This window comes from Halomarina rubra, assembly GCF_023699475.1.
Lineage (GTDB): Archaea > Halobacteriota > Halobacteria > Halobacteriales > Haloarculaceae > Halomarina > Halomarina rubra.
The window spans coordinates 660,097-746,529 of sequence record NZ_JALXFV010000002.1 but is presented as its reverse complement, the minus strand read 5'-3'; the positions used below and the strand labels follow the sequence as shown (position 1 = coordinate 746,529).

At 68.7% G+C, this 86,433-nt stretch carries 101 protein-coding genes and 1 pseudogene (1 of these 102 only partly in view); 58 read left to right on the top strand and 44 right to left on the bottom strand.

Annotated features, from left to right (window positions below):
- Window positions 1–305: 305 nt before the first annotated feature.
- On the bottom strand, window positions 306–611 hold the full coding sequence (locus tag M1L36_RS05180; protein ID WP_250872648.1) for a winged helix-turn-helix domain-containing protein: 306 nt from the start codon (window positions 609–611) through the stop codon (window positions 306–308).
- A gap of 370 nt (window positions 612–981) precedes the next feature.
- Here M1L36_RS05180 and M1L36_RS05175 point away from each other — a divergent pair, with 370 nt between their 5' ends.
- Genes M1L36_RS05175 through M1L36_RS05115 form a run of 14 tightly spaced genes read left to right on the top strand, consistent with a single transcriptional unit; the run spans window position 982 to window position 4,528 of the window.
- Window positions 982–1,356 carry a PadR family transcriptional regulator gene (locus M1L36_RS05175; RefSeq protein WP_250872647.1) on the top strand — a complete coding sequence of 125 codons (375 nt, stop codon included), beginning with the start codon at window positions 982–984 and terminating at the stop codon, window positions 1,354–1,356.
- A complete protein-coding gene (locus M1L36_RS05170) occupies window positions 1,356–1,661 on the top strand; it encodes a hypothetical protein (RefSeq protein WP_250872646.1) in 306 nt (101 codons plus the stop codon). Before M1L36_RS05175 ends, M1L36_RS05170 begins: the two co-directional genes overlap by 1 nt.
- Window positions 1,658–1,849, top strand: coding sequence for a hypothetical protein (locus tag M1L36_RS05165; protein WP_250872645.1), 192 nt, complete (start codon window positions 1,658–1,660; stop codon window positions 1,847–1,849). The genes M1L36_RS05170 and M1L36_RS05165 overlap by 4 nt, the downstream gene beginning before the upstream one ends.
- Window positions 1,846–2,172 (top strand): hypothetical protein, encoded by a 327-nt coding sequence (locus M1L36_RS05160; RefSeq protein WP_250872644.1) that lies wholly within the window; start codon window positions 1,846–1,848, stop codon window positions 2,170–2,172. Before M1L36_RS05165 ends, M1L36_RS05160 begins: the two co-directional genes overlap by 4 nt.
- Window positions 2,172–2,357, top strand: a complete 186-nt coding sequence (locus M1L36_RS05155) for a hypothetical protein (RefSeq protein WP_250872643.1) — start codon at window positions 2,172–2,174, stop codon at window positions 2,355–2,357. Before M1L36_RS05160 ends, M1L36_RS05155 begins: the two co-directional genes overlap by 1 nt.
- Window positions 2,347–2,490, top strand: a complete 144-nt coding sequence (locus tag M1L36_RS05150; protein ID WP_250872642.1) for a hypothetical protein — start codon at window positions 2,347–2,349, stop codon at window positions 2,488–2,490. The genes M1L36_RS05155 and M1L36_RS05150 overlap by 11 nt, the downstream gene beginning before the upstream one ends.
- Window positions 2,487–2,636 (top strand): hypothetical protein, encoded by a 150-nt coding sequence (locus M1L36_RS05145; protein ID WP_250872641.1) that lies wholly within the window; start codon window positions 2,487–2,489, stop codon window positions 2,634–2,636. Before M1L36_RS05150 ends, M1L36_RS05145 begins: the two co-directional genes overlap by 4 nt.
- On the top strand, window positions 2,633–2,797 hold the full coding sequence (locus M1L36_RS05140) for a hypothetical protein (RefSeq protein ID WP_250872640.1): 165 nt from the start codon (window positions 2,633–2,635) through the stop codon (window positions 2,795–2,797). The genes M1L36_RS05145 and M1L36_RS05140 overlap by 4 nt, the downstream gene beginning before the upstream one ends.
- The gene (locus M1L36_RS21295) at window positions 2,790–2,921 is read left to right on the top strand and encodes a hypothetical protein (RefSeq protein WP_305794323.1); all 132 of its coding nucleotides are present in this window, start codon (window positions 2,790–2,792) and stop codon (window positions 2,919–2,921) included. The genes M1L36_RS05140 and M1L36_RS21295 overlap by 8 nt, the downstream gene beginning before the upstream one ends.
- Window positions 2,914–3,183, top strand: coding sequence for a hypothetical protein (locus M1L36_RS05135; RefSeq protein WP_250872639.1), 270 nt, complete (start codon window positions 2,914–2,916; stop codon window positions 3,181–3,183). The genes M1L36_RS21295 and M1L36_RS05135 overlap by 8 nt, the downstream gene beginning before the upstream one ends.
- A complete protein-coding gene (locus tag M1L36_RS05130) occupies window positions 3,180–3,479 on the top strand; it encodes a helix-turn-helix domain-containing protein (RefSeq protein ID WP_250872638.1) in 300 nt (99 codons plus the stop codon). Before M1L36_RS05135 ends, M1L36_RS05130 begins: the two co-directional genes overlap by 4 nt.
- Window positions 3,476–3,835, top strand: coding sequence for a hypothetical protein (locus M1L36_RS05125; protein WP_250872637.1), 360 nt, complete (start codon window positions 3,476–3,478; stop codon window positions 3,833–3,835). The genes M1L36_RS05130 and M1L36_RS05125 overlap by 4 nt, the downstream gene beginning before the upstream one ends.
- Window positions 3,828–4,253: a hypothetical protein gene (locus M1L36_RS05120; RefSeq protein WP_250872636.1), complete on the top strand. Its 426-nt coding sequence runs from the start codon at window positions 3,828–3,830 to the stop codon at window positions 4,251–4,253. Before M1L36_RS05125 ends, M1L36_RS05120 begins: the two co-directional genes overlap by 8 nt.
- Window positions 4,250–4,528 carry a hypothetical protein gene (locus M1L36_RS05115; RefSeq protein ID WP_250872635.1) on the top strand — a complete coding sequence of 93 codons (279 nt, stop codon included), beginning with the start codon at window positions 4,250–4,252 and terminating at the stop codon, window positions 4,526–4,528. Before M1L36_RS05120 ends, M1L36_RS05115 begins: the two co-directional genes overlap by 4 nt.
- Window positions 4,529–4,586: 58 nt before the next feature.
- Here the strand turns inward: M1L36_RS05115 and M1L36_RS05110 are convergent, their stop codons facing one another.
- Window positions 4,587–4,841: a hypothetical protein gene (locus M1L36_RS05110; RefSeq protein WP_250872634.1), complete on the bottom strand. Its 255-nt coding sequence runs from the start codon at window positions 4,839–4,841 to the stop codon at window positions 4,587–4,589.
- A 48-nt stretch (window positions 4,842–4,889) separates the two neighbouring features.
- Between M1L36_RS05110 and M1L36_RS05105 the strand changes: the two genes are divergently transcribed.
- From M1L36_RS05105 to M1L36_RS05095, 3 genes and pseudogenes are all read left to right on the top strand, one after another.
- Entirely contained in the window at window positions 4,890–5,054 is a 165-nt protein-coding gene (locus M1L36_RS05105; RefSeq protein WP_250872633.1) for a hypothetical protein, read from the top strand.
- 172 nt (window positions 5,055–5,226) lie between these two features.
- Window positions 5,227–5,601, top strand: a pseudogene (locus M1L36_RS05100) (DUF5805 domain-containing protein); the annotation flags it as partial.
- A gap of 553 nt (window positions 5,602–6,154) precedes the next feature.
- On the top strand, window positions 6,155–7,174 hold the full coding sequence (locus M1L36_RS05095) for a tyrosine-type recombinase/integrase (RefSeq protein WP_250872632.1): 1,020 nt from the start codon (window positions 6,155–6,157) through the stop codon (window positions 7,172–7,174).
- A gap of 211 nt (window positions 7,175–7,385) precedes the next feature.
- Here the strand turns inward: M1L36_RS05095 and M1L36_RS05090 are convergent, their stop codons facing one another.
- Entirely contained in the window at window positions 7,386–8,165 is a 780-nt protein-coding gene (locus tag M1L36_RS05090; RefSeq protein ID WP_250872631.1) for a hypothetical protein, read from the bottom strand.
- A 128-nt stretch (window positions 8,166–8,293) separates the two neighbouring features.
- Between M1L36_RS05090 and M1L36_RS05085 the strand changes: the two genes are divergently transcribed.
- The 4 genes from M1L36_RS05085 (at window position 8,294) to M1L36_RS21290 (ending at window position 10,158) form a co-directional block, all read left to right on the top strand.
- Window positions 8,294–8,743: a hypothetical protein gene (locus tag M1L36_RS05085; protein WP_250872630.1), complete on the top strand. Its 450-nt coding sequence runs from the start codon at window positions 8,294–8,296 to the stop codon at window positions 8,741–8,743.
- 75 nt (window positions 8,744–8,818) lie between these two features.
- Complete coding sequence (locus M1L36_RS05080; RefSeq protein ID WP_250872629.1) at window positions 8,819–8,965, top strand: DUF7557 family protein; 147 nt, start codon at window positions 8,819–8,821, stop codon at window positions 8,963–8,965.
- Window positions 8,966–9,045: 80 nt separating this feature from the next.
- Window positions 9,046–9,912 carry a 3-hydroxyacyl-CoA dehydrogenase family protein gene (locus M1L36_RS05075; protein ID WP_250872628.1) on the top strand — a complete coding sequence of 289 codons (867 nt, stop codon included), beginning with the start codon at window positions 9,046–9,048 and terminating at the stop codon, window positions 9,910–9,912.
- Window positions 9,913–10,023: 111 nt separating this feature from the next.
- Window positions 10,024–10,158 carry a DUF7503 family protein gene (locus M1L36_RS21290; RefSeq protein ID WP_305794322.1) on the top strand — a complete coding sequence of 45 codons (135 nt, stop codon included), beginning with the start codon at window positions 10,024–10,026 and terminating at the stop codon, window positions 10,156–10,158.
- A gap of 131 nt (window positions 10,159–10,289) precedes the next feature.
- Here M1L36_RS21290 and M1L36_RS05070 read toward each other — a convergent pair whose 3' ends face one another.
- Window positions 10,290–12,560 (bottom strand): hypothetical protein, encoded by a 2,271-nt coding sequence (locus tag M1L36_RS05070; RefSeq protein WP_250872627.1) that lies wholly within the window; start codon window positions 12,558–12,560, stop codon window positions 10,290–10,292.
- 300 nt (window positions 12,561–12,860) lie between these two features.
- Here M1L36_RS05070 and M1L36_RS05065 point away from each other — a divergent pair, with 300 nt between their 5' ends.
- Both M1L36_RS05065 and M1L36_RS05060 read left to right on the top strand, forming a co-directional pair.
- On the top strand, window positions 12,861–13,610 hold the full coding sequence (locus M1L36_RS05065) for a DUF7504 family protein (protein ID WP_250872626.1): 750 nt from the start codon (window positions 12,861–12,863) through the stop codon (window positions 13,608–13,610).
- Window positions 13,607–15,769, top strand: coding sequence for a hypothetical protein (locus M1L36_RS05060; protein ID WP_250872625.1), 2,163 nt, complete (start codon window positions 13,607–13,609; stop codon window positions 15,767–15,769). Before M1L36_RS05065 ends, M1L36_RS05060 begins: the two co-directional genes overlap by 4 nt.
- Before the next feature lie 44 nt (window positions 15,770–15,813).
- Here M1L36_RS05060 and M1L36_RS21285 read toward each other — a convergent pair whose 3' ends face one another.
- The 4 genes from M1L36_RS21285 to M1L36_RS05045 all read right to left on the bottom strand — a co-directional run bounded on the left by M1L36_RS21285 (window position 15,814) and on the right by M1L36_RS05045 (window position 19,848).
- Window positions 15,814–15,948: a DUF7503 family protein gene (locus tag M1L36_RS21285; protein ID WP_305794321.1), complete on the bottom strand. Its 135-nt coding sequence runs from the start codon at window positions 15,946–15,948 to the stop codon at window positions 15,814–15,816.
- Between the two features lie 270 nt (window positions 15,949–16,218).
- Complete coding sequence (locus M1L36_RS05055; RefSeq protein WP_250872624.1) at window positions 16,219–17,091, bottom strand: phosphoribosyltransferase HisG-related protein; 873 nt, start codon at window positions 17,089–17,091, stop codon at window positions 16,219–16,221.
- 80 nt (window positions 17,092–17,171) lie between these two features.
- Window positions 17,172–18,932 (bottom strand): coiled-coil domain-containing protein, encoded by a 1,761-nt coding sequence (locus tag M1L36_RS05050; protein WP_250872623.1) that lies wholly within the window; start codon window positions 18,930–18,932, stop codon window positions 17,172–17,174.
- A gap of 79 nt (window positions 18,933–19,011) precedes the next feature.
- Window positions 19,012–19,848 (bottom strand): MBL fold metallo-hydrolase, encoded by an 837-nt coding sequence (locus M1L36_RS05045; RefSeq protein WP_250872622.1) that lies wholly within the window; start codon window positions 19,846–19,848, stop codon window positions 19,012–19,014.
- A gap of 129 nt (window positions 19,849–19,977) precedes the next feature.
- On the opposite strand from M1L36_RS05045, the gene M1L36_RS05040 reads away from it, so the two are divergent.
- Window positions 19,978–20,373, top strand: a complete 396-nt coding sequence (locus tag M1L36_RS05040) for a hypothetical protein (RefSeq protein ID WP_250872621.1) — start codon at window positions 19,978–19,980, stop codon at window positions 20,371–20,373.
- A 4-nt stretch (window positions 20,374–20,377) separates the two neighbouring features.
- Here M1L36_RS05040 and M1L36_RS05035 read toward each other — a convergent pair whose 3' ends face one another.
- Both M1L36_RS05035 and M1L36_RS05030 read right to left on the bottom strand, forming a co-directional pair.
- Complete coding sequence (locus M1L36_RS05035) at window positions 20,378–20,782, bottom strand: YlbF/YmcA family competence regulator (protein WP_250872620.1); 405 nt, start codon at window positions 20,780–20,782, stop codon at window positions 20,378–20,380.
- Window positions 20,783–20,806: 24 nt separating this feature from the next.
- Window positions 20,807–21,361, bottom strand: coding sequence for a flavodoxin domain-containing protein (locus tag M1L36_RS05030; RefSeq protein ID WP_250872619.1), 555 nt, complete (start codon window positions 21,359–21,361; stop codon window positions 20,807–20,809).
- A gap of 132 nt (window positions 21,362–21,493) precedes the next feature.
- Here M1L36_RS05030 and M1L36_RS05025 point away from each other — a divergent pair, with 132 nt between their 5' ends.
- Together M1L36_RS05025 and dph2 are read left to right on the top strand one after the other, a co-directional pair.
- The gene (locus M1L36_RS05025; RefSeq protein ID WP_250872618.1) at window positions 21,494–21,790 is read left to right on the top strand and encodes a DUF7130 family rubredoxin-like protein; all 297 of its coding nucleotides are present in this window, start codon (window positions 21,494–21,496) and stop codon (window positions 21,788–21,790) included.
- Window positions 21,791–21,901: 111 nt separating this feature from the next.
- Window positions 21,902–22,957, top strand: coding sequence for a diphthamide biosynthesis enzyme Dph2 (gene dph2 / locus M1L36_RS05020; protein WP_250872617.1), 1,056 nt, complete (start codon window positions 21,902–21,904; stop codon window positions 22,955–22,957).
- A gap of 16 nt (window positions 22,958–22,973) precedes the next feature.
- Here the strand turns inward: dph2 and M1L36_RS05015 are convergent, their stop codons facing one another.
- Window positions 22,974–23,993, bottom strand: a complete 1,020-nt coding sequence (locus tag M1L36_RS05015) for an immunoglobulin-like domain-containing protein (protein ID WP_250872616.1) — start codon at window positions 23,991–23,993, stop codon at window positions 22,974–22,976.
- 234 nt (window positions 23,994–24,227) lie between these two features.
- On the opposite strand from M1L36_RS05015, the gene M1L36_RS05010 reads away from it, so the two are divergent.
- From M1L36_RS05010 to M1L36_RS05000, 3 genes are all read left to right on the top strand, one after another.
- Window positions 24,228–24,851 carry a protein sorting system archaetidylserine decarboxylase gene (locus tag M1L36_RS05010; protein WP_250872615.1) on the top strand — a complete coding sequence of 208 codons (624 nt, stop codon included), beginning with the start codon at window positions 24,228–24,230 and terminating at the stop codon, window positions 24,849–24,851.
- A gap of 75 nt (window positions 24,852–24,926) precedes the next feature.
- Window positions 24,927–25,841, top strand: a complete 915-nt coding sequence (locus M1L36_RS05005) for a cell division protein CdpA domain-containing protein (RefSeq protein WP_250872614.1) — start codon at window positions 24,927–24,929, stop codon at window positions 25,839–25,841.
- Window positions 25,842–25,984: 143 nt separating this feature from the next.
- Window positions 25,985–27,121: a cell division protein FtsA gene (locus tag M1L36_RS05000; RefSeq protein WP_250872613.1), complete on the top strand. Its 1,137-nt coding sequence runs from the start codon at window positions 25,985–25,987 to the stop codon at window positions 27,119–27,121.
- Between the two features lie 48 nt (window positions 27,122–27,169).
- Here M1L36_RS05000 and M1L36_RS04995 read toward each other — a convergent pair whose 3' ends face one another.
- On the bottom strand, window positions 27,170–27,337 hold the full coding sequence (locus M1L36_RS04995; RefSeq protein ID WP_250872612.1) for a hypothetical protein: 168 nt from the start codon (window positions 27,335–27,337) through the stop codon (window positions 27,170–27,172).
- 135 nt (window positions 27,338–27,472) lie between these two features.
- On the opposite strand from M1L36_RS04995, the gene M1L36_RS04990 reads away from it, so the two are divergent.
- A complete protein-coding gene (locus M1L36_RS04990; RefSeq protein WP_250872611.1) occupies window positions 27,473–28,090 on the top strand; it encodes an METTL5 family protein in 618 nt (205 codons plus the stop codon).
- Window positions 28,091–28,126: 36 nt separating this feature from the next.
- On the opposite strand, the gene M1L36_RS04985 is transcribed toward M1L36_RS04990, so the two are convergent.
- Both M1L36_RS04985 and M1L36_RS04980 read right to left on the bottom strand, forming a co-directional pair.
- Window positions 28,127–28,693, bottom strand: coding sequence for an NUDIX hydrolase (locus tag M1L36_RS04985; RefSeq protein WP_250872610.1), 567 nt, complete (start codon window positions 28,691–28,693; stop codon window positions 28,127–28,129).
- A 91-nt stretch (window positions 28,694–28,784) separates the two neighbouring features.
- On the bottom strand, window positions 28,785–30,419 hold the full coding sequence (locus M1L36_RS04980) for a rhomboid family intramembrane serine protease (protein ID WP_250872609.1): 1,635 nt from the start codon (window positions 30,417–30,419) through the stop codon (window positions 28,785–28,787).
- A gap of 107 nt (window positions 30,420–30,526) precedes the next feature.
- On the opposite strand from M1L36_RS04980, the gene M1L36_RS04975 reads away from it, so the two are divergent.
- Window positions 30,527–30,757 (top strand): DUF6199 family natural product biosynthesis protein, encoded by a 231-nt coding sequence (locus M1L36_RS04975; protein WP_250872608.1) that lies wholly within the window; start codon window positions 30,527–30,529, stop codon window positions 30,755–30,757.
- Window positions 30,758–30,782: 25 nt separating this feature from the next.
- On the opposite strand, the gene M1L36_RS04970 is transcribed toward M1L36_RS04975, so the two are convergent.
- The 3 genes from M1L36_RS04970 to M1L36_RS04960 all read right to left on the bottom strand — a co-directional run bounded on the left by M1L36_RS04970 (window position 30,783) and on the right by M1L36_RS04960 (window position 33,746).
- Window positions 30,783–31,847: a phosphotransferase family protein gene (locus M1L36_RS04970; RefSeq protein WP_250872607.1), complete on the bottom strand. Its 1,065-nt coding sequence runs from the start codon at window positions 31,845–31,847 to the stop codon at window positions 30,783–30,785.
- An 80-nt stretch (window positions 31,848–31,927) separates the two neighbouring features.
- Window positions 31,928–32,725 carry an aldo/keto reductase gene (locus M1L36_RS04965; protein ID WP_250872606.1) on the bottom strand — a complete coding sequence of 266 codons (798 nt, stop codon included), beginning with the start codon at window positions 32,723–32,725 and terminating at the stop codon, window positions 31,928–31,930.
- A gap of 133 nt (window positions 32,726–32,858) precedes the next feature.
- Window positions 32,859–33,746: a helix-turn-helix transcriptional regulator gene (locus M1L36_RS04960; protein ID WP_250872605.1), complete on the bottom strand. Its 888-nt coding sequence runs from the start codon at window positions 33,744–33,746 to the stop codon at window positions 32,859–32,861.
- Between the two features lie 190 nt (window positions 33,747–33,936).
- Between M1L36_RS04960 and M1L36_RS04955 the strand changes: the two genes are divergently transcribed.
- The 5 genes from M1L36_RS04955 (at window position 33,937) to M1L36_RS04935 (ending at window position 37,855) form a co-directional block, all read left to right on the top strand.
- Entirely contained in the window at window positions 33,937–35,076 is a 1,140-nt protein-coding gene (locus tag M1L36_RS04955) for a class I SAM-dependent methyltransferase (RefSeq protein WP_250872604.1), read from the top strand.
- Window positions 35,073–36,305, top strand: a complete 1,233-nt coding sequence (locus M1L36_RS04950; RefSeq protein ID WP_250872603.1) for an MFS transporter — start codon at window positions 35,073–35,075, stop codon at window positions 36,303–36,305. Before M1L36_RS04955 ends, M1L36_RS04950 begins: the two co-directional genes overlap by 4 nt.
- A gap of 71 nt (window positions 36,306–36,376) precedes the next feature.
- A complete protein-coding gene (locus M1L36_RS04945; RefSeq protein ID WP_250872602.1) occupies window positions 36,377–36,592 on the top strand; it encodes a hypothetical protein in 216 nt (71 codons plus the stop codon).
- A gap of 35 nt (window positions 36,593–36,627) precedes the next feature.
- Window positions 36,628–37,383 (top strand): SIR2 family NAD-dependent protein deacylase, encoded by a 756-nt coding sequence (locus M1L36_RS04940; protein ID WP_250872601.1) that lies wholly within the window; start codon window positions 36,628–36,630, stop codon window positions 37,381–37,383.
- A 70-nt stretch (window positions 37,384–37,453) separates the two neighbouring features.
- Entirely contained in the window at window positions 37,454–37,855 is a 402-nt protein-coding gene (locus M1L36_RS04935; RefSeq protein ID WP_250872600.1) for a cupin domain-containing protein, read from the top strand.
- 47 nt (window positions 37,856–37,902) lie between these two features.
- Here M1L36_RS04935 and M1L36_RS04930 read toward each other — a convergent pair whose 3' ends face one another.
- Entirely contained in the window at window positions 37,903–38,061 is a 159-nt protein-coding gene (locus M1L36_RS04930; RefSeq protein ID WP_250872599.1) for a DUF7563 family protein, read from the bottom strand.
- 89 nt (window positions 38,062–38,150) lie between these two features.
- The gene (locus M1L36_RS04925) at window positions 38,151–38,393 is read right to left on the bottom strand and encodes a glutaredoxin family protein (RefSeq protein WP_250872598.1); all 243 of its coding nucleotides are present in this window, start codon (window positions 38,391–38,393) and stop codon (window positions 38,151–38,153) included.
- 74 nt (window positions 38,394–38,467) lie between these two features.
- Between M1L36_RS04925 and M1L36_RS04920 the strand changes: the two genes are divergently transcribed.
- Window positions 38,468–38,956: a redoxin domain-containing protein gene (locus M1L36_RS04920; protein WP_250872597.1), complete on the top strand. Its 489-nt coding sequence runs from the start codon at window positions 38,468–38,470 to the stop codon at window positions 38,954–38,956.
- Between the two features lie 85 nt (window positions 38,957–39,041).
- Here the strand turns inward: M1L36_RS04920 and M1L36_RS04915 are convergent, their stop codons facing one another.
- The 5 genes from M1L36_RS04915 to M1L36_RS04895 all read right to left on the bottom strand — a co-directional run bounded on the left by M1L36_RS04915 (window position 39,042) and on the right by M1L36_RS04895 (window position 43,853).
- Entirely contained in the window at window positions 39,042–39,803 is a 762-nt protein-coding gene (locus tag M1L36_RS04915; RefSeq protein ID WP_250872596.1) for a DUF7847 domain-containing protein, read from the bottom strand.
- A gap of 99 nt (window positions 39,804–39,902) precedes the next feature.
- A complete protein-coding gene (locus M1L36_RS04910) occupies window positions 39,903–40,436 on the bottom strand; it encodes a hypothetical protein (protein ID WP_250872595.1) in 534 nt (177 codons plus the stop codon).
- A gap of 49 nt (window positions 40,437–40,485) precedes the next feature.
- Window positions 40,486–41,709, bottom strand: coding sequence for an acyl-CoA dehydrogenase family protein (locus tag M1L36_RS04905; RefSeq protein WP_250872594.1), 1,224 nt, complete (start codon window positions 41,707–41,709; stop codon window positions 40,486–40,488).
- Between the two features lie 63 nt (window positions 41,710–41,772).
- Window positions 41,773–42,129, bottom strand: a complete 357-nt coding sequence (locus M1L36_RS04900; RefSeq protein WP_250872593.1) for a YunG family protein — start codon at window positions 42,127–42,129, stop codon at window positions 41,773–41,775.
- Between the two features lie 107 nt (window positions 42,130–42,236).
- Complete coding sequence (locus M1L36_RS04895) at window positions 42,237–43,853, bottom strand: long-chain fatty acid--CoA ligase (protein ID WP_369694208.1); 1,617 nt, start codon at window positions 43,851–43,853, stop codon at window positions 42,237–42,239.
- A 153-nt stretch (window positions 43,854–44,006) separates the two neighbouring features.
- Here M1L36_RS04895 and M1L36_RS04890 point away from each other — a divergent pair, with 153 nt between their 5' ends.
- Both M1L36_RS04890 and M1L36_RS04885 read left to right on the top strand, forming a co-directional pair.
- Window positions 44,007–45,167: a CaiB/BaiF CoA transferase family protein gene (locus M1L36_RS04890; RefSeq protein ID WP_250872591.1), complete on the top strand. Its 1,161-nt coding sequence runs from the start codon at window positions 44,007–44,009 to the stop codon at window positions 45,165–45,167.
- On the top strand, window positions 45,164–46,192 hold the full coding sequence (locus M1L36_RS04885; protein WP_250872590.1) for an LLM class flavin-dependent oxidoreductase: 1,029 nt from the start codon (window positions 45,164–45,166) through the stop codon (window positions 46,190–46,192). The genes M1L36_RS04890 and M1L36_RS04885 overlap by 4 nt, the downstream gene beginning before the upstream one ends.
- Before the next feature lie 37 nt (window positions 46,193–46,229).
- On the opposite strand, the gene M1L36_RS04880 is transcribed toward M1L36_RS04885, so the two are convergent.
- Window positions 46,230–47,411, bottom strand: a complete 1,182-nt coding sequence (locus tag M1L36_RS04880) for an alpha-hydroxy-acid oxidizing protein (protein ID WP_250872589.1) — start codon at window positions 47,409–47,411, stop codon at window positions 46,230–46,232.
- Window positions 47,412–47,482: 71 nt separating this feature from the next.
- On the bottom strand, window positions 47,483–48,403 hold the full coding sequence (locus M1L36_RS04875; protein ID WP_250872588.1) for a DMT family transporter: 921 nt from the start codon (window positions 48,401–48,403) through the stop codon (window positions 47,483–47,485).
- Window positions 48,404–48,520: 117 nt separating this feature from the next.
- On the opposite strand from M1L36_RS04875, the gene M1L36_RS04870 reads away from it, so the two are divergent.
- A complete protein-coding gene (locus tag M1L36_RS04870) occupies window positions 48,521–49,252 on the top strand; it encodes a hypothetical protein (protein WP_250872587.1) in 732 nt (243 codons plus the stop codon).
- A 43-nt stretch (window positions 49,253–49,295) separates the two neighbouring features.
- Here the strand turns inward: M1L36_RS04870 and M1L36_RS04865 are convergent, their stop codons facing one another.
- Window positions 49,296–50,072 (bottom strand): SDR family NAD(P)-dependent oxidoreductase, encoded by a 777-nt coding sequence (locus M1L36_RS04865; protein ID WP_250872586.1) that lies wholly within the window; start codon window positions 50,070–50,072, stop codon window positions 49,296–49,298.
- A gap of 157 nt (window positions 50,073–50,229) precedes the next feature.
- On the opposite strand from M1L36_RS04865, the gene M1L36_RS04860 reads away from it, so the two are divergent.
- Window positions 50,230–50,769 carry a DUF1684 domain-containing protein gene (locus M1L36_RS04860; RefSeq protein WP_250872585.1) on the top strand — a complete coding sequence of 180 codons (540 nt, stop codon included), beginning with the start codon at window positions 50,230–50,232 and terminating at the stop codon, window positions 50,767–50,769.
- Between the two features lie 27 nt (window positions 50,770–50,796).
- Here M1L36_RS04860 and M1L36_RS04855 read toward each other — a convergent pair whose 3' ends face one another.
- The 3 genes from M1L36_RS04855 to M1L36_RS04845 are packed head-to-tail and all read right to left on the bottom strand — an operon-like array spanning window position 50,797 to window position 53,779.
- Complete coding sequence (locus M1L36_RS04855) at window positions 50,797–51,567, bottom strand: HAD family hydrolase (RefSeq protein ID WP_250872584.1); 771 nt, start codon at window positions 51,565–51,567, stop codon at window positions 50,797–50,799.
- A gap of 42 nt (window positions 51,568–51,609) precedes the next feature.
- A complete protein-coding gene (locus M1L36_RS04850; protein WP_250872583.1) occupies window positions 51,610–52,770 on the bottom strand; it encodes a S1C family serine protease in 1,161 nt (386 codons plus the stop codon).
- 40 nt (window positions 52,771–52,810) lie between these two features.
- Window positions 52,811–53,779, bottom strand: a complete 969-nt coding sequence (locus tag M1L36_RS04845) for an MBL fold metallo-hydrolase (protein ID WP_250872582.1) — start codon at window positions 53,777–53,779, stop codon at window positions 52,811–52,813.
- A gap of 124 nt (window positions 53,780–53,903) precedes the next feature.
- Between M1L36_RS04845 and M1L36_RS04840 the strand changes: the two genes are divergently transcribed.
- From M1L36_RS04840 to M1L36_RS04825, 4 genes are all read left to right on the top strand, one after another.
- A complete protein-coding gene (locus tag M1L36_RS04840) occupies window positions 53,904–55,511 on the top strand; it encodes a hypothetical protein (RefSeq protein ID WP_250872581.1) in 1,608 nt (535 codons plus the stop codon).
- Between the two features lie 139 nt (window positions 55,512–55,650).
- Complete coding sequence (locus M1L36_RS04835) at window positions 55,651–56,436, top strand: SDR family NAD(P)-dependent oxidoreductase (protein ID WP_250872580.1); 786 nt, start codon at window positions 55,651–55,653, stop codon at window positions 56,434–56,436.
- Window positions 56,433–57,440 carry a TIGR04024 family LLM class F420-dependent oxidoreductase gene (locus M1L36_RS04830; protein ID WP_250872579.1) on the top strand — a complete coding sequence of 336 codons (1,008 nt, stop codon included), beginning with the start codon at window positions 56,433–56,435 and terminating at the stop codon, window positions 57,438–57,440. Before M1L36_RS04835 ends, M1L36_RS04830 begins: the two co-directional genes overlap by 4 nt.
- Before the next feature lie 225 nt (window positions 57,441–57,665).
- Entirely contained in the window at window positions 57,666–57,896 is a 231-nt protein-coding gene (locus M1L36_RS04825; protein ID WP_250872578.1) for a hypothetical protein, read from the top strand.
- Between the two features lie 53 nt (window positions 57,897–57,949).
- Here M1L36_RS04825 and M1L36_RS04820 read toward each other — a convergent pair whose 3' ends face one another.
- Window positions 57,950–58,888 carry a winged helix-turn-helix domain-containing protein gene (locus tag M1L36_RS04820; RefSeq protein ID WP_250872577.1) on the bottom strand — a complete coding sequence of 313 codons (939 nt, stop codon included), beginning with the start codon at window positions 58,886–58,888 and terminating at the stop codon, window positions 57,950–57,952.
- Between the two features lie 124 nt (window positions 58,889–59,012).
- On the opposite strand from M1L36_RS04820, the gene M1L36_RS04815 reads away from it, so the two are divergent.
- Window positions 59,013–60,719 carry a thiamine pyrophosphate-binding protein gene (locus M1L36_RS04815; protein WP_250872576.1) on the top strand — a complete coding sequence of 569 codons (1,707 nt, stop codon included), beginning with the start codon at window positions 59,013–59,015 and terminating at the stop codon, window positions 60,717–60,719.
- Between the two features lie 77 nt (window positions 60,720–60,796).
- Here the strand turns inward: M1L36_RS04815 and M1L36_RS04810 are convergent, their stop codons facing one another.
- Window positions 60,797–61,684: a DUF7537 family lipoprotein gene (locus M1L36_RS04810; RefSeq protein WP_250872575.1), complete on the bottom strand. Its 888-nt coding sequence runs from the start codon at window positions 61,682–61,684 to the stop codon at window positions 60,797–60,799.
- A 196-nt stretch (window positions 61,685–61,880) separates the two neighbouring features.
- Here M1L36_RS04810 and M1L36_RS04805 point away from each other — a divergent pair, with 196 nt between their 5' ends.
- On the top strand, window positions 61,881–63,248 hold the full coding sequence (locus tag M1L36_RS04805) for a sulfatase (RefSeq protein ID WP_369694206.1): 1,368 nt from the start codon (window positions 61,881–61,883) through the stop codon (window positions 63,246–63,248).
- A 47-nt stretch (window positions 63,249–63,295) separates the two neighbouring features.
- On the opposite strand, the gene M1L36_RS04800 is transcribed toward M1L36_RS04805, so the two are convergent.
- Both M1L36_RS04800 and M1L36_RS04795 read right to left on the bottom strand, forming a co-directional pair.
- Window positions 63,296–63,724 (bottom strand): hypothetical protein, encoded by a 429-nt coding sequence (locus tag M1L36_RS04800; RefSeq protein ID WP_250872573.1) that lies wholly within the window; start codon window positions 63,722–63,724, stop codon window positions 63,296–63,298.
- A 176-nt stretch (window positions 63,725–63,900) separates the two neighbouring features.
- A complete protein-coding gene (locus M1L36_RS04795; protein WP_250872572.1) occupies window positions 63,901–65,313 on the bottom strand; it encodes an FAD-binding oxidoreductase in 1,413 nt (470 codons plus the stop codon).
- Window positions 65,314–65,454: 141 nt separating this feature from the next.
- Between M1L36_RS04795 and M1L36_RS04790 the strand changes: the two genes are divergently transcribed.
- Together M1L36_RS04790 and M1L36_RS04785 are read left to right on the top strand one after the other, a co-directional pair.
- Window positions 65,455–66,426: a quinone oxidoreductase family protein gene (locus tag M1L36_RS04790; protein ID WP_250872571.1), complete on the top strand. Its 972-nt coding sequence runs from the start codon at window positions 65,455–65,457 to the stop codon at window positions 66,424–66,426.
- A gap of 4 nt (window positions 66,427–66,430) precedes the next feature.
- A complete protein-coding gene (locus tag M1L36_RS04785; protein ID WP_250872570.1) occupies window positions 66,431–66,628 on the top strand; it encodes a hypothetical protein in 198 nt (65 codons plus the stop codon).
- A 37-nt stretch (window positions 66,629–66,665) separates the two neighbouring features.
- On the opposite strand, the gene M1L36_RS04780 is transcribed toward M1L36_RS04785, so the two are convergent.
- Window positions 66,666–67,358, bottom strand: coding sequence for a 6-hydroxymethylpterin diphosphokinase MptE-like protein (locus tag M1L36_RS04780; RefSeq protein ID WP_250872569.1), 693 nt, complete (start codon window positions 67,356–67,358; stop codon window positions 66,666–66,668).
- 264 nt (window positions 67,359–67,622) lie between these two features.
- Between M1L36_RS04780 and M1L36_RS04775 the strand changes: the two genes are divergently transcribed.
- The 4 genes from M1L36_RS04775 to M1L36_RS04760 all read left to right on the top strand — a co-directional run bounded on the left by M1L36_RS04775 (window position 67,623) and on the right by M1L36_RS04760 (window position 71,345).
- Window positions 67,623–68,633, top strand: coding sequence for a M48 family metallopeptidase (locus M1L36_RS04775; protein WP_250872568.1), 1,011 nt, complete (start codon window positions 67,623–67,625; stop codon window positions 68,631–68,633).
- Window positions 68,634–68,646: 13 nt separating this feature from the next.
- Window positions 68,647–69,786, top strand: a complete 1,140-nt coding sequence (locus M1L36_RS04770) for a M48 family metallopeptidase (RefSeq protein ID WP_250872567.1) — start codon at window positions 68,647–68,649, stop codon at window positions 69,784–69,786.
- A 54-nt stretch (window positions 69,787–69,840) separates the two neighbouring features.
- Window positions 69,841–70,887 (top strand): M48 family metalloprotease, encoded by a 1,047-nt coding sequence (locus M1L36_RS04765; RefSeq protein ID WP_250872566.1) that lies wholly within the window; start codon window positions 69,841–69,843, stop codon window positions 70,885–70,887.
- Between the two features lie 77 nt (window positions 70,888–70,964).
- Window positions 70,965–71,345: a DUF7344 domain-containing protein gene (locus M1L36_RS04760; RefSeq protein ID WP_250872565.1), complete on the top strand. Its 381-nt coding sequence runs from the start codon at window positions 70,965–70,967 to the stop codon at window positions 71,343–71,345.
- A gap of 53 nt (window positions 71,346–71,398) precedes the next feature.
- Here the strand turns inward: M1L36_RS04760 and M1L36_RS21540 are convergent, their stop codons facing one another.
- Window positions 71,399–73,057, bottom strand: a complete 1,659-nt coding sequence (locus M1L36_RS21540) for a bacterio-opsin activator domain-containing protein (RefSeq protein WP_250872564.1) — start codon at window positions 73,055–73,057, stop codon at window positions 71,399–71,401.
- Between the two features lie 119 nt (window positions 73,058–73,176).
- Between M1L36_RS21540 and M1L36_RS04750 the strand changes: the two genes are divergently transcribed.
- Together M1L36_RS04750 and M1L36_RS04745 are read left to right on the top strand one after the other, a co-directional pair.
- Window positions 73,177–73,701, top strand: a complete 525-nt coding sequence (locus M1L36_RS04750) for a DUF8114 family protein (protein WP_250872563.1) — start codon at window positions 73,177–73,179, stop codon at window positions 73,699–73,701.
- Between the two features lie 71 nt (window positions 73,702–73,772).
- Window positions 73,773–74,501, top strand: coding sequence for an RNA methyltransferase (locus M1L36_RS04745; protein ID WP_250872562.1), 729 nt, complete (start codon window positions 73,773–73,775; stop codon window positions 74,499–74,501).
- A 22-nt stretch (window positions 74,502–74,523) separates the two neighbouring features.
- Here M1L36_RS04745 and M1L36_RS04740 read toward each other — a convergent pair whose 3' ends face one another.
- Entirely contained in the window at window positions 74,524–74,709 is a 186-nt protein-coding gene (locus M1L36_RS04740) for a hypothetical protein (RefSeq protein WP_250872561.1), read from the bottom strand.
- Between the two features lie 92 nt (window positions 74,710–74,801).
- Between M1L36_RS04740 and M1L36_RS04735 the strand changes: the two genes are divergently transcribed.
- The gene (locus M1L36_RS04735; RefSeq protein WP_250872560.1) at window positions 74,802–77,375 is read left to right on the top strand and encodes a penicillin acylase family protein; all 2,574 of its coding nucleotides are present in this window, start codon (window positions 74,802–74,804) and stop codon (window positions 77,373–77,375) included.
- Between the two features lie 27 nt (window positions 77,376–77,402).
- On the opposite strand, the gene gatE is transcribed toward M1L36_RS04735, so the two are convergent.
- The gene (gatE, locus tag M1L36_RS04730; RefSeq protein ID WP_250872559.1) at window positions 77,403–79,265 is read right to left on the bottom strand and encodes a Glu-tRNA(Gln) amidotransferase subunit GatE; all 1,863 of its coding nucleotides are present in this window, start codon (window positions 79,263–79,265) and stop codon (window positions 77,403–77,405) included.
- Between the two features lie 165 nt (window positions 79,266–79,430).
- On the opposite strand from gatE, the gene M1L36_RS04725 reads away from it, so the two are divergent.
- On the top strand, window positions 79,431–80,231 hold the full coding sequence (locus M1L36_RS04725; protein WP_250872558.1) for a DUF7537 family lipoprotein: 801 nt from the start codon (window positions 79,431–79,433) through the stop codon (window positions 80,229–80,231).
- A gap of 88 nt (window positions 80,232–80,319) precedes the next feature.
- On the opposite strand, the gene M1L36_RS04720 is transcribed toward M1L36_RS04725, so the two are convergent.
- Complete coding sequence (locus tag M1L36_RS04720) at window positions 80,320–80,781, bottom strand: DUF4395 family protein (protein WP_250872557.1); 462 nt, start codon at window positions 80,779–80,781, stop codon at window positions 80,320–80,322.
- A 106-nt stretch (window positions 80,782–80,887) separates the two neighbouring features.
- A complete protein-coding gene (locus tag M1L36_RS04715) occupies window positions 80,888–82,294 on the bottom strand; it encodes a class II fumarate hydratase (RefSeq protein WP_250872556.1) in 1,407 nt (468 codons plus the stop codon).
- A gap of 115 nt (window positions 82,295–82,409) precedes the next feature.
- Between M1L36_RS04715 and M1L36_RS04710 the strand changes: the two genes are divergently transcribed.
- Window positions 82,410–82,736, top strand: coding sequence for a hypothetical protein (locus M1L36_RS04710; protein ID WP_250872555.1), 327 nt, complete (start codon window positions 82,410–82,412; stop codon window positions 82,734–82,736).
- Between the two features lie 184 nt (window positions 82,737–82,920).
- Here M1L36_RS04710 and M1L36_RS04705 read toward each other — a convergent pair whose 3' ends face one another.
- From M1L36_RS04705 to M1L36_RS04690, 4 genes are all read right to left on the bottom strand, one after another.
- Window positions 82,921–84,135, bottom strand: coding sequence for an HAD family hydrolase (locus tag M1L36_RS04705; protein WP_250872554.1), 1,215 nt, complete (start codon window positions 84,133–84,135; stop codon window positions 82,921–82,923).
- Window positions 84,132–85,187, bottom strand: a complete 1,056-nt coding sequence (trmB, locus tag M1L36_RS04700) for an HTH-type sugar sensing transcriptional regulator TrmB (RefSeq protein WP_250872553.1) — start codon at window positions 85,185–85,187, stop codon at window positions 84,132–84,134. The genes M1L36_RS04705 and trmB overlap by 4 nt, the downstream gene beginning before the upstream one ends.
- Window positions 85,188–85,328: 141 nt before the next feature.
- Window positions 85,329–85,787 (bottom strand): DUF7344 domain-containing protein, encoded by a 459-nt coding sequence (locus M1L36_RS04695; protein WP_250872552.1) that lies wholly within the window; start codon window positions 85,785–85,787, stop codon window positions 85,329–85,331.
- A gap of 541 nt (window positions 85,788–86,328) precedes the next feature.
- Window positions 86,329–86,433: the 3' portion of a mandelate racemase/muconate lactonizing enzyme family protein gene (locus M1L36_RS04690; RefSeq protein ID WP_250872551.1), read on the bottom strand. 1,131 nt of this gene lie beyond the right edge of the window; the window shows 105 of its 1,236 coding nt (coding positions 1,132–1,236); its start codon lies beyond the right edge, outside the window; the stop codon is at window positions 86,329–86,331.

Sequence of the window (86,433 nt, the reverse complement as noted above, 5' to 3'; positions counted from 1 at the left end):
AATACGCCGGGGAGACAATCTCGGTGGCGGTGGTCGAACATGACCGCTAGAGAAGGACGCGCTCTGTTACCCCACGATTCAAATCCATTCGAACGCGTGGGGTAACTCTCAGCCCTATCGGAAAGTATCGGAACATCTGGCGAACTTCTGGCGAACCGCTCTCGCGCGCATCAGTCGCCAGTAGCGACGCTCTCTCGCGATAGCGCCACGAGTATCGGAACTTTCGGAAACGACCCCCCAGCGCCTATTATGCACTCGCCAGACTGTCAGGATGCAGGATGGATGACTCAACGAACCATAGCCGGTCACCCGCCACCGAGCTTGCGCCGTATCATCAGCTCGAACTCGTCGTTGGTGTCGTGGCTGTACTCGTCGATGTGGTCGAAGGCCAGCCTGCCGAGCGGCGTGATGCGATAGACGCCACGACCGATGTTCTCGACCAGCCCGTAATCTTCGAGGTGCACTAACCGTGTGTTCACATGCTTCGCGTCCCGCGCGATCTCGTCGGCCACATTCGACGGGAGGTTCTGCCCCTCACCATCGCGTAACTCCCGCAATATCTCTTCGTCCGTTGGGAGAGACAGGCGCATTGAGTCGTCCGTGGTGGCCATCACACATCTTACTAACGGTGTGGTCGTACTTACCACCTTTGTCCACTACGTCACAGGAACCACGTATGTCGGACACACCATCGGTAGGATTAAGTGGTAGCGCTACACATACACGTCCGAAGTCGTAAGGCTCGCTGACATACACGCCTCTGCAAAAGAGGCCCGGAAGGGGCCATGTCCTCGGCGTACCAGCGCCGGGGAGCGACTTCATCACCCGAGAAGGGCAATGTTCGCTCGGGAGGCTAGAGGCGCTTGCCCCTGATAACGGCTCTGCATCGTTGCACGGAAACGATGTGTTAACCGTTAATAATGAATGGGGGACCGACGCGTCGCTCCCGAGCGAGCATTGTCTTCGGGAAACCGCAAGACAATGAGCAATTCACGCTCCACGGGGATAAACACCCCCGATACGACGGCCGACACGAATCGTAACGACACCGACCTGACGGCGTTCCAGCGCGAGTGCCTGCGCGTCATCGCCGTCCTCGACGCCGAGGCTGGCGACTGCTACGGGCTGGCCATCAAACGGGCGTTAGAGGGCCGCTACGGCCACGAAATCAACCACGGACGCTTGTATCCGAACCTCGACGACCTGCAAGAAGCGGGTCTCGTCGAGAAGAGCGCGCTCGATAAGCGCACCAACGAGTACCTGCTGACCGCGCGCGGCCGCGGGCTGCTCGCCGACGCGTTCGATTCGTTCCACGACGATCTCGTCGCCGCGGGCATCCTCGGAGGTGGCGAGTGATGAGTCTCGCCGGCCGGGACGACGCCGACGACGAGCTGCCCGAGAACTACGCGCCCCAGCACGACCTGCACACCGACCCGCTGTTCGAACTCCAGCGGGCGGCACTGACGACGCTCGGTCCCAGCGGCAACCACTGGGAACCCGAGCAGCGCTGGGCCAACTGGGCGTGGCACGCCCTGGGCACGACGCCCGGGCTGTTGTTCCTCGACGTCGAGGCCGACACCAGCCACGAGGACGTCATCAGCGGCGTCCCACCACGGGCCATCTGGTGTGCGGATGAGGACACCGTGGAGGTCCGCCGATGAGCCAAACGCCGTTTTTCAAGATGTTCGTCTACGTGACAGCCTGCTATGCCGTGTATCTGGCATTCGAGGTCGTCCAGTTCTGGATGGCCGGTCAGTTGTTGTTCGCGGCGGTCTGGGCGGTGTTCGTCGTTGGACTGGCGAGCACAATCGGTCGTGCGTTCAAAACGCGCCAGGAGGTCCGCCGATGAGCGCCGACAACGACCACGCGCCCGGGGGGATACCATCGACACTCGCGCGCGACGTCGGGACGGCCATCGGCGACGTCGAGATTCAGACCGGCGCGGTCTGTCTCTGTGAGGAGTGTCTGTTCGTCGTCGACCTCGGTCGTGACTGGCGGACCCTGAGCGACGACGACCGCGAGCACCTCCACGATCTCGCGGCCACCCACGCCGACGGGCAGGGCCACCGCGTCGCCACGCTCGGGCTGTCGCTGATGGACCCCGAGACGGCCGTGGTGTTCCTGGGCGATGACCGCCCGCGACTGCTCCACGACGCGACGGAGGGGCAGTGATGCCGGGGCCGAAGTGCAAGTCATGTTCCAAGCCGCTCGGCAACTCCGCGGACGGCCGGTGTCACGACTGTGGTGGGAAGACCTACCGCGGCGGCAAGCCGTTCAACACTGGCGCGGGTTGGAAAGCAGAAATCGGTCTGCTCGGGAAACTGCGGTCGATTCTGGGTGGTGACGATGACGAGTAAGTCCGAACTGGTCGACGAACTCGGCCGTATCGCCAAGGGCCACGTCGTCGAGACTGGTGACGTCGAAGAGACGCTGGCCGCGCTGGACGAAGTCCGCGAGCGCGTTCGGTCTGTCGCGGGGGAGTCGCCATGAGTGGGTTGTGGATGGCGACTTTCATCGCCGCTATGTACTTGCTGGTGGCTCTCGCCTATTTGCTGTTCCTCGCCACTGCGGTGTTCGTGGTGGTGGTTGTGCTCCAGATGCTTGGCGTGCTCCCACTCTGGGTGATGTTGCCATGACCGCCGCGTTCGCGCGGTTCACCATCGCCTGGGTCATCGGGCTGGCCATCCTCGCCGTGCTGACCGGCGACGAGACCGCCGGGGAAGCGACCATCTGGGCGACACTGCTCGCCGCGCTGGCGTGCGTGCGCGCGCTCCGAGGAGGTGAGACCCGTGCCTGAGCGTCAACTGCGGACCTGCCCGTACTGCGGCGAGGAGTCCCTGCAGCTCCCCGCTCACATCCGCTCACAGTGTGAGCACCTGCCGGCGACCAACTCTCGCGGCGAGGTGGTTCGCGATGAGTGAGTGCCCCACCTGCGAGCGTGACGACTTCGTCTCGGAGACGGGGATGAAGCGCCACCACACGATGGCCCACGGCGAGAGTCTCGTCGACGACAGCCCGGCGTGTGACTGTGGGGCGACGCCCTCGAAGGACGCGAGTGGCCGGTATCGCGAACAGTGCGACGACTGCATCCACGCGGCGTCAGCGGCCACCGAGACGACACCCGACGAACGCGCGGCGTTCGAGCGCCGACTGGCCGCCCGCTTCGAGGAGGGCGAGCAATGAGCCACCCGACCGGCACGCACGTCGACGAACATCTCACCGCAATCGAACGCCATATCCGTGCGATTCGAGGCGAACCACTCGACGTCACACCGTGGGACTACCGCCTCCCCAGCCCCGAAGAGTTGCGAGCGATGCGGAAGCGGTGTGGACTGACTCAGACAGAACTCGCCGAGCGAATCGACAGCGACCAGTCGTACGTCTCGGCAGTCGAGAACGGGAAGTACCCCCCCGGTAGAGGCCACCTGACCAAACTACTCAGACTCTACCGCCTGGAGTGGCCGGAGGGCGACGAATGAGCGCGAAGACGCCCACTCTGTCGGACCACATCACCAAGCCCGGCCACGTCGGCGGGCGGTGGGACCAGCGGACGGCTCCCGACGCGCCGAGTCCCGAGCAGGCGTTCGCCGACAGCCGCTCGGTCGGCCTGCTCCGACATCATCCGTGGTTCGACCAGGGCGGCTACCCGCCGGTCGACGTCCGCGTCACCGACCTCGGCCGGTCGGTTATCGTGTTCATCTGTCTTCGGTACTACGTCCCCGAAGGCACCCGCGACAAGGCCGTCACGTGCTACGACGCGCGTGTCATCGACGACACTGCCCTTCGCTGGGCGTGCATCGCCATCGCCCGCGCCGGGGGTGAGACCGATGCGTGACGGCATCCACATCCACCGCGACGAAGCGACGCTCCGGTATCTCTACTGGGAGCGCGAATGCACCCTCGCCGAGACCGCCGCCCACTGCGGCACCGACAGCGAGGTCGTCCGGCGCGCGATGGAACGGCTCGGCATCGACCGCCGACCGGGGTGTGGCCCACACGGCCCGATCTCGGTCGCCGAGTGCGAGGAGATGCGCCGCCTGCGCGAGCAGGGGATGCGAAACGCCGCCATCGCGAGGACGCTGCGGCGCAATCGCAGCCGCGTCGCCGTCCACGTCAACGGGCGGTGTCACCACCGCGAGGAAGCGCCGACGTGCCCGCTGTGTGGTGACGACGTGGGCGTGCAACTCGCCCACCACCTCCCCGACTGTGACCACGCTGGCGGGCCGGCCGAGTGGCCGGAGGTGGAGGGATGAGCGACTACCGTGCCGCGCTGCACTGCAAAGCTCGCCATCGTGCCCGCGAGGTGTTCTGGGGCGTTCACGACCGCGACGCCTACCGCTGCCCGTCGTGTGGTGGCCGTGGTCCGTTCGAGGTCCACCACCGCAACGGCGACTGGCTGGACAACCGCCGACAGAACCTTATCGGCGTCTGTCACGCCTGCCATCGGCGGGCGCACCGAGAGCGAAACACCGACGCCCGACTGGCTGAGTGGAAATCCGAACTCGCCGGTCTACAGGAGGGAGCGTAGCTGTGCTCGATACACACGACATACGGTTTATGGCAACAGTTGCCGGTATTCTCCGGCGTCAGACGTCGTCGGCTTCGCGGGCGATGAGGTCGCGGACGGCCTGTCGGACGAACCGCTGGGAGCGCTCGCCGTACGCGACGCCGAACGGGGCGTCGTCGAGTTCTTCGTCTGCGGCCATGCCGAGGCGGACCCACTCGGCGAGGACCTGTGACCGACTGACGCGGTCGCCCGGTTCGCTGCGTGCGTGGGCGATCTCGTCGGCGCGGTCGACGATGGACTGCTCGATATACAACCCGGTTTCCGTTTTGGACATGACCACCTACAGACTTCAGACTCACAAAATAGCAGGGGGTATCGACCGATGACTGACGACCGCGACCACGACGTCCACGGGATGGTCGCCGACATCCCCGAGGAGTACGACTCCGCCGAGGAGTTCGTCGGGGCAGCCATCCGCCTCTACCGGTGGCTCGACGACCCGGAGGCTACTCTTCGGCGGGCGAGGGCCGGGGGTGAGGGCGAATGAACGGGTCTGCAGACTTTAGCCGTGCCACGAGGACAGACCTGCAGACTTCAGCCGCGAATCGCCACACGGCGAGGGGGCGAGGTCCCCAGCGTGTCGTCCCACGAGCGAAGCTAAGGTGCATTATCCACGCCCGTGGGACAACAACTAAGTTCGTACCCTCACAGCGCACTGTATGACCGACGACGAGCGGACCGTCGTGAAGACGTACGTTCCGCGCTCGCAGAAAGAGGCGTGGGTGGAACACGCCGACGCACTGGACATGAGTCAGAGCGAGTTCCTCCGAACGATGGTGCAGGCCGGCAGACGAGGGTTCGACCCCGTCGACGAGGAGGCCGGTTCTCCGGACGCGACCCCTGGGGGTCAAGCCCTCGAAGAACGGGTCCTCTCGACGCTCTCGGCGGCCGGGGTCCTCGACTGGGGAGAGTTGGTCGACCGACTCGCCGGCGACATCGAACGGGACGTCGACGACGCGCTGGAAGCGCTCCAGGACGCGCGGGCGGTTCGCTACAGCGGCCGCCACGGCGGCTACGTCGTCACCGGCGACGACTCGCGAGCGGAGTCGACCGACCGAGCCGACGGCGACGTCACGAGGGAGTCGAGTGACGGCCGCGGGAGTCGCGAACCGCCCCGCTCCGAGGGCAGACGGGAATCCAGACGACCGGCCCCGTCGTCGGACCGCGAGCGCCCGGCGAGTCGCCGGGACCGGTCCAGCTCCGAGCGTCGCTCGGACCCCGAACGGTCGCCCCCCGAGTACGGCGAGCGCGGAGGAACGGACGGCCGTCGCCGCGACGCACCTACTCGGCCTCCGGAACGCGCCCGCGGGTACGACGAACCCCCTCGACGAGCCGAGGGGTCGAGTCGGGGAGACCGCGGGCCGGACCGCCGACCGGCACGCGAGCCTGAGCGTGAGCGTCCGACCGACCGTCAGCCCCCGCGCGACCGCCAGCCACGCCGGGCCGACGAGGACCGCCCGCCGATAGACTCGCTCCGCGAGGCGCGCGAGTCCCTCGACCGAGACGGCGACCGCACGGACCGCGAGCGAGCGACCGAGGACGACCGGGACGGCGACCGACGGTCCGTGAACGACGAGCGACGATACGATGAGTACTGAGCCGGTCGAGGACCCGGTCGCGTACTTCCTGGAGGACCTGGAGTACCACGGCCGGTCGGGCCGGACCCGCACCGCGTACGAACGTGTGCTCCGGCGGTTCGAGCGGTTCGTCGCCGAACGCGAGGCGACTCCCGGGACGGCGACCCAGCGCCACTGTCTCGCGTTCGTCCACGACCTGCGCGGGGAGTACGCGCCGAGTACGGTCGCCACCTACGCGACCTACGTCCACCGGTTCTACGACTACATGCTCCAGACCGAGACGCTCGACGGCAACCCGATGGCCCTCGTGATGGCCGAGATGGACGAGTCCATCGACACCGACCCCGACCGTCGGGAGGTGAGCGTCGAGGGGATGCGAGCGTTCGTCGGGAGTGTCTCTCATCCGCTGGAACGGGCGCTCGTCGTCACGCTGCTCAAGACGGGGATGCGTGTCGGCGAACTCGTCAACCTCGACCTCCGCGATCTGGCGCTCGACGGCGACGTCCGGGCCGGCTACGACGTTTCCCCCCGGCCACAGCTCGACACGCGGCCGAACTCCCTGTACGTCGACAGCGAGGTCGCACGCGACGACTCGGTCAACGGCGAGGTCAGAACCGCCTCGAACAAGCGCAAACGCGCGACGGTGGTCCCCGTCGACGGTGAGTTACGCCGCGAACTGACCCGCTGGCTGGCGATTCGTCCCGATGCTCGCTCCCCCGCCGACCCCCTGTTCCTCGACACCGGTGACGAGTGGGGCCGGCGACTCACGACCGGGCAGGTCCGGACGGTCGTCCGCCGCCACGCCGAGGCACGCGGCTGGCACCGCGAGGGCGGTGGCGCGAGCGAGAACGTCACGCCACACTACTTCCGGCACTTCTTCACCACCCATCTCCGGGACCGGACCGGCGACCGGGGCGTCGTCAAGTACCTCCGTGGGGACGTCGCCACCGACATCATCGACACCTACACCCACAACTGGGGCGACAGGGTCCGCGAGGTCTACGAGCGGAACGTCTACTCGCTTTTGTAAGTTCGTCCGTCGATTCGGCTGCTCTCTAGAATTCTGTCGTCTTTGGGAGTCACAAATTCCGTCTGCACTACGACTTGTAAACCGTATATCGCTGCATCAAATGAGCGTCATCTCGGATGTTCGAGAGCGAACACCGAGGGCGGGTTTCGGGTGCGTGACGAGCGCTGGCGGTCGTCATCGGGATTGGTGACTCGACGGCTCGACGGCCGCGTCAGACCGAGAGCAACACGGCGGTGTAGCCGAGCGCTCCGAGGAGGAACGCGCCGAAGCTACTGGAGGCCGGGTCGGGGAGTTCCTCTTTCATCACGTTGAACAGGACACCCCCGCCGAGGAAGGCGAACAGCAGTGCGAGCGGTCCCGCCGGGATGCGAGCCAGACTGCCGAGGACCGCCCCGACGAGGATGGCCGCCGCGAGAACCCACCGGCCCACGTCGTCGTAGACGGCTCCGTGGTGACGACGCAATCCGGCGTCGGTGACCAGCACGTGCAGGCCCATCGCGACGGTGTACGTCCCGACCGAGGCGAGCCCTGGGAACTCCTGGTGGTAGACGAGGATGCCGATGAGTGCGTTGTAGAGCGCGAACGAGGTGACGTGCATCCAGAACACGAGGGAGGTGCGGTCGGTGTCGCCCGTGGTGGTTCGAGCGGCGAGCGCGTGGACGAGGTAGAACAGGAGGAAGCCGAGGAGGACGACGACGTACGCCTCGACCTCGCGGCCGAACACCCCGACCGGACCGGCGGTCGTCTCGACGACACTGCGGACCGCTCTGTCGACCTCCGGGAGGAGGTGGACCAGCACGTACGCGAGTGATGCGCCTCCCGCGGCGGAGAGGACGTCGGGTCGGTACTCGCCGTCGGTCCAGAGCCGACCGGCGAACAGGTGGACGACTGCGAGTGCGACGGCGAACAGCCCTACACCGACCGGAGGCGTCACCGACCGCTGGAGTAGCGACCCGACGACCGCACCGAGGGGGAACGATAGCGGACCCATGTGCGTGTCGGTGCCGCCGCAGAGGCTATCACGGTTTCGCCGAGTGGCGTCGATCGAGGGACCGACGTGGCGAGCGCGCGCACTCCCGCTCGCGACAGGGCTATCTCTCCGGGCCGCCCACCGCCACCATGGCCGAGCGAGTGCGACACCCCCGACTGTTTTCGGCGTTCCGGGCCGCACTGTACCTCTTCGCCGTCGCTCTCGGCGCGCTGCTCGCGCTGGTCGGCGTCGGTGCGCTCCTCGCAATCCTCGTCGTCGGCGCGGTCGGCGTGGCGACGACCGGCGAGGTGAACCTGCTCGCGGTCGGTGGCCTCTCGGTGCTCGTCGTCGCCGTCGTCGCGCTCGCACTCGCGGGACTCCGCCTCGGCGTCCGCCACGTCGAGACGCGGGTCGCCGACGCCGACCGACTACCCGACCCGCTCGACGAACTCACGACCCAGTACGTCGAGGACGCCATCGACGAACGCGAACTCGAACGACGACTCGACGGCGTTCTCGACTCCGCCGACGGCTCGACGGTCCGCCGTCCGAGCCACTCGGACGAGCCCCGGCGACTCGAAGAGGAGCGCTCGACCTGACGGGCCGAGCGGGGGCGTTCACGACATCCGTGGTATCCGCGAGTTGATGCGTCCCCACACCGTACGATGGTAGCAATGACCACGACCGTCGAACTCCCGGACGACCTCGTCGCGCGACTGGACACCCACCTCGAAGACGACGAGACCTACCCGGAACTCATCGAGGAGTTGGTCAACATCTACGAGAGCACGCGGTTCGTCCAGGAGGGGTACTCCGAGTGAGGTGTCGGCGGACGCCGAGTAGTTCGCCTCCGACGACGCGGTCTCACACCGTTTTTACCCCCGCCGGACACACGCGAGGTATGCAGACAGCCGTCCTCGGTGCGGGGAGTATGGGCCACGGCATCGCGCAGGTGCTGGCGATGGCCGGACACGACGTGACGATGCGCGACGTCGACGACGAGCGCGTGCAGGCGGGCCTGGACAGCGTCGAGGCGAACCTCTCGAAGGGCGTCGATCTCGGGAAAGTGAGCGAGGCCGACCGGGAGGCGACGCTCGACCGTCTCGCGGGCGCGACGGACCTCGATGCGGCGGTCCGGGACGCCGACCTGGTCGTCGAAGCCGTCCCCGAGGAGATGGACCTCAAGCGGTCGGTGTTCGCCGAGGTGGACGACGCCGCGCCCGCCGACTGCGTGTTCGCGACCAACACCTCCTCGCTGTCGGTGACGGAGCTCGCCAGCAGCGTCTCCCACCCCGAACGGTTCGTCGGAGCGCACTTCTTCAACCCGCCGCACCTGATGGACCTGGTCGAGGTGATCCGGGCCGAGCAGACCGACGACGACACGGAGGCGTTCGTCGTCGACCTGCTGGAGGAAGCGGGCAAGACCTGCGTCGTCGTCGAGGACTTCCCCGGGTTCGCCACCTCGCGACTCGGCGTCGCCATCGGTGCGGAGGCCATCCGTATGGTCGAGCAGGGCGTCGCCGAACCGGCCGCCATCGACCGGGCGATGGTCGAGGGGTACAACTTCCCGGTCGGGCCACTGGAACTCACCGACCGAGTCGGTCTCGACGTGCGCCTCCACATCCTCCAGTACCTCCGCGAGGAACTGGGCGAACGGTTCCACCCACCGGCGCTGCTCAAGCGGAAGGTCCGCGCGGGCAAACTCGGCGTCAAGTCCGGAGAGGGGTTCTACCGCTGGGAAGACGGCGAACGCGTCGACCGCGACTGAGCGAGCGGTCCTCGGGGGTCCTCTCACCGGGTCGAACTGTGCGTCGAATCGGACTGACTCGCTACACGGTACACTTATTTTATCCCTGCTAACCTTGTATGAAAGAATGAAATGCGAGAAATTAACCCCGCAGCCACCCTCGGAGACCACCCCCAGCTCGTCGGCGTCCTGTTCGCACTCGTGCTCGCGCTCTCTCGTGTCAGTGCCGCCGCCGCCAACGCCGGCAGCGCCGTCTCGGGGCCGTAGTCGACGGTCGAAGACCCCCGCGTCCTCACGAACGCCTCGGCGGGCAGTGACGGACACAGAACACCCTCCACTCTCCACTGTCTTCCGACGTCCCCTCCTCTCTCCAGCGGTCGACCGTTCGAGCGGAGGCGTCAGATGTCGTCGACCGAGAGGTCGTCGCTCCAGTGGACGCCCTGCTCTCCCCTGAGCGACACGGGGAGCCGTTCGAGCGCGAACAGTTCCTCCACCTGCGACCGGGTCGCCGGGAGCGACACCATCGGCCCGCTGCCGAGGTAGCGCCGGTCGTCGTCGTCGTGGACCGTGGGTGCGTAGATGCTCCCGATGTTGACCGCGGTGGTCGGGTAGGCGTGGACGGTCGTCTCGAACCGCTCACCTGTCCGGTCGACGGCGACCCGGACCGGACAGCCGCTTCGACACTGTGCCACCGTCAGGTTGTGGTCACCGACGACGAGGTACTGACCGCCCATCGCCGTCTCGCTGCCGAGGACGTCGAGCGCACCGCCGAGGGAGAAGCCGGCGTTGAGCAGTCGCGCCAGCGTCCGGCCGAGACCGGTCGCCGCCACGTTCTCGACGTTCTCGACGGTCGCCAGCCCGCCGATAGCTCCGGCGTCGACGAGGTGGTGGGCCTGGACGTACGACCGACAGGCGTTGAGCATGAACGCCCGGACGTTCACCCCGTCGAGCGAGGCGGCGTCGAGGTAGCCGTCGGCGCACTGCATCCCGCGTTCGTCGACGTGCCCGATGTAGTGGAGGAAGTCGAGGTCCGTCGCGAGGAGCGCGGCGAGTTCGGCCCGCGTCGTCTCCTCGTAGCTGTCGACGTCGAACGCGACCAGGTCGCGCAGGCCGTAGAGGTTCGACACGTCGAGTTCGTCGAGCATCGCCGGGTCGTTCGCGACGACCGCCACCTGGATGTCGCCGCTGGCCGTCGCGTCGAGGCGGCGGTGGCTCGCGTCGAGGACGGGTTTGGTCGCCCCGACCGGGTAGCCGTCGCCGACCCAGACGTGTTCGATGCTGTCGGTCGCACGCGGGACGACCACGCGCTCCTCGCCGAGCGTGGTCGGCGGGGTGGCCGTATCGCCCGTCCGGTCGACTCCCCCCGGCGCGTCGGTGGTGACTCCGCCGTCGGAGCGACAGGCGTCGGCTGGCGTGGCCGGGCCGTCGGTGCTCCGAGGCGGCGAGCCGCCACCCCGGACGAACGCGTCGATGGCGGGACGTTCCGGGGACGGTTCGGGACGTGGCGTCCCCGACAGACACCGGACGACGCCGAGGTCGTCGACGACGAACGGGAGGTGGTTGAGGCTGTCGTAGCGTGGGACGACGTCGGCGGTGAGCTTCCAGCGTGGGACGGCCGCGGCGACCACCGAGAACGGCACGTCGAGGTACGCCATCGTTCGCTCGGCGAGCGAGGCGTCGTACAGCGCGGCGAAGTCGAGCGGGTAGCCCGCCTCGGCCAACCGGCGCTCGACCCGCCGGCGCTCGTCGAGGTCGAACGGGTAGAGCCCCTCGGTCCGGGCGACACAGTCGAGGACGAACGTCTGTTGCAGGGTCCGGGCGACCCGTTCCTCGAACGGCCGAGTCTCGGTGGTGTCACCGTCCGCCGGTGCGGTCACGGGAGACGTCGCGTCGACGGTGCCCGGTGGCGGGCCGTCGAGGGAGTAGGTCCACTCGTGTGCGTCCGCGCGCAGGCGAGGCGTCGACCCGAGTTCGACGCGGGCGTCGAGGAAGAACGCCAGCGAGGCGACGGGGTAGAGGTAGCTCAGGTCCGGCGGGACCTCGACGACCAGCGACGGGGGCGCGCGCCCGACCGTCAGTGACTCGGGCACGTGGAGTTCCTCGCCGCGTTCGACGAGCGGGGGGTGGCCGCGCAGCGTGGGCCAGGTCCGTTCCGGGGAGGTCGTCTTCAGCGCCGACCCGAACTGCGAGAGGGCGGCCGCGACGCCGGCGGGCGTCTCGGGTGCGGTGACGGTCGCCGCTGGCTGTTCGTGTCGCGAGCGCACCCCCACGCGGAACCGGGTCGCCTCGGTCGCGGTGACCGTCCGACCGTCCGCGTCGGTGTCGGTGACGAACGCACCTTCCACGTGGAGGTAGGTCTTGACCGCCGTCGAGGTGCACTCGATGGTCCAGACGCCGGGACCGACGCTCCGCCGCTCGCGGGGGGAGATCTCGTGGCTGACCTGACCAGTGCCGTCGCGGACGATGAGCAGGGGGTACTTCGGGAGTCGGACCGTCCTCGTCTCGAGGACGACGGCGCGGTCGACCGGGAGGCAGAACGGGGCCGTCGAGCAGCGCCGCGGCTCGACCGCCGTGGGTGTCTGGAGCCGTGTCGTCACGCCCATGATGTCGTCGGCGACGACGACGCCCGTCGGCGACGACGTGGGCGCGACGCTCAGCGAGTCGGCCATCCGTCGGGGACGAGACGGCCGGTGGCCACGGGGTGACGATGCTGGGTCGCGACTGGAGACCTCCCGGTCGACATTACTTTTATTCGTACGTCGTTACTGTAAATATAGCTTCGTACTATCTCTCAGACGGTACTGTCTCCTCGACGATATGGACGGCCGCCCTTCCTGGGTGTCTCTCGCCGTCTACCGCAGTATCGGGCGTCGGTGTGGTCGAGGACGAGGTGGACTGTCCGATACGATAGACAATGTTTCGTATCTCTCCAAACCATTATTTACACTGTCGTAGTATCGAAATATGTAATGGCCGAGTTCGCCGACTCCCCCGACCCCGAAACGGTTCGCCGTCGCTCGGTGGCGACGACCGACGACACCTCCGTCGTGACGGACGACTCCCGGTTCGGCGAGGCGCTCCGTGACCTCAAGCGGCGGGGCTGTTCGCTGCTCGTCACCGGCGAGGTTCCGTTCGAGACGCGCGCCGCCATGTCCCGCCGCCTGTTCGGGACGCCCGACGAACGCCGCTATCGCCTGCTGGGTGTGACCAACACCGTCGGCCTCCCGGTCGACCGCTACCTCCCCTCCGGCGTCGCCCCGGCGGGCGACGACGTGACCGTCGTCGACTTCGCCGACGAGTTGCGGGGTGCGACCGCCTCGGAGTCCCCGACGTCGGCCACCCCTCGCCCGACGGTCCGGACGGACGACGTCGACCGACTGGCGACGCTCCGGACCTCGATGACGTCGGCCATCGACCGCATCGGCGACCGCGTCGGCCCGTTCGTCGCCGGGGAACTCCGCGTCGGTGTCGCCTCGCTCCGTGGCCCGTTCGAGGACGGAGGTGACCACGCACGGGCGACCATCGAGCATCTCGTCGAGGACGTGGTTGGCCACCGGGGGATGGTCCACTGTCACCTGCTCGGCGGGACGGCCGCCGTCGCCGACCTGACCGACGCGTTCGACGTTCGTATCGAACTCAGAGACCGCGGGACGGGCGTCCCCGAACACCGCTGGGTCGTCCCCGACCGGTCGGTGCAGACGCAGTGGGTCGCACTGTGACGCGACCGCTCACCGTCGAGGCGCGGTCGGACACCCCTGGCGTCTCGCTGGTCGACGACATCCAGGGCGTGACCGTTCGCTTCGAGACGCCGACACGGGTGACGCCGACGCCCGAACCGACCGGCGACGTCGACGTCCCGCTCGACGCGCTGGTCCGCCTCGACACGACGGCACTCCGAGTCCCGAAACTCGTCAGCGCCATCGTGCGCGACGAGACGGGGACGGTCGTCGCCGAGGCACGCAACGGCCGGTCGGCGTGGCTCCCCGAGGGGTCGTACGTCGTCGAACTGGAGAGCCTCGACGTGAAGACGTACCTGTTCGCCGACGGAGCGCTCGACCTCCGGACGGACGGGAGCGGGCGTGTCGTCTCGGTCTCGGGGGACGACTCGCTCCGCCTCGGGGTGCGCTCGCTCCACGAGTTCCCCGCCGCGACGATGACGACCACCGACGACCCCGGCGACGTGATGGCAGTCGTCTCGCAGTTCGGGTCGGCGCTGAAGACACTCTCGCCCGAACGCTCGTGGCCCACGCTACGCGGCCACCCACCGCTCGTCGAACGCGGCGAGGAACTCCACGTTCCGGCGGAACTCCGCGACGACGGCGAGCGGCAGGTGACCATCCGTGTCCCCGAACGTCTCGACGCCGTCTACCCGGTCGCGCCGCTAGCGTTCTACCTGAACGCGCGCGTCGAACCCGGAGAGACTCCCGAGTTGCTCGCCGACGGCGAGCGGTTCGCGCTCGACGACCCGGACCTCGAGACAGGGGTCGAACGGACGCTCCGCCACCTGTTCTTCCTCGACTGCCTCACCCGCACCGAGGGGCTCTACCCCATCGCGTTGGCCGAGCGAGAGGCCGCCGAACGGACGGGTCTCGACCTCGACTTCGCGGCACTGTACGACTCGCCCCTCGGCGAGCGGACGCGACGCTACCTGGAGGTGCCGTTCGACACGCTCGCCGACCACCAGCCGCGCTGGAAGACCACCGCCGACGTCCGGCCCGTCTCCTCGTCGGTCGAACAGCTTCCGTTCCTCGTCAACGACCTCTGTACCATCCGGTGTCCGGGGCCGCGGCGCGACCCGGTGACGTCACCGACCGCCACGACCGTCCGGGAGTTCGCCCGGGGCGACCCCACCGAACGAGTCGGCCGCTGTATCATGAGTGACGGCGGGACCGCCCGGTCCAGGGCGACCGACGCGCCGGGGGGGCCGGAGGGGCCCGCAGGGGCCGACCGCATCGTCGGCCTCCCCAAGACCGGGAGCATCGAACACGTCTGGGTCGGCGACGGCTACCGGATGGGCGCAGCGAAACCGACGGTCGCGGCCCGAAAACGACGGCTCGCAGCCGCTTCGAGCGGCCCCATCGACGTCGCCATCGTCGTCAACGACGCCGAGATGCGCGCCGAGAGCGACGTCCAGGACCTCTACGGCCTGCGCGAACTCGTCGAGTTCGAGGTGTCGGTGTACGACGACCTCACCCGCGCGGACCTCCGGGCGCTGCTGGCCGACGAGCGCGACTTCGTCCACTTCGTCGGGCACGTCGACGAACGCGGGATGCAGTGCGCCGACGGCTACCTCGACGCCGCATCACTGGAACACGTCGGCACCCGCGCGTTCGTCCTCAACGCGTGTCAGTCGTACCGACAGGGCCAGCACCTCGTCGACGCCGGGGCCATCGCGGGCGTCGTCACGTTCGTCATGATCGGCAACGACTCGGCGACGCGCATCGGGCGGACGTTGGCGCGACTGCTCAACGCCGGCTTCTCCCTCGGCGGTGCGCTCGACGTCCTCGGCGACGCCGACCTGTTCGCGAAACACTACGGCATCGTCGGCGACCAGAACCTCACGCTCGCGACGTGTCGCGCCGCGACCCCGGTCAGCGCGGAACTGACGGCGCTCGGCGACGACCGCTATCGACTCGGTCTGTACGGCCACCCGACGGGCCGGATGGGTCCGGGGTCGGTGTACTCGCCGAACGTCCCCGACGACGGGCGTCGATACCTCAACGCGGGCCACGTCGGGGATTTCACGGTCGACGACGAGGAGTTGCGAGCGTTCCTCGACCTCGACCGGTTTCCGGTGTTCCTCGACGGTGCGCTCCGCTGGAGCGACCTGCTGTCTGCCGAGGAGATCGGTCGGGAGGACGAATCGAGGCTGGGGTGAACGAACGGTCGAGAAGGGGGGTGTCGGGCGGGCGGACGCGTCGGTCAGGGACCGCCGAGGGTCGACCCGGTGGCGGCGGCCGCCGCCCCCACCTGTGAGAGGGCGAGCAACGCCGCGAACAGGACGCCGGTCAGTTTCGGGTGCTTCGACACGCGGTCCGCGATTGTGGTCCGAGACATCACGTCTCAGAGCACTCCGCATATATAATTGAACCTATCTTAATAAATTCTAGACTAGACTGTCTAAAAAAACCACCATTTCGTATAGAACAATAACCAGTCGGGAGAGTACGACGGGACCGACGGTTCGGCGTGCGGGACGGACCGGTGTGACCGGGAGGGAGAGCAAGAGCCGTCGAGCGGACCGATTCGAGCCGAATGAGTGGTGACGGTGACCGGAACAGACCGACGTGAGCGACTCGTCGGAGAGGCGGGGGCCTTAGCCCCTCGTCACTGGACGGGCAGTGCCGTCTCTACCGGGTCGAGCACGCGTTTGAGACGGTCGTCGACCGGACCCGACTCGTGGCGGTTCTCCAGCAACACGGTCTCGGAGGGGAACAGCCGCTCGCCGAGGACGAGTCCGTGGTCGCGGGCGGTCGACCCGCTGACGGTGACGTAGACGCCGAGTCCCGCGTCGGCGATGGCCGCCTCCTCCTCGACGGCCTCGCCGGGGTAGGTGAACGTGACACCGTCGAGCGCGTCGGTCCCGACGACGGCCTCGACGAGTCGCTCGTAGCGCGGCGAGATACAGACCGGGCCGGTGTAGTCGGCCACGAACTCGCGGTCGAGGCTACCGTCGGCGACAGACGGGGCGGCGAGCAGTGTGTGGTACACCGTGTCGCCGAGACCGCTCACGACCCGGACGTCAGTGTCCAGCGGGTCGATACGGTCGTTGACGTCGGCGATGTCGCGGAGCGGGTCGGGTTCGAGGCCGACGACCTCCTCCAACACGAGGTCGGCGCTGTCGAACCCCAGCGCGAACTCGTGTTTCCGGAGCGCGCGAAACGGTTCCTCGCGGCCGACGAGGTGGACCTCGTGGTCGCCGAGGTCCCACGTCATCGAGTCGAAGACGATTCGCCGGGGGAAGCCGGCCCGACTGTCGCGGTACAGCGTGTACTCGGCGTTGCCCGTGCTGTACTCGGCGAGGCGGTCGTACACCGACTGCTCGACCGACTGACTGCCCTTCGTGACGGCCTTCTCGTAGCGGAGCGTCGAGACCACCTCGTCGGCGAGGTCGGTCGCTCCCGTGTGGGTCGCCAGCCGGTCGAGGACGGCTTCGAGCGGACGACCCTTCCGCGGGACGGCGACGCTGATGGCTGCCATTACCAGTTGGAGTCGCTCCGTCGGTAAAACGCGTCCGATTACCGTTGTGTCACCTGTTCACGACCGGCAGGCCAGCCCGTTCACTCTTCGGGCGCGTTGCCGCCGAACACGCCGGCCATCCGCTCTTGGAACGCGTGGAAGTCCTCGAGTTCGTCTTCGGCGTCGTCCATACGCTCGTCGAGCGCGTCGAGCCGTTCCAGCGTCGCCTCCAGGTCGTCAACCCGTCCGTTCAGGTCGTCGAGGTCGTCGAGCGAGGCTTCGAGGTCCTCCAGACGGTCGGCGACGTCGCCCGCCTCCTCCAGGGTCGTGTCGACGGTCTCGACCCGCTCTTCGGTCGCTTCGAGACGCTCGACGGCCTCGCCGAGGCCGTCGATGGTCGTCTCCAGTCGGTCGGCGACCGCGTCGACGTCCTCGGTGCTCGCGGCCTCCCCGCGGAACGTGTCGAGGTGGTCGCGGAGCGTCACGAGGTCCGAGCGCACCCCCTCGACGCTGGTCTCGACGTCGACCAGGCCGTCTTCGAGGTCGGTCGTCGAGTCGTCGAGTGCCGCGAGGTCGGCGGCCGCCTCGTCGGTCCGCTCGTAGAGGTCGTCGACCTCCTCGCGGACTGCATCGAGTTCCCGTTCGACCGTCTCCGCGTGGTCGTCGACGGCGTCGACACGGTCGGTGACGGCGTCGAATCGCTCGTCGGTCTCGTCGGCGTGGTCTGCCAACTCGTCGACGTCGGCGTCGAACGCCGCCACCTGTTCGGCCACCTCCCCGACACGCGCGTCGACTTCCGTGACCTCCTCGCCGACGGTGTCGACCTGCTCTTCGACGCCCTCGACCTGGTGCTCGACGTCGGCGACCGTCTCGTCGGTCGAGCCGAGGCGGTCGTCCAGCGACTCGACGTCGGTCTCCGTCGCTTCGACTCGACCGGTCGTCTCGTCGAGGCGGCCATCGAGCGACTCGGTCCGCCCGGCGACGGTCTCGACGCGCGACTCGATGGAGCCGAGTTCGCCACGCAGGTCCCGGAGGAGGGTCTGGGCGTCGCCGTTCTCGTCGAGGAACGCCTCCAGCGCGTTGACGTACGCGCGGAGTTTGGTCACGTCCTCGCGGATGGTCGCCAGCTGTGCCTGGTCGCTCCCGGAGGGGCCGTCCGCACCGAGCGCGGCACGGAGCGCGTTCTCGACGCGAGGCTCGACGGTCCCCTCGTGGAGTTCGCGTGCAAGCGCGGCGGCGACGCCGCTCGCTGCCGGCGCACCGTCGGCCGGTTCGGGTTCTGCGGGTGGTGCGGTCGACGTAGCGGCCGGTTCGCCGCCCGGCGACGAAGCGTCGTCCTCCTGGCCCTCGTTAGGGTCGCTGAGTTCGATCGGCTCGATATCCTCCTCGTCGTCCGCGTCGGCGATGTCGACGGCTTCGGCCTCCTCTTCGAGCCCCGGGACGGTGTCGGCGTCGCCGGCGATGACGTCTCGAACCACGTCGCCGCTGTTCGACCCGAGCACATCGGCCGCGCTGTCGTCGACCTCGACCGCCGGGTCGCTCAGGAACTCCTCGGCGGCGTCGAGGTCCTGGTCTCTAAGCGCGTAGACGGTCGTCACGGTCTCGCCCGCCGGGAGGTCCCGTTCGAACACGAGGTCGCCCTCCTCGACGGACCAGAACTCCTCACCGAACTCGGGGTGGAACCCCACGTCGTCGGCGGCGACGTCCTCGGGTAACTCGTCCACGATTCGCACCGTCACCCGTTCCTCGCGCTCGGACGCGACGACGAACGCGATGGCCGGAACGGGGTACTCCTCCGGTTCGAAGGTCTTCTCGACGGTGACGCCCTCGGTCGCGACGACACCCGCAGCAAGCTCACTCATTGTTCGACTGTACTGCTTTCCGATAATAAATGTGTTCGTGAACTGTATAGCCCCCGACGTGTCCGAGACGAGAGAACCGTCAGACGACGGTGCTGTCACCGATTTCGAGCAGTTCGAGTCGTCGCGGGTACTCGAAGCCCCTCACGTGGGGACCGAGCGCCGTCGGGTCGGCGGTGAGACCCTTCCACATGTCCCAGTGGGTCGGGAGGAACCGGTCGAGTCGCAGTTGCCGGGCCGCCTCGACGACGTCGTTCTCGTCGGCGTACCACTGGGTGTCCTTGGGGTCGCCGGTCTCCTTGTCCGGGATTCGGCCCGCGCTCCCGAACGCGAGCGCACCGAGGTCGATGTCGTAGCGCTCGCCGATATCCGCGAACTGCTCGCTCGGGCGGGCGTCCCCGCCGTGGAAGAACGTCCGACCCGCGTGTTCGACGACGTACGAGACGGGGTGTTCGGCGTCCGGGTCGTGGGCCGGTTCGACGTGGACGGTCACCTCCCCGACCTCGACGCTGTCGCCCTCCGAGACCTCGACGAACCGGTCGTCGTCGAGGTCGTACGCCTCGCGCCATCCCTGTGCCTCGACTTCGGCGAGCGAGGCGTCCGGCGCGAAGTACGGCGCGTCGGTGTTCGCGAGGATGGGGGCCTGACTCGGCCCGTCGACGTGGTCGGAGTGTTCGTGCGTGGCGAGGACGGCGTCGGCCTCCCGGACGTCCGCCGAGTCGAACGGCACCGGAACCATCCGGACCGTCCGCGGCGGGTCGCCCGTCCCGAGGTACGGGTCGACGAACAGCGTCGTCCCGTCGCTCGCCTTCACGACGAAGCCGTTACAGCCGAGATACCAGACCGCCAGTCCCTCGGGGGCGCTCCCCTCGACCGCTCGGAGGAGCCAGTCGCCCCAGTCTGAGTGGACGTCGTCCATATCCGTCGAACCCACGCCAGCCACGTAACTCCACCACCTTCGGCACACGGCGTCGACGGGGTCGTCTCGCTCGTCTCGCACACCGACGGCGACGTGGTGTTGATATCTCTCCCCCTCGTCCGGGACGGTATGTCGAGAGTACTGGGTGGTCTCGTGGGTGTCGCGATGGTGCTGTTCCCGGCGAAGCTCACGGTCCTGATGCAGGAACTCGCCATCGAGAACCCCGACTCGTTCACCGAGCGGCGGTGGCTCACGCCGTACGTCCGTGCGGAGGGTGTCCTCATCACGCTCGTCTGTCTGGTCGGCGGGAGGCCGTACGAAGCGTTCATGAAGTTCATCGGCAGCGTGGGTGCCGTCTTGCTCTGCTTCCCGCGGCAGTACGTCGAGTTCGGAAACAGAGTGGGGTACGACGGGTCGGACCCGTTCGAGTGGAAGAAGAACTACTTACCGGGATTGAGGGTACTCGGAGCGTTCCTCCTCGTCCTGGCGTTCCGAGCGCTGCGCCGACCCGACGGTACCGAGTGACGGTTCAGTCCTGACAGCAGCCGCCGGCCTTCTCGCCGAAGTCGACCGACAGCGGTGCGGAGATCATCTCGTTGAGCTCCTGGAGCTGGAGTTCGAGATCCGACTGCGTGCGGAGGTAGTCGCTCATGACGTCGATGTCGTGGAGCTCCTCCTGGGCGGCCTGTAGCTCGCGGAGGTCGTCGTTCGAGGCGTTGCCGGTCTGGCGCGCGAGCATGAACTCCTCGCGCTTCTGCTCGAAGGTCTTGATCTTCTCCTGGGCCTCCTCGCTGTCCTCGACGGCCTGCTTCGCCTCGGCGAACTCCCGGTAGGCGGGGAGTTCGGCGATGGCGTCGCCGAGGTCGCTCGCGAGTTCCGTGACGCGGGCGGCGGGGGGCAGGTCGTCGGACTCCGGCGTGGTCTCGATGCTCATACACCGGGTTGGGACTCGCCGGGTTTAGGTTTGCCGAAGCTTCGGGAGGTCGGCGGCGATGGCCTCCGCGAACGCCGTCACCGCGTCCCAGTCGGTGTACTCGTAGTCCCGCGAGGTGTCGGTGTCGCCGCCCTCCTTGCGCGCGATGCGGCGCATCAACACGCGCTTGAGGAGGCCGTACTGTGAGTACGCGAGCGCGCCGGCGAAGCTGGCGACGTGGTCCGGGTGCCAGCCGGTCGCGTCGAGGAACTCCGTGGCGAGTGCCTCGGCCGCCGCGACGTGCTCGGGGTCGTCGCTGGCCGCGGAGAGGCTGAGCTGGAAGAACGCCGAGTACCCGTCGTTCAACGTCTCGCGGTGGCGCTCGACGAACGCGCGGACGTAGCCGTGGTGACGACCCAGGTGGATGGGGTCGCCGACGACCACGGCGTCGTACTCGGCGGTGTCGAGGCCCTCCGGGAGCCGCTCGCCGTGGACGAGGTCGACGGTGTGACCGTGTCCCGTGAACACGCCAGCGAGGTGGTGTGCGACCCGCTCGGTCTGTCCCTCGGACGTGCCGTACACGAGGAGTATCGAGGCCATGTGTTCGTGTCACATCCCGGCGGGCAAACCGTTGCCGTCGGACCACCACGAGCTGCTGAAAGACTCGGAAACAGGAGTCTGAAGACTCGTATCGGCAGTAGCTTGATGCCGACGGAGACGGTTCGAACGTGTATGGCAAACGATATCAGACACACGACGGTGAAACCCGGTCAGCAGGTGTTCGACGAGGCGGGCAACGAACTCGGCATCATCCACGGATTGACCGAACGCGGCTTCCAGGTGCGCATCGACGAGACGGTCGAACACATCGAACTGGAGACCGACCCCGGCCACGAGTTCGGCGAAGGCTACCTGATGTGGCGCTGTTCGGAGTGCGGGGAGATGGGACGACTCGACGGCGGCTACCCCGAGGAGTGTCCGAACTGCGGGACGCCGAAACGCGACATCTACGCCTGGCTGGAGGACTGAGCGGCCGACGAGAGCGACTCTCGACCGGCGCGCCTGCGGTCGGCGTGCCTCGAACCCGCACGGTCACTGCCGACCGCACACGTTTTCAGCGTCCAACCGTTGTCTCCGGCAATGAGTCAGGAATCGCGGAGCGAGTACTCCGAGGGCGACCTGCGCAAGACCGGGATGGCCCTCAAGCACGAGCGGACGTGGGACTACGAACTCGACCGAATCGTCGAGGCAGTCGAGGAACGCGGCGCGGAGAAGGTCGGACTCCAGTTCCCCGAGGGACTGAAACGTCGCGCGCCACACGTCGCCGACGACCTGCGCGAACTGCTCCCCGAGGACACCCGGGTCCTCATCTCCGGCCAGCCGTGTTACGGCGCGTGTGACCTCGACACCTACATGATGCGCCGGACGGACGTGTTCGTCCACTTCGGCCACTCGCCGATGAAGGAGTCGGACAAGATCATCTACGTCCCGCTGTTCTCGAACGTCGAGGTCGAACCCATCATGGAGGAGTCCCTCGACGAGCTGTCGGACCCCGAGGAGGACCCCCACGTCGGTCTCGTCACGACGGCCCAGCACATGAACAAGTTCGAGGAGATGAAGGCGTGGCTCGACGAGCGCGGCTACGAGGTCCACACCCGGCGGGGCGACGACCGACTGACCCACGAGGGGCAGGTGCTCGGCTGTAACTACGCCTCCGCGGACATCGACGCCGACCAGGTGCTGTACGTCGGCGGCGGGAAGTTCCACCCGCTCGGGCTGGCGATGGAACACCCCGAGAAGAACGTCGTCATCGCCGACCCCGTCAACAACGTCGTCACCATCGCGGACACGGAGAAGTTCCTCAAGCAGCGCTACGGCGCGGTCCACCGCGCGATGGACGCCGAGACGTGGGGCGTCGTCTTCTGCACGAAAATCGGCCAAGGGCGCTGGGACGTCGCCAACGACATCGTCGAGAACAACGAGAACGCCTACCTGCTGACGATGGACGAGGTGACGCCCGACCGCCTGACGCAGTTCGGCTTCGACGCCTACGTCAACACCGGCTGTCCGCGTATCACGACCGACGACGGCCCGCAGTTCAAACAGCCGATGCTCACCCCCGGCGAGTACCAGATCGCCGTCGGCGAGGAGCCGCTCGACTCGCTGTCGTTCGACACGTTCCACGGCACCTGGTAGACGGTAGTGCTGCGGTCTACTCGTTCTCTTCTGCGCTCATCTCGTAGCTCCGACCGTCGTACTCGAACCGGCCCGTCGAACGCACCCCGAACGGAGGTGTAGAGCCGGTCGTCCCCGTCAAGCGTACCGACTCGACGCCGTACTCGGTCGACAGGGCGAGCGCGTCGCGGAGCGGGCGTGGGTGGACGTTCGGTTGGAGCACCTGCTCGGTGATGAGTCGGTGGTCGGCGTTCTCGTCGACCCGCGTGAGAACGAACGTCGCCTCCGAGGAGTACTCGCCATCGTGCCCACCGGTCCACCGGGCGGAGAGCGTCTCGCCGTCGACCGACGCGTCGTTCACGTCCCCGGTGGTGGTCAGTTCCGCAGGCGGTGCATCGATGTCGACCGTCGCGACCGTGGCAGTCTGCCCCTCGTGGTCATCGTTCGAGAACCAACCCACGTTCCCGAACGCGTAGCGACCGCCACCGAGTCCGCCGACAGTCACCTCGTCTGCACCACCGCCGGTCCCCCCGGGGTCTTCGGAGTGTGCGAGCGAGACGGACCACGTGTAGCTCTCGCCACCGGGCATGACCATGAGCGGTTCGGGCCAGCCGTTCGGTGCGACGTGGAACCACTCGCCGTCGACTCGTTTGTGAAGCCTCCCCGCGAAGTGGTTGAACTGGTACTCGGCGTCCGTATCGTTGTGGAGCGTGAACTCGACGTCGGCCGGGAGTTCGACCGACGACTGCGATGCGGCCATCCGCAACGGGACGCCGTCCGGTGCGGCGGCCGTACAGACGACTCGTGACGCGTCGTAGGTGGGGCAGTCGCCGGGGTACGACTCCAGATTCGGCGGGGCGGTGTCGTCGGTCGCCGGTGGGTCGGTGGGTTCGGTCGCCTCGGGCCGTTCAGACGTGTTCGTCGGGCCGGTCGTCGTCCGGGGCGTGCCCGTCGCATCGTCTGTCGTCCCATTCTCCGTGGCGTCGCCTGGCGAGGAGTCGGAGAGACACCCAGTCAGACCGACCGCCGCGAGCGCGAGGACCTGTCGACGTCGCATACGGGGACGACCTGTCGTTCCGATAAGTGTCTTCCCGTGGCTCAAATCGACGCCGAGAGGTCCGCCACGACGTCGTCGGCGAAGAACGACTCCACTATCCGGGCGTCCTCGGCCGTGAGCGCGTCCGTCTGTGGTCGGCCGACGGCGACGGGGTCGATGACGGCCCGTGACTGCCAAGGCGCGGTTCCGGAGCGAGTCAGTAGGGTTGATACGGTACACGGACCGAGTCGGCGTATGTTCGACGACTACGCCCCCGACGGGGCGAAGTACGCTACACTCGCGCTGGTGGCGGGACTGCTCGGAGCACTCCGCTCGCGTGTCGCTGGCGTTCTCGGCGTCGCGCTGGCCGGGTTCGTCCTCCAGTTCTACCGCGACCCGGACCGACAGACCGCGCCGGTGGGCGTCGCCTCGCCCGCCGACGGCCGCGTCTCGGTGATTCGCGAGGAGGACGACTGCCTGCGCGTGGGCATCTACATGAGCGCGACCGACGTCCACGTCAACCGCGCGCCGCTGGCCGGCACCGTCCAGGGGGTCACCCACCGGCCCGGTGCGTACAAGCCCGCGTTCTCGAAGGAATCGGACAACAACGAGCAGTTGCAGGTCGACTTCGAGGCGTTCAGCGTCGTCCTCATCGCCGGGTGGTTCGCCCGGCGCATCCACCCGTACGTCGGGGTCGGCGACCGGGTGGAGAAGGGCGACCGCATCGGCCACATCTCCTTCGGGAGTCGTGCGGACGTCCTGCTCCCGTCCGAGTACACCGAAGAGGACCTGGCCGTCGAGATGGGCGACCGGGTCTACGCCGGGCAGACGGCACTCGCCTACAGCGCCGCGGAGCGCGAGTTCCTCGACGAGCAGTAGCCACGCCTCGGGACCAGTCGCGTGTCAATTCCCATAGGCCCAACAATCATATACTCCAACTCGTAAGGGCCTGTAATGAGTGACGAAGGCGGTATCGAGACGACACTGGTCGAGTGGTATCGACGCTTCATCGGGGAACCCGAGCGGCAGATAGACGTCTACGCCGGGTTCGCGCTCTTCTTCGGCGGGTTGGCGCTCGGGCTCGTCGGCTTGACACTGTTCGTCGCCGAGCGGGTGGCGTTCGGGGCCGAGAAGACGTTCTGGCTCCGCGAAATCGCGTTCGCGGTCGGGGCCTCGGGGCTCCCGACGCTGTTCCTCGGGGTCACCGTCCTCCTCCCGCTGGACAAGCGGGCGCGCATCGGCGCGCTCGCGGGCGAGGCGTTCAGTCTCGTCGCCATCGCGCTGTTCGTCTGGGCGCACCCGTCGCAGTGGAACGCGGACACGGGAACCGACTACAGCGTGGAAGGGGTCGGTCTCTACGCGCTGGGCGTCGTCGTGGTCGTCGCCGCAACGTTCGCGGCGCTGGTGAGCTACCACGTCGAACGTGCCGCCCCCGACGAGGTCGTCGCACAGGCGACCGAGGAGGAGACCGGTCCCGACGTGACCGACGAGGACGTCCGACGCGACATCGACGAGGCGATGAAGAACACCGAGATGACGTGGGGCGGCGTCCCGAAGGATAACACCCGCCGCATCAGCCTCGAAGCCGACACCGAGGGCCTGGACACGTCCGGGTTCGACGGTGTCGAAGCGAAGTCCCACCGCTCGGGGGGGAACGCCGTCGACGCCGCCGTCGCCGGTCTCCAGGGGATGCGCGGCGGGGACTCCGCGCGCAAGACCGCCCGCGGGTCGAGCACCGACGACCAGGCCGCCGCGCTCGCCCAACTCCAGGAGCAGAAACGCCAGGACGAGGAGCGCGAGGAGAAGATGGAGAAACTCAACAGCGGCGGCGTGTTCGGTCGCCTGAAGTCGCTATTGAACCTCGGCTAGCCCGACGAGAACCGCAGTCACGAGCCGCCTTCGCGCTACTTTTCGAACGTTTCGCTCGTTTGAGCAACGGCAGACGAGATTGTTGAATGCGAGTCTATACGAGTAGAGAGAAACTTTATATTGGTTTACTCATAGCACCGAACATGGCGAAAGGCCTCGACGTTGGTACGATGAACATCATCTCCGGGAAACAGGACGACAGCGACACCGTGTTCGTCCAGCAGCGCAACTCCTTCGTGGAGATCGAACACTCCGATATGGCCGAGCAGATGCTCTCTCGCTCGGACGTCCTGCACATCCGCAAGGACGACAACGTGTACGTCGTCGGTGACGACGCACTCAACTTCGCGAACATCTTCAAACAGGAGACGCGCCGTCCGATGCAGCGCGGTATCCTCTCCTCGGACGAGAAGAGCGCCATCCCGATGATCAAGCTCATCATCGAGCAGGTCGCCGGTGAGCCGGACTACCCCGGCGAGCGCATCCACTTCTCGACGCCCGCGGACCCCATCGACTCGGACCTCTCGACGCTGTACCACCAGAAGACGTGTGAGTCGTTCCTGTCGGACATGGGCTACGAGCCCGAACCCATCAACGAGGGGATGGCCGTCATCTACAGCGAACTCGCGGACAACAACTTCACCGGTCTCGGCGTGAGCTTCGGTGCGGGGATGACGAACATCTGCCTCGCGTACTACGCGGTGCCCGTCATGACGTTCTCCATCGCCCGCGGTGGGGACTGGATCGACGAGCAGGCCGCCCGCGCGACGGGCAAGCCCGTCGACAAGGTCACCTCCATCAAGGAGGACGGCTTCGAACTCGACTTCAAGACGGACGTCGGCGGTGTGGAGGGCGCGCTCGCCATCTACTACGAGAACCTGCTCGACTACGTCATCGAGAACATCGCCCGCGAGGTCGACGACGAGGACGTCGAGGAAGGTCTCGACGTTCCCGTGGTCGTCACCGGCGGCACGGCGTCGCCCGACGGCTTCGAGAAGCTGTTCGAGGACCACCTCGACGACGCGCACCTGCCGTTCTCGGTCAGCGGTGTCAAGCGCGCCGACGAACCGCTCTACAGCGTCGCCCGTGGCTCGCTCGTCGCCGCCCGCTCCGAGGAGGAGCGCGAGAAGCCCCAGAAGAGCCAGCCCGTGAAGTCCTCGAACTCCAACGGCAACCCGTCGAGCAACGGTAACTCCTCGAAGGGCAAGTCGAAGTCCGCGAAGTCCTCGAAGGACAAGAACTCGAAGAAGAGCAAGTCCTCGAAGAAGCAGAGCCAGTAAGCGGTTTCGAGCGACGGTCTACGAACGACTTTTTCGGCGGAGTACGGTTCAGGTGTCGTTGAAGCGGTCGAGCGCCGCCTGCCACGATTCGATCTCTTTCGGCTCGCTCCGGTGTTCGACGGAAACCCCCAGATACCCACAGCGTTCGCACGTCACCGCTCGCTTGCCGGCCAACGTGTAGGATTCCAGCGGTGACTCACAGCGCGGACAGTCCATACGCGCCCGTTCGAGTGAGGGGGTATGAATCTAACTTGTGAGCCCGGCGTCACGAATCGAGGGTCGTTCCCCGCCCCACGCCGCCGTCACGGCACGTCCCGGAACCCTTTCGCACCACGGCGGCGAACCCCGGCTATGGACCGCGGGACGCTCGAACGACGACTCCAACGACTCGACGGGTTCGCCGACCCGCGCGTCGAGTTCGAGCAGTACCCGACGCCACCGGACATCGCCGCTCACCTCGTCCACCTCGCGGCGCTCCAGGGCGACCTCGCACGCCCGGTCGTCGACCTCGGGAGCGGCACGGGCGTCCTCGCGCTCGGGGCCGCGCTCGCGGGCGCGCCCTCGGTCGTGGGCGTCGAACGCGACGCCGACGCCATCGCGACCGCCCGCGAGAACGCCGCGCGACTCGAACTCCCGGCCGACTCCGCCGTCACGTGGGTTCGCGGCGACGCGACGCGCCCGCCGCTCTGCCCCTCGGCTGTGACCGTCGTCTCGAACCCGCCGTTCGGTGCTCAGCGGGGGAACGAACACGCCGACCGCGCCTTCCTCGCCGCGACCGCCGACCTCGCGACCGTCTCGTACACGATTCACAACGCGGGGTCACGCGGGTTCGTCGAGTCGTTCGTCGCCGACCGCGGCGGCGAGGTGACCCACGCGTTCGCCGCCGCGTTCGACGTCGACCGACAGTTCGCGTTCCACACCGACGACCGGCGGACGCTCGACACCGAAGTGTTCCGAATCGAGTGGTGAGCTCCGAGGCGGACGGACGACCCTGATGGAGACCACTCAGCCCTCCAGCACCGACCGGAACTGCTCGTGGTCGGCGTGCCAGTCCTCGACGGTCTCGGGGTCGCGGTACGCGACCGCCAGCGACTCGTGGGACGGGTCGACGTCGCCCCCGACGACCCGACACCGATACGGCAACTGAAGCTGTCCGTGCGGACCGTGCGCGCCGGGGCGGCGCGTGAACACGCCGAGGGACTCGACGGCCTCGACGACCAGGCCGGTCTCCTCTCTGGCCTCGCGGACGACGGCTTCGGTGGGTGACTCGCCGGGGTCGACCCAACCGCCGGGGATGCCCCACGTCCCGTCGTCGGCGCGGTGCTGGAGCAGGAGGCGACCGTCGTCGTCCGTGACCACGGCGATGGCACCGACCTTCGTCGTGACGTGGCCGACCTCGTCGGCGAACCGGTCGCGGACCTCGTCCGCGGGGAGGTCGAACGCCTCGCCGTAGTACTCGCTGGTCAGTGTGAGGACGCGCTCCCAGCGTTCTTCCTCCCACGGGTCCTCGGCGTATCGGCGGCCGTTCTGTGCGAGCGTTCGGAGTTCGTCGAAGAGCGGCGCGGGGTCCATCGGTCGGTGCTCATCGGCCGTCGTAAAGAGTGCTGGGCCTCGTAGTGGGTGTACGGCGGGTAGCCGTCGGGTGGCCCTCGGGTCGCCGGGCTCAGTTCCGCGGGCGGACCGCCACCGTCACGCGCGTGCCGTCGTCGGTGGTCGCCACCACGCGGCGGTCCTCGCGGACGAACGTCAACCCACCGGCGCTGGTGGAGTTGTTCCCGACCGGCACGGGGGCCTCGCCGATGACCTCGTCGCCGCGGGTGACCCGCAACGAGAACTGCCGGCCGGGGACGACGGTGACGTTCCGCCCGGTGATGGTCGGGTCCGCGCGGGACGGTTCGGAGACGTACGCGAGTCGGGTCGCCTCCTCGTGGTGGAGGTAGACGACGTACGCCGAGCGGTTGCCGACGGGGGCCCACGAGACGTAGTCGGCGGTGATCGACTCGCGCCAGCCGACGCCGCCGACGCGGACGAGCGCCCGACCGCTGTTCGCCAGTCGGTTCGTCGAGGTGACGGGCCACCATATCTCGCGGTCGTCGCTGACGACGATGACGCCGCTGGCGTTGACGTTCGAACTGACCGCAGAGGAGTCGATGGCGACCGACGAGATGTACTGGTTGGGGACGTCGTGGGCGTAGAAGACGGTGTAGTCGCCTACCTCGACGCTGTTCGTCTCTGTGACGCCCGCGTCGGGGTTCGCGACCGTGAACAGGTTGTACGGGACGGCGACGACCGCGAGCGCGACGGTCACCGCGAGCACCAGTCCGATGGCCGTCTCGCGGTAGCTCAGGTCGAGTCGACCGACGAACGAGCGGTCGGCCGCCCGGACCGCGCTGGTCACCAGCGCCGCGAGGACGAACACGAGCGCCGCCCCGGCCGCACGGTACAGTTCGTAGCGGCCGCCGTCGAGCGGGGCGTACACCGCCCACATCCCCTGGGCGACCGAGAACAGCAACGCGCCGGCGAACAGGCGGAGCGCGGGCGGCCGCTCGTCGACGTGCCGGACGTAGAGGATGCCGAGCACGGCACCGAGGAACAGCCCCAGCGCGTGCCCCTGGATTGCGATACTCGCCCACCACGGCGTGATGAACGCCGACCGACCACCCTGCGTGAGGATGGGGTTCTGGACGGCGGAGTACAGCAGCGAGACGACGCCGCTGGCCGAGAGCGCGACGACCGTCGAGAGTGGGTAGCGCATCAGCGCGAACCCGGCGAACGCGAAGACGACCCCGGAGAAGCCGATGGCGGGGCCGAGCGCGAACACGCCCGTCAGCACGCCGACGGCGAGCGTGCCGACGACGAACACCGCGATACGGCCGAACGGGTTGGTCAGCAGCGAGGTGAACGTCTGGATGCCGCGTTCGCGGGGGTAGTGGCCCCACGCGTACTCCGCGACGGAGGCCAGCGTGAGCGTCGCGAACAGGTTCCCCGTCAGGTGGCCCAGGCTGGCGTGAGAGAACGGAGCGGTGAGGATGCCTTGCGGATAGAAGTACGACCACGCGCGGAACGGGATGACCATCGGGGCGTTCGGGCGCTCCCACCCACCCTGGACGACGAAGTACACCGCCAGCACGAACCCGGTGACCAGCAGCGTCCCCCAGGGGACGCCCAGCAGGAGTCGGCGTCGGAGCGTCGCGCCGACCCCGCCCTCCGAGAGGGCGTGGACGACGGCCAGCGACGCCAGCATCGCGCCGAGGAGACCGAGCGTGTGGAGCGTCTCCGTCCCGGGGACCGCGACCATGGCACTCCTCTGCATCCGAGTGCCTTCAGTGGCGTGGTCGGCGTCTCCGCCGTCGGTTTCGTCTCCCGTCGACCGAACGCTTAGGGCCGTCCGGACGAACGGGCGGTATGGTCGAACCCTCCACCGTCGTGTTCGGTTCGCTCGCGGGTCTCGCGGGACTCGCGCTGGCGACCAACGCCGAGACCGTCGCGCGGTTCGAAGAACGACTGGACGCCGTCGGCAGTGCCCGAGACGGACCCGTCGCCCCCGCCGAGTGGAAGGTCCACGGTCACCGGGCGCTCGGCGTCGTGCTGGTGCTGGTCGGTGCGCTGTTCACCGTCGCCGGCTTCCTGCGCTGAGTCGTCGGGAGAACCGTCTGGACCCTCAGAGCGGTTCGTCGCCCTCGATGATGCGCGTCGCGCGGTCGGCGAGCGCCGGGACGCGTTCGCGCATCGTCGGGTACATCGGGTCGTCGGAGTTGCCCTCCAGGAACCGCCGGAAGAACATCTCGCCGAGGCCGGCGAGTTTGTACACCGCGAGCGCTCGGTAGAACCGCTCGTGCTCGAACTCGAAGCCGGTGCGTTCCTCGTAGCGTGCGACGAGGTCCTCGCGGGTGAGGTACTCCTCGCCCTCCATGAACTGCGCCGTGAGTTCCGGGACCGACGGGTCGGGGTCTTTCGCGTCGCGCCAGTACGACAGCATCCACCCGAGGTCGGTGAACGGGTCGCCGAGCGTGCTCATCTCCCAGTCGAAGACGGCGACGAGGTCCGGGTCGTCGCTCGGCCCGTACATCACGTTGTCCAGTTTGTAGTCGCCGTGGACGAGCGTGCTGGGAGTCTCCTCGGGGACGTTGTCCGAGAGCCACTCCATCACGTCGTACAGCTTCGGCACCTCCCGCTCCTCGACGGTGACCTCGAACGCCCACATCAACTGCTTGGTCCAGGTGTCGACCTGCCGCTGGGTGAACCCCGGCGGGTAGCCGAACTCCTCCAGGCCGGCCGCTTCGTAGTCGACGTCGTGAATCTCGACGAGGCCGTCGACGAGTTCACGGCCGATAGCCGCCTTCGCCTCGGGGGTCTCGAAGCGCTCGGGGATGCCCTCGCGGAGGACGTCGCCGTCGACACGGTCCATGACGTAGAAGTCGCTCCCGATGATGTCGTGGTCCTCGCTGGCGGCCACCGTCGTCGGGAGGGGGATGCCGGTGTGCTGGAGCGCGTTCATCACCTCGTACTCCCGGAGCACGTCGTGGGCGTTGTCGGCGATCTCGCCCGGCGGCGGCCGGCGAATCACGAGGTCGCGAGCGCCCCAGGTGACGAACAGCGTCTCGTTGGAGTGGCCCTCCTGGTGGTGTTCGACGTGGTACTCCTCGGCCGAACCGAGTTCTCCTTCGAGGAACTCGGCGAGGCGGTCCACGTCGACGATTCGGTCGAAGTACTCCCCGTCGCTCATTAGCACACGAGTCGGAACCGAACGACGAATAGCTTCCGGCGCGGTCGGCGGGGTTCGACTCCGAACGCGTCCACGCGGCGTCAGTTCCAGGGGGCGCGGTCGGGGTCGAACCGTCGAGTCCGCTCGTCGATGGCGTCCAGTCGGCCGAGCGCCGACTGCGGGAGGTCGAGGTCCTTCGCCTCGAAGTTCGCGCGCAGGTGGTCCTCACCGGTCGCCTTCGGGATGGGGACGACCTGCTCTTTCGAGAGCGACCACGCCAGCAGGAGTTCGTAGACGCTCACGTCGTGTTCCTCGGCGACGGCGACGACGGTCTCGTCGTCGGTGACCGCACCGCGAGCGAACGGCCCGTACGCGACCAGCCAGTGGTCGTCGTCGCGAGCGTACTCGCGCAGTTCCTCTTGGGGGAGGAGAGGGTGACACTCGACCTGGTGGGCGAAGATGGGCGCGTCCAGCACGTCGCGCGCTTCGTCGAGCAGGTCGGGCGTGAAGTTCGAGAGACCGACCTGCTCGACGAGACCCTCGTCGACCAACTGGTCGAACGCGGGGAGGGTCTCCTCGGCCTCGTAGGCCTTCGTCGGCCAGTGGACGTACAGCAGGTCTATGGTGTCGACGCCGAGTCGGTCGGCGCTCTCGCGAGCGGTCTCCAGCACGTCGTCGTGGCCGAGGTTCTCGGGGAGCACCTTCGTCGCGACGAACACCTCCTCGCGGGCGACGTCGCTGGCGTCGAGCGCCTCGCCGACTGCCGCCTCGGTGTCGTACATCTGGGCGGTGTCGACGTGTCGGTAGCCGACGTCGAGGGCGGTCTGCACGCTCTCGACGCACTCGTCGTGGCCGTCGTAGCCCGACGTGCCGAGGCCGGGTCGTGGCAGGTGGTCCATACGGACGCCACTCGCGAGACGAGTAAAAAGCCGGGCCATGCACGCAAACGGTGGGGGGTATCGGTGCCGGGCCGGTGGTGGGAACTGCCGTCAGCGACACGACCGGCGGGGAGGACCGACGGAGCGACCGCGCTCACCCGACGGTGTCGAGGTCCAGTTCGGTCGGCGACGTCGAGCGGTCGTCGAGCGGCGTCGAGTCGCTCTTGTACGCCTCGAAGGCCCGCTCGGCCCACTCCCGAGCGGTGCGGTCCTCGGAGTCGACGAACACGCGGAGCGTGCCCGTGTCCTCGTCGTACCCGCCGATGCCGACGCAGTCGTCGAGGACGAGAAGCCCGTACGGGAGCGCGTCGCGAGCGTACAGCGCGAGTCGGCCCGAGTCGCGCAGGTCGTCGATACGGTCGGGGTACGCCGCCGCCAGCGTGTCGATGGACGCGGGCAGACCGACGAGTTCGGCGTTCGCGTCGAACAGGCGGTCGTAGAACTCCGGGACGCCCGGCGGGACCATCGCCGTCGCATTGAACCCCCGGAGCGTCGTCGAGTCGGCGACGAGGTCGAGGATGCGCCGCATCGGCCGGAACGGGTCGCCGGGGTCGGCGACGGTGACGGTCGCCTCCGCGAACGGTTCGACGACGAACTCCTGGTGGTCCGCACAGACGTGTTCGAGCAACGGCGCGAGGCGGTGGGCGGCCGAGACGTTGTACTCCAGCCTGAGCACCTCCTCGGCGACGACCTGGCCGGGACCCGTGAGTTCGAACCCGCCCGCCACGCGCCGGAGGTAGCCCTCCTCGTCGAGCCAGCGGGTGAACCGGTGGCTCGTCGCCCGCGAGACGTCCAGTCGGGCCTCGATGTCGCGGTGGTCGAGGGGGCCGTCGAGGACCAGAGCTTCGAGAATCGGCCCGTGGCGGACCACCTCGACCAGGTCGTCGGTCGAGAGGCGCTCGCCGCGCTCGGCCAGTCGATAACCGATGTTCCGCCGCGCCACCACCTCCTCGAAGAACTCGTCGAACAGTCGGGATGTCATGCGTGTGGTAGCCCGACCGCTCGGGCCACCCCTCCGTGTGAGTCGTTGTGCGAGCGTGCGGATAACCCTATCTCACGGCTCGATACCGGTCTCACGCGGAGAGAGTCGTCTCACGCTGGGGACGCTCGAACCGCCCGCGACCGTCCGCACGGTAGGTGACTACAACCTGAGAGGTCGCTTACGAGCGCTCATGGCGACCACTGACGAGACGGCCACCGACGCGTTCGCGGAGCGACTGTACGAGGCCGCCGTCGGGGCACTGGACCTCTACGGCGTCTACCTCGGCGACGAACTCGGGTACTATCGCGCGCTCGCCGACGGCCCGCTGACCGTCGCCGACCTCGCGGCGCGGACGGGGACCGACGAGCGCTACACCCGGGAGTGGTGCGAACAGCAGGTGACGACCGGTGTACTCCGAACCGAGTGGACCGACGACACCGACGACGCCGACGAGCGGCACTACGAACTCCCGTCGGCGTACATCGAGGCGCTCGTCGACGAGGAGAGCCTTTCGTTCGTCGCCCCGTTCGGGCAACTCGTCGTCGGAGCGATGGCACCGCGCGAAGCCATCCTCGACGCCTACCGGACGGGCGCGGGCGTCCCGTTCGAGGCGTACGGTCGGCCGTTGCGCGAGGGGCAGTCGCGTATCAATCGGCCGGCGTTCCTCACGCTGCTGGGCGAGGAGTGGCTCCCGGCTCTCCCGGACGTCGACGAGCGACTGCGCTCGACCGACCCCGAACCCGCACGCGTCGCGGACGTCGGCTGTGGCGGTGCGTGGTCGTGCATCGGGATGGCCCGGGCGTACCCCGAGATTCGGGTCGACGGCTACGACCTCGACGCGGCGTCGGTCGAGATGGCCCGCGAGAACGTCCGCGAGGCGGGGCTGGACGACCGTATCTCCGTCCACCACGCCGACGCGAGCGACGCGCTCGACGGCGACTACGACCTCGTGACGGCGTTCGAGTGCGTCCACGACATGGCCGACCCGGTCGGCGCGCTGGCGACGATGGCCGACCTCGCGGGCGAGGACGGTACCCTCCTCGTCGTCGACGAACGTGTCGGCGAGACGTTCGGCGACCCGACGGACGTCGAAGCGATGATGTACGGTTGGTCCATCGTCCACTGTCTCCCGGTGGGTCGCGAGGACGACCACTCCACGGCGACGGGGACGGTGATGCGCGCGGACACGTTCCGCGAGTACGCCGCCGCGGCGGGAGTCGACGAGGTCGAGGTGCTCCCCATCGAGAGCGACTTCTTCCAGTTCTACCGGCTTGACCCCGGCGCGCCAGAGACGCGGGACCGACGCCGCGAACCGGGGATGCCGCGATGAGTTCGACCGTCGCCGAACGGACCGCCCGCATCCCGTGGGACTCGCCGATGGTCCGGGTCGTACTGGCGAGTACGTTCCTCGCGCCGCTGGGCGTGCCGCTCATCAGCCCCGCGCTCCCGGTCGTCAGAGACGCCTTCGGCGTCGGCGACGCCCAGGCGAGCCTGCTCGTCTCGGCGTACTTCCTGACGGGCATCCTGCTGTCGCCCTTCATCGGCGCGCTCACCGACCGCATCGGCCGTCGGCGCGTTCTCGTCGGGAGTCTGGTCCTCTTCGGCGTCACCGGCGGTGCTATCGCCGTCGCTCCCACCTTCGACGTCGTCGTCGGCCTCCGAATCGTCCAGGGGACGGCCGCGGCGGGTATCTTCGTCACGACGGTGACGCTCATCGCCGACGCCTACGAGGGGGCCCAGCGCAACGCAGTCCTCGGGGCGAACATCGCCGTCCTCTCGCTCGGTGCGGCGGTGTTCCCCGTCGTCGGTGGTGCGCTCGTCGCGCTGTCGTGGAACGCGCCGTTCGTGCTCTACCTCGTCGCACTGCCGATGGCGCTCCTCGCGTGGGTCACGCTGGAGGAGTCCGCAGTGGTCGACGGGGCACGTGGGCTCGCGTACGTCCGCGACGCGCTCTCGTCGCTGCCGGTCGTCGACGCCGTCGCGCTGTACGGGGCGGCGTTCGGTCTCGAACTGCTGTTGTTCGGCTCCATCGTGACGGCCGTCCCGTTCTTGCTCGCCAGCGAGGGCGTCCTCCCGGTCGTCGTCGGCGTCGTCCTGCTCTCGACGGAACTCGCCTCGATTCCGGTGTCGATGCTCAACGGTCGGTTCGCCGAACGGACCACGAACGAACTGCTCATCGCGGGCGGGTTCGGCTGTTTCGCGGCCGGCCTGTTCGTCCTGTGGGCCGCGCCGTCGGTGCTCGTCGTCGCGCTGGGTGCCGCCGTCTTCGGGGCGGGGCTGGGCCTGTCGATGCCGGCCATCGACGCCGCCGTGAGCGGCCTCGTCACGACCGAGCACCGAGCGGGCGCGCTCAGCGTCCGCAACAGCGCGACGTTCCTCGGCCGCGCCACCGGACCGGTGCTGTTCGCGGGCCTCGCGGCGACGATGGGCTACGGACCACTGTTGCTGGCGGGTGGCGTCGTCGCGCTGCTCGCGGCCCTCCTGGCGCTGCTCGCGGGACAGGTCACGCGTCGTCGTGCGCGCGTCGAGGAGGGCGAGCGCCCTGCGGGTGGGGCCTGAGCAGTCCCACCGCGCCGCCCCCGCTCGATACGGCCATCGTGTTTTTCTCCTCGGGTGACATCGGACGGGTCATGGCAACCGGAACCGGCGAGACGGTCGAGGAGGCGGTACAGCAGTGGGCGTCCCAGCGCTTCGCCGAGCGGCACTCGGTCGACGGCGTCGACCCGGGTGGCCCGACGGAGGGAGACCACGAGGTGTCGGTGACGCTCGTCAGGACCGGCGAGACCCAGCAGTTCACGCTCGCCGTGACGGAGTCGGCGGGCAACTGGGTGGCGCGGGACGCGTAGCCGAGCTTTTCTCTCGGACGCCCCAACGACCACCCATGACCGACGAGTCAGGGACCGTCGACTCGCTCGCTGCCGAGATTCGCGCCGCCGACACCGTCGTCGCTTTCACCGGCGCGGGCGTCTCGACGGCCTCGGGCATCCCCGACTTCCGCGGCGAGGGCGGCCTCTGGAACCGCTACGATATGGAGGACTTCCACGTCCGGCGGTTCCGGGCGGACCCGGCGGGGTTCTGGACCGACCGCCTCGACCTCGCCGAGGAGCTGTACGCCGACGCGGGGCCGAACGCCGCCCACGACGCGCTCGCCCGTCTCGAACGGACGGGCCACCTCGACGCCGTCGTCACACAGAACGTCGACGGGCTGCACCGCGCGGCCGGGAGCGAGGAGGTGGTCGAACTCCACGGCAACGGCTCGCGGGTCGTCTGCGTCGACTGCGGGGAGCGCAGCGACGCCGAAGCCGTCCGCGAGCGCGTCCGAGGTGGCGAACGCCCGCCGACGTGTGACTGTGGCGGCCTGCTGAAACCCGACGTGGTGCTGTTCGGCGAACAGTTGCCCGAGGCGGCGATGCTCCGGGCGCGCTCGCTCGCCCGCGAGGCGGACGTGTTCCTCGCCGTCGGCTCCTCGCTGTCGGTCGAACCCGCGGCGGGACTCCCCCGGACCGCGGCCACCCGCGGCGGGACGCTCGCCATCGTCAACCTCGACCGGACCGCGCTGTCCGAGCGCGCGGAGTACGACCTCCGCGCGGACGTGACCGACGTGCTCCCCCCTGTGGCGAAGCGCGTCGTTGGGTGACGTGGCCACCCCGGCGAGGACGACCGACTGGCCGGTTGAGTTATACGTACGAGTTGCGTGAGCATCTCGCATGGACTACAGCATCGTCCACACCGACGACGTCGACGTCGTCGACCTCTCGACCGTCGAGGAGATTCCGCCCGACCACGACATCCGCCCCATCGACGACGCGCTCGGTGCGGAGAACACCCGTCTCAAGCTCTGGTACATCGAGCCTGGTGAACAGATAGGCTACCACGCCCACAGCGAACAAGAGGAGCTGTACTACGTCATGGAGGGGACGTTCTCGGTGAAGATCGGCCGGTCGGGCGAGGAGGAGGTTCGGGAGGTCGGTCCGGGGACGTTCTTCCGCGCGGGGCCGATGGTCGGCCACGGGTATCGCAACGTCGGCGACGAGCGCGGTGTCGTCCTCGCCGTCGGTGCGCCCGCCGTCGAGGACCCCGGACTGGACCCGCACAGCCTCGACGAGTAACTGCTCGGGACGGACGAATCGGCGCGGCGACGCCGCGCCAGGAGTAATCAGTTGCCGCGAGAGGACCGCGCCTCGCGGATCTCCGCGCCGTCGCGGAGCTTGTCTTCACAGTTCGGGCAGACGCGGACGGACTCCATGCCGTCCGGCGCGAACACCCGAACGTACGCCTCCGTGACGAACGAACTGCAGTTTTGGCACCGGGCCATATCCCGACTTTCGAGTAGGCACGTAAATAGCTGTGTCACTCGATTTGAAACAACACCCCTCGGTGGCCAGATCTGGTGGAGAGCGCCGCTCAGTTGGCGTAGGAGGTGTCGAGGTACTCGACGATCTTTTCCGATTCGGCCATGGTCAGCCCCCGCGAGTCGTCGACGAGGACTGGGACGCCGCGCTGCCCGGAGACGCGTTTGACCTCGTCGCGCTTGGAGTGGAGGCCCTCCACCCAGACGCTCTCGAAGTCGAGGTCGAGGTCCTCCATACGGTCGACGACGAGTTCGCAGTACGGACAGCCCTCGAGTCGGTACAGGGTGAGGCTCATACCCCACCCACGGAGCGCGGGAGCAAAAACCCACGCGCACCGGGTTTTTTCTCCCGGCCGAGCGAGGGGAGTCCATGCCACCCGAGGTGGGCGACGTCGCCCCCGACTTCCGGACGCTGCTGTGTGACGGCGAGACGTTCCGTTCGACCCCGTTCGCCGAGGTGTGTGCCGAGACCGACACCGGCGGTGCGGTGCTCGTGTTCTCGGCGCACTCCTTCTCGGCCATCGCCGAGAACTGGTGGAAGCGCTACGAACGGGCGGGGTGGGACGAGTTCGACGTGCCCGTCGTCGGCGTCAGCCGTGACGGCCCCTACGCCCAGAACGCGTTTCTGCGGTACCTCGACAGTCCGTTCCGCCTCTACGCCGACACCGACGCCGTCGCCGGCGAGGCCTACGACCTGATGACCGAGCGCCACGGGATGGCCGGTGTCTCCACGCCGATGCGCTCGACGTTCGTCGTCGACGCCGACCGCGAGGTACGCTATCGCTGGGTGGCCGACGACTGGATATCGCCCGCCCCTCGCGACGAGGTCGCCGACGCCGTCGCCGGTCTGGAGGAGTGAGGGGACCGGCCGTCGTCGAGCGGGGGACGAGAGACGACGTCCGACAGTGGAACGTCGAAAACAGCAGAAGAGGACGAGAGACGGCTCAGAGGCCGCCGCTCGCACCCGCGCCGGGCACGTCGGGGTCGGCCGTGGGTGCCTCGGGAGGCTCCTCGTCCTCGGTGGTCAGGGTCCGGTAGGCCGTGGTGAGGATGGCGAGGCCGAGGACCGTCGTGATGGCCGAGGACGCCTGCGTGAGGACGAGTTCGACCGGCCCGCCGACGATGCTGACGAGGCCGAACGCGATGCCCACGCCGATGCTGACGAGCACGGCGACGACGCCCAGTGCGAACAGGCTGAGGCGGTTCCCGCGGGTCAACCCCCAGCTCCGGCGCATCGCGGTCAACAGGTTCTCGTCCTCGACTGCGACGAACACGGTCCAGAACGCGAGCGCCACGAGCAGGAAGAACCCGGGAATCACGAACGCGACGAACCCCAGCGCGACGACGAACGCGTACACGATGGTTCCGACGAACACGTTGAGCCACGCCCAGCCCATCCGTCGGGTGAACGCCTCGCGGGGGACGGTCTCGGTGTCGTCACTCACGAACACGCGCGTCGCCGCGATGATGACGACGAGACTGAGCACCCCGAGGAGGAACGACAGCACCCCCAGCCCGAACGCCGGGGCGGCGACCTCTATCGAGGTCGGGTCCGCAGGGTCGAACGTCACGAGGCTCGCGATACCGACGTCGAGCAGCGCGCTCAGGAGACCGATGACGAACAGGATGCCCATGAACGCGAGCCCGTTCCGGGTGACCGCCCGACGGATGCCGCGCTCTGCAGTGTTGAGTACTGGAATCGACATAACAAGCATCTAATGGCTTTCCGAGTATATCTCCCTATCGCTACCCGTAAGTGGCGCTGTAGTGGGTCTAGAGCAATCGGTTCTCCGACAGAACTCGGGTCACGGGTCGGTCGGGTCTCGAATCCAGTTGTAGCAGTGGAACGTCTCGCGGTCGGTCGTCAGCGCCTCGATGGGGACGAACCCCCGACCACCCCGAGCGCCGGCCGCGGCCGCGTCGGGGTCGTCGGCGACGAACATCGCCTTCGCGCTGAACCGGAACGTCACTTCGAGGTCGCCACGGCAGTCCTCGTCGGGGTCGAAGGACATCTCGACGGCCTTCGGCCCGACACCGAAGCGGACGTGCCCGTCGGGCGTCTCGACGGCCACGTCGTGACTCGACAGGCCGCCGGCGAGGTCGCGGAGCCACGCGCTCACGCGGTCCCGGTCGGCCGCCTGCGAGATGTCGAAGCCGCCGTACTCGCCGACCTCGCCGTCGTCGAACTCGAACGTGGGGTACTGGAGGGCCTCGGGCGCGAGCGCGTTCGCCGCTGGCTCGATGCGCTCCGGTGTCTCCTCGGTCAGTGTCTCCTCGGAGGGAGCCTCGCTCGGTTCACCGGACTCTCCCGGTTCCGTCGGTCGGTCCGCGTCGTCCATGGGTGACGCGGTGGACCGACCCAGGAAGCTGTTTCGGGTCGTCGCTCGGTTACTCGACGCCCATCTGCTTCGCGACGGTGTTGAGCTGAATCTCGTCGGTTCCCTCGACGATGCGGAGCAGACGCGCCAGCTGGAGGTGGTCCATGAACGGGTTGTCCTCCGAGAGGCCGTTCCCGCCGTGGACCTGGACCACGTCGTCTGCGACGTCGAAGTAGGCGTTCGTCGCGACGTACTTGAACGAGGAGGCGTCCCGGATAGCCTGTTCGCCGGCGTCCATCTTCCAGGCGAGGCGGAGGCCGAGCGCGTCGGCGGCGTCGACGGTCGCCCGACCGTCGGCGAGTTTGTGCGAGATACCCTGGAACGTCCCGATGGAGCGACCGAACGCCTCGCGACTGTTGGCGTACTCGGTGCCCAGGTCGAGCAGGTGGTCGGCGTGTCCCACCGCCTCCGCACCGAGTTCCATCCGTCCGAGCGAGAGGAACCCCATCGCCTCGTAGAACGCGCCGTCGACGGTCCCGAGCACGCGCTCTTCGCCCAGTCGGACGTCGTCGAAGTGGACCTCCGACTGCATCCCGACCGAGCCGACGGCGTTGTTCAGGCTGCCCACCTCGTACTCGTCGCGTTCGACGAGGAAGCAGGTGATGCCGCCGTAGCGGCCCGCCTCCTCCTGGGGCGTCGTCCGGGCGAACACCTGCAGGAAGTCGGCGTAGGGGGCGTTCGTGATCCACTGTTTCGTCCCGTTCAACACCCACTCGTCGCCGTCTCTCTCCGCGCGAGTCTGCATGTTCGGCGAGTCCGACCCCGCTCCGGGTTCGGTCTGGCCGAACCCCGTCGACCGTTCGCCGCGGACGACCGGTTCGAGATACCGCTCGACCTGCTCGCCTTCGGCGTTCGCGAGCAACGGTTTCGGCCCCTCCGGACCGGCGAGCACGTGCGAGACCAGCCCCGTCCCGTGGCTGGCGACGTGGCGCTTCGCGCGATACCACGTCACGTTCGAGACGCCCTCGCCGCCGTACTCCTCGGCGATGTTCATCGCGTAGAAGCCCGCCTCGGCGCTCTTCTGGCGAACGGTCTCGACGGCCTCGATGGCCTCGTCGACCCAGCGGCCGTCGGCGTCGTGGCGCAGCCGTGGGTTCGACCACGTCTCACCCAGTTCCTCTTCGAGGGGTTCGACCTCGCGTTCGACGAACTCGTCGAGCGAGGTGCGAATCAGTCGCCACTCCTCGGGTTCCGCGAACGAGACGCCGTCGGTGGGCGTGTCCTGTGTTGCCATGTCGGACCCTGCACACGAACCGGCTTAACCGCTGGGTCCGACGGCCGGCCCCTCGGACGAATCTCAGTCGAGAAGCGCTCGGTAGCGCCGGAGGAGCGTCGCGTACTGTTCGGTCGTGGTGTCGGTCAGTGCCGCCTCCCGCGTGACGGGGACGTCGCGGTACTCGGGTGCGTCGTCGAACTGACCGGCGGTGAGGTCGTAGCGCTCGCCGTCGATGCGGTTGTAGAAGTGCGCCTCGTCGCCGACGACGGTCTGTTCGATGGTCCCGCCGTGTATCAACTGGACGACGAGGGCGGTGACGCCACACTGCCCGCGAGCTGGGGTCGCCGGCGAGTACCGCGTGCTGGTCTCGGCGGACCACGCGCTCTGGAAGCGGTCGAGGGCCGCGTCGGGGTCGAACGGTTCGGACCTCAGCGACATACGACGTTCAACACGACGAGACAGTACCGTCTTTGGGCTTGCCTCGGCGTGGTGGTGGGGTGCCGAATCGGGGCACGTCGAGGTCGGGAGTGACGAGCGCGAGGCCGTCACTCCGGCCCGAGGCGGACGTCGTCGTACTCCTGCCGGAGCGCCATCTTGTCGAACTTCCCGGTGGAGGTCCGCGGGATGGCCTCGCGAATCTCGTAGGCGTCCGGGAGCCACCAACTCGGGAACCGTTCCGCGAGGTGGTCGTTGAGGTCCTCGCTCGACACCTCGTGGCCCTCCCGAACGACGAGACACGCCATCGGACGCTCCTGCCACTTCTCGTGGTCGATGGCGATGACCGTCGCCTCGGCGACGCTCTCGTGAGCCATCAACTCGTTCTCCAGGTCGACGCTCGATATCCACTCCCCGCCGGACTTGATGACGTCCTTCGTGCGGTCGACGACGTCGACGTACCCCTGCTCGTCCATCGTGGCGATGTCGCCCGTTCGGAGGAACCCGTCGGCGGTGAACGACTCGCGGTTCGCCTCGGGACGCTGGTGGTACTCGTCGACGACCCACGGGGCACGAATCTGGAGTTCGCCCATCGTCTCGCCGTCACGAGGGACCTCGCCGCCGTCCTCGTCGCGGACGCGAATCTGGACGCCCGGCACGGGCATGCCGGCCTTCGCGCGGTAGCGATACTGCGTCTCGGGGTCGGCGTCCCGGAGTTCCTCGCGGAGGACGCTCAGCGTCCCCAGTGGCGACGTCTCGGTCATCCCCCACCCCTGGAGGATGGGGGCGTCGAACTCCTCGTCGTACCGACGGATGAGCGACTCCGGTGGCGCGCTCCCCCCGACGGTCAGTCGGTCGATGTTCGAGATGTCGACGTCGGGATTCTCGTCGAGGTAGTTCGCCATCTCCAGCCAGATCGTCGGGACGGCAGCGGACATCGTCACCCCCTCGGCGTCGATGAGATCCGCGACGGAGCCGGGGTCGGTGTGGACGCCCGGCAACACCTGTTTCGCGCCCACGAACGTCGCCGCGTAGGGGATGCCCCAGCCGTTGGCGTGGAACATCGGGACGACCGGTAACACCACGTCGGACTCGCCGATACCGTTTGCGTCGGTGTGCCCCGACATGAGGCTGTGGAGGTAGATGCCGCGGTGGCTGTAGGCGACGCCCTTCGGTTTTCCAGTGGTTCCCGAGGTGTAGCACATCCCGCACTCGGCCTCCTCGTCGAGGTCCGGCCAGTCGTAGCTCGTCGGGTGGCCGTCGAGCAGGTCCTCGTAGGCGACGACCGGCTCCAGCGAGGTCTCGGGCACCTCGTCGGCCAGCACGACGTACTGCTCGACGCTGTCGAGTTCGTCGGCGTTCGCCTCCACCGTCTCGACGAACGCCGGGTCGACGAACAGCACCCGGTCGTCGGCGTCCGCGACGATGTACTGGAAGTGGTCGTCGGGCAGGCGCATGTTGCACATGTGCATCGAGCGGCCCGAACACGCCGGCGCGAAGTACAGTTCGAGGTGGCGGTAGTTGTTCGCCGCCACCGTCGCCACGCGGTCGCCCGCTTCGAGACCGAGGTCGTCGAGCGCGTGGGCCAGTTGCGCGACCCGGCTGGCCATCTCGGCGTAGGTGTACCGGTGCAGGTCACCGCCGGGCGTCTTCGTCACGATCTCGCGCTCGGGAAACAGGTCGACGGCCCGCGCGAGCAACTGGTCGAGGGTCAGCTGAACGTCCATCATGGTCGATGACAACAGATGACACGCACTCGGTCATATGCGTTCGGGGGACGGATTCGGTCTCCGGTGGCTCACACCGGCCGCACGGAGGCCGTGTGGTCGCGTGGGAACGCCGGCACCGACGTTTATGCCTCACCCCCACCACGCGGCGGTATGCAACTCACTGACGTACGAGTGCTCGACCTCACCCGTCTGTTGCCGGGGCCGTACGCGACGCAACTGCTCGCTGACCTCGGCGCGGACGTGGTGAAGGTCGAGGACACCGAGGCCGGCGACTACGCCCGCCACATGCCGCCGATGGTCGACGGCGTCGGGGCGGTGTTCGACGGCGTCAACCGCGGAAAGCGCAGCGTCGCACTCGACCTCAAACGCGACGCCGGCCGCGAGGCGTTCTACGCGCTCGTCGAGGCCGCCGACGTCGTCGTCGAGTCGTTCCGCCCCGGCGTCGTCGAGCGCCTCGGCGTCGACTACGAGACGCTCCGTGAGCACAACGAAGCTCTCGTCTACGTCTCGCTGACCGGCTACGGCCAGACCGGGCCGCTCGCGGACCGCGCGGGCCACGACCTCAACTACGTCGGTCGCGCCGGACTGCTCGACCTGACCCGCGAGGACGAGGACGAGACTCCTCGGGTCCCGGGCTACCAGGTCGGCGACCTCGGCGGCGGCCTGTTCACCGCGTTCGCGGTCGCCTCGGGTCTGCTCTCACGCGAGTTCGGCAACGGCGGGAGCTACGTCGACGTCTCGATGGCCGACGTCGCGCTCACGTTCGGGCAGGCCCACGCCGCCGAAGCGTTCGACGGTGCGGTCGGCGGGGAGGCCGGGCCTCGCCCCGGCGAGACCGCGCTGACGGGGGCGTACCCGTGGTACGACGTCTACGAGGCCGCCGACGGCTACGTCACGCTCGCGGCGCTCGAACCGCAGTTCTGGGCGGCGTTCTGCGAGGCGGTCGACCGCGAGGACCTCGTGAAGTACCACATGACCGACGACGGGGCCGAGCGCGCCGCACTCCGCGAGGAACTCGAGGGTATCTTCGCCGAGCGAACTCGCGACGAGTGGGCCGACCTCGGCCCGCAGACGACCGTCGAACCCGTGCTCACCATCGGCGAGGCCGTCGACGACGAGAGCTTCCGCGAGCGTGTCGTCGTCGACTCCGAGGACGCCCGCCCCCGCCTCGGCTTCCCCGCGGTGTGTGACCGCCCGGAGACCGACGAGTCCGCGCCCGGCCACGGCGAGCACACCGACGCTCTCCTCGGCGCGGTGGGGTACGACGCCGCCGACCTCGCCGACCTCCGCGAGATGGGGGTGGTCCGATGAGCGCCGACTCCGCGGACGACTCGCAGGACGAGGGGTCGACCCTCGACCGCGTCGGTATCCTCGTCTCCCCGTCGCTGGAGGACCCGACCGGGTTCGCGGTGCGCGCCGAGCAGTTGGGTTACGACTCGGCGTGGACGAACGAACTGTGGTACGAGTCGGGCGTCGTCCGCGTCACCGACATCGCGGCGAACACCACGAGTATCGACCTCGGGACGGCCATCCTCAACGTCTACTCCCGGTCGCCCGCGGTCCTCGCCATGACGGCCGCGAGCGTCGACCGCCTCTCCGACGGCCGGTTCACGCTCGGCGTCGGCACCTCGACGCAGAAGGCCATCGAAGACCTCCACGGGATGACGTGGGACGACCCGAACCCCGTCCGGCGCGCCCACGAGACCATCGAACTCACCAAGGAGTTCCTGAGCGGGAGCGGCCGCGTCGAGTACGACGGCGAGACGTTCGAGGTGGCGGACTTCCCGGCGCTCGGACAGGACGTCCCCATCTACCACGCGGCGCTCGGCCCGGCCAACCGCCGGGTCGTCGCCCGCCTCTGTGACGGCTGGATACCCCACAACGTGCCGTTCCCGGACCTCGGCGACGCCTTCGACTACATCGCCGAGCACGCCGAGGAGGCGGGCCGCGACCCCGACGACATCACCGTCGCGCCGTACGTCCCCTGCTGTGTCGCCGACGACGCCGACACCGCCCGCCAGCACCTCCGCGAACACGTCGCGTACTACGTCGGCAACGGCGAGGGCTACCGGAAGGCCGTCGCCCAGCGGTTCCCCGAGGGGGCCGACGAGGTGGCCGAGAAGTGGCGGGCGGGCGACCGCCCCGACGCCGCGGCGGCCGTCACCGACGAGATGGTCGCGACGCTCGGCGTCGCGGGCACGCCCGAGGAGGCCCGCCAGCAGTTGCGCGACGTCGCGGCCATCGACGCCATCGACCGGCCGCTCGTCGTCATCCCGAACGGCGCCGAGGCGCGCGCCGACCAGACGCTCGAAGAACTGGCCCCCGAGAAGCTCTGAGCGGGCGCGAGGGCGGTCCTTGTCCGCGCTCGTGGGCCTACTCCTCTGCGGGGACCAGCACCGACTCGTCGAGGTCCCGCACGCTCGTCTGCCCGAGGTTCGAGAGCGTGATGTCGACGTCCGCGCGCAGGTTCGAGAGCACCTCCCGGACGCCGTCGCGGCCGTCGATAGCCAGCCCACAGACGTAGGGCCGACCGACCATCACCGCGTCCGCGCCGAGCGCGAGCGCCGTCAGTACGTCCGCGCCGCGTCGAACCCCGGAGTCGAAGGTGACCGGGACGCGGCCCATCGTCGCCTCGACGACCGCCGGGAGTGCGTCGAGCGCGCCGACGGCGTTGTCGACCTGCCGGCCGCCGTGGTTCGACACCGAGATGGCAGCAGCCCCGCGGCGGATGGCCTCTTCTGCGTCCTCGGGGTGGAGGATGCCCTTGACCACGACCGGGAGGTCGGTGGTCGCGACGAGGTCCTCGAAGTCGTCCCAGTCCATCGACGGGTCGCCGAACACGTCGAGGAACTCCTGCATCGCCATGTCGGGGTTCTCCTCGGGAGTGACGTCGAGGCGCTCGCGGAACACGGGGTCCGCGAAGTAGTTCGCCATCCCCTCGCCGTCGAGCTGTGGGAGGTAGCCGCTCTGCAGGTCGCGCTCGCGCCAGCCGAGGATGGGCACGTCGGCGGTGAGGACGATGGCGTCGAAGCCCGCTTCTTCGGCCCGTTCGACGAAGCTCTGGGTGATGGCGGGGTCGCCGGAGGCGTACAACTGGAACCACTTCGTGGTGTCGCCGAGTTCCTCGGCCACCTCCTCCATCGTGTAGGAGGCGACCGAACTGAGCACCATCGGGACGCCGAGGTCGTTGGCGGCTCTCGCCGACGCGAGTTCGCCGTCCTCGTGCATGATGGTCTGGATACCGACGGGCGCGAGACAGAACGGCACGTCCCAGGTGTCGCCCAGAATCTCGACCGAGAGGTCGCGTTCGCTCACGTCGCGTAGCATCCGGGGGAGCAGTTTCCAGTTCGCGAACGCGTCGACGTTCTCGCGCATCGTCCGTTCGCCGCCGGCCCCGCCCGCGAGGTAGTTCGCCGCGCGGTCCTCCATCGCGTCGAGCGCGACGCGTTCTACGTCCTCGTAGCGCACCGGGAGCGACGGCGACTGGTCGGCGAGCATCCCCATCGCGTAGATGTCGCGCTGTCGGTCCTGTCCGTAGGGGTCTGATGGAGCCATGGCGAGCGGTCGTCGCGCCGACACATAAGCGGTGTGTGGACACGGGCCACCCGCGGGTCGGCCGGCCGGAACTACGCCTCGCCGCCGGTCGCCCGTTCGCGAGCGAGCGCCCGGATGGTGTCGGACTGGACGAGGAGGAACCCGGCGAAGATGACGAGGAAGCCGAGCAGGGTGAGCGCGGTGATGCGCTCGTCGAGCAGGACGACGCCCGCGACGGTGGCGACGACGGGCACGAGGTACGAGACGAGGTTCGTCCGCAGCGGCCCGTAGTCACCGAGCAGCGTGAAGTAGAGGACGAACGCGAGCGCCGTCGCCAGTACGCTGAGGTAGCCCACCGCGAGCAGCACCTCCTGGTCGGGGAGCGTCGTGGGAACGGTCTCTCCCGTCGCGAGGCTCCCGGCGTGGAGGACGAGCGCCCCCGCCCCCATCGCCCACCCGGTGAACCCGACGTCGTGGAGCGTCGGGCCGAACCGCTGGACGAGGACGCCGCCGAGGGCGACGCTCGCCGCCGCGACGACGACGAACCCCTTCGCGACCACGTCGGCGCTCAACAGCGCGTTCGGGTCGGGTCGCGCGACGATGGCGACGCCGACGAGGCCGACGGCGATGCCCAGCAGTTGGACGGCCCCCATCCGCTCGCGGAGCACGACGAACGCGAACCCGGTCGTGAGCAGCGGGATGAGGCTGTAGAGGATGGCCGCCACGCCGCTGGCGACGGTCTGCTGGGCGACGAACAGCATGCTGTTGCCCGCGACGAGGAACAGTCCCCCCGAGACGATGGCGGCGACGTCGTCGCGCGTCTGGGGAATCCAGCGCTCGGGACCGAGCGTCACCAGCGCGAGCGTCAACAGGAGGGCCGCCGCGATGTCGTAGCGGATGGCGGCGAACAACAACGGGTCGAGCGAGTTCAGGCCGACGCTGATGGCGGGGAACGACAGTCCCCACAGCGACGCCAACCCGACGAACAACCCGACCGCACGGAGACGTGACACGTCGGAGTCTCGTCGTCCGGTACCAAAACCGTCGCGTTCTCCCGACGGGCGCGGAACGGTCTCCTCGCTGCCACGAGTTACAAACACGCTTATACTTTCTGCTGACCCATCGTCCCCGTGCGTTCCCGTCACTCGCTGCTCGTCGTGCTGTTGGTCCTCTCTACGGGGTGTCTCGGGAGCACCGGTCCCGTCGAGACGCCGACACCGACTACGGCGGCCGACGGCCTCGCCGTCCCGCCGATGCCGGGCTACCCCGACCGAGTGACCGCCGCGTCGGTCGCCGCCTACGCGAACGCGAGCGAGAGTCACCGAAGCTACCGGACGGCGGTCGCCGACGGCGCGACCGCGAGCAGCGTCGCGTGCACGGCGACGACGCTCGGGTTCGCGGGCGACGCCGGGTACGCCCTCGTCGACTGCGCCGGCACAGTCACGACCGGAGGGGTCGTCGAGAGCGTCTCGACCACGACAGCCTACCGCGTGAACACGAGCGGGGACGCCCGCATCGAGCAGGTCTCGACGCTCGACGACGGCGGCGAGACGGCGCTCCGACTCCGACTCTACAACTTCGACGCCACCTCACGCTCGCTCGGCGTCACCGTCACGCCGGCGGGCGAGCGGACCAACGGGTCGGCGACGTACCAGTACCGTCTCGACCCGGCCGCCGGCGCGACGACGACCGGCCTCCGCGTGGCCGACGCCGACGCGTACGACGTCGCCATCGTCGAGGACACCGTCGCGACGTTCTCGACGCGGTGGGCCGTCACCGCCGACGGTGGGCCGGAGACGCCGGTCGGTGTCGTCGTCCTCGCACCGGAGGGCGACCTCGTGTGGGGGAGCGCTCCCGCCTGAGTCGAGTCCGTGACGAAGTCTCGAGTCGTTCAGCGGTCGCGGCTCAGAAGCTGAACAGGTCGATACCACCGGTGACGCCGACGACCTGGCCGGTGACGTAGCTCGACTGCTCGCTGGCGAGGTACGCGACCATGTTCGCCACGTCGCGTTCGCGGCCGAGTTTCCGCATCGGGGTGGCTTTCGCGATACGGGCGAAGTGCTCGTCGAACTGTTCGAGTTCCTCGATGCTCATGTCGGCGAACTGCTCGACGACGATGTTGGGCGCGATGACGTTCGAGGTGACACCCTTCTGTGCGCCCTCCAGCGCGAGGGTCTTGCCGAAGCCGATGAGGGCGGCTTTCGTCGCGGAGTACGACGCCTGGCCGAACCCGCCCTGCCACCCCGCCATCGAGGACATGTTGATGACCCGGCCCCAGCCGCGGTCGCACATCCCGGGAAACACCTGCCGGGTGACGTTGTACGTCCCGGTGAGGTTGATAGCGACGTCGCGGTCCCAGACGTCGTCGTCGTAGTCCTGCATCCGCGAACGGGCGTCGACCATCCCCGCGTTGTTCACCAGCACGTCCACTCCGCCCGTCTCCTCGCGGATGGCCTCGACGGTCGCCGCCACGTCCTCGCGGTCGGTGAGGTCGCACTCGACGGCGAACCCCTCGCCACCCTGCTCTTCGACCGTGTCGATGGCGGTCTGGGCCGCCTCCAGCTTCACGTCGAGGGCGACGACCGTCGCCCCCTCCGCGCCCAGCACTTCACAGTCCTCGCTGCCGATGCGCCCGCCGCCGCCCGTGACGAGCGCCGTCTTGTCGTCTAACCCGAAATCCATGACAGCCCTCACAATGGGGAGGGGTCACAAATAGCTACGCGCCGCGGGTGTCGCGGCCACCGTCGGTCGGTCCCGGCACGTGGAGGACTGCCGCGGTTCTGCGTCGTCGGTACACTCCCCGTCAGCGGTTTCCGGGTGCTCGGCGTACGACGCACCCATGAGCGAGCACACTTGGCGCGAGAACCTGTCCCAGCAGCGTGCCCGGAAAGACGAGTACTTCGGCGAACACCCTCACTCGCCGATTCCGCAGACCGAACGCGACGACTTCGACGGCCTGTCGTACTACGACCCCGACGCCGCCTACCGCTTCGAACTCCCGCTCGCGGAGTTCGACGACCACGAGACGCTGACCGTCGCGACGACGACGGACGGCGAACGCGAGTACCTTCGGTGGGGCGAGTTCCGCTTCGACCTCCACGGCGAGGAGCGGACGCTGACGGCGTACAAGGCCGACCCGACCGACGACCGCCTCTGGGTGCCGTTCAAGGACGCGACCAACGGCGAGACGACGTACGGGGGCGGGCGTTACCTCGACCTCGAATCGGACGCCCACCACGAGGACGGCCGCTGGACCCTCGACTTCAACGCGGCGTACAACCCCTTCTGCGTCTACTCCGACGCCTACGAGTGCCCGCTGGTGCCGTTCGAGAACCGCCTGGACACGCGTGTCGAGGCCGGCGAACGCGTCGACTACTGACGCGCCGAGTCGCGGACCGCGTGGGCCTCACACCACGCCGACGATGTCGAGCAGTTCGCGCAGGTCCGAGACGGCGAAGTCGACGACGTCGTCGGGGTCGTCGGCCGCGTTTTCAGCGGCGGTGCCACCGTGGGCGACGGTCGTCAACCCCGCCCGGGACCCACCGCGCATGTCGTGGTCGTAGCGGTCGCCGACGTACAGCGAGCGCTCGGGAGAGACGGGAACGTCAGCGAGCGCCGCCTCGAACATCGCGGAGTGGGGTTTCGTCCGCCCGACGGCCTCGCTGGTCGTCACGCGGTCGAAGCGGTCAGTGAGACCGAACCGGTCGAGCATCCGGTCGGCCTCCGCGGTGTCGATGTCCGAGATCACGCCGAGATAACAGCCCGCGTCGTCGAGTGCCCGGACCGTCTCGACGGCCCCCGACGTGGGCCGGACGTGCTCGTCGGACGCCTGCTCGAACAGCGGCCGCCAGGACTCGTCGGGGACGGTGGTAAGCACGTCCTTCTGGCCGCTGAGGAGCTCCTGACGGGTCGTGGAGTCCGATTCCCGAAGCGTCGCGGCGACGTCGATAGCCAGTCGATAACCGTCGAGTGCCGACCGAAACCGGGTCGCCTCGCGACTGGAGAAGTGGTGGCCGAGCGCGGCCCGCCAGTCCGAGACGAGCGCCTCGACGTCGTCGTACCCCTCGCGCTCGGCGAACCGACGGAGGAACGCCTCGTGGCTCCGCCGGACCGACGCGAGGTCGAGCAACACGCCGCCGATGTCGAAGAACACGCCCTCGTAGCGCAGGTCGTCCATACCCCGAGCGCGGCGGCGGAGCGGTTGAGTCTGCTGGTCGCGCTACGGTGCGGTGCCGATACCGCTACCGGTGCTCGGTGGCGGGCGCTCGCCGAGGGTGACGTCGACCGTCCGTCGACTCCCGTCGCGCAGGACCGTGACCGGCACCGAATCTCCCGGGTCGGTCTCCAGGGCGAGTCGACTGGCGAACCCCTCGATGGAGTTCACCTCGACGCCGTCGAAGCCGACCATCACGTCGCCGCCGACGGGCACTCGCGACCCATCGACGGTCCGGGCCGAACTCCCCTGCAGGACGCCGTCGGCGGGGCCGCCGGAGACGACCTGCTGGACGATGAGTCCTCGCGCCTCGTCCAGGTCGTTCGCGCGGGCGACCAGCGGCGTCACCGGGGCCAGCGAGACGCCGAGGTAGGCGTGCTGGTACGCGCCGGTCTCGACGAGTTCCGGAATCACCTGCTGGGCGAGCAGCGCGCTGACGGCGAACGCGATGTTGTCGCCGCCACCCGAGGAGACGACGCCGACGACGTCGCCGTCGAGGGTGACGAGCGGTCCGCCGGAGTTGCCGGGGTTGACCGCCGCGTCGGTCTGGATGCCGTTGGGAATCGGTACGCCACCCGGCGACGGGATGAGGCGGTCGACGCCGCTGACGATACCCGCCGACACCGACCCGGTGAGGCCGTAGGGGTTGCCGATAGCGACCACCTCGCGTCCGATGGCGGGCGACCGGCCGAGCCACGCCAGCGGTACGGCGTCCTCGGGCAACGAATCGACGCGGAGAGCCGCGAGGTCCGAGTAGACGTCGCTCCCGAGCACCTCCGCGGACAACTGCTCGCCGTCGCGAAACCGGAGGGTGACGCGTTCGGCGTCGGCGACGACGTGGTGGTTCGTGACGACGGTCCCGCCGCCGGTGTCGACGACGAACCCGGAGCCCTGCCCGGTCCCCTGGGCCGTCTGGACCCGAATCTGGGCGACCGAGGGCTCGACCTGTTGGTACACCTGCGTGTAGACGCTCCCTTCGCCGGCCGGCGTCGCCTCCTGGGCGGCCAGTTCGGTCGCCGTCCCGTCGGTCCCGGACGGCGTCGGGGACGACGCCGTCGTGGAGGTGCCGCCGGTCGTCGGGTCCCCTTCGTCTCCGCCACCGTTGCAGCCGGCGAGGACCGCCGCGCCGGCGACGCCGAGGAACCCCCGGCGAGTCAGCCGTGACATACGATGTCGGACGAGCGCCGGGACCGAAAGTACCGGGGGCTCACACCGTCGAGAACCGGCGAATGTCGCCGTCTCGGTGGACGTCGAGCCGACCGGTCGCCTCGAGGTGCCACAGCGCGGCGACGACCTCCGCGACGATGTACTCCGTCCCGCGAGTCCTGGCCCGGCGCTCGGCGACGGCGGCGGCCGTCTCCGCCCCGTCGGCGACCGCCTCGACGGTCCGGTCGAGCATCCGGTCGAGCGACGCGCGGTCGCGCGCGACGGTGTCGGCGAACGACTCGTGGACGGGGCCGTGTCCCGGGTAGACACGGTCGACGTCGAGGTCGGCGAGGCGGTCGAGCGCGTCGTAGAACGCGCCGATGGCGTCTCCGACCTCCCGGTCGAGACCCGCGTGGAGCACGACCGGGCGGAACGGGTCGATGACCATGTCGCCGGCCAGCAGCGTCCCGGATTCGGGCGCGAACAGACAGCAGTGGTCGGCCTGATGGCCGGGCGTGTGGACCACCTCGACGGTCGTTCCCGCGAGGTCGAAGGTGTCGCCGTCGGCGAACCAGGTGCCGACCGACTCTACGGGGAGCAACTCGCGATTGCGCCGGAGCGACCCGACGGCCATCTCGACGGCACGTTCGACGCCCTCCTCGTCGAGTCCGGCCGCGGTCGCGGTCGTACGGACCGTCGCCGCGAGGTCGTCGGGGTCGCGGGCGAAGCGGTCACGAACGCCCGCGGGCGCGTACACGTCGGGGTCGGCCGCCTCCAGCACCGTCGTGACCTGACCGACGTGGTCGACGTGCGGGTGGGTGAGCAGGAGGTGGTCGACGTCCGCGAGCGTCGCGTCGCGGTCGGCGAGCGTCTCGCGGAGTGCGACCTCGCTGTCGGGGTCGGGCATCGCGGCGTCGACGAGGGCGAGTTCCCGGTGGTGGGGAGTGCCTAACTCCACGAGATAGGCCGCGACGTGCCCTGGCGGCCAGTCGACCGGTGCTTCGATTCGGTGGACGCGCCCGTCTGTCATCGACTCACCCCTCGTCACGCATCGCGAAAAAGTCCGTGATGCGGGACGGTTCCGGATAGAAATCACCTGCTACTCCGACGGTTGTGTGCGACTAACTATTGGCAGAAGGGAAGATGAACGGGGTATGCAACGGCGACGGTACCTCGCACTGTGTGGCACCGCAGCAGCAGGCCTCCTCGCAGGCTGTAACGAAGGCCCGGGTGGTAACTCCGACTCGGCGAACCAGCAGGGGACGGTCGAAGGCCCGGCCCAGTTCAACAACGTCCTCATCAACGCGCCCCAGCAGGCGGCCATCGGGAGCGAAGTCGAGATGACCATCACGGCCCGCAACTTCGGCGGCGAGACCGGGAGTTACACGGACCGTATCGTCACCGTCGACGGTGACACCGACTTCGCCCAGGACGTCTCCATCGGCGACGTCCCAGCCGGCCAGACCGGCGAGACGACGGTGAAGGCGAAGGTCAACAGCGCGGGCGACTACCGCTTCAAGCTCGAAGAGGCCGAGGTGTTCACGACGGTGCAGGTCACCGCGGAGGCCGTCGAACTCGGGAAGATGGTCGACGTCGGCAACAACCTCCAGTTGACGTTCACCGACGCGTCGTTCCAGAACGGCGTCTACTACCGCTACGTCGACAACGTCGGCTACACGACCGACATGTTCACCGGACAGCAGGGTAACAAGTACATCCTCGGCGTGTTCCGCGCGAAGATGAAGAACGCCGGGTCTCAGGAGACCCTCATCCTCCCCGACCAGTTCAAGATCGACGGCGGGACCGTCCACGCCACCATCGACGGCAAGCCGCTGACGACCGTCGAGGGCCTCGACGGCAAACCGCTGCTCGGGTCGCCCATCAAGTCCGGCGAGACCATCGACGGGTGGGTGCTCGCGAGCATTCCCGTGGAGAACGTCAACAAGAACGGGGTCGACATCGGGTGGGCGCTCAACAAGAACAGCGACTCGCCCGACCGGCTCTGGTCGTTCCCGCCACGCGCCCTGCCCGACTGGCAGCAGTTGGAGTTCCGCCTCTCGGAGAAGTCCAGCGACGGCATGCTCTCCGGCGAGGTCACCATCCGCAACCAGGGGCAGGTCGAGGGGACGTTCTACGGCCTCGCCGAGTTCCACTACAAGGGCATCGGCTGGGAGCCGGGTGCGTACCCGACCGGCACCATCGCGCCTGGCGCGACCAAGACGTTCAGCTTCGAGTACGCCTGGCCGTACGTCCAGCAGACCGAGTGGCGCGTCCAGCCGTTCGAGGGCAAGCGCCAGATCGTCGAAGGTGGCCCGCAGAGTCTCAGCTACGGCGACCAGACGCTCGGCATCGACGGGTCGCAGATTCGCCTGTCGAACCCGCGGCTGATGAACAGCTACGGCTACACCGCGACCGACTCCTCGAACTCGGGGACGAGCCAGCAGGTGACGAAGCGTCGCGAGGCCGGACAGGGCAAGCGCTTCCTGTTCGTCGACGTCGAGGCGACCGTCGGCACCGAGGGCGGGCAGGTCCCGATGCCCTCGACGTTCGTCGCGGAGGCCGGCGGGTCGACCGCCAAACCGTTCACCGGTCCGACGCCGACCGACCCGGACGTGTCGTTCTACTCCGGTGCCAACGGTGGCAAGAAGGGCGACAAGTCCAAGGGGACGCTCGTGTTCGTCGTGCCCGCCAGCGCGTCGAACCCGACGGTCACCTACAAGGAGGACTTCAACCTCCGGACGACCGAGATCTCCTGGCAGTAACGCCGGCGACACCCTCGCCGTCACGGCTCGCTTCTTCGGTTCGACCACCCGCCGAGCGACGCCTCCCGCACGGCCGACCGTCGGAGTAAAGTCCCCGCCGGCGGTTGTGACGGCCACACATGCCACGAGGTGTCTCGTCGTGAGTACCGAGCAGTTCAGCGTCGCCGGCCAGACCGTCATCGTCACGGGGTCCTCACAGGGTATCGGTGAGGTCACCGCTCGCCGGTTCGCCGAGGACGGCGCGAACGTCGTCGTCTCCTCGCGCGACCAGGAGAAGGTCGACGCCGTCGCGGAGTCCATCAACGACGCCGACCCAGCGGGTCGGGCGTACGCCGTCGCCTGTGACGTGCGTGAACGCGACGCCGTCGAGGCGCTCGTCGAGGCGACCGTCGAGGAGTTCGGGAGCCTCGACACGATGGTCAACAACGCCGGTGCGTCGTTCATGGCGGGCTTCGACGACATCTCGGAGAACGGCTGGAAGACCATCGTCGACATCAACCTCCACGGCACCTACCACTGCTGTCAGGTCGCCGGGGAACAGATGCAAGACCAGGAGGACGGCGGGGCCATCGTCAACTTCGCGAGCGTCGCCGGGCAGAAGGGGTCGCCGTACATGAGCCACTACGGGTCGGCGAAGGCCGCCGTCGTCAACCTCACGAAGACACTGGCCTACGAGTACGCGCCCCACGACATCCGGGTCAACTGCATCGCGCCGGGGTTCGTCGCCACGCCGGGCGTCGAGACCCAGATGGGCGTCAGCGCGGGTGACATCGACCGCGACAGCGTCGAGCGCAACATCGGGCTGAGCGAGGAGATTAGCGACATCGTCCAGTTCCTCGCGACGCCGGCGTCGTCGTACATCGTCGGCGAGACGCTCACCGCGGCGGGCGTCCCCGACATCATGGAGGAGACGCCCCAGTCATGAGCGACGCCGCACGGGACGTGTTCCTGCCCGTCGCCGCCCAGCCGAGCGTCGAGGCGCTGGTCGAGCAGGCCCAGCGCGCGGAGTCGCTGGGCTACGACCGGGCGTGGCTCCCCGAGACGTGGGGTCGAGACGCGGTGACCGTCCTCACCAGCATCGCTCGCGAGACCGACGACATCGGCATCGGGACGAGCATCATGCCGCTGTACTCTCGGTCGCCGGCGCTCATCGGACAGACCGCGAGCACGCTCCAGGAGGTCAGCGACGGGCGGTTCCGCCTCGGACTCGGACCGAGCGGCCCCATCGTCATCCAGAACTGGCACGGCGTGGAGTACGGCAACCCGCTCAGGCGCACCCGCGAGACCGTCGAGGTCGTCAGACAGGTCGTCTCCGGCGAGGAGGTCGAGTACGACGGCGAGTACTTCGACCTCGACGGGTTCCGACTCCGGTGTGCGGCCCCCGACCCCGCGCCGGCCATCGACGTGGCGGGGATGGGGCCGAAGTCCGTCGAACTCGCGGGCCGGTTCGCCGACGGCTGGCACGCCCTGATGCTGACGCCCGACGGACTCGACGACCGAATCGCGGACCTCGAACGCGGGGCCGAGTTGGGCGACCGTGACCCCGACGACGTCCGCGTCACCCTGTCGCTGACGTGTGCGGCACTCGACGACCGCGACCGTGCCCGCGACATCGTCCGTCAGCACACCGCGTTCTACGTCGGCGGGATGGGGACGTTCTACCGCGACAACCTCGCCCGGCAGGGCTACGAGGAGGTCGCCAACACGGTGTACGACGAGTGGAACGGCGGCGACCGACAGGTGGCGCTCGACGCCATCTCCGACGACCTGCTCGACGAACTGGCCGTCGCGGGGACGCCCGAGGAGGCACGCGAGCGTCTCGACGCGTTCGCGGCACTCGACGGTGTCGACGCCGTCTCCGTCTCGTTCCCCCGAGCGGCGACGACCGAGGAGATCGCGACGACCATCGACGCGCTCGCCCCGCCCTGACCGGCGACGCACCGTCCGTCGATTTGACGGACCGCCGCGTCGTGACGACGCGGGCTCCTCTCCGAATTCGTGCTTAAGGAAAGTTCAGCGCCCGGTTATCGTGCCTGAGCGTCTACATCTGTTCGGTGTTAGCAATGAGCACTACCGAACTGAAACTCGAGCTGTTCGCACTCGCAACGACCTTCCTCGTCGCCGCGGCGTGGCCGAACTTCGTCTGACGGAGTGATGCTCGCCGAGACGCTCCTGGTCGTGACGACGTACGCCCTGGTCGTCGCGCTCCTCGTCGTGGTACCGCTGCTGGTGGTGCGTGGCGTCGGCGGGGCACTGAACGGGTCACTCGACGCCGACTGGCGCGCGACCCACGTCGAGTCCTACGCGCTACGGCTGGGAGAGACGACCGACGACTCCGAGGACGGCCCACCGGACTTCGGCGTGGAGCGGCCACGACCCCGGTGAACCACCCCCGCTCGCTGCGCTCTCTCTCGCGTCACCGACCGCACGGCTCGCTGTCACTCGACGGCGAGGACGTCGAACGACTCGTCGAGCGTGAGTCGCAGTTCCTCGTCGGCGACGGCGACGGCCAGTCTGACCCTGAACGGGTCCTCCGAGACCACCGTCGTGAACGACTCGTCGACGACCCACGGAAGCTCCCAGCGGGGCGTCGAACGCAGGTCGACCCCGTGGCGGTAGTAGAGGTCGACGACCAGCGGGTGGTCGACGACGAACTCGCCGGGAGTCTGGTGCGCCCAGACCGAACAGCGCCGACAGACGAACCAGAGGCCGAACGCCGAGGAGTCCGTGTCGAGGTACGGCGAGGCGACCGGGACGTCACTCCACTCGCGAGCGAGCGTCTGGTCCATCACGCCGTTGCACTTCGGGCAGATGCCGGCCCCGATGGTCGCCACGTCGGCCCGCATCACCCGTTCCCAGACGAGGACGGCCTCCTCGGGCGTTCGGTCGCGGAGCGCACCCGGCGGGAACCAGCCCAACCCGTAGAGCCGGTCACAGTCGGTGCACTCGACGAAGAACATCTCGTCGGCGTAGCGTGCGGACAGCGGTCGCTCACAGCCGAGACAGTGGCCCGTCGTCTCGAACGGGTCGAGTTCCGGGTGCTCGGTGAACGACCCGCTGCGGACCGCCCAGACGACCTCCGCGCCGGCGTGGCGGACCCCGTACTCGCCGTCGACCTTCTCGATGAACCCCGCTTCGAGCAGTCTCTGGAGGTGGTAGTTGAACTTCGAGCCGTCGCGGATGCCGACCGCCTTCCGCAGCGCCGCGAACCCCATCGGCTCCGCCTCGTGCGCCCCCCAGAGGGTGTCGAGGATGGCGAGGCGTGTCTCGTTGCCGATGGCTTTGAACGCCGCGTCGGGGTCGAGCGAGCGGGGGAGGTCGCCCGACCCCGTGCTCACCTCGATTCGACTCCGCGCCGGTCCGTCGTCTGCTCCCATAGAGCGACCGTCGACTACGCCGGGGACGCGGTTCTACCTGTCGCTACCTCGACGTGAACGCGCAGACGGGAGGCCCGTCACCCCTCGCACGTAGGTATTTCACCCCGCCACTCACACTCGTGGTATGAGCGACCAGTACACGGGGGCCGACCTGTTCGTCGACGCGCTCGAACAGTACGGTGTCACGCACCTGTTCGGCAACCCGGGGACGACCGAACTGGCGGTGATGGAGGCGCTCGCGGACTCCTCGCTGGAGTACGTGCTGGGTCTCCACGAGGACGTCGCGGTGGGAGCGGCCGCGGGCTACGCCCAGACGCGACGGTACCACTCACACCACGACGAGTCGGTGCTGCCCGTCGGCGTCGTCAACCTCCACATCACTCCCGGACTCGCCCACGGTCTGGGGAACCTCTACGGCTCGAAGTGGACCGACGCGCCGCTCGTGCTCACTGCGGGGAACCACGAACTCGACTTCCGCCACGAGGAACCGCTGTTGACCGGCGACCTGCAGGCGATGGTGAAGCAGTTCACGAAGTTCGACGCCGAGGTGACGGACGTCGACGCGCTGCCGGGACTCCTCCGGCGTGCGTTCCGCATCGCGCTGACGCCGCCGACCGGTCCCGTGTTTCTCGCGCTCCCCCAGGACGTGATGCTCGAAGCGACCGACAGCGACCCCGAACCGCTCGGGCCGATTCCGACCGCCGGTCGGGGGGACGCCGCGCAGGTCGACGCGGTCGCCGAAGCGCTCGTCGAGGCCGACGACCCGGTGTTCGTCCTGGGCGACGGCGTCGCACGCTCGGGCCACGAGGCCGTGAGTGCGGCCGTCGACCTCGCGGAGGCGACCGGTGCGCGCGTCCACGGCGAGATACTCGCCAGCGAGGTGAACTTCCCGACCGGCCACGACCAGTTCCTCTCGTACATCCCGCCCAACGAGGGGTTCGCGTCGATGCTGATGAACACCGACACGCTGCTGTTCGTGGGCTGTTCGACCAACACGACGCTGTTGCGCCACGAGAACCCGCTCGTCCGGGAGGACGCGACCTGCCTCCACGTCAGCGACGACCCGACCGAACTGGCGAAACACCAGCACGCCGACGCCGCGGTCCTCGGGGATCCCAGTGCGGTGCTGGCCGAACTCGCCGGTCTGGTGGCCGACCGACTCGACGACGAGGAGCGCGACCGTCGCCTGGAGAAGGTGCGCGGGACGAAGCAGTCGCTCGCCTCGACCGTCGAGTCGATGGGTGTCGACGAGACGCCCGAGGGCGAGACCCGCCCGTCGAAGGCCGCCCTCGTCGACGCGCTGCGCGAGACGGTGCCCGACGCGTTCGTCGTCGACGAGGGTATCACCGCGAAGTACCCGCTGCTCACGCGCTGGGAGATGGACGCCGAGGGCATGCTCTCGAACAAGGGCGGCGGCCTCGGCTACGGTCTCCCCGCGAGCATCGGCGCGGCGTTCGCCGAACGCGAGCGTGGCGAGGAGGGTGGCGACCAGCGCGAGGTGATGGGCTACATCGGCGACGGGTCGTACCTCTACTACCCGAACGCGATGTACACCGCGGCGCGCCACGACCTCGACCTGACGGTCGTGATTCCGGACAACCGCAACTACCGCATCCTGAAGGACAACACGAACACCATCTTCGGCGGCGACGACGACGACCACGCGTTCGTCGGGATGGACTTCGACCCGCCGGTCGACATCCCCGCCAACGCCCGCTCACACGGCGCGCAGGCCGGGCAGGTCGAGCGCCCCGAGGAACTGCCCGGCGCGATCGAGGAGGCGTTCTCGACGCCCGGTCCGTACGTGCTCGACGTGCTCGTCCACGACTGAGTTCGGTCCGGGGTCGGTCTCCGGCGACACCGCTCGCTGCTGCACGAGCCATCGAACCCCGCGAAGGAGGAGGTCGTCTACGAGTTCTGTTTCGCCTCGTCGAGCCACGCCGGCAGGTCGGCCGTCGCGGACCCGACGTTCGAGAACCGGACGTTGACGGAGATAGTCGACTCCTCCCCGGCGCTCGTCCCCTCGATGTCGTAGGTGTACTGACGGACGACACCGTCCTCGCCGACGAGTAGCGTCGCACTCGCGGACTGGACGGAGTCGAGTTCGCTGGCCCCCGTCTCGGTCTGTTCGGTCAGCGTCGGGAAGTTCTCGACGCCGCTCGCCTCGTAGCGGGTCACCTCGACGCCGTCGACGGTCTCGGTGCCGACCGCTCGCCAGGTGACGTTCTCGGTCGTGCTCAGGATGGACGCACCGACGTCGCTCGTGTTGATCGGTGTGACGCCCGTCGTCTCGTCCTCGCTGGAGGCGTACTGCGTCGGGTAGTTCCCACTCGAGGTGCGTTCGTAGGTCGTCCCGTTGTCGACGAACGTCAGTCGAGCGGTCGCGACGTCTATCGTCTCGTTACCCTGGACGAGTTCCGTCGTCTGGTTGGTGAGCGCGATGCCGTTCTCCCGGTCGACGACGCCTCGCTCGTCGAGCGTGACCGTCCCGTTCGGGAGGTCCGCCGTGGCGGCGAACGTGTACTCGTAGGACGTGTCGCGCAGGCCGTCGCTGTGGTCGGCGACGACGGAGCCGTCCGCGAGCGCCGACTGGGTACCGGTCGACGCCTCCTCGGTCGTCGCCGAGCTGTCACCCGTCGTGGCGTCAGTGGTCGTGGTGGCCTGCGTGGACGGGACGGTACTGGTCTGTGGCTCCCCCGTAGCGGGAGTGTCGGTCGACTCCGCCGGTGCCCCGCCACAGCCGGCGAGCACGACGCAGACGACGAGCAGTGTCGAGAGGAGTGCGCTCCTGTTCATGCTCGTCACAGAGAACGTTTTCGTAATAAAGAGTCCGCTCCGTGCCGACAGGTCGGGCACGCTCGGAGACAGTGGCGGCGGCGGACAGCGCGCAGTGGCCGCGAACACTCTCGATTCCCGACCGCTCGTGAGACCTCGTCGGAGCTATCGAGGTCGCATAGCAAATATAAGAACGACCCACTCGTCTGGCTAGGCAGTGGCAGCGACTGTCGTGCTGATAACGGTTGACTCGCTTCGGGCGGACGCGCAGCACGCGATGCCGACCCTGCAACGACTCGCCGACGACGGGACGCGCTTCACCCGCGCGTACGCCCGAGGCAACTGGACGCCGTTCTCGTTCCCGAGTCTCCTCGGCGCGGACCCCGTCTTCGCCGACGGTCCGCGGGTCGGCCCCTCCGCGCGCGAGACGCTCGCCGAGTCCCTGCAACGGGCGGGCGTCGAGACCGTCGGGCTGAACGCCGCCAACGGCTTCCTCACCGAGCACTGGGGCTACGAACGCGGCTTCGACACGTTCGAGACGTTCCTCGGCGGGTCCCGGTGGCTGGCCGCCCACCCGACCGTCCAGGGGTGGGTCCAACTCGCCGCCGCACCGGGACGACGACTGCGCGCGAAACTCACCGGCGACGACGACCGCATCGCCGTCGACACCTCCCACCTCAAGGCGCTGGAGGACTACGCGACCGCGACCATCGAGGACGCCGACGGCCCGCTGTTCTGCTGGCTCCACTACATGGACACGCACACGCCGTACCTCCCCGCGCCCCGCCACATCCGGGCGGTGTCGGGCGGCACCGGGAGCGGGACGATGCTCCGAGCGCACGTCAACGCCGGTCTCGGTCGCGAGGTGGGCGACCGGGCGCTCGACGACCTCCGGACGCTGTACCACGGCGCGGCCCACCAGGTCGACGCGAGCATCGGGCGCGTGCTGGAGTCGCTCCGCGAGGCCGGCCGGGGCGACGCCACCGTCGTCGTCGCGGGCGACCACGGCGAGGAGTTCCAGGAACACGGCCACCTCGCACACTACCCGAAGCTGTACCGCGAACTCGTCCACGTCCCGCTCGTGGTCGGCCGGGCGGACGGCGTGGGCGAGTCGCGAACCGCCACGGCCCCGGTCGGACTCGACGCCGTCCCGGCGACGGTGCTCGACGCGTTCGACCTGCCGACCGCCGACACCGAGGGCGACAGTCTACTCCCGATGGTCCGCGGCGGCGAGCAGGTCGGCGGCGACCCCGTCGTCTCCGTCGCGGTTCGGGGCCCCTCGGTGACGAGCCAGCCGATTCCCCGACGACTCGACGACGGGGAGGTGCTCGTCAGCGTCCGCGACGAGCGGTTCACCGCCATCGTCCACGTCGACGCCAGTGTGACCGAGTTCTACGACCGCTCGTCGGACGACGGCGAACAGGCCGACGTGAGCGGCGAGGAGCGCTACGCGGACGTCCAGGAACGCTTCGAGCGTATCGCCGCGGAGCACGCCGCGACGCTCGGTGGCGACGGTGACGACGAGGGGCCGCGAGCCGTCCCCGACGACGTGGGGGACCGCCTGAAGGCGCTCGGCTACCGCTGAACCCAAAGCGCTCCGAAGGGACGAACAGACTCGGCACTGTGACGCTTTCAGTTCGATTCTGTCGAGGGAAGCGTCACTGGAAGGTTGGCTCGTGAGGTCGCGAGGCGTTGTCTGAACAGACCCGAGTCTTCTCGTTCGTAGTAATCGACGACGATCGTGGAATCGTTCCAAAGGTCGGGCGAGTCGATGACGACGTACTTCGGGACCGTCCCCGAGGTGACGGTGACGTTCGTTCTGTATTCGACGGTTCCGACCCGCTCCGATTGATACAGGCGTCCTTGCTCGTCGTACAGGAGGACGGTGACGTTTCGATACGTCGGCGGGTTCGATTGGATCTTGTCGTTGGTGACGACACCAGTCATCTCGAACCCGTTCTCGACCGAGAACCTCCCACTGAATCCGACCTGATCGTCTCCATCGCCTTCCGTGAAGAGGAACAGACTGGTCATCACGAGTGCCGCGACGGTAGTTGTCACGAGTAGCGTGACGGCTGCTGCAACCAACACGTACCTGACACCGCGTCGCATTCACCCGGCCTCATAGAGTGCCACGAAATTCACGCATACGAACACGTGTACGAACGACCGCGGTGCAACCGGATGACGTTTTGCCTCACTTCGCTCTCGTCACGGTCCAAAGGCCGACTGGTCCGTCAGTCGTCGGCGTCCAGTCGCACGCGCCCGCCCTCCAGCGTCTCGGGGAACATCTTTCCGGGGTTGAGCGTGTCGTTGGGGTCGAGCGCGCGTTTGACCCGGCGCATCGCGTCGACGCTCGCGTCGCCGTGTTCGAGGAGTAGGTACTCGCGTTTGCCCATGCCGATGCCGTGTTCGCCGGTGCAGGTGCCGCCGACCTCGATGGCGCGTTCGACGATGTCCCGGTACACCTGCTCCCCGACCTCGCGGACCTCGGGGTCGTCCGGGACGAGCACCGAGTAGTGGAGGTTCCCGTCGCCAGCGTGGCCGAAGCAGGGCACGGGCAGGCCGTACTCCTCCTCTAGCTCCTTCGCGTAGCGGATGATGCCCGGGTACTCGCTGATAGGGACCGTGATGTCGCCGGGGTGGAGGGGCTGTTGTTCGGGGTCCCAGGCGCGGGCGGCGAACGCGAGTTCCCGCCGGGCCGCCCACAGTTCGTCCATCTCCTCCTCCTCGGCCATCTCGAAGCGTTCGACGCCGTGTTCCTCGAACACGCTCTCGCAGAACGCGACCTCCTCCTCGACGCCGTGGTTGGCGTGGAACTCCAGGAACGTCATCGGCGCGTCGGGGAGGTCGCTGCCGAGGTAGTCGTTCGCCATCGTCGCGCTCAGGCCGTCGATGAGTTCTATCTTCGCGACGTCCACGCCCGAGCGGACGGCGTCGAAGACGGCCTCGGCGGCGTCGTCGAGCGTCGGGAAGATAGCCCGGCCGCCGCGAATCTGCTCGGGACGGCCCTGGAGGGCGAGCGTCGCCTCGGTGACGACCGCGAGCGTCCCTTCGCTGCCGACGAGCAGCGACTTCAGGTCGTAGCCGCTGGAGGTCTTGACCGCACGCGACCCCGAGCGGACGACGCTGCCGTCGGCGAGGACGGCTTCGAGTTCGAGCACCCAGTCGCCCACTTCGCCGTACTTGACGGTCTGCATTCCACTGGCGCTGTTGGCTATCATCCCGCCGATGGTCGAGAGGTTCCCCGAGGAGGGTAGCGGCGGGAAGAACAGGCCGTACTCCGCGACGGCGTCGTCGACGGCGGTCCCCATCACGCCCGGTTGGACGTCGATCTGGAAGTCGTCGGGACGCACGTCGACGACCTCGTTCATCCCCATCAGGTCCATGCTGATACCCGCGAACGCGGGGACCGCATTACCCTCCAGACTCGTCCCCGCGGCGTAGGGCGTGACGGGGACACCGCGGTCGTCGGCGGCCGCGAGCACCGTCGACACCTCGTCGGTCGACTCGGGGCGGACCACCGCGTCGGGGCGAGTCTTCTTGTCGGTCTCCTGGGTCCCCCAGTCGGCGGCGTGACTCTCCAGGTCGCCCTCCTCGAACGAGACGGCGACTTCGAGGTCCGAGAGGAACGAACAGTCGTATGGCATGTGCTGACAGGTGCGTTCGCGCAGTGATAACTCTAGGCGACCCGTGTGCCGGGTCGGACCCCCTCGCCGGGGAGCGGAAACTCCCCGCGGTGCGTTCGCAGTTCCGACCGGCTTTATGCCGGTCCCGGCCGGAGGCCGACCATGCAGGTCATCGAGGTGACCGAGTTCGGCGACACGAGCGGGATGCAGGTGAGCGAACGCGACGTCCCCGACCCCGGCGAGGGCGAGGTCCGCATCGAGGTCCGCGCGGCGGGCATCAACTTCGCGGACATCATGCAGCGCCGTGGGCACTACCAGGGTGGGCCACAGCCGACGTACGTCCCCGGGATGGAGGTCGCGGGTGTCGTCGACGCCGTCGGCGAGGGCGTGGGCCGCTCGGAAGGTGACGAGGTCGTCGGGATGGTCGACGGCGGGGGCTACGCCGAGTACGTGACCGCCGACGCCAGCGGCCTGTTCGACATCCCCGACGGTATGAGCTTCGAGGAGGCCGCGGGCTTCCCCGTCCAGTTCCTCACGGCGCACAACTGCCTCCACGAGTGGGGCGGCCTCGAAGAAGGGGAGAAGGTGCTTATCCACGCCGCGGCCGGTGGCGTCGGCACCGCCGCGGTCCAGATCGCCAGCGAGGCGGGCGCGGAGACGTTCGGCACCGCGAGCACGCAGGAGAAACTCGACCTCGCGAGCGACCTCGGTCTCGACCACCCGATAAACTACACCGAGACCGACTTCGCCGACGAAGTGAACGACCTGACCGACGGCGAGGGCGTCGACCTCGTGCTCGACGGTATCGGGAGCGAGACGACCGAGGAGAGTCTCGACTGCCTCGCGCACTTCGGCCGGATGGTCAGCTACGGCGCGGCCAGCGGCGAACCGGGACGGCCCGACACCGCCTCGCTCCTGTTCGCGAACCAGCGCGTCATCGGCTACCACCTCGGGCAGGCGATGTACCGCGCGCCGGGGAAGGTGATGAGCGCGGTGCCACCGCTGACGGAGATGCTCTCGACGGGCACGCTCGAGGTACAGGTCGGCGAGACGTTCGCGCTCGAAGACGCCGTCGAGGCCCACGAGTACATCGAGGACCGCCAGTCCAGCGGCAAGGTCCTCCTCGTCCCGTAGCCCGGTGTTCCGTCCGACCCGTACCGTCGTCGGCTACGCCCTGCTGTTCGCGGTCCCCGTCGGTGCGGGACTGGGTGTGGCCGTCGAGACGGCCGGCCGACCGACGGGCCTCGCCGTCACTCTTGGAGGGGGCGTCGCACTCGTCTTGTTTCTCGTTCTGCTCGCGGTGTTCTCGGCGGGGAGCGTCGAGGGCGAAGCGTGACTCGCTTCGGTCGCCACCCACCGGGGCGACGGCCGCCTCACTCGACCGGTAGCGCGCTCGTGTCGATGGCGTCACGGCGACCGTCCAGCACGACGAACCGCTCGTCGCGTCGCCGCTCCAGCCAGTAGAGCAGGCGTTCGGCCCACGCGAGTTTCCGGCGTTTCTCGGCGTCGACGGTCGGGTCGTCGAACGTCCAGCCCGGAAACACGAGCGACCCCGCTCCGAAGTGGTCGGCGAGGAACGCCGCCCGGTCGCCGTCGGTGAACCCGCCGACGTTCTCGACGGGACCGACCGGTTCGGCTTGCGTCGTCGGGAGCGTCCACTCGTCGACCAGTTCGGGGACGTACGCCTCGACGAGCGGTCGGTTGTCCCCGTGGGCGTGGACCGCGACGGGCGTCCCCTCGCGGGTCAGTTCGACGGCCGTCTCGGGGTTCTTGTCGAGGTCGGTCACCATGCAGTCGACGGCGACGCCCGCGTCCCGACAGGTGTCGACGGCCGTCGAGGCGGCCACGACCACGTCGGCGCGGCGAGCGAGGTCCAGGTCGTCGGCCAGCGAGGGGGCCGCGCCGCAGACTGCGACGGCTGCCCCCTCGAACAGGGGGAGTCGGTCGTGGTCGAACGACGTCGTCAGCGTCGCGAGGCGGTCACGGACCCGTTCGTCGCCGGTTCTGTCGTAGCCGAAGTCGCGGAGGATGGCATCGTAGACGGGGCTCCAGTCGCTGTAGCGCATGCTCAGTGTGTGATAAACCGTAGGTCGGGCGGCCACCAAGTACCCCTACCCGCGTGGCCGACCGACTCGCATCCGTCGATATTTACGGAGGAGGTATAAGTTTTCTCTTAGCTGTCGGCTGACCGGACGACGGGCGTCAGACGCTGCCCGGAAGCGACTCAGAGACGGCCCGTAACGGTCGGTGAACGGTGACAACGAGGGGCGGTTCTCCCGTCGCGAGAACACCCCTCGGAACTTATCACCGAGAACGACCAACCCGGGGACATGAACTGGTCCCTCGACCGCGACCTCCGACGGTGGATGGTGCTGACGCTCCTCGCCCTCGCGCTGGCGACGCTCGTGTTCGGCGTGGGACTCGCGTTCGTGCTCGCTTGGGGGGCGACGTGGCTCGCCGGCGTGGTCGGCCACCCGCTGTCGCCGCTCGCGGCGTTCGGTCTCGGCGCGCTGGCGACGGTCGTCGGTGGCGTCGTCCTCGTCTACCGGGCGCTCCAGCGCGACGCGGCCGAGACGTTCGACGCCGAGGCGGTCGGTCCCGACGCGTACCCGACCCTCCACGCGGCGGTCACCCGGATGGCACAGGCGGCGGACCTCCCGACGCCGAGCATCCACGTCGCGGACCGGGAGCGCCCGTTCGCGATGACGACGGGGCTCTCGACGGCCGACGCGCGACTCGTCGTCTCGACGGGTCTGCTCGACGCGCTCGACGAGCGCGAACTGGAGGCGGTGGTCGCCCACGAACTCGCCCACGTCAAGAACCGCGACGCCACCGTCATGACGCTGGTCGAGTTGCCGCTGTCGAGCGCGCGTGGTCTCGCGAAGGGCCTCCAGCACAGCGGTGGTGTCCACTTCGTCCTGCTCGCCGTCGCGGCCGCCTCCTACGCCTTCTGGGGAGTGGGGCGGACGCTCGTCGCCTCGCTCTCCCGGAGCCGCGAACTCGCCGCCGACCGTGGCGCGACCGCGTTGCTCGGGGACGCTGCGCCGCTCGCGAGCGCGCTGGACACGCTCGCCGCCGACGGTCGAACGACCCCCGAGACCGACGCCCGCGAGAACGCACTCGCGGCGCTGTCGGTCGTCCCGGCCGACCGCGGCGAACCGGGGCCGAAACTCACCTACGAGAAGCGTCGGCCGATACTCTGGGGCCTGCGACTGCCGGTCCGACGCGCCCGCCGGGCGGTGAACGTCCGGTACGTCCGCCCCGCACTGGCGACCCACCCCGCCACCGCCGACCGCGTCGACCGACTGCGCGCGCTCGAACGCGAGCAGCTAACCCGGTGAGTCCAGCGGCCGGATGAGTTACGACCCGAACCGGAGCGTGCAGTGGCCGCGTGCGTGGTCGCTCTACCTCCGACTCGTCGTCGCGCTGCCCGTTCTGGTACTCCTCGGTCTCGCGACCCTCGGCGTCGCCGCGTTCGTCCTGATCCTGTTCGGAGCTGTGGCGACTATCGGACTGTACATGTTCGGCATCGGACCGGTGGCGGTCGGCGCGGTGGCGACCGGCGCGACCGACGTCGACGCGTGGGGGACCGTCGAGTGGGGGGTGACGGGGGGCTGGCTGCTCGTGTTCGTCCTGTTGCTCGTGCGGTTCACCGCGCATCAGGTACGCTCGTGGCTCGGTGGAGTCGCCGAGTGGGTCCGCTCGCTGACCGACACGGTCGACGCGCTGTTCCCGGAGACGCCGACCCGTCCGGTGACCGACGAACGACTCGTCGCGACGACCACCGCGCTCGCCCAGCAGGCCGACCTCCCGACACCCGACCTCGTCGTCGCCGAGACCGAGACGCCCGAGGCGCTCACCGTCGGCTACCGGCCCTCGACGACGACGGTGGTCGTCACGGACGGTCTCCTGGAGACGGTCGGCGACCGCGAACTCGAAGCGGTGGTCGCCCACGAACTCGCCCACGTCAAGAACCGCGACGCGGTGGTGATGACGCTGGTGTCGTCCGTCGTCGCTGGCGCGACCCTCCTCTTCGGCTTCGTCTGGGGGACCGACCGGAGTCACGACGGCATCGACGGGTTCGCCCCGTACGTCTCCGTCGTGTTGCTCCCCATCGTGTTCCTCGCGCGGGCGGTCGTCGCCCTCGTCGCCCGCGTCCGAGAGCGGGCGGCCGACCGGGGCGCGGTCGCGCTCACCGGCGACCCGGCAGGGCTGGCGAGCGCGCTCGACACGCTCGACACGACGCTCGACAGTCCACCAGCCGAGGACCTCCGCCACGAGGAGCTCGTGGCGCTCTCCATCGTCCCACCGCCACGCGAGTCCGTCGAGTCCAAGCTCTCGTGGGAGCGTCGTCGCCCGGTTCTCTGGGGCCTCCGCAGGCCGGTCAGACGCGCGTTCGTCCTGGGCTACCGACGGGCGTACTCGACGCACCCACCGACCAGCGACCGCATCGAGCGGCTACGGAGTCTCGAACGAACCGCCGAACGCACCTGAACACGCGTCCGCCCCTCGACCGAGTGTTTTTGTCGTCGGCCCCGAACGGCCCGTATGGATTGGTCTCCGGACCGTCATCTCCAGCTACGGATGGCGGCGACGCTGTTCGCGCTCGTACTGACCGTCGTCGTCGCGACGCTCGCCGTCTGGGGAATCGTCCTGGCGATGACCGCCGTCGCGGGGGCCGTCGTCGGTGGCGTGCTCGAACGCGAGGGGCTCCTCCGCGCGGTCGGTGTCGACTCCCTCGTGTCCCTCTGGGTCGCCAGCAGCGCGCTCCTCACCATCGGACTGGTCGGGTACGTCGCACACAGACAACGAACCGCCCCGGACTACGCCGTCGCGACGACCGGTGCACGGCGCGTCGACCGCTCGGACGCACCGGCCCTCCTCGACACGGTCCGGTCGGTCGCCCAGCAGGCCGACACGCCGGTCCCCGACGTCTACCTCGCCCCGACGGAGACGCCGCTGTCGCTGGTGACCGGCTACGCCGAGTCGAACACCCACCTGGTCGTCTCGACGGGCCTGCTCGACGCGCTCGACGAGCGCGAACTCGAAGCAGTGCTCGCCCACGAACTCGCCCACGTCAAGAACCGCGACGCCACCGTCATGACCACGACGGGGCTGCTCACCATGGCTGCCTCGCGGGTGTTCGAACTGCTCCGTGGACCGACGGCCGGTGTCGAACACGGCCGAGTCAGTCGGGCATCGTACGCCGACGCCGTCGTCACCGTCGGGTTGCTGTTCGCCGCGCCGGTCTGGGCGGTGGGTCGCGTGCTCGGCGCGTCGCTCTCCAGAGCCCGCGAGTTCGCCGCCGACAGAGGGGCCGCCGCCATCACCGGGGACCCGGCCGCCCTGGCGAGCGCGCTGCGGAGCGTCGAGGAGCGCCTCGCCGAGCACGACGCTCCCGACCGCCGGAGTCCGGTCGTGGCGTCGCTGTCGATCGTCGGCCGGTCGCCGCCCGCAGGCTCGACGGTGCTCGGGCCGGTGTGGCGACTCGGACGACGAATGCTCGCGAGCCACCCCCCGACGAGCGCCAGAACCGAGCGACTCCGACACCTCGAACGCCGTCAGGAGACTACAACAATCACAGATTCGGACTAATCGACCGAATTGACAGTTTTTCCCTAACCCATTAGGTAGCCTCACTTAACCACTGGCTGATGTCGGCCAGTACAAGGATGGCACACCCACAACCCTCCACCGAGACGCCGGTCGGTTCGCCCTCGGCGTCCACCGGCGGTATCGCGATGGACCACCTGTTCGCCGCGCTCGACCACCGCTGGCGACGCCGTGCAGTCCGCCGTCTCGCCGACGAGTCCGCCGAGGAGGACGTCGACGGCTTCGTCGGCGCGCTGGTAGCCCACCACCCGCAGTCCGACGCCGACCTCTCGACCGTCCGCGTCGAGTTCCACCACGTCCACCTCCCGAAACTCGCGGACTACGGTGTCGTCGACTACGACCCCGAGCGTGGCCGCGTCGCACCGGGGCCGCACTTCGAGGAGACGGCGGCGTGTCTGTTCGCCGTGCAAGAAGAGCGCGCGTACGTCCGCGAGAACTGAGTCAGCGCCTCCGAGGTCCCCCGCAGCCGAGTGCATCCCTTTCTCGTCGACGCTCAGGCCGACTGGTCCTCGACGACCGACGAGAGCAGTTTGCCGAGGCCCACCTGGAGGTGCTGGTGGAACGTCGGCGGCGAGATGTCGAACGACGCAGCGATGTCCGTCCCCGAGGAGTCACGCGGCCACTCGAAGTAGCCCGCGTGGTACGACGCCTCGACGATGGAGCGCTGGCGGTCGGTGAGGCCGGCGAGCGGACTCACGTCGGGGCGGGCGTCGACCGGGTGTTCGACGGTCCGTTTCGCCAGTAGCTCCGCCGTGGGGTACGACCCGCGGACGGTCGCGATGAACTCTCGAACGTCCGTCTCCGGGGAGACCTCGACGACGACGCGGCCGGTTCCCTCCTCGACGACGGCTTCGGTGACGTTCGCACCGGCGTCGGCGAGGGTGGCGACCGCCGAGTCCTCCGAGACGATGGCCTCGAACACCTGCTTCCCGTCGCGTTCGGCGACCGCCTTCACCCGGTCGATGGCGGGGATGGCGGCGGCCTCCTCGCGGACCCGGTCCCCGTCACACCCCGAGAACACCAGGTAGAGGATGGCGGTGCCGGAGGCGAGCGGGACGAACCCGTCGAGGCGGACCGGGCAGTCGACCCGCGCCGAGAGGTCGACGATCGCCGACGTGTCGACGGCGAGTTCGAGTTCGACGACGCTGTCGGCGTTGAGCAGTCGGCGGTTCTCCAGGGCGGTGATTGCGTAGCCGACCGTCTCGCCGAGCAAGCCGAGTGCGGTCCGCTCGGACTCGGTGAACGGCGTGTTTCGGGTCGTGTGTACGATGAGCGACCCGTGGGTCGTCTCGTTGTACGCCATCGGGACGACGACGTAGCCGGAGGCACCGGACTCGAAGACCGCCTGCGAGAGGGGGTCTTCGGGGGCCGTGTCGGCCAACTCGTGGTGGACACAGCGCTCGCTCGTCGCGATGCCGACGGCGCTCTCCGCACGCGTCTGGTGGGAGAGGTCGCCGGCCGCGTCGAGGAAGCCGTCGTCGTCGCCCGCGAACGTGCGGGGTCTGATGCCGTCGTCGTTGACGTCCCGTTGGGTCGTCCAGGCGAACGAGTAGAGGTCGTCCTCGACGACTAGTCCGTCACAGAGGCCCTGTTCGAGCTGTTCGCGACTGTCGGCGTCGAACAGTCGCTGTGTCAGCCCGCGGATGAGTTCGCCGACGCGGTTGCTCGTCTCCAACTCCTGGTTGTGCTGCCGAGCGCGCTGCTCGGCGAGCTTCTGGTCGGTGACGTTCAGGTGGAGGACGAGCACGAACCGCTCGCCCTCGTGGACGAACCCGACGGCACGCATCGTGAACCACCGCTTCTCGTCGGGGGCGTGACACGGGTAGTCGAACGCGAACTCCTCGCGCTCGCCCGCGAGCACGGCCTTCAACCCCTCGGCGGCGGTCGTCGCGGACTCGTCGTTCGCCGTCTCGGTGACCGAGAGGTAGTTGGACCCGATGGTGTGGGGGTCGCCCTCGATGTCGTTCGCCTCCCCGAACTCGCGCCACGCCTCGTTGGTGTAGACGATCTCACCGTGACCGTCGAGGATGGCGACCTGTGTCGGGAGGGTGTCGAAACTCGCGCTTGCGAGCGGATGGGACCGAAAGACCGAGCGCGTCGTGGGCGCGCCCTCGGCCGAATCCGACTCAATGTTGTTTCCGAAGTTGCTCACACTTCTCCTCACGCCGGTCGGTCCGACTTGAACGACTTATGGAAGGGCCGAGGAAAAGGGTGTGCGTTGCACACCCGACGAAACACGTCCCTTTTCTCGCCGCGTCGGGTACGACGAGTATGAGCAAAGTGAGCATCGGGCTCCGGGGTTGGCGATTCGACGAGCAGGAGATACTCGGCGAGGACGGAACGCTCAAGCCGCTCGCGCAGATTCCGCCCGAGCCACGCGAGCGCATCGCCCGTCTGGCGACGCTCGTCGACCAGCCGTGTGACGTCTGCTGGCTGATTCACGGCGAGGAGGAGAAACGACGTTGCAAGCAGGCGAAGGTGGTGTACGGGGAACCGCTGGGCGAGGTGTTGCTCTGCGACGACCACGAGCGGGAGTTCCTCTACTGGTTCCGCGAGGTCGGCGGCGCGGACCTCGCGGGCGACCGTCTCATGCAGAACGCCTTCCACCAGTGGTTCGTCGCCGAGGGCGAGGTGCCCGACGACTACGGAGGGATGGAGCACGTCGACACCGACCCCGACGAACTCGTCCAGCCCGAACCGAACCCACAGCTCGACGACCTGGAGACCGAACTCGCCGAGATGAGCGAGGAGGAACGGGACGCACTCGGAATCGACTTCTCGGACCTCGACCTCTGAGGTCGGCGAGGCACTGCCGGCGGGACCGCCGAGACGCGCCGTTTTTCACTAACGGCCGGCAACTCCGTCCAATGAACGTCGCGGTCGCCGTCGTGGACGCCCAGACCCCCGGCAACGTCGGGACCATCGCACGGGCGATGAAGAACTTCGGCCTCTCCGAACTCCTCCTCGTCGACCCGCCGGAACTCGACGAGGACGGCGAGGCCTACGGCTTCGCCGGACAGGCCCGCGAGGACGTCCTCCCGGACGCCCGCGAGGTGAGTCTCGACCACGTCGTCGAGAACTACCACACCGTCGGGACGACCGCCGTCACGAACGACGACGAGCGTCGGCACGTCCGTTACCCGTTCCGGACGCCGCGCGAACTCGCCGAGTCGCTCGAAGGCGTCGAGACCGACGTCTGCGTCGTGTTCGGTCGCGAGCGCGTCGGCCTGCACAACACCGAACTCGAACGGATGGACGAGGTGTGTACCATCCCCGCCAGCGCCGACTACCCCGTCCTCAACCTCGGGCAGGCGGCGACCATCGTGCTGTACGAACTGCGGACGCTCACGCTGGAGGAGTACCAGCACCCCACGGAGGTCGACCGCGCGCCACAGGAGGACGTCGTCGGTCTCCACGACCAGTGGGCCACGTTCGTCGAGACCGCGGGTATCGTCGAGGAGCGCCGCCAGCAGACCCGTCGCATGTTCCGTCGCCTCGTCGGTCGCGCCCACCCGACGACCCGCGAGGTGAGTACGCTCCGGGGTATCCTGCGCCGGGCCGAGAACCGCATCGAGGACCCAGAGCGCTACGAGTAGGCGGTTCGCCCCGGCGGGACGGTCAGAGCAGGAGACCGAGCAGCAGGTAGCCGCCGACGGTGGCGACGACCGACGTCACCAGCGACCGGAGGTAGTGGTTCGGGACGCCGAGACGGTCGAGACTCCGGTAGGTCGTCCCGACGAGCGCGAGCGAACAGGCAGCCAGCAGGCCGAGCGTGAGGGTCGCGTCGAGGAGACCGGAGACCATACCCTACCGTCCGACCCGACCGGGGTGAGCCTTCTGCCGTGACCGTCACCGGCGCATAGCTTCTTGGTCCGCGAGTGTGTCACTCGACAACAATGAACGACGAGACGGACGTCGAGCTGTTGACCGACGAGTACGGCGTGAGCCACGTCTACGCCGACTCGCGGTACGCGCTGGGGTACGGCCAGGGGTACGCACAGGCTCGCGACCGCCTGTTCCAGATGGACGTGTTGCGACACGTCGGCTACGGCGACAGCGCGAGCGTGCTCGGCCCCTCGCAGGTCGCCTCCGACCGGCAGGTCCGCCGTGACCTCTACACGCGCGCGGAGCTCGAACGGCAGTACGAGCGCGTCCCGCCCGAGGCGAGGGCGGTGCTGGAGGGGTTCGCCGCGGGGGTCAACCGGCGACGCGCGGAGGCGATGCGCGACCTACCCGCGGAGTTCCTCACGCTCGGCCACCTCCCCGAGCCGTGGGAACCGCTCGACACCGTCGCCATCCTCGCGTACATGATCGGCTTCTTCGGCACCTTCGGCGGCCACGAGATCGGTAACGCCGCGCGGTTCGCTCGGCTCGAAGAGACCCTGGGCGACCGCGAGACGGCGTACGAGGCGTACGGCGACCTCAACTGGCTGCGGGTGCCCGACGACCACACCGCGACGCTCGACGATGCTCACGACGGCGGCGAGGACCTGCTCCCGTTCGAGGCGGTCCCCGACGAGCAACTCGACCTCGCGAGCGCGGCGCTCGGCGCGGTGCCGTGGGGCGAGCAGGAGGGGAGCGTCTTCGGCCTCCAGCGGGCGCGCGGCGAACTCGCGGGCTTCGAGTGGGGGTCGAACGCGCTCGTCGTCGCGGGCGAGCAGACGGAGACCGGGTCGCCGCTCATGTTCGGCGGCCCCCAGATGGGCTACTTCCGCCCGCCGGTCATCCACGAGGTCGGTCTCCACGGTGCGGGGTTCGACTGTGCCGGAATCGCCGTCGTCGGCACGCCCGGCGTCGTCATCGGTCGCACGCCCGAGTTCGCGTGGTCGGTGACCAGCGGCTACGACGACATGCGCGACACCGTCGCCGTCCGACTCCACCCGACCGACGACGACCGCTACTACTGGCGTGGCCGCTGGCGCGAGTTCCGAACCGAGGAGGTGACCCACTCGCCGTCGCGACTCGGAGCACTCGCCGACGGCCAGCGACCGGCCGGCAGCGAGACTCAGCAGTTGGCGTGGATCGAGGCGGGCGGGGCGACGATGCCCGTCGTCGCGTGGAACCCGACCGAGCGCGTCGCGTGGGCGCAGCGGACGACGACCCGCGGGCAGGAACTCGAAGCCGCGCTCTCGTGGGCGGAACTCGGCGCGCTCGACTCGCCCGCCGAGGCCGAAGCCCACCTCGCGGAGTTCCCGTTCAGCTTCAACTTCCTGTTCGCCGACGACGAGGAGGTGCGACACCTCCACACCGGGCGCGTCCCCGGACGACCGGACGACGTCGACCCCCGCCTGCCGGTGCCCGCCGACGCGTTCCGCTGGCACGGCACGCGCGTCGGGGCGGGTCTCGAACTCTCGGGGACCGACCCCGAACGGGGCTACTTCTGCCAGTGGAACAACGCCCCCGCGACGGGGTGGCGAGCGGGCGACGCCGAGGGACGTTGGGGCTCCATCCACCGCGTCGACCTGCTCGACGACGTCGTCCAGGAACACCTCGCCGACGGGCCGTTGTCGCTCGGCTCCGTCGAGGCCATCCTGAAGGAGGCCGCCACGCGTGACCCGGTGGCTCGTCACTCCGCGCCGATTCTCGCCGACGTGGCTCGCGAGAGCGAGGACCCACAGGTGCGAGCGATGGCCGACGAACTCGACGCGTGGCACGAAGCGGGCTACACGTGGGCGGAGGGGGCGGCCGACCCCGACGACCCCGAACGGGACGGCGGGTTCGATGCGGACGGCGACGGCCGTTACGACTTCGCGGCGATGGCGATCTGGGAGGAGACGCGACAGGAGCTACAGGCACGCGTGTTCGGTCCCGTGCTCGGCGACCTGACGCCCGAACTCGTCTTCGACCCGCCGCTGGACGTCCACCCCGAGGAGAACGAGGACCCTCACGCGGGCGACCACGCTCGCACCGACCGCGACGTGGCGCTCGTGGCGGCACTCGAAGGCGAGACCGCACACGACTGGTTCGAAACTCCCGAATCGGCCGACGATTCGCGAGCGAACCGGGACGCGGAACGGTCCGGTGGTGGGGACCGAGACAGCGTCGTCCTGGACGCGATGGGGGCCGCCGCCGAGACGCTCACCGAGGAGTTCGACAGCGACGACCCCGCCGACTGGCGACGCGACCTCCGAACGACCGGGTTCTCGCCGATGGGTGGTCTGCCGGTCTGTGAGATTCCGATGGTCAACCGCGGGTCGTGGAACCAGGTCGTCTCGCCGGCCGAGGACCGAGGGCGAGGGGTACTCGCACCCTCGAACGTCGGCCACCTCTCGGCGCGAGACCTCGCGGGTGCGGTCCGGGGGTCGGTTCCCGAGCGACTCGAAGACCAACTGTCGCTGTACGAGGAGTTCGACTACAAGCCGTTCCCCGTCGCCCGGCGTCGGGTCGAGGAGCGCGCCGAGCGCCGGACCACCCTCGACGCCGAACCGCCGGGGAGACTGCCGCGGCTGCGGGGGCTACTGGGACGCTGACGGCAGAAGACGGGTCGGCGCCCGGTCTCAGGCGCGTTTCTGAATCTCCTCGCGCAGGACGGCGCTGACGAGTTCGCCGTCTGCCTTCCCGCGGAGCGCGCCCATCGCCTCGCCCATCAGCCCGGAGAACGCGCCCATCCCCTCCTCTTCGACCTGGTCGCCGTTGCGCTCGACGACCTCGGCGATGGTCTCGCGGACCTCGCTCTCGTCGACGCCGGCGACGCCGGCCTCCTCCGAGGCCTCTTCGACGCTCATCTCGGGGTCCTCGGCGAGCGCCCGGAGGACGGGGTCGACGCCCTCCTTCGCCAACTCGTCGGACTCGACGGCTTCGAACACGGCGAGGAAGTGGTCGTCGCGGAGGTTCTCCACGGACACGTCGTCACGGCGGAGTTTGGTGACGGTCGACTCCAGCGTCCCGGCGGCGAGCGTCGGGTCGACACCCTGCTCGACCGCCGTCTCGAAGACGGGCATCCGTCGCCCGAAGGCGACCTGCTCTGCGAGCCCCTCGCCGAGGCCGTACTCCGCGACGTAACGGTCGACGCGCTCGGTGAGCAGTTCGGGCGTCTCGACCGCACCGAGGTCGAGGTCGACAGGCGGGACGTCCGTCTCGGGGTACATCCGGGCCGCGCCGGGCAGTGGGCGCAGGTACCGGGAGGTGCCGTCGTCGTTCGCGCCGCGGGTCTCCTCGGGGACGCCCTCGACGGCGACCTCGGCGCGCTCCGCGACGGCGTCGATGGCGCTCTCTGCGACCGACGCACTGGCCGCGACGAGCGCGACGGCGTCGTCGTCGCTCGCGTCGACGGCCTCTCGGAGAGACGCGACCTCCTCCGCCGTGACGCCGTAGGCGGGCAGTTCGTCGGTGTGGAAGATACCGCCCGCCCCCGAGCGTTTGACGTGGTCGGAGAACTCCGTCCCGAGGCGGCGGTCGGGCTGGATCTCCCGGCCGACCAGACCGTCGAACCCGTAGAGGGGCACGGCCATCACCTTCGCCGCGCCCGCGATGACGCCGCTGTCGGTGTCGGCGAACGTGTCGCTCACGTCCCGTGGGTCGCCGACGCTGGCGTCGCGGTCGGCGAGTTCGTCGCGGATGGCGACGAGTTCGACCTGCCGACCCACCTCGTTCCGGACGATGTCGGCGATGTCGGCGAGACTCTGGACGCCCTTCAACTCGACGCGCGCGCCCTCCGCGATGGAGATGTTGACGTCCTGGCGGATGGTTCCCAGCCCGCGTTTGACCTGGCCGGTCGAGCGGAGCAACATCCCGATCTGGGCGGCGGCCTCCTGGGCCTGCTCGGGCGAGCGGATGTCGGGTTTCGTGCCGATCTCGACGAGCGGGATGCCGAGCCGGTCGAGCGCGTAGGTGACGCCGTCGTCGCGTTCTTCGACGCGGCCGGCGGACTCCTCTTCGAGCAGGAGGTCGGCGACGCCCACGGGACCGTCGTCGGTCTGGATCTCGCCGTCGGTGCCGACGAGCATCGAGCGCTGGAACCCGGAGGTGTTCGACCCGTCGACGACGAGTTTACGCATCACCTGCCCCTGGTCGACGGACGTCGCGTCGAGCAGGGCGGCTATCTCCTGGACGACTTCGAGCGCTTCGTCGTCGATGCGGTGGGGCGGTTCGTCGTCCTCCTCGACGAGACAGGTCGTGTCGAACGCGAGGTACTCGAACGCGCGGTCGACGCGGCTCTCTTCGAGCGCGGCGTCGTCTATCTCGCCGAGTTCCGAGCGTGTCGGGTGGAGGTAGCGCGTCACCGAGCGCGTCGCCTCCTCGGGTTCGCGGCGGGTCGTCGGACAGCCACAGAAGAGCTTCGTGGCGGTGTCGAGTTGCTGGTGGATCTCCAGCCCCGCCACGAGACCGAGGTCCTCGTAGTCGTGCTCCGGGGTACTCATGGCCGGGAATCCGCGACGGGACGGTAAAAAACCAGTCAGTCGCGGTCGCCCCCGCCGCCCAGGTCCGGGGACCACCATCGACTCCTCTCCCGGTGAGCGACTCGGTCGCGAGACTGTCTGAATCACGGTGAACGCTTATCTTCGCGTTCGTTGTACGACTGCCTCATGCAGCGAGCGGGGGTGTCGCTCGTGCTCGTCGTCCTCGTGGTGCTCGCCGGGTGTAGCAACGCGGGTAGCACCGCTCCGGCGGTCACGCCGGCGGCGGTGCCGGACGACGAGGCGACGGCCACTCCACAACCGGCCAGACTGACCGCCGAGAGCGCCGCGGACGTGGACAGGGTGGCGACGGCCCATCGAGCGGCGACCGCGGGTCGGTCCTACACCGCACACCTCTCCGTGCGGACGGTCACCACCGACGCCGAGGGCAACCGGTCGCGCCTGCTGGAAGGGCGGGCACTCGTCGAGGGTAGCGACCGCCGGCTCGACAGCGAGTCGGTGATGTGGTCGATTCCCGGCGGCGAGGGCCACGCCGACGTCCGCGAACGGTTCGTCGACGGGTCGGCCCGACTGACGCGACACGTCCAGGACGGAGCCACCGAGTACGCCGGCGCTCCCGACGAGTGGAGCACGGTCACGAACCGGTCGCTGACTCGCCTCGTCGACCTGTTCGCGGGGGACGACGCGACCGTCGAGCGACGGGAAGGGGTGGACGGGACACGGTTCGTCGTCGAGACGACGACACCGCCGCCGCAGTGGAACGTCTCGTCGTTCGACGCGCGACTCGTCGTTCGGGAGTCGGGGCTCGTCGAGCGACTCGACGCGTCGTACGTCAGGACCGTGTCGGGGTCGGTGGTGGCCGTCGAGACGACGGTTCTCTACTCGGCCGTCGGCACGACGACGGTCGAACGACCACCGTGGTTCGACGAGGCTCGGCGGGCGGCCGCGAACGGGTCGAGCACCGACTGAGAAACGACCCGTTCCCGAGGGGATCCCACGCCCGAGGCGCGGCGAGTGCCGGTGACGGCCGGGAGGTGGAGAAGAGCGATTCGGGACCTCAGACCAGGCCCAGACGTCGAACGAACGACACCTGCCGGTAGAACCGACAGCCGACGCAGATTCCCGTGACAGCCGCCAGGCCGGCGAGCACGGCGACGACGGCCGCGAGGACGGACCCCACCAGCGCGAACCCCGCGAGGAACGCGAGGCTGGCGAGGAGCGTCATCCCCGCCCCGACGAGGCGGGCGAAGCGGTGGGGAGCGGCGGGTTCTCGGTCGGCGGGGCGGCCAACGAGCGGGAGCATCCCGCGTCGCCACAGCGTCGCGTAGGCGTCGACACGCCACCCCGAGACCACCGCGAGGACGAGCACAGTCGCCACCGCGTAGACGAACGCGGGTGTGAGCGCGATACCGAGAACCATCCCGCTCGCGGTGAGCGCCTGTCCGAACCGTGGGGCCCGGGGGTCGACCATCGTCACGTCGGGGGTCGAAGCCGCCTGCCGGGCCGTCGCAGTAGCCATTACCAGTTCCAACAGCCCCGAGCTATAACCCCTGTTCCGGTCGTGACCAGACGGGTGCACAACCGTCCCGGCCGACGTCGTCGCTGACGGGCGATACGGCGCGTACTCAGTCGTCGCCGAGGATGCCGGGGTCGGTCATCGCCATCGGGTCGAGCACCTCGTCGGCCTCGTCTTCGGTGAGGTAGCCCTCCTCGACGGCGACCTCGCGGACCGTCTTGTCCTCCGCGAGCGCCTGTTTCGCGACCTTCGACGCCTTGTCGTAGCCGATGGCCGGGTTGAGCGCCGTCGCCAGCGCCATCGAGCGCTCGACCTGCTCCTCGCAGGTCTCGCGGTCGGCCTCCAGTTTCGCGACGAAGCGCTCGCCGAACGTCTCGGCGCTGTTGGCGAGCATGTTCGTCGACTCGAGGAAGTTGTGCGCGAGCACCGGTTTGTAGAGGTTGAGGTCGATCTGGCCCTCCGCGGCACCCGAACTGACGGCGGCGTCGTTGCCGACGACCTGCTTGTGGACCTGGTTGACGGCCTCGGCGACGACCGGGTTGATCTTCCCGGGCATGATGGAGCTTCCGGGCTGGTTCTCCGGCTGGTCGATCTCACACAGGCCGTTTCGCGGCCCGGAGGCGAGCAGACGGAGGTCGTTGGCGATCTTGTTCATCGACCCGGCGACCGTGCGGAGCGCGCCGTGGCCCTCGCTCATGGCGTCGTGAGCGGCCTGTGCCTCGAAGTGGTTGTCGGCCTCGCGGAACGGGAGGCCCGTCTCCTCGGCGATGTACTCTGCGGCCAGTGGCGGGAACTCGGGGTCGGTGTTCAGTCCCGTCCCGACGGCGGTGCCGCCGAGTGCGAGTTCGGCGAGGTGGTCGGTGGTGTGCTCGACGCGCTCGATGCCCTTCTCGATCTGGGCGCGGTAGCCGCCGAACTCCTGTCCGAGACGGACGGGCGTGGCGTCCTGCAGGTGCGTGCGGCCGGTCTTGACGATGTCGTCGAACTCCTCCTCCTTGGCGGCGAGTTCGTCGCGCAGCGTCTCCAGAGCGGGAATCAGGTCCTTCTCGACGGCCTCGAGCGCGGAGACGTGCATCGCCGTCGGAATCACGTCGTTCGAGGACTGCCCGAAGTTGACGTGGTCGTTGGGATGGACCTCGCGGGAGCCGATCTCGTGACCGAGGATCTCGGCGGCGCGGTTGGCGATGACCTCGTTGGCGTTCATGTTCGAAGAGGTCCCCGACCCTGTCTGGAACACGTCGACGGGGAACTGGTCGTCGTGGTCGCCAGCGATGACCTCGTCGGCGGCCTCGACGATCGCCATCGCTTGCTCTTCTTCGAGGTTGCCGAGTTCGGCGTTCGCCTGGGCGGCCGCCTTCTTGACGACCCCGAGGGCGCGGACGAACCGTCGCGAGAAGGTGATACCCGAGATGGGGAAGTTCTCGACCGCCCGCTGGGTCTGTGCACCCCAGTAGGCGTCGGCGGGCACCTGCATCTCTCCGAGACTGTCGCGTTCAGTCCGATGCTCGTCGGTCATGGCTGGGGCGACGCCCGGCCGTGGCGTAAAACCCACCGAAACCCGTCGCGAACCGCCGTGACATCTTCTTTCGAATCTGAGTAAACCTTTTGTGGATACAGTCTAAGGGGATACTATGAGTACGAGAGTTGGTGCCACGGAGTCCGAGCACGCGACCGCCGAATCGAGCGTCGGCGTCGGTATCGAACTCGCGGGGCTCTCGCTCGTCCGAGCGGGCGTCTCGCGCGACCAGATGTCGCTCCCAGACGGGGCGACGGTCGTCGACGCCGTCGAACGCCTCGCCGAGAAACACGGCGAACCGGTCCGTCCTGCGCTGCTGGAAGGTGCACGCCTCCGCCAGGACACCGTCGCACACCGCCGGACCCGCGAGGGTTGGCAGCGCGTCCCCGGCGGCGAGCGCCTGCACCACGGCGACCGTATCCGCTTCCAGGTCAGCGACTGACCGCGTCGACCCGTCGACGAACCGCCGGCACCGGCCGGAGCGCTCGCCACCCGCGAGTACCATCCGGCCGACCACTCTCACCAGTTCTCGTCGTTCACCCCGACATCCGGACAGCACCGCCGACCGACCTCGCTCGACCCACGATGCCCGACTCGTGTAGCGAGCACGCCCTCCTTCTTCCCCCTCAGTCGAGGCCGGCGAGTCGGTCCAGCGCGTAGGTCATCCGGAGCATGCTCGCCGCACCGTCGCGTTCGAAGACGAGTTCGTCGGTCGCGAGGACGTGGTCCAAGACGACCTCCGAGGCGTGATGCGGGGCGGCGGCGATACCCGCGTCCTCCTCGGCGACCCACTCCATCACGCGCAGGTCGGACTTCGAGTCGCCCATGACGAGCGAGAACGGGTCGTCGATACCCAGCACGTCCAGTGCGGCGTCGACGCCCGCGACCTTGTCGAGTTCGTAACTCCCCAACTCGGCGGCGTCGCCGGGGTAGTAGCCCACCTCCAGGCGGTCGAGGCGCTCGCGGAGGTCGTCCGGAATCTCGGCGTCGGGAACGCCCGGCCCGCGTTCGAGGACGCCTCGAATCTCGGGGTCGGCGTGAGCGTAGAACGCTCGCGTCTGCTCGGCGCTCGCTCCCTCCAGTACGTCCCCGAGCAGGTCGAGCAGGTAGACCAGCGCCTCGTCGATGACCTGTATCGCCCGTTCGCTGCCGGTCTGGAAGTTCGGTTTCAGCGTGACGGTGAACTCGTTGCCCTGGAGGTGACAGCACTGGTTGACGCGTTCCGGGGCTTCGGGGAGCACGCGCGAGCGAATCTCGTCGAACGTCCCCCGGACGTCGGGGGCGAGGTCGTCGTACAGCAGGCGTTTGGTGTCCGGGCCGTGCCCTGGCGTGAACACGCCGTTGCCCGCCTCGTAGACGATGGAGAAGCGCCCGGAGTGGACGAGTTCGTTCCCCAACCCCTGCGTGATGAACCCCTTGACGTTCTCCAGGGTCTGACCCGTGCAGATGACGATGGGCATGCCGTCGTCGTGGAGTTTGGTGAGCAACGACAGCGTCTCGCGGGGTATCTCGTTGTCCGTGCGTCCCGCCGAGCGCAGCGTCTCGTCAACGTCCAGGACGAGGACGTTGACCGCACGGCCGTACTTGCCGAGCAGGTCGAGCGCGGTGAACGCCTCCTCGCGGGAGGCGTGGGCTGCGACGGCCGCGAACGTCTCCCCGACCGGGAACGACTCGCGGATGGCCCCCTTGCGCTCGTCGAGTTCGTCGCGGACCTCCTTCCACTGTTCGAGGGCGACGCGCGACCCGATGGCCGGGAACACGTCGGCGAGTTCCTGGTACGCTCGGAGCGTCTCGGCGTCGAACTCGTCGTACAGTTCGTAGAGGGCGTCGTAGCGCTTCACGCCCCTTCGCCCCCGATGTCGGCGCGTTCGACGTGAATCTCGTGGGCCTCGACGTCCTCGTGGGCGGCGACCCGGCCACCGACGCTGACCGGGCCGTCGTCGGTCTGGACGGTGAGCGTCGCCACCTCGTCCGAAGCCCCCAGACTCATCTCGCCGACGGTCCCCGTGACGCGGCGGTTCGCCCCCGTCAGCACGTCGCGGCCGACGACGGTGACGGTGAACTCGCTGTCGGCTTCCCGGAGGTCCTTGAGACACCGGCGGATGGAGGCGTAGCGGCGAGGGAACGCCTCGACGCCTCCGGAGACGAGCGACTCGGCGGTCGTCCACAGGACGGTGTTGAAGAACCCGCCGACGAGAAAGCCCAGCGCCGAGCGATTGAAGATGACGCCGTAGCGTTCGCTGCCGTCGGTGAGCGCGTCCTGCGTGGCGTACACCGAGCGTTCGCCGTCGGCGACGGCCATCACGGGCGTCGTGATGCCACGACGGACGCGGACCTCGGTCGCGACGTCCTCGTAGGCGAACTCCTCGACCGAGAGCGCGTCGCTCGCGGGCGTGACGATGAGCTCCACCGAGACGCCACGCGAGACCGCCGCGGCCAACTCCGCTTCGAACCGGTCGAGCAGGTCGGGCGTGAGCGAACACGACAGTTCGTACTCCGCGCTCTCGACGACGCTCTCCAGGTACCGGAGGATGCTCGGTCGGGACTTGACGAGCGAGACGGCCTCGGTGTCGCGCGCGGGGGCGGTGTAGCGCGCCGCGAGGTCGGTGACGAGTTCGTCGAGCGACTCCTGGACCGACGGGAACACGTCCTCGGGGTCGAGGGCGACGACGCGCATCGGGCGTGACTCACGGACCTCGACCATCCCGCGGTCGCTGAGTTTGCGGACCGTGTCGTACACCCGCGGCTGGGGGATGTCGGTGTGGTCGGCGATCTCGCTGGCGGTCAGGTCGCCGTGGTCGAGGACGGCGAGGTACGCCTCGATCTCGTACTCTCCGAAGTCGAACCGGTCGCCCATCAGTTCGAGCGTGCGACGTAGGTCGGTGGAACTCATAGCTTCGCTTCCGTGCGGCCGTCTAAATGGTTTACTCTGATTCGAGTGCAACGGCGTTCGGAACGAGTGGAAAAGTCAGACGGTCGCGTACGAGCGGTAGGGAGCTTCGAGCGACGGCGGGTGGGGGGCAGCGACGGCGTCTCAGCGACCGAAGATAGAGGAGAGGGTCGTGGTGAACCCCGACCCCGAGTTCCCGCGGTTCGCACCGCTCGTGTCGTCGGTCGACAGCGGCGTCTCGTCGAGGTACGGTGCGAACGCCTCGATGAGTGGGTTCGCGGTCACGGTCCCGCGGGCCTGGTCGTACTCGACGATGTCGTGCTTGGCGAGTTTGGGCATGTGGCCCTGGTAGAGCGAGATGTAGACGCGCTTTCGCCCGTCAGAGGAGAGCTCGTCGGGTTCGCAGCCGTTCTCCTTGGCCGCGACGAACTCCGCGAGTTCGCCGAGTTCGGTCGGCCCGTCGTTGTCGAGGAGGTACCGCATTACCTCGCGGCGGCGGCTGTTCGACAGCAGGTGGAACGCGTCGTCGCGCTCGACGGCCACGGACGACGTCGGCTCGGGGGCGGTCTCGGACGGGGTTTCCGTGAGTCGCTGTGAACTCATACTCAGTGCCATGAAGGTCACAGGGATAAACCGATGACTCCGTTGTCAGAGCCGCAACCGTTGCGGTCCGTTGCACCGAATTCGTTCGTACCGTTCTCCGTTCATCACTGTTCAAAACTCTTGTTTTTCCGCGTTTCAGAGGATGTCTGACGGGCGGCCGACAGTTCGAACGGGGTGATTCGGAAGCCACGTCGCTACTGACAGCGATGCGAGTGTTCGGTTCTCGTTAGGACGTCGACAACCCCACCCGACGTTCATTTACGAACCTTCGAAACGCGGCGAGGACCTCCGTCGAGGGATGTGACGGCGGTTCTGACCCCTGTGGTGCGTCGCTTCGAGCGTGGTCGACGGAGGCCGGTCTCTTCCCCCCGACCCCCCGGAGTGAGGGGCCGAAGACGGTGTTCGGTAGTGATAGAATACGAAGGAGTTCGGTGTGAGGGGGGATGGTGATCGGCGACGGACGTCGTCGAGGACTCCGACGAGGGGAACGACCGACCGGGGGTCGAACGGGACGAATCAGCGGTTCGCTGGTTCGACGAGACTACGCTTCGTCGAACAGGCTCTCGCCTTCGACCATGTTCTCCTCGACGACGTCCATGTCGAGGGTGACGCCGAGTCCCGGCTTCTCGGGAATCTCGATGTAGCC

Coding starts and splice junctions, on each gene's coding strand:
- M1L36_RS05010 (WP_250872615.1), top strand. CDS start 24,228: ATGTTCGACGACTACGCCCCCGACGGGGCGAAGTACGCTACACTCGCG.
- M1L36_RS04935 (WP_250872600.1), top strand. CDS start 37,454: ATGGACTACAGCATCGTCCACACCGACGACGTCGACGTCGTCGACCTC.
- M1L36_RS05120 (WP_250872636.1), top strand. CDS start 3,828: ATGCGTGACGGCATCCACATCCACCGCGACGAAGCGACGCTCCGGTAT.
- M1L36_RS04965 (WP_250872606.1), bottom strand. CDS start 32,725: ATGGACCACCTGCCACGACCCGGCCTCGGCACGTCGGGCTACGACGGC.
- M1L36_RS05000 (WP_250872613.1), top strand. CDS start 25,985: ATGGCGAAAGGCCTCGACGTTGGTACGATGAACATCATCTCCGGGAAA.
- M1L36_RS04960 (WP_250872605.1), bottom strand. CDS start 33,746: ATGACATCCCGACTGTTCGACGAGTTCTTCGAGGAGGTGGTGGCGCGG.
- M1L36_RS04940 (WP_250872601.1), top strand. CDS start 36,628: ATGACCGACGAGTCAGGGACCGTCGACTCGCTCGCTGCCGAGATTCGC.
- M1L36_RS04815 (WP_250872576.1), top strand. CDS start 59,013: ATGAGCGACCAGTACACGGGGGCCGACCTGTTCGTCGACGCGCTCGAA.
- M1L36_RS21290 (WP_305794322.1), top strand. CDS start 10,024: ATGCGAGAAATTAACCCCGCAGCCACCCTCGGAGACCACCCCCAGCTC.
- M1L36_RS04890 (WP_250872591.1), top strand. CDS start 44,007: ATGCAACTCACTGACGTACGAGTGCTCGACCTCACCCGTCTGTTGCCG.
- M1L36_RS04735 (WP_250872560.1), top strand. CDS start 74,802: ATGAACGACGAGACGGACGTCGAGCTGTTGACCGACGAGTACGGCGTG.
- M1L36_RS05015 (WP_250872616.1), bottom strand. CDS start 23,993: ATGCGACGTCGACAGGTCCTCGCGCTCGCGGCGGTCGGTCTGACTGGG.
- M1L36_RS04895 (WP_369694208.1), bottom strand. CDS start 43,853: ATGGACGTTCAGCTGACCCTCGACCAGTTGCTCGCGCGGGCCGTCGAC.
- dph2 (WP_250872617.1), top strand. CDS start 21,902: ATGAGTCAGGAATCGCGGAGCGAGTACTCCGAGGGCGACCTGCGCAAG.
- M1L36_RS04795 (WP_250872572.1), bottom strand. CDS start 65,313: ATGCCATACGACTGTTCGTTCCTCTCGGACCTCGAAGTCGCCGTCTCG.
- M1L36_RS04710 (WP_250872555.1), top strand. CDS start 82,410: ATGAGTACGAGAGTTGGTGCCACGGAGTCCGAGCACGCGACCGCCGAA.
- M1L36_RS04825 (WP_250872578.1), top strand. CDS start 57,666: ATGCTCGCCGAGACGCTCCTGGTCGTGACGACGTACGCCCTGGTCGTC.
- M1L36_RS05125 (WP_250872637.1), top strand. CDS start 3,476: ATGAGCGCGAAGACGCCCACTCTGTCGGACCACATCACCAAGCCCGGC.
- M1L36_RS04775 (WP_250872568.1), top strand. CDS start 67,623: ATGAACTGGTCCCTCGACCGCGACCTCCGACGGTGGATGGTGCTGACG.
- M1L36_RS04885 (WP_250872590.1), top strand. CDS start 45,164: ATGAGCGCCGACTCCGCGGACGACTCGCAGGACGAGGGGTCGACCCTC.
- M1L36_RS04770 (WP_250872567.1), top strand. CDS start 68,647: ATGAGTTACGACCCGAACCGGAGCGTGCAGTGGCCGCGTGCGTGGTCG.
- M1L36_RS05115 (WP_250872635.1), top strand. CDS start 4,250: ATGAGCGACTACCGTGCCGCGCTGCACTGCAAAGCTCGCCATCGTGCC.
- M1L36_RS05155 (WP_250872643.1), top strand. CDS start 2,172: ATGCCGGGGCCGAAGTGCAAGTCATGTTCCAAGCCGCTCGGCAACTCC.
- M1L36_RS04725 (WP_250872558.1), top strand. CDS start 79,431: ATGCAGCGAGCGGGGGTGTCGCTCGTGCTCGTCGTCCTCGTGGTGCTC.
- M1L36_RS05175 (WP_250872647.1), top strand. CDS start 982: ATGAGCAATTCACGCTCCACGGGGATAAACACCCCCGATACGACGGCC.
- M1L36_RS04910 (WP_250872595.1), bottom strand. CDS start 40,436: ATGGACGACGCGGACCGACCGACGGAACCGGGAGAGTCCGGTGAACCG.
- M1L36_RS05135 (WP_250872639.1), top strand. CDS start 2,914: ATGAGTGAGTGCCCCACCTGCGAGCGTGACGACTTCGTCTCGGAGACG.
- M1L36_RS05045 (WP_250872622.1), bottom strand. CDS start 19,848: ATGGACGACGTCCACTCAGACTGGGGCGACTGGCTCCTCCGAGCGGTC.
- M1L36_RS04945 (WP_250872602.1), top strand. CDS start 36,377: ATGGCAACCGGAACCGGCGAGACGGTCGAGGAGGCGGTACAGCAGTGG.
- M1L36_RS04950 (WP_250872603.1), top strand. CDS start 35,073: ATGAGTTCGACCGTCGCCGAACGGACCGCCCGCATCCCGTGGGACTCG.
- M1L36_RS05105 (WP_250872633.1), top strand. CDS start 4,890: ATGACTGACGACCGCGACCACGACGTCCACGGGATGGTCGCCGACATC.
- M1L36_RS04880 (WP_250872589.1), bottom strand. CDS start 47,411: ATGGCTCCATCAGACCCCTACGGACAGGACCGACAGCGCGACATCTAC.
- M1L36_RS04830 (WP_250872579.1), top strand. CDS start 56,433: ATGAGCGACGCCGCACGGGACGTGTTCCTGCCCGTCGCCGCCCAGCCG.
- M1L36_RS05030 (WP_250872619.1), bottom strand. CDS start 21,361: ATGGCCTCGATACTCCTCGTGTACGGCACGTCCGAGGGACAGACCGAG.
- M1L36_RS04985 (WP_250872610.1), bottom strand. CDS start 28,693: ATGGACCCCGCGCCGCTCTTCGACGAACTCCGAACGCTCGCACAGAAC.
- M1L36_RS05035 (WP_250872620.1), bottom strand. CDS start 20,782: ATGAGCATCGAGACCACGCCGGAGTCCGACGACCTGCCCCCCGCCGCC.
- M1L36_RS04820 (WP_250872577.1), bottom strand. CDS start 58,888: ATGGGAGCAGACGACGGACCGGCGCGGAGTCGAATCGAGGTGAGCACG.
- M1L36_RS05080 (WP_250872629.1), top strand. CDS start 8,819: ATGACCACGACCGTCGAACTCCCGGACGACCTCGTCGCGCGACTGGAC.
- M1L36_RS05150 (WP_250872642.1), top strand. CDS start 2,347: ATGACGAGTAAGTCCGAACTGGTCGACGAACTCGGCCGTATCGCCAAG.
- M1L36_RS04990 (WP_250872611.1), top strand. CDS start 27,473: ATGGACCGCGGGACGCTCGAACGACGACTCCAACGACTCGACGGGTTC.
- M1L36_RS05005 (WP_250872614.1), top strand. CDS start 24,927: ATGAGTGACGAAGGCGGTATCGAGACGACACTGGTCGAGTGGTATCGA.
- M1L36_RS04845 (WP_250872582.1), bottom strand. CDS start 53,779: ATGACAGACGGGCGCGTCCACCGAATCGAAGCACCGGTCGACTGGCCG.
- M1L36_RS04715 (WP_250872556.1), bottom strand. CDS start 82,294: ATGACCGACGAGCATCGGACTGAACGCGACAGTCTCGGAGAGATGCAG.
- M1L36_RS05160 (WP_250872644.1), top strand. CDS start 1,846: ATGAGCGCCGACAACGACCACGCGCCCGGGGGGATACCATCGACACTC.
- M1L36_RS04790 (WP_250872571.1), top strand. CDS start 65,455: ATGCAGGTCATCGAGGTGACCGAGTTCGGCGACACGAGCGGGATGCAG.
- M1L36_RS04900 (WP_250872593.1), bottom strand. CDS start 42,129: ATGTCGCTGAGGTCCGAACCGTTCGACCCCGACGCGGCCCTCGACCGC.
- M1L36_RS05085 (WP_250872630.1), top strand. CDS start 8,294: ATGGCCGAGCGAGTGCGACACCCCCGACTGTTTTCGGCGTTCCGGGCC.
- M1L36_RS21285 (WP_305794321.1), bottom strand. CDS start 15,948: ATGTCTCGGACCACAATCGCGGACCGCGTGTCGAAGCACCCGAAACTG.
- M1L36_RS05055 (WP_250872624.1), bottom strand. CDS start 17,091: ATGGCAGCCATCAGCGTCGCCGTCCCGCGGAAGGGTCGTCCGCTCGAA.
- M1L36_RS05095 (WP_250872632.1), top strand. CDS start 6,155: ATGAGTACTGAGCCGGTCGAGGACCCGGTCGCGTACTTCCTGGAGGAC.
- M1L36_RS04865 (WP_250872586.1), bottom strand. CDS start 50,072: ATGGATTTCGGGTTAGACGACAAGACGGCGCTCGTCACGGGCGGCGGC.
- M1L36_RS04855 (WP_250872584.1), bottom strand. CDS start 51,567: ATGGACGACCTGCGCTACGAGGGCGTGTTCTTCGACATCGGCGGCGTG.
- M1L36_RS05110 (WP_250872634.1), bottom strand. CDS start 4,841: ATGTCCAAAACGGAAACCGGGTTGTATATCGAGCAGTCCATCGTCGAC.
- M1L36_RS04955 (WP_250872604.1), top strand. CDS start 33,937: ATGGCGACCACTGACGAGACGGCCACCGACGCGTTCGCGGAGCGACTG.
- M1L36_RS04930 (WP_250872599.1), bottom strand. CDS start 38,061: ATGGCCCGGTGCCAAAACTGCAGTTCGTTCGTCACGGAGGCGTACGTT.
- M1L36_RS04970 (WP_250872607.1), bottom strand. CDS start 31,847: ATGAGCGACGGGGAGTACTTCGACCGAATCGTCGACGTGGACCGCCTC.
- M1L36_RS04720 (WP_250872557.1), bottom strand. CDS start 80,781: ATGGCTACTGCGACGGCCCGGCAGGCGGCTTCGACCCCCGACGTGACG.
- M1L36_RS05145 (WP_250872641.1), top strand. CDS start 2,487: ATGAGTGGGTTGTGGATGGCGACTTTCATCGCCGCTATGTACTTGCTG.
- M1L36_RS04925 (WP_250872598.1), bottom strand. CDS start 38,393: ATGAGCCTCACCCTGTACCGACTCGAGGGCTGTCCGTACTGCGAACTC.
- M1L36_RS05130 (WP_250872638.1), top strand. CDS start 3,180: ATGAGCCACCCGACCGGCACGCACGTCGACGAACATCTCACCGCAATC.
- M1L36_RS05075 (WP_250872628.1), top strand. CDS start 9,046: ATGCAGACAGCCGTCCTCGGTGCGGGGAGTATGGGCCACGGCATCGCG.
- trmB (WP_250872553.1), bottom strand. CDS start 85,187: ATGAGTTCCACCGACCTACGTCGCACGCTCGAACTGATGGGCGACCGG.
- M1L36_RS04975 (WP_250872608.1), top strand. CDS start 30,527: ATGGTCGAACCCTCCACCGTCGTGTTCGGTTCGCTCGCGGGTCTCGCG.
- gatE (WP_250872559.1), bottom strand. CDS start 79,265: ATGAGTACCCCGGAGCACGACTACGAGGACCTCGGTCTCGTGGCGGGG.
- M1L36_RS04920 (WP_250872597.1), top strand. CDS start 38,468: ATGCCACCCGAGGTGGGCGACGTCGCCCCCGACTTCCGGACGCTGCTG.
- M1L36_RS04780 (WP_250872569.1), bottom strand. CDS start 67,358: ATGCGCTACAGCGACTGGAGCCCCGTCTACGATGCCATCCTCCGCGAC.
- M1L36_RS04745 (WP_250872562.1), top strand. CDS start 73,773: ATGAACGTCGCGGTCGCCGTCGTGGACGCCCAGACCCCCGGCAACGTC.
- M1L36_RS04840 (WP_250872581.1), top strand. CDS start 53,904: ATGCAACGGCGACGGTACCTCGCACTGTGTGGCACCGCAGCAGCAGGC.
- M1L36_RS05025 (WP_250872618.1), top strand. CDS start 21,494: ATGGCAAACGATATCAGACACACGACGGTGAAACCCGGTCAGCAGGTG.
- M1L36_RS05140 (WP_250872640.1), top strand. CDS start 2,633: ATGACCGCCGCGTTCGCGCGGTTCACCATCGCCTGGGTCATCGGGCTG.
- M1L36_RS04915 (WP_250872596.1), bottom strand. CDS start 39,803: ATGTCGATTCCAGTACTCAACACTGCAGAGCGCGGCATCCGTCGGGCG.
- M1L36_RS05165 (WP_250872645.1), top strand. CDS start 1,658: ATGAGCCAAACGCCGTTTTTCAAGATGTTCGTCTACGTGACAGCCTGC.
- M1L36_RS04750 (WP_250872563.1), top strand. CDS start 73,177: ATGAGCAAAGTGAGCATCGGGCTCCGGGGTTGGCGATTCGACGAGCAG.
- M1L36_RS04860 (WP_250872585.1), top strand. CDS start 50,230: ATGAGCGAGCACACTTGGCGCGAGAACCTGTCCCAGCAGCGTGCCCGG.
- M1L36_RS04810 (WP_250872575.1), bottom strand. CDS start 61,684: ATGAACAGGAGCGCACTCCTCTCGACACTGCTCGTCGTCTGCGTCGTG.
- M1L36_RS04905 (WP_250872594.1), bottom strand. CDS start 41,709: ATGGCAACACAGGACACGCCCACCGACGGCGTCTCGTTCGCGGAACCC.
- M1L36_RS05065 (WP_250872626.1), top strand. CDS start 12,861: ATGGCCGAGTTCGCCGACTCCCCCGACCCCGAAACGGTTCGCCGTCGC.
- M1L36_RS04850 (WP_250872583.1), bottom strand. CDS start 52,770: ATGTCACGGCTGACTCGCCGGGGGTTCCTCGGCGTCGCCGGCGCGGCG.
- M1L36_RS04740 (WP_250872561.1), bottom strand. CDS start 74,709: ATGGTCTCCGGTCTCCTCGACGCGACCCTCACGCTCGGCCTGCTGGCT.
- M1L36_RS04760 (WP_250872565.1), top strand. CDS start 70,965: ATGGCACACCCACAACCCTCCACCGAGACGCCGGTCGGTTCGCCCTCG.
- M1L36_RS05170 (WP_250872646.1), top strand. CDS start 1,356: ATGAGTCTCGCCGGCCGGGACGACGCCGACGACGAGCTGCCCGAGAAC.
- M1L36_RS04765 (WP_250872566.1), top strand. CDS start 69,841: ATGGATTGGTCTCCGGACCGTCATCTCCAGCTACGGATGGCGGCGACG.
- M1L36_RS04695 (WP_250872552.1), bottom strand. CDS start 85,787: ATGAGTTCACAGCGACTCACGGAAACCCCGTCCGAGACCGCCCCCGAG.
- M1L36_RS05180 (WP_250872648.1), bottom strand. CDS start 611: ATGGCCACCACGGACGACTCAATGCGCCTGTCTCTCCCAACGGACGAA.
- M1L36_RS04995 (WP_250872612.1), bottom strand. CDS start 27,337: ATGGACTGTCCGCGCTGTGAGTCACCGCTGGAATCCTACACGTTGGCC.
- M1L36_RS05040 (WP_250872621.1), top strand. CDS start 19,978: ATGTCGAGAGTACTGGGTGGTCTCGTGGGTGTCGCGATGGTGCTGTTC.
- M1L36_RS04980 (WP_250872609.1), bottom strand. CDS start 30,419: ATGGTCGCGGTCCCCGGGACGGAGACGCTCCACACGCTCGGTCTCCTC.
- M1L36_RS05050 (WP_250872623.1), bottom strand. CDS start 18,932: ATGAGTGAGCTTGCTGCGGGTGTCGTCGCGACCGAGGGCGTCACCGTC.
- M1L36_RS05090 (WP_250872631.1), bottom strand. CDS start 8,165: ATGGGTCCGCTATCGTTCCCCCTCGGTGCGGTCGTCGGGTCGCTACTC.
- M1L36_RS05070 (WP_250872627.1), bottom strand. CDS start 12,560: ATGGCCGACTCGCTGAGCGTCGCGCCCACGTCGTCGCCGACGGGCGTC.